The organism is Aquibium sp. A9E412, from assembly GCF_030398335.1.
Classification (GTDB): domain Bacteria; phylum Pseudomonadota; class Alphaproteobacteria; order Rhizobiales; family Rhizobiaceae; genus A9E412.
Genome location: NZ_JAOAOP010000003.1, coordinates 1 through 113,361, shown reverse-complemented (window position 1 = coordinate 113,361; position 113,361 = coordinate 1). Strand labels below are relative to the sequence as shown.

The 113,361-nt window shown below is 71.3% G+C and carries 99 protein-coding genes and 1 tRNA gene (1 of these 100 only partly in view); 51 read left to right on the top strand and 49 right to left on the bottom strand.

Features of this window, described 5'->3' with window-relative positions; genetic code table 11:
• The 4 genes from N1F89_RS02725 to N1F89_RS02710 form a co-directional block, all read left to right on the top strand.
• Positions 1-8 carry the final stretch of an aa3-type cytochrome c oxidase subunit IV gene (locus tag N1F89_RS02725; protein WP_290081254.1) on the top strand. Its footprint begins 220 nt before the window's first position, so the window shows 8 of its 228 coding nt (coding positions 221-228); its start codon lies beyond the left edge, outside the window; it ends in the stop codon at positions 6-8.
• Positions 9-83: 75 nt separating this feature from the next.
• Positions 84-1,424, top strand: coding sequence for a Re/Si-specific NAD(P)(+) transhydrogenase subunit alpha (locus tag N1F89_RS02720; protein ID WP_290081253.1), 1,341 nt, complete (start codon positions 84-86; stop codon positions 1,422-1,424).
• Positions 1,424-1,846, top strand: coding sequence for an NAD(P) transhydrogenase subunit alpha (locus tag N1F89_RS02715; protein WP_290081251.1), 423 nt, complete (start codon positions 1,424-1,426; stop codon positions 1,844-1,846). Before N1F89_RS02720 ends, N1F89_RS02715 begins: the two co-directional genes overlap by 1 nt.
• Before the next feature lie 40 nt (positions 1,847-1,886).
• Positions 1,887-3,284 carry an NAD(P)(+) transhydrogenase (Re/Si-specific) subunit beta gene (locus N1F89_RS02710; RefSeq protein ID WP_290081250.1) on the top strand — a complete coding sequence of 466 codons (1,398 nt, stop codon included), beginning with the start codon at positions 1,887-1,889 and terminating at the stop codon, positions 3,282-3,284.
• 95 nt (positions 3,285-3,379) lie between these two features.
• Here the strand turns inward: N1F89_RS02710 and N1F89_RS02705 are convergent, their stop codons facing one another.
• From N1F89_RS02705 to rpsU, 3 genes are all read right to left on the bottom strand, one after another.
• On the bottom strand, positions 3,380-3,856 hold the full coding sequence (locus N1F89_RS02705) for a DUF992 domain-containing protein (protein WP_290081248.1): 477 nt from the start codon (positions 3,854-3,856) through the stop codon (positions 3,380-3,382).
• A 213-nt stretch (positions 3,857-4,069) separates the two neighbouring features.
• Positions 4,070-4,909 (bottom strand): tetratricopeptide repeat protein, encoded by an 840-nt coding sequence (locus tag N1F89_RS02700; RefSeq protein ID WP_290081246.1) that lies wholly within the window; start codon positions 4,907-4,909, stop codon positions 4,070-4,072.
• A 271-nt stretch (positions 4,910-5,180) separates the two neighbouring features.
• The gene (rpsU, locus tag N1F89_RS02695; protein ID WP_290081371.1) at positions 5,181-5,408 is read right to left on the bottom strand and encodes a 30S ribosomal protein S21; all 228 of its coding nucleotides are present in this window, start codon (positions 5,406-5,408) and stop codon (positions 5,181-5,183) included.
• A gap of 346 nt (positions 5,409-5,754) precedes the next feature.
• Between rpsU and N1F89_RS02690 the strand changes: the two genes are divergently transcribed.
• The 3 genes from N1F89_RS02690 (at position 5,755) to N1F89_RS02680 (ending at position 8,675) form a co-directional block, all read left to right on the top strand.
• Positions 5,755-7,101, top strand: a complete 1,347-nt coding sequence (locus N1F89_RS02690) for a sulfite oxidase (protein ID WP_290081244.1) — start codon at positions 5,755-5,757, stop codon at positions 7,099-7,101.
• 4 nt (positions 7,102-7,105) lie between these two features.
• Positions 7,106-7,522: a hypothetical protein gene (locus N1F89_RS02685; RefSeq protein ID WP_290081241.1), complete on the top strand. Its 417-nt coding sequence runs from the start codon at positions 7,106-7,108 to the stop codon at positions 7,520-7,522.
• A gap of 205 nt (positions 7,523-7,727) precedes the next feature.
• Positions 7,728-8,675 carry a calcium/sodium antiporter gene (locus tag N1F89_RS02680; RefSeq protein WP_290081239.1) on the top strand — a complete coding sequence of 316 codons (948 nt, stop codon included), beginning with the start codon at positions 7,728-7,730 and terminating at the stop codon, positions 8,673-8,675.
• 45 nt (positions 8,676-8,720) lie between these two features.
• Here N1F89_RS02680 and N1F89_RS02675 read toward each other — a convergent pair whose 3' ends face one another.
• Positions 8,721-9,521 (bottom strand): glutathione S-transferase family protein, encoded by an 801-nt coding sequence (locus N1F89_RS02675; RefSeq protein WP_290081237.1) that lies wholly within the window; start codon positions 9,519-9,521, stop codon positions 8,721-8,723.
• A 261-nt stretch (positions 9,522-9,782) separates the two neighbouring features.
• Between N1F89_RS02675 and N1F89_RS02670 the strand changes: the two genes are divergently transcribed.
• The 5 genes from N1F89_RS02670 (at position 9,783) to N1F89_RS02650 (ending at position 15,469) form a co-directional block, all read left to right on the top strand.
• Complete coding sequence (locus N1F89_RS02670; protein ID WP_290081236.1) at positions 9,783-11,036, top strand: sarcosine oxidase subunit beta; 1,254 nt, start codon at positions 9,783-9,785, stop codon at positions 11,034-11,036.
• Between the two features lie 129 nt (positions 11,037-11,165).
• A complete protein-coding gene (locus tag N1F89_RS02665; protein WP_290081234.1) occupies positions 11,166-11,465 on the top strand; it encodes a sarcosine oxidase subunit delta in 300 nt (99 codons plus the stop codon).
• A complete protein-coding gene (locus tag N1F89_RS02660; protein ID WP_290081232.1) occupies positions 11,462-14,455 on the top strand; it encodes a sarcosine oxidase subunit alpha family protein in 2,994 nt (997 codons plus the stop codon). The genes N1F89_RS02665 and N1F89_RS02660 overlap by 4 nt, the downstream gene beginning before the upstream one ends.
• Positions 14,448-14,990: a sarcosine oxidase subunit gamma gene (locus tag N1F89_RS02655; protein WP_290081230.1), complete on the top strand. Its 543-nt coding sequence runs from the start codon at positions 14,448-14,450 to the stop codon at positions 14,988-14,990. The genes N1F89_RS02660 and N1F89_RS02655 overlap by 8 nt, the downstream gene beginning before the upstream one ends.
• A 194-nt stretch (positions 14,991-15,184) precedes the next feature.
• The gene (locus tag N1F89_RS02650; protein ID WP_290081228.1) at positions 15,185-15,469 is read left to right on the top strand and encodes a hypothetical protein; all 285 of its coding nucleotides are present in this window, start codon (positions 15,185-15,187) and stop codon (positions 15,467-15,469) included.
• Positions 15,470-15,531: 62 nt separating this feature from the next.
• Here the strand turns inward: N1F89_RS02650 and N1F89_RS02645 are convergent, their stop codons facing one another.
• Both N1F89_RS02645 and N1F89_RS02640 read right to left on the bottom strand, forming a co-directional pair.
• Positions 15,532-16,929, bottom strand: coding sequence for an MFS transporter (locus N1F89_RS02645; protein ID WP_290081227.1), 1,398 nt, complete (start codon positions 16,927-16,929; stop codon positions 15,532-15,534).
• Positions 16,922-17,533, bottom strand: coding sequence for a MarR family transcriptional regulator (locus N1F89_RS02640; RefSeq protein ID WP_290081225.1), 612 nt, complete (start codon positions 17,531-17,533; stop codon positions 16,922-16,924). The genes N1F89_RS02645 and N1F89_RS02640 overlap by 8 nt, the downstream gene beginning before the upstream one ends.
• 197 nt (positions 17,534-17,730) lie before the next feature.
• Between N1F89_RS02640 and N1F89_RS02635 the strand changes: the two genes are divergently transcribed.
• Entirely contained in the window at positions 17,731-19,290 is a 1,560-nt protein-coding gene (locus tag N1F89_RS02635; protein WP_290081223.1) for an HWE histidine kinase domain-containing protein, read from the top strand.
• A gap of 158 nt (positions 19,291-19,448) precedes the next feature.
• Here the strand turns inward: N1F89_RS02635 and N1F89_RS02630 are convergent, their stop codons facing one another.
• Genes N1F89_RS02630 through N1F89_RS02615 form a run of 4 tightly spaced genes read right to left on the bottom strand, consistent with a single transcriptional unit; the run spans position 19,449 to position 22,643 of the window.
• A complete protein-coding gene (locus N1F89_RS02630; protein ID WP_290081222.1) occupies positions 19,449-20,240 on the bottom strand; it encodes an SDR family oxidoreductase in 792 nt (263 codons plus the stop codon).
• A gap of 47 nt (positions 20,241-20,287) precedes the next feature.
• Complete coding sequence (locus N1F89_RS02625; protein ID WP_290081220.1) at positions 20,288-21,319, bottom strand: phosphotransferase family protein; 1,032 nt, start codon at positions 21,317-21,319, stop codon at positions 20,288-20,290.
• Positions 21,316-21,801 (bottom strand): MaoC family dehydratase, encoded by a 486-nt coding sequence (locus N1F89_RS02620; RefSeq protein WP_290081219.1) that lies wholly within the window; start codon positions 21,799-21,801, stop codon positions 21,316-21,318. Before N1F89_RS02620 ends, N1F89_RS02625 begins: the two co-directional genes overlap by 4 nt.
• A 26-nt stretch (positions 21,802-21,827) precedes the next feature.
• Entirely contained in the window at positions 21,828-22,643 is an 816-nt protein-coding gene (locus tag N1F89_RS02615; RefSeq protein ID WP_290081218.1) for an SDR family oxidoreductase, read from the bottom strand.
• Positions 22,644-22,824: 181 nt separating this feature from the next.
• Here N1F89_RS02615 and N1F89_RS02610 point away from each other — a divergent pair, with 181 nt between their 5' ends.
• From N1F89_RS02610 to N1F89_RS02565, 10 genes are all read left to right on the top strand, one after another.
• Positions 22,825-23,469: a TetR/AcrR family transcriptional regulator gene (locus N1F89_RS02610; protein WP_290081216.1), complete on the top strand. Its 645-nt coding sequence runs from the start codon at positions 22,825-22,827 to the stop codon at positions 23,467-23,469.
• Positions 23,466-24,704, top strand: coding sequence for an acyl-CoA dehydrogenase family protein (locus N1F89_RS02605; protein WP_290081214.1), 1,239 nt, complete (start codon positions 23,466-23,468; stop codon positions 24,702-24,704). Before N1F89_RS02610 ends, N1F89_RS02605 begins: the two co-directional genes overlap by 4 nt.
• Before the next feature lie 7 nt (positions 24,705-24,711).
• Positions 24,712-25,680 (top strand): NADPH:quinone oxidoreductase family protein, encoded by a 969-nt coding sequence (locus N1F89_RS02600; protein WP_290081211.1) that lies wholly within the window; start codon positions 24,712-24,714, stop codon positions 25,678-25,680.
• Between the two features lie 10 nt (positions 25,681-25,690).
• The gene (locus tag N1F89_RS02595) at positions 25,691-26,731 is read left to right on the top strand and encodes a zinc-binding dehydrogenase (protein ID WP_290081210.1); all 1,041 of its coding nucleotides are present in this window, start codon (positions 25,691-25,693) and stop codon (positions 26,729-26,731) included.
• Between the two features lie 197 nt (positions 26,732-26,928).
• The gene (locus N1F89_RS02590) at positions 26,929-27,798 is read left to right on the top strand and encodes a branched-chain amino acid ABC transporter permease (protein ID WP_290081369.1); all 870 of its coding nucleotides are present in this window, start codon (positions 26,929-26,931) and stop codon (positions 27,796-27,798) included.
• Positions 27,799-27,807: 9 nt separating this feature from the next.
• Positions 27,808-28,908, top strand: a complete 1,101-nt coding sequence (locus N1F89_RS02585; RefSeq protein WP_290081208.1) for a branched-chain amino acid ABC transporter permease — start codon at positions 27,808-27,810, stop codon at positions 28,906-28,908.
• A complete protein-coding gene (locus N1F89_RS02580) occupies positions 28,905-29,690 on the top strand; it encodes an ABC transporter ATP-binding protein (RefSeq protein ID WP_290081205.1) in 786 nt (261 codons plus the stop codon). Before N1F89_RS02585 ends, N1F89_RS02580 begins: the two co-directional genes overlap by 4 nt.
• A complete protein-coding gene (locus N1F89_RS02575; RefSeq protein ID WP_290081203.1) occupies positions 29,690-30,496 on the top strand; it encodes an ABC transporter ATP-binding protein in 807 nt (268 codons plus the stop codon). Before N1F89_RS02580 ends, N1F89_RS02575 begins: the two co-directional genes overlap by 1 nt.
• Before the next feature lie 33 nt (positions 30,497-30,529).
• Positions 30,530-32,422, top strand: a complete 1,893-nt coding sequence (locus N1F89_RS02570; RefSeq protein WP_290081202.1) for a long-chain fatty acid--CoA ligase — start codon at positions 30,530-30,532, stop codon at positions 32,420-32,422.
• A 47-nt stretch (positions 32,423-32,469) separates the two neighbouring features.
• Positions 32,470-33,636 (top strand): ABC transporter substrate-binding protein, encoded by a 1,167-nt coding sequence (locus N1F89_RS02565; RefSeq protein ID WP_290081200.1) that lies wholly within the window; start codon positions 32,470-32,472, stop codon positions 33,634-33,636.
• An 87-nt stretch (positions 33,637-33,723) separates the two neighbouring features.
• Here N1F89_RS02565 and N1F89_RS02560 read toward each other — a convergent pair whose 3' ends face one another.
• The 5 genes from N1F89_RS02560 to N1F89_RS02540 form a co-directional block, all read right to left on the bottom strand.
• The gene (locus N1F89_RS02560) at positions 33,724-36,846 is read right to left on the bottom strand and encodes an efflux RND transporter permease subunit (RefSeq protein ID WP_290081198.1); all 3,123 of its coding nucleotides are present in this window, start codon (positions 36,844-36,846) and stop codon (positions 33,724-33,726) included.
• A gap of 13 nt (positions 36,847-36,859) precedes the next feature.
• Positions 36,860-38,035, bottom strand: a complete 1,176-nt coding sequence (locus tag N1F89_RS02555) for an efflux RND transporter periplasmic adaptor subunit (RefSeq protein ID WP_290081197.1) — start codon at positions 38,033-38,035, stop codon at positions 36,860-36,862.
• Between the two features lie 397 nt (positions 38,036-38,432).
• Positions 38,433-39,167 carry an outer membrane protein gene (locus N1F89_RS02550; RefSeq protein ID WP_290081194.1) on the bottom strand — a complete coding sequence of 245 codons (735 nt, stop codon included), beginning with the start codon at positions 39,165-39,167 and terminating at the stop codon, positions 38,433-38,435.
• A gap of 188 nt (positions 39,168-39,355) precedes the next feature.
• Entirely contained in the window at positions 39,356-39,556 is a 201-nt protein-coding gene (locus N1F89_RS02545) for a DUF2892 domain-containing protein (protein WP_290081193.1), read from the bottom strand.
• Between the two features lie 85 nt (positions 39,557-39,641).
• On the bottom strand, positions 39,642-40,304 hold the full coding sequence (locus N1F89_RS02540; RefSeq protein ID WP_290081192.1) for a Crp/Fnr family transcriptional regulator: 663 nt from the start codon (positions 40,302-40,304) through the stop codon (positions 39,642-39,644).
• Between the two features lie 144 nt (positions 40,305-40,448).
• On the opposite strand from N1F89_RS02540, the gene N1F89_RS02535 reads away from it, so the two are divergent.
• Positions 40,449-40,637: a hypothetical protein gene (locus N1F89_RS02535; protein ID WP_290081190.1), complete on the top strand. Its 189-nt coding sequence runs from the start codon at positions 40,449-40,451 to the stop codon at positions 40,635-40,637.
• A 104-nt stretch (positions 40,638-40,741) separates the two neighbouring features.
• Here the strand turns inward: N1F89_RS02535 and N1F89_RS02530 are convergent, their stop codons facing one another.
• On the bottom strand, positions 40,742-42,142 hold the full coding sequence (locus N1F89_RS02530; RefSeq protein WP_290081189.1) for a multicopper oxidase family protein: 1,401 nt from the start codon (positions 42,140-42,142) through the stop codon (positions 40,742-40,744).
• A 292-nt stretch (positions 42,143-42,434) separates the two neighbouring features.
• Here N1F89_RS02530 and N1F89_RS02525 point away from each other — a divergent pair, with 292 nt between their 5' ends.
• Positions 42,435-42,992: a TRAP transporter small permease subunit gene (locus N1F89_RS02525; RefSeq protein ID WP_290081187.1), complete on the top strand. Its 558-nt coding sequence runs from the start codon at positions 42,435-42,437 to the stop codon at positions 42,990-42,992.
• A complete protein-coding gene (locus N1F89_RS02520) occupies positions 42,992-44,386 on the top strand; it encodes a TRAP transporter large permease subunit (protein WP_290081184.1) in 1,395 nt (464 codons plus the stop codon). The genes N1F89_RS02525 and N1F89_RS02520 overlap by 1 nt, the downstream gene beginning before the upstream one ends.
• A 202-nt stretch (positions 44,387-44,588) precedes the next feature.
• Here N1F89_RS02520 and N1F89_RS02515 read toward each other — a convergent pair whose 3' ends face one another.
• Positions 44,589-45,677 carry a TRAP transporter substrate-binding protein gene (locus N1F89_RS02515; RefSeq protein WP_290081181.1) on the bottom strand — a complete coding sequence of 363 codons (1,089 nt, stop codon included), beginning with the start codon at positions 45,675-45,677 and terminating at the stop codon, positions 44,589-44,591.
• A 243-nt stretch (positions 45,678-45,920) separates the two neighbouring features.
• Between N1F89_RS02515 and N1F89_RS02510 the strand changes: the two genes are divergently transcribed.
• Complete coding sequence (locus tag N1F89_RS02510) at positions 45,921-46,529, top strand: isochorismatase family cysteine hydrolase (protein WP_290081179.1); 609 nt, start codon at positions 45,921-45,923, stop codon at positions 46,527-46,529.
• Positions 46,530-46,538: 9 nt separating this feature from the next.
• Here the strand turns inward: N1F89_RS02510 and N1F89_RS02505 are convergent, their stop codons facing one another.
• Positions 46,539-47,495 carry a LysR family transcriptional regulator gene (locus N1F89_RS02505; protein WP_290081176.1) on the bottom strand — a complete coding sequence of 319 codons (957 nt, stop codon included), beginning with the start codon at positions 47,493-47,495 and terminating at the stop codon, positions 46,539-46,541.
• Between the two features lie 229 nt (positions 47,496-47,724).
• On the opposite strand from N1F89_RS02505, the gene N1F89_RS02500 reads away from it, so the two are divergent.
• The 13 genes from N1F89_RS02500 to N1F89_RS02440 all read left to right on the top strand — a co-directional run bounded on the left by N1F89_RS02500 (position 47,725) and on the right by N1F89_RS02440 (position 61,402).
• Positions 47,725-49,293 carry an ABC transporter substrate-binding protein gene (locus N1F89_RS02500; protein ID WP_290081174.1) on the top strand — a complete coding sequence of 523 codons (1,569 nt, stop codon included), beginning with the start codon at positions 47,725-47,727 and terminating at the stop codon, positions 49,291-49,293.
• A gap of 178 nt (positions 49,294-49,471) precedes the next feature.
• Positions 49,472-50,161: an aspartate/glutamate racemase family protein gene (locus N1F89_RS02495; protein WP_290081172.1), complete on the top strand. Its 690-nt coding sequence runs from the start codon at positions 49,472-49,474 to the stop codon at positions 50,159-50,161.
• A gap of 22 nt (positions 50,162-50,183) precedes the next feature.
• Positions 50,184-51,065 (top strand): ABC transporter permease, encoded by an 882-nt coding sequence (locus tag N1F89_RS02490; RefSeq protein ID WP_290081169.1) that lies wholly within the window; start codon positions 50,184-50,186, stop codon positions 51,063-51,065.
• Positions 51,066-51,077: 12 nt separating this feature from the next.
• A complete protein-coding gene (locus tag N1F89_RS02485) occupies positions 51,078-52,022 on the top strand; it encodes an ABC transporter permease (protein ID WP_290081168.1) in 945 nt (314 codons plus the stop codon).
• Positions 52,023-52,025: 3 nt separating this feature from the next.
• A complete protein-coding gene (locus N1F89_RS02480; protein WP_290081166.1) occupies positions 52,026-53,087 on the top strand; it encodes an ABC transporter ATP-binding protein in 1,062 nt (353 codons plus the stop codon).
• Complete coding sequence (locus N1F89_RS02475) at positions 53,084-54,136, top strand: oligopeptide/dipeptide ABC transporter ATP-binding protein (protein WP_290081165.1); 1,053 nt, start codon at positions 53,084-53,086, stop codon at positions 54,134-54,136. Before N1F89_RS02480 ends, N1F89_RS02475 begins: the two co-directional genes overlap by 4 nt.
• Positions 54,133-55,644, top strand: coding sequence for an aldehyde dehydrogenase family protein (locus N1F89_RS02470; RefSeq protein WP_290081163.1), 1,512 nt, complete (start codon positions 54,133-54,135; stop codon positions 55,642-55,644). Before N1F89_RS02475 ends, N1F89_RS02470 begins: the two co-directional genes overlap by 4 nt.
• A 39-nt stretch (positions 55,645-55,683) precedes the next feature.
• Entirely contained in the window at positions 55,684-56,697 is a 1,014-nt protein-coding gene (locus N1F89_RS02465; RefSeq protein WP_290081160.1) for a membrane dipeptidase, read from the top strand.
• Between the two features lie 83 nt (positions 56,698-56,780).
• Positions 56,781-57,596, top strand: a complete 816-nt coding sequence (locus tag N1F89_RS02460) for an ABC transporter permease (protein WP_290081159.1) — start codon at positions 56,781-56,783, stop codon at positions 57,594-57,596.
• 16 nt (positions 57,597-57,612) lie between these two features.
• Complete coding sequence (locus tag N1F89_RS02455; RefSeq protein ID WP_290081157.1) at positions 57,613-58,416, top strand: ABC transporter ATP-binding protein; 804 nt, start codon at positions 57,613-57,615, stop codon at positions 58,414-58,416.
• Positions 58,417-58,439: 23 nt separating this feature from the next.
• Complete coding sequence (locus tag N1F89_RS02450) at positions 58,440-59,417, top strand: ABC transporter substrate-binding protein (RefSeq protein ID WP_290081155.1); 978 nt, start codon at positions 58,440-58,442, stop codon at positions 59,415-59,417.
• Positions 59,418-59,479: 62 nt separating this feature from the next.
• Complete coding sequence (locus tag N1F89_RS02445) at positions 59,480-61,093, top strand: NAD(P)/FAD-dependent oxidoreductase (protein ID WP_290081152.1); 1,614 nt, start codon at positions 59,480-59,482, stop codon at positions 61,091-61,093.
• A 15-nt stretch (positions 61,094-61,108) separates the two neighbouring features.
• A complete protein-coding gene (locus tag N1F89_RS02440) occupies positions 61,109-61,402 on the top strand; it encodes a muconolactone Delta-isomerase family protein (RefSeq protein WP_290081150.1) in 294 nt (97 codons plus the stop codon).
• A gap of 12 nt (positions 61,403-61,414) precedes the next feature.
• Here N1F89_RS02440 and N1F89_RS02435 read toward each other — a convergent pair whose 3' ends face one another.
• The 4 genes from N1F89_RS02435 to N1F89_RS02420 are packed head-to-tail and all read right to left on the bottom strand — an operon-like array spanning position 61,415 to position 65,604.
• A complete protein-coding gene (locus N1F89_RS02435) occupies positions 61,415-62,806 on the bottom strand; it encodes an amidase (protein WP_290081143.1) in 1,392 nt (463 codons plus the stop codon).
• Positions 62,803-63,885: an ABC transporter ATP-binding protein gene (locus N1F89_RS02430; RefSeq protein WP_290081140.1), complete on the bottom strand. Its 1,083-nt coding sequence runs from the start codon at positions 63,883-63,885 to the stop codon at positions 62,803-62,805. Before N1F89_RS02430 ends, N1F89_RS02435 begins: the two co-directional genes overlap by 4 nt.
• A 16-nt stretch (positions 63,886-63,901) precedes the next feature.
• A complete protein-coding gene (locus tag N1F89_RS02425) occupies positions 63,902-64,642 on the bottom strand; it encodes an ABC transporter permease (RefSeq protein ID WP_290081138.1) in 741 nt (246 codons plus the stop codon).
• 53 nt (positions 64,643-64,695) lie between these two features.
• Positions 64,696-65,604: an ABC transporter permease gene (locus N1F89_RS02420; RefSeq protein WP_290081135.1), complete on the bottom strand. Its 909-nt coding sequence runs from the start codon at positions 65,602-65,604 to the stop codon at positions 64,696-64,698.
• Positions 65,605-65,749: 145 nt separating this feature from the next.
• On the opposite strand from N1F89_RS02420, the gene N1F89_RS02415 reads away from it, so the two are divergent.
• A complete protein-coding gene (locus N1F89_RS02415; RefSeq protein ID WP_290081133.1) occupies positions 65,750-66,529 on the top strand; it encodes an IclR family transcriptional regulator in 780 nt (259 codons plus the stop codon).
• On the opposite strand, the gene N1F89_RS02410 is transcribed toward N1F89_RS02415, so the two are convergent.
• The 7 genes from N1F89_RS02410 to cpdR all read right to left on the bottom strand — a co-directional run bounded on the left by N1F89_RS02410 (position 66,520) and on the right by cpdR (position 72,720).
• Positions 66,520-67,266: an alpha/beta hydrolase gene (locus N1F89_RS02410; protein ID WP_290081131.1), complete on the bottom strand. Its 747-nt coding sequence runs from the start codon at positions 67,264-67,266 to the stop codon at positions 66,520-66,522. The two genes, N1F89_RS02415 and N1F89_RS02410, sit on opposite strands and share 10 nt — an antisense overlap.
• A complete protein-coding gene (locus N1F89_RS02405; protein ID WP_290081130.1) occupies positions 67,263-68,231 on the bottom strand; it encodes a membrane dipeptidase in 969 nt (322 codons plus the stop codon). Before N1F89_RS02405 ends, N1F89_RS02410 begins: the two co-directional genes overlap by 4 nt.
• Positions 68,232-68,255: 24 nt before the next feature.
• Positions 68,256-68,924 (bottom strand): hypothetical protein, encoded by a 669-nt coding sequence (locus N1F89_RS02400; RefSeq protein WP_290081129.1) that lies wholly within the window; start codon positions 68,922-68,924, stop codon positions 68,256-68,258.
• Positions 68,921-70,672, bottom strand: a complete 1,752-nt coding sequence (locus N1F89_RS02395; protein ID WP_290081127.1) for a hypothetical protein — start codon at positions 70,670-70,672, stop codon at positions 68,921-68,923. Before N1F89_RS02395 ends, N1F89_RS02400 begins: the two co-directional genes overlap by 4 nt.
• A 104-nt stretch (positions 70,673-70,776) precedes the next feature.
• On the bottom strand, positions 70,777-71,856 hold the full coding sequence (locus N1F89_RS02390) for an ABC transporter substrate-binding protein (RefSeq protein WP_290081126.1): 1,080 nt from the start codon (positions 71,854-71,856) through the stop codon (positions 70,777-70,779).
• 284 nt (positions 71,857-72,140) lie between these two features.
• Positions 72,141-72,215, bottom strand: a tRNA-Val gene (locus tag N1F89_RS02385).
• 142 nt (positions 72,216-72,357) lie between these two features.
• Positions 72,358-72,720, bottom strand: coding sequence for a cell cycle two-component system response regulator CpdR (cpdR, locus tag N1F89_RS02380; RefSeq protein ID WP_290081124.1), 363 nt, complete (start codon positions 72,718-72,720; stop codon positions 72,358-72,360).
• A 196-nt stretch (positions 72,721-72,916) separates the two neighbouring features.
• Here cpdR and N1F89_RS02375 point away from each other — a divergent pair, with 196 nt between their 5' ends.
• The gene (locus N1F89_RS02375; RefSeq protein WP_290081121.1) at positions 72,917-73,807 is read left to right on the top strand and encodes an N-formylglutamate amidohydrolase; all 891 of its coding nucleotides are present in this window, start codon (positions 72,917-72,919) and stop codon (positions 73,805-73,807) included.
• A 374-nt stretch (positions 73,808-74,181) separates the two neighbouring features.
• On the top strand, positions 74,182-74,955 hold the full coding sequence (gene hisN / locus N1F89_RS02370; protein WP_290081119.1) for a histidinol-phosphatase: 774 nt from the start codon (positions 74,182-74,184) through the stop codon (positions 74,953-74,955).
• Between the two features lie 125 nt (positions 74,956-75,080).
• Here the strand turns inward: hisN and N1F89_RS02365 are convergent, their stop codons facing one another.
• A complete protein-coding gene (locus N1F89_RS02365) occupies positions 75,081-76,040 on the bottom strand; it encodes an alpha/beta hydrolase (protein ID WP_290081116.1) in 960 nt (319 codons plus the stop codon).
• Positions 76,041-76,454: 414 nt separating this feature from the next.
• Between N1F89_RS02365 and N1F89_RS02360 the strand changes: the two genes are divergently transcribed.
• Positions 76,455-76,922, top strand: a complete 468-nt coding sequence (locus N1F89_RS02360; RefSeq protein WP_290081115.1) for an Hsp20 family protein — start codon at positions 76,455-76,457, stop codon at positions 76,920-76,922.
• A 196-nt stretch (positions 76,923-77,118) separates the two neighbouring features.
• Here N1F89_RS02360 and N1F89_RS02355 read toward each other — a convergent pair whose 3' ends face one another.
• The 5 genes from N1F89_RS02355 to N1F89_RS02335 form a co-directional block, all read right to left on the bottom strand.
• On the bottom strand, positions 77,119-77,721 hold the full coding sequence (locus tag N1F89_RS02355; protein ID WP_290081113.1) for a DoxX family protein: 603 nt from the start codon (positions 77,719-77,721) through the stop codon (positions 77,119-77,121).
• Entirely contained in the window at positions 77,718-78,542 is an 825-nt protein-coding gene (locus N1F89_RS02350) for a DNA-binding domain-containing protein (RefSeq protein ID WP_290081112.1), read from the bottom strand. The genes N1F89_RS02355 and N1F89_RS02350 overlap by 4 nt, the downstream gene beginning before the upstream one ends.
• Positions 78,526-79,446, bottom strand: a complete 921-nt coding sequence (locus tag N1F89_RS02345; protein WP_290081111.1) for a DUF692 domain-containing protein — start codon at positions 79,444-79,446, stop codon at positions 78,526-78,528. Before N1F89_RS02345 ends, N1F89_RS02350 begins: the two co-directional genes overlap by 17 nt.
• Before the next feature lie 46 nt (positions 79,447-79,492).
• Positions 79,493-79,798: a DUF2282 domain-containing protein gene (locus N1F89_RS02340; RefSeq protein ID WP_290081110.1), complete on the bottom strand. Its 306-nt coding sequence runs from the start codon at positions 79,796-79,798 to the stop codon at positions 79,493-79,495.
• Between the two features lie 132 nt (positions 79,799-79,930).
• On the bottom strand, positions 79,931-80,986 hold the full coding sequence (locus tag N1F89_RS02335) for a low specificity L-threonine aldolase (RefSeq protein WP_290081107.1): 1,056 nt from the start codon (positions 80,984-80,986) through the stop codon (positions 79,931-79,933).
• Positions 80,987-81,489: 503 nt separating this feature from the next.
• On the opposite strand from N1F89_RS02335, the gene gltB reads away from it, so the two are divergent.
• Positions 81,490-86,208, top strand: coding sequence for a glutamate synthase large subunit (gene gltB / locus N1F89_RS02330; protein WP_290081106.1), 4,719 nt, complete (start codon positions 81,490-81,492; stop codon positions 86,206-86,208).
• 65 nt (positions 86,209-86,273) lie between these two features.
• Positions 86,274-87,728, top strand: a complete 1,455-nt coding sequence (locus N1F89_RS02325) for a glutamate synthase subunit beta (RefSeq protein ID WP_290081104.1) — start codon at positions 86,274-86,276, stop codon at positions 87,726-87,728.
• Positions 87,729-87,841: 113 nt separating this feature from the next.
• On the opposite strand, the gene N1F89_RS02320 is transcribed toward N1F89_RS02325, so the two are convergent.
• Both N1F89_RS02320 and N1F89_RS02315 read right to left on the bottom strand, forming a co-directional pair.
• Positions 87,842-89,098, bottom strand: coding sequence for a DUF459 domain-containing protein (locus N1F89_RS02320; protein ID WP_290081102.1), 1,257 nt, complete (start codon positions 89,096-89,098; stop codon positions 87,842-87,844).
• Between the two features lie 3 nt (positions 89,099-89,101).
• Entirely contained in the window at positions 89,102-90,322 is a 1,221-nt protein-coding gene (locus N1F89_RS02315; RefSeq protein WP_290081101.1) for a lytic murein transglycosylase, read from the bottom strand.
• Between the two features lie 201 nt (positions 90,323-90,523).
• Between N1F89_RS02315 and galU the strand changes: the two genes are divergently transcribed.
• Positions 90,524-91,405, top strand: a complete 882-nt coding sequence (gene galU, locus N1F89_RS02310) for a UTP--glucose-1-phosphate uridylyltransferase GalU (protein WP_290081099.1) — start codon at positions 90,524-90,526, stop codon at positions 91,403-91,405.
• A gap of 234 nt (positions 91,406-91,639) precedes the next feature.
• A complete protein-coding gene (locus tag N1F89_RS02305; protein ID WP_290081097.1) occupies positions 91,640-92,122 on the top strand; it encodes a hypothetical protein in 483 nt (160 codons plus the stop codon).
• Positions 92,123-92,481: 359 nt separating this feature from the next.
• Here N1F89_RS02305 and N1F89_RS02300 read toward each other — a convergent pair whose 3' ends face one another.
• The 9 genes from N1F89_RS02300 to N1F89_RS02260 all read right to left on the bottom strand — a co-directional run bounded on the left by N1F89_RS02300 (position 92,482) and on the right by N1F89_RS02260 (position 104,061).
• Positions 92,482-94,227, bottom strand: coding sequence for an outer membrane beta-barrel protein (locus tag N1F89_RS02300; protein ID WP_290081095.1), 1,746 nt, complete (start codon positions 94,225-94,227; stop codon positions 92,482-92,484).
• 204 nt (positions 94,228-94,431) lie between these two features.
• A complete protein-coding gene (locus tag N1F89_RS02295; protein WP_290081093.1) occupies positions 94,432-94,893 on the bottom strand; it encodes an NfeD family protein in 462 nt (153 codons plus the stop codon).
• Between the two features lie 16 nt (positions 94,894-94,909).
• The gene (locus N1F89_RS02290; protein ID WP_290081091.1) at positions 94,910-95,866 is read right to left on the bottom strand and encodes an SPFH domain-containing protein; all 957 of its coding nucleotides are present in this window, start codon (positions 95,864-95,866) and stop codon (positions 94,910-94,912) included.
• Between the two features lie 128 nt (positions 95,867-95,994).
• Positions 95,995-97,011: an alpha/beta fold hydrolase gene (locus N1F89_RS02285; protein WP_290081089.1), complete on the bottom strand. Its 1,017-nt coding sequence runs from the start codon at positions 97,009-97,011 to the stop codon at positions 95,995-95,997.
• Between the two features lie 8 nt (positions 97,012-97,019).
• On the bottom strand, positions 97,020-98,084 hold the full coding sequence (gene hemH / locus N1F89_RS02280; RefSeq protein WP_290081087.1) for a ferrochelatase: 1,065 nt from the start codon (positions 98,082-98,084) through the stop codon (positions 97,020-97,022).
• 149 nt (positions 98,085-98,233) lie between these two features.
• The gene (locus N1F89_RS02275) at positions 98,234-100,654 is read right to left on the bottom strand and encodes a 5'-nucleotidase C-terminal domain-containing protein (RefSeq protein ID WP_290081086.1); all 2,421 of its coding nucleotides are present in this window, start codon (positions 100,652-100,654) and stop codon (positions 98,234-98,236) included.
• A 159-nt stretch (positions 100,655-100,813) separates the two neighbouring features.
• The gene (locus tag N1F89_RS02270; RefSeq protein ID WP_290081085.1) at positions 100,814-102,067 is read right to left on the bottom strand and encodes an AMP-binding protein; all 1,254 of its coding nucleotides are present in this window, start codon (positions 102,065-102,067) and stop codon (positions 100,814-100,816) included.
• A gap of 75 nt (positions 102,068-102,142) precedes the next feature.
• Positions 102,143-102,505, bottom strand: a complete 363-nt coding sequence (locus N1F89_RS02265) for a hypothetical protein (protein WP_354670302.1) — start codon at positions 102,503-102,505, stop codon at positions 102,143-102,145.
• Between the two features lie 110 nt (positions 102,506-102,615).
• Complete coding sequence (locus N1F89_RS02260; protein WP_290081081.1) at positions 102,616-104,061, bottom strand: homospermidine synthase; 1,446 nt, start codon at positions 104,059-104,061, stop codon at positions 102,616-102,618.
• Between the two features lie 176 nt (positions 104,062-104,237).
• Between N1F89_RS02260 and ilvD the strand changes: the two genes are divergently transcribed.
• Positions 104,238-106,073, top strand: coding sequence for a dihydroxy-acid dehydratase (gene ilvD / locus N1F89_RS02255; RefSeq protein ID WP_290081079.1), 1,836 nt, complete (start codon positions 104,238-104,240; stop codon positions 106,071-106,073).
• A gap of 27 nt (positions 106,074-106,100) precedes the next feature.
• Here ilvD and N1F89_RS02250 read toward each other — a convergent pair whose 3' ends face one another.
• From N1F89_RS02250 to N1F89_RS02240, 3 genes are all read right to left on the bottom strand, one after another.
• A complete protein-coding gene (locus tag N1F89_RS02250; RefSeq protein ID WP_290081077.1) occupies positions 106,101-107,036 on the bottom strand; it encodes a DUF3445 domain-containing protein in 936 nt (311 codons plus the stop codon).
• Positions 106,999-108,342, bottom strand: coding sequence for a c-type cytochrome (locus N1F89_RS02245; protein ID WP_290081074.1), 1,344 nt, complete (start codon positions 108,340-108,342; stop codon positions 106,999-107,001). Before N1F89_RS02245 ends, N1F89_RS02250 begins: the two co-directional genes overlap by 38 nt.
• A gap of 370 nt (positions 108,343-108,712) precedes the next feature.
• A complete protein-coding gene (locus N1F89_RS02240; protein ID WP_290081072.1) occupies positions 108,713-110,587 on the bottom strand; it encodes a M3 family oligoendopeptidase in 1,875 nt (624 codons plus the stop codon).
• 148 nt (positions 110,588-110,735) lie between these two features.
• Between N1F89_RS02240 and N1F89_RS02235 the strand changes: the two genes are divergently transcribed.
• Together N1F89_RS02235 and N1F89_RS02230 are read left to right on the top strand one after the other, a co-directional pair.
• Positions 110,736-112,271 carry a sigma-54 dependent transcriptional regulator gene (locus N1F89_RS02235; protein WP_290081070.1) on the top strand — a complete coding sequence of 512 codons (1,536 nt, stop codon included), beginning with the start codon at positions 110,736-110,738 and terminating at the stop codon, positions 112,269-112,271.
• Positions 112,272-112,513: 242 nt separating this feature from the next.
• A partial coding sequence (locus N1F89_RS02230; RefSeq protein WP_290081068.1) for a DUF882 domain-containing protein occupies positions 112,514-113,361 on the top strand: 848 nt, incomplete at its 3' end.

Here is a 113,361-nt window from a genome sequence, read left to right as displayed (position 1 = left end):
TGCGCTAGCGGCAGCGCCAGTCCGGCCCGCGCGTCCGGCGCGGTCCGTGCCCCGGGAGGAGCCAAGCGAAAGGATCGAGGGCGGTGGCACAGACGATATTCGTACCCAAGGAATCGGCGGCGGAGGAGCCGCGCGTGGCGGCGTCGCCGGAGACGGTGAAGCGGCTCGCGGGCCTCGGCTTCGCGGTCGTCGTCGAGCGCGGCGCGGGCGCCGGCTCGCGCATCCCCGACGCGGAGTTCGAGAAGGCGGGCGCCCGGCTCGGCAAGGCGGCCGACGCGGGCAAGGCCGACGTGGTGCTCAAGGTGCGCCGGCCGGACGAGGCCGAGCTCAAGACCTACAAGTCCGGCGCCCTGGTGCTGGCGGCCATGGACCCCTACGGCCACGAGGACGCGGTGGCGGCGATGGCGCGCGCCGGGGTCTCGGCCTTCGCCATGGAGCTGATGCCGCGCATCACGCGGGCGCAGTCGATGGACGTGCTGTCGAGCCAGGCCAATCTGGCCGGCTATCGCGCGGTGATCGACGCGGCGGCCGCCTATGACCGCGCGCTGCCGATGATGATGACGGCGGCCGGCACGGTGCCGGCGGCCAAGGTGTTCGTGATGGGCGCCGGCGTCGCCGGCCTGCAGGCGATCGCCACCGCGCGCCGGCTCGGCGCCGTGGTGACGGCGACCGACGTGCGCGCGGCGGCCGGCGAGCAGGTCGCCTCGCTGGGCGCCAAGTTCATCATGACCGAGGCGCTGAAGGATGCCTCCGGCGAGGGCGGCTACGCCCGCGAACTGACCGACGCCGAGAAGACGGCGCAGGCCGAGCTCGTCGCCGAGCACATCGCCAAGCAGGACATCGTGATCACCACCGCGCTGATCCCCGGCCGGCCGGCGCCCAGGCTGGTGTCGAAGGCGATGGTCGCCTCGATGCGGCCGGGCTCGGTGATCGTCGACCTGGCGGTCGAGCGCGGCGGCAATGTCGAGGGCGCGGCGCCCGGCAAGGTGGTGACGACCGACAACGGCGTGACCATCCTCGGCCATCTCAACGTGCCGGGCCGCGTGGCGGCCTCCTCCTCGCTGCTCTACGCCAAGAACCTCTACGCCTTCCTGGAGACCATGGTCGACAAGGAGAAGAAGGCGCTGGCGGTCGACTGGGACGACGAGCTGGTCAAGGCGACGCTGCTGACGCGCGACGGCGAGGTGGTGCATGTCGGCTTCGCCGAGGCCGCCAAGGCCGCCGGCGCGGGCAAGCCGGCGGCGCGCAAGAGCGCGGCCGCGGGTCGCGGCAAGACGGCGAAGCCCGCCACCGGCAAGGCCAAGGCGGCCGGCGGCAAGGCCGCGGCGCGCAAGCCGGCCGCCAAGGCGGCGGACGACAAGCCGGCTGCCGGCAAGCCCGCCGAGGGAGCGGGCGACGGCGGCAAGCCGGGAGGTGAAGCCTGATGCAGGAGGGGGCGATGGAGCAGGCGCTCGAACAGCTCGAGAAGGCGACGGCCAGCGTGCGCGCGGCCTTCGAGAGCATGGAAGCGGCGGACGCGGCCGGCGCGGTGGCGCACGGCGCGACCGGCGGCGCGGTCGACCCGTTCGTCTTCCGCTTCGCGATCTTCGTGCTGGCGATCTTCGTCGGCTACTACGTCGTGTGGTCGGTGACGCCGGCGCTGCACACGCCGCTGATGTCGGTCACCAACGCGATCTCCTCGGTGATCGTGGTCGGCGCGCTGCTTGCCGTCGGCATCTCGGCCTCGGGCCTGGCGACCGGCTTCGGCTTCGTCGCGCTGGTGCTCGCCTCGGTCAACATCTTCGGCGGCTTCCTGGTCACCCAGCGCATGCTCGCGATGTACAAGAAGAAGGGGCAGGATCGATGACCGGCTCGCCGTCGCCCCTCTTGCAGCGCGGGAGCCGTTGATGTCGCTGAACCTCGCCACGCTTCTCTATCTCGTCTCGGGCATCCTGTTCATCCTGGCGCTGCGCGGCCTGTCGCACCCGACGACCAGCCGGCAGGGCAATCTCTACGGCATGATCGGCATGGCCGTGGCCGTTGGCACGACGCTGCTGATCGCCACGCCGTCCTTCGGCGGGCTCCTGCTCATCGTCGTCGGCATCGCCATCGGCGGTGCGGTCGGCGCGCTGATCGCGCAGCGCATCGCCATGACCAAGATGCCGCAGCTCGTCGCCGCCTTCCACTCGCTGGTCGGCCTGGCCGCGGTGATGGTCGCGGCGGCCGCGCTCTACTCGCCGGAAAGCTTCGGCATCGGCACCGTCGGCGCCATCCACGCCCAGGCGCTGGTCGAGATGGCGCTCGGCGTGGCGATCGGCGCGGTCACCTTCACCGGCTCGATCATCGCCTTCCTGAAGCTCGACGGCCGCATGTCGGGCAAGCCGATCCTTCTGCCGGCGCGCCATGCGGTGAACCTCGCCATCGCGGTGGCGCTCGTCGTGCTGACGGTCATGCTGGTGGTCGGCCAGTCGGCCTCGGTGTTCTGGCTGATCGTGGTGCTGGCGCTGGCGCTCGGCGTGCTCATCATCATCCCGATCGGCGGCGCCGACATGCCGGTCGTCGTGTCGATGCTCAACTCCTATTCGGGCTGGGCGGCGGCCGGCATCGGCTTCACGCTGGGCAACCTGGCGCTCATCATCACCGGGGCGCTGGTCGGCTCGTCGGGCGCCATCCTCAGCTACATCATGTGCAAGGGGATGAACCGCTCCTTCATCTCCGTCATCCTCGGCGGCTTCGGCGGCGAGACGGCGGCGGCGGCCGACGACGGCATCGACCGCACGGTCAAGCAGGGCTCGGCCGACGATGCGGCCTATCTGATGGCCAACGCGCAGAAGGTCATCATCGTGCCGGGCTACGGCATGGCGGTCGCCCAGGCGCAGCACGCGCTGCGCGAGATGGCCGACAAGCTGAAGGCGGCGGGCGTCGAGGTGAAGTACGCCATCCACCCCGTCGCCGGCCGCATGCCGGGCCACATGAACGTGCTCCTGGCCGAGGCTCAGGTGCCCTATGACGAGGTGTTCGAGCTCGAGGACATCAACTCCGAGTTCAGCCAGGCCGACGTCGCCTATGTCATCGGCGCCAACGACGTGACCAACCCGGCCGCGCGCGACGACAAGACCTCGCCGATCTACGGCATGCCGATCCTCGACGTCGACAAGGCGCGCACCTGCCTGTTCGTCAAGCGTTCGCTGGGCTCGGGCTATGCCGGCATCGACAACACGCTGTTCTACAAGGACGGCACGATGATGCTGCTCGGCGATGCCAAGAAGATGACCGAGGACATCGTCAAGGCGCTCGAGGCCTGATCCGGTCCAACCGGGCCGGTGGTATCCGGTCTTCTGCAGTCACGAGGGCCCGGCGGCAACGCCGGGCCCTTGTCCGTTGCGGCCCGCGCGGGCGCTCAGTTCGCCGTCGAGCGCAGCGCGAGCCCGGCCACGCCGAGCGCCACGTTGAGGCCGGTCTGCGCCTGCAGGCTGAGCGGCTGCAGCACGAAGGTGTCGTTCGAGCCGCCGACCAGCAGGTTGGCGCCGCCGCCGACGCCGGCGGTCAGCTCGGCGCTGGCGCCGATATAGTCGCCGGAAAGCGCGCCGGGCGCGTAGGCGACGTCGGTGGGGGCGAGCACCAGCCACTGCATCACGGATTCGCTGGTCAGGCCGACGTCGACGCCGAACTTGCTGATGGAGCCGACATAGGTCTCCGGCGGGCGCTGCTCGCCGGCCGGCTCGAAGGTGCAGGCGAGCTCCTCCGACGTCAGGATGGCGATGTCGAGGCCGCCGTCGATCAGGCAGTCCAGGACGCCGATCTCGACGCGCTCCTGCGCGGCCGCCGGGGCGGCGGACAGGGCGAGCGCGGCGGCGGCAAACAGGGTCTTTCTCATGGCGGTCGGCTCCGTTGCTTGCGGTTCGCCCCTTCAACCGCCGGACGGGCCGTGTGGTTCCTCAACCGGAGCCGGAGGACGATCGCCGGGCGGCCGTCGGTGCCTTTTTCGGCCGCTGCCGATGCTGCGCCCATCGGCCGTTCGGGGCACCGTCTCCCGCCGGCGGGGAGAACGGGGCGGCGGAAGAACCCGCTGCTGCCGGCGCCGCGGCGCTCAGGCGCCGCGCGTGCGCTCGAGGCCGGAGCGGGCGGGGCCGTAGTCGGGGTCGAGCTGCAGGGCGCGCGAATAGGAGCGCGCGGCGCGCGCCATGTCGCCGCGCTGCTCGTAGACCAGCGCCTGGTTGGCCCAGCTCTCGGCCACCCCGTCGTCGAGGCGGATGGCGGTGTTGAAGTCGGAGAAGGCGTTCTCGTCGTCGCCACGCGCCAGATAGCTCAGGCCGCGGGCGTTGTAGCCGTAGGGCTCGTCGGGGGCGAGCGAGATCGCCTTGGCGAAATCCTCGATGGCGAAGTCGTGCTGGCCGCGCTGCTGGTAGAGCAGGCCGCGCCGGTGGTAGGCGCGCGGGTCGGTCGTGTCGAGCCGGATGGCGGCCTCGAAGTCGCTGAAGGCGGCGTCGATGCGGCCGGCGCGGCGGTAGATCTCGCCGCGGCCGATGAAGGCGGCGTCGTAGCGCGGGTTGAGCTCGAGGGCGCGGTTGTAGTCGGCCAGCGCCTGCTGCTGGTCGCCGAGATAGCGGTGGATCAGCGCGCGGTTGGCGTAGGCGCGGTAGGAGGAGGGGTCGAGCTGGATCGCCCGGTTGAAATCGGCCAGCGCGTCGTCGTAGCGGCCGGCGCGGCCGAAGGCCGAGCCGCGCACGTTGTAGGCCTGCGGGTCGTTCGGCGTGCGCTGGATCACGGCGCTCAGCGAGGCGATGTTCTCCTGCGAGCCCTGCGCGGTGTCGATGGCGGCGAGGTCGGAGACCGGCGCCGTCTGGCAGGCGGCAAGGCCGGCCAGGGCGGCGAGCGCGGCGGCGACGGCCGCACCCCTCAGAACAGGGCGGCGGGGCTGGGGCGTCATCGTTTCGGGCATCGCGGCTCGGTCACTCATGCTGCGCATTGCGGGAAACACGCCGCGGCGGCGATGCGCCGGCCGGCGATACGAAAACGGGGCGGCCGCGGTGCGACGACCGTGCCACCCCGCCACGAGAGCCTCCTGCAGCCGAGCGCACGCACTCGGCGCCGCATCCATGCGGCGAGATCGACCGGGAAGACCATGATGCCGTGCGAAACCGCTTCGCGCTTCCAGGCGTCAAGGTCTAGCGGCGGAAAGGGACGAAAACTGGGCGGCGTCAACGCGCCGCGGCTCGGCTGCCCGTGAGGCCCTCGCGCTGGGCGCGCTTGCGGGCGAGCTTGCGGGCGCGGCGCACGGCCTCCGCCTTCTCGCGGGCGCGCTTTTCCGACGGCTTCTCGTAGTGCCCGCGCATCTTCATCTCGCGGAAGATGCCTTCGCGCTGCATCTTTTTCTTCAAGGCGCGCAGCGCCTGATCGACATTGTTGTCGCGGACGAGTACCTGCAAGGACGTGTTCCTGTTCGACGGGTTGCGGGAAACGAAAAGCCTGCGCGACACACAGATCGCGAATCGTGCGGCTCATAGCAGAATCGGGTCGAGGTGTCGAGACCGCGCAAGCGTCGTGCGGCCCGGCCGGAGGGGAGGCGGCCGCCGCGCGGCGGCCGAAACGGCCGGAGCGGAGCGCGAAAGGCTTCGCAGGTCCGCACCGTTTGTGCTAGCCTGTTCCGATCCTTGAGGGTTTCGAGGAAATCTTTTCCCCGACGGGAAACTTTCGGGGGTCGTTATGCTCGGAATGCGCCGGGTCGGCGGCCGGCGCCACGACGAGCGGGCAAAGCGCAACAGGGAGAGATCGATGGCCAGACTTGACGACGAAGACCGCACCTCGGGGGCAGTCGATCGCGAGACCATACGGCGGGCCTATGCGGCCGATCCGTTCGAGGCCGAGCGCCGGCTGTTCGGGCGTCTCGCCCATGCCGACCGCCGCGGCTTCCTGCGCGGTGCCGGGCTGGCGGCGATGGGTGCCGCGCTCGGCGCGGCGATGCCGTTCCACCGCAACTTCCCGTCCGGGCTGGTGCCGGCCGCCTTCGCGCAGGATTCGGAGGCCGAGTTGATGGCCGGCAAGGACGGGCTGACGCTGCTCAACGAGCGGCCGGTCAACGCCGAGACGCCGGCGCATCTGCTCGACGACGACATCACGCCCTATGAGCGGCTGTTCGTGCGCAACAACGGGCTGGTGCCGCAGAGCGCGCTCGAGCAGAACGCCGAGGGCTGGACGCTGACGGTCGACGGCGAGGTCGACAACACGCTGTCGCTCAGCATCGACGACCTGAAGAACGACTTCGAGACCGTCACCCAGGCGCTGTGGCTGGAGTGCGGCGGCAACGGCCGCGCCTTCTTCAACCCCGGCGCCTCGGGTAACCAGTGGACGACCGGCGCGATCGGCTGCCCCGAATGGACGGGCGTGCGGCTGCGCGACGTGCTGGAGCGCGCCGGGCTCAAGTCCTCGGCCGTCTACACCGGCCACTACGGCAACGACCTGCACCTGTCCGGCGATCCGGAGAAGGAGGCGATCTCGCGCGGCGTGCCGATCGACAAGGCGATGGAGCCCGAGTGCATGATCGCCTGGGCGATGAACGGGCAGGACATTCCCGCCCTGCACGGCTTCCCGCTGCGGCTCGTCATTCCCGGCTATCCGGGGTCGGCCTCGCAGAAGTACCTGACCCGCATCTGGGTGCGCGACCAGGTGCACGACGGCGCCAAGATGGGCGGCTACTCGTACCGCCTGCCGGCCTATCCGGTGGCGCCGGGCACCGAGGTGCCGGAGGAGGACATGGAGATCCTCACCGTCATGCCGGTCAAGTCGCTGATCACCGGGCCGGCGACGGGCGCGGAGGTTCCGGCGGGGCAGCCGGCCGAGGTGCGCGGCCACGCCTGGGCCGGCAATGGCGACGTCAGGGCGATGCATGTCTCGCTCGACTTCGGGCAGACCTGGCAGGAGGCCGAGCTCGACGGGCCGCCCAACAAATATGCCTGGCAGCGCTGGCGCGCCGAGGTGACGCCGCCGGAGGCCGGCTACTACGAGGTGTGGGCGCGCGCCACCGACCAGAACGGCGTCATGCAGCCGCCGACCACGCCGGGCTGGAACCCGCGCGGCTACGGCAACAACATGATGCACAGGATCGCGCTCTTTGCGGTGTGATCTGATGGGCATGACCCGCGGGCGGCGGCGCGGCCGCCGCCCGGCGGGCGCGGTGCTGCGTCGCGCGGCCTGGCTGGCCGCCGGCGCAGCCGTGCTGTCGGCCGGCGTCGCGGCGGCGCAGGGCTACGACCCGATGCGCCCGCCGCAGCAGCAGGTGCCGGGCGCGGCCGCGCCGGAGACGGCGCCGGAGGTCGATCCCGAACTCGGCGGCCTGCCGGTCGGGCCGGGCGCGGAGGACACGTTCTACCTGTGCTCGGCCTGTCATTCGATCTCCCTGGTCACCCAGCAGCGGCTGACGGACGAGCGCTGGGACTATCTGTGGACCTGGATGATCGAGGAGCAGGGCATGCCCGAGCAGGATGCCGAGACGCGCGAGACGATCCTCGACTACCTGAAGACGCACTTCTCGGCCGAACGCTGAGCGCCGCCGCCGCCCGTTTCGGGCGGCGGCCGTCGCGCCTGCGGGTGCGCCGCGTGGCGGCGGGCGATGGCGTGCGGCCACCCATGGAAATGGCGTGCGGCCGCCCTTGAAAGGCGCCCGCGGCATGCCGATCTGCATGCCGCCAGGCGGGTGCCCCCGACGCCGGCGACGGAGGCTCGGGGCGCGCGCGCATGGGGACTCATCGATGGACTATCTTCTCGTGGCCGGCGGTCTCGTCGGCCTGCTGGTCGGCGGCGACCTTCTGGTGCGCGGCGCGGTCGGCGTGGCGCGCCGCTTCGACGTCTCGCCGATGGTCATCGGCCTGACGCTGGTCGGCTTCGGCACCTCGGCGCCGGAGCTCGTCACCAGCCTGCAGGCCGCGCTCATCGGTTCGCCGGGCATCGCGCTCGGCAACATCGTCGGCTCCAACATCGCCAACATCCTGCTCATCCTGGGCCTCGCCGCGCTGATCAGCCCGATGGCGGTGGCGCCCGCCGCCTTCAAGCGCGACGGCACGGTGCTGGTGCTCGCGACGCTCGCCTGCGTGGCGGCGGTGCTGGCCGGCACGGTCGGCCGTCCGGCCGGCGGCTTCCTGCTGGCCGGGCTCGCCGCCTTCCTGGCGCTGACCTTCGCCATCGAGCGGCGCCGCCACACGGCCGCCGCCGACGTCTACGAGGCCGAGGCGGAGAGCCTGCCGGTGCTGAAGACCGGCGCGCCGGCGAGCCTGGCGGTGTTCGCCGTCGGCCTCGTCATCACCGTTCTGGCCGCCCGCTTCCTCGTCCAGGGGGCGGCGGCGCTGGCTGCCGATTTCGGCGTGTCGGAAGCGGTGATCGGGCTCACCGTCGTGGCCGTGGGCACCTCGCTGCCCGAGCTCGCCACGTCGGCTGTGGCCGCCGTCAGGCGCCAGAGCGACGTGGCGCTGGGCAACGTCGTCGGCTCCAACATCTTCAACGTGCTCGGCATTCTCGGCGTCACCGCGCTCGTCAGCCCGCTCGCCGTGCCGGCCGAGATCGCCCGGCTCGACGTGTGGGTGATGCTGGCGGCGACCGCGCTGCTCGTCGCGGTGGTCGTCACCGGCTGGCGCATCACCCGGCGCGAGGGAGCGGCGCTGCTCGCCGTCTATGCCGGCTATATCGCCTTCCTCGCGCTCTGAGGTGTTTGCAGGCGACGTCGCGACCGGTTTGCCGTGCGAGCCCGCTCAGGCGACGAGGCCGAGCGCCTCGTCGCCGGCGCGCGTGGCATACTTGTCGCGCGGCGGCCAGGGCCGCTCGCGCCAGTGCGGCTCGAAGACGAAGCTGGAGCGGCTGCGGCCGGGCAGCAGCGCGCCGTTGCCGGCGCCGAGCGCATAGTCGTAGTAGAGCTTGACGATCTCCTCGCGGCTGACCTGCTGGGCCGCCGGATGCGCCAGGCACGCCTCGCGCCAGCGCCGCACGCGGTGATAGGCCGGTTCGTCCGGCAGATCGAAGTCCTCGTAGTAGTCGAGGAACCAGAAGCGCATGAACATCGGCGTGAACACCGCCTCGGCGAGGCCGAAATCGTCGAACAGCCAGGTGCCGTCGGGGTTGTGCTCGACCAGGAAGCCGTCGATGTCGCGATAGAGCGCCAGGAGCTTGTCGCGGTGCGCGGGGCGCTCGGCCTCGTCCTGGTTCATCACGAACAGGTAGCCGGCCATGGTGAACGGCCCCTCGCGGGCGATCAGCATGCGCTCGACCGCCCGCTCATAGGGGTCGCGGCGGGCGACCGGCGGCTCGGCGAACCGGTCCTCGATGTAGCCGAGGATGACCAAGCTCTCCTTGATGATGCGGCCGTCCTCGGTCTCCAGCACCGGCAGCGCGGTGGTGCCGCGCGTCTTGCGCAGAAGCTCGGGATCGCGCGGCCGGGTGATGTCGACGACGCGGAACTCGACCGCCTCGCTCAGCCCCTTCAGGGCGAGCACGATCTCGAGGCGCTGCGAGAAAGGGCAGACGGGGATGTGATAGACGATCGGCTTGTCGGCCATCGCTGGCGCTTCCTTCTGTCGTTGCTGCGGCCCGATGCGCGCGGGGTCGCGGCACTGTGGCACGGCGGGCCGGCGAAGGGAACGGCCGGCGGCGGCGCCGCGGCCCCGGCCGCCGGGCCGCCGGTCGCGCTTCAAAACGCCATCGGCCGTCGCATTTGGCGCAAGACCTTGCCGCCGATTTCGCTAGTGGTACGCTTCGCCGGGGCCGGCCGCGCCCGCCAGCGCCGGCCGCCGCGCCACCACGCTTGCCGGGAAGGTCCGATGCGCAAATACTCCGTCTTCGCCATCGCCCGCGAGGCCATGCGCGGCCACAAGGGCTGGCCGGAGCAGTGGGCCTCGCCGGAGCCGCGCCGGGAGTACGAGGTGGTCATCGTCGGCGCCGGCGGCCATGGCCTGGCGACCGCCTACTACCTGGCCAAGGAACACGGCATCACCGACATCGCGGTGGTGGAGAAGGGCTGGCTCGGCGGCGGCAACACCGGCCGCAACACCACCATCATCCGCTCCAACTATCTCTATGACGAATCCGCCGGCATCTACGACCACGCGGTCAAGCTGTGGGACGGGCTGTCGCAGGACCTCAACTACAACGTCATGTACAGCCCGCGCGGCGTCATGATGCTGGCGCACAACGTGCACGACGTGCAGGTCTTCAAGCGCCACATCCACGCCAACCGGCTGAACGGCGTCGACAACGAATGGCTGACCCCGGAGGCGGCCAAGGCCTACTGCCCGCCGCTCAACGTGGCGCGCTCGGCACGCTATCCGGTGATGGGCGCCGCACTGCAGCGTCGCGGCGGCACGGCGCGCCACGACGCCGTCGCCTGGGGCTATGCGCGCGCCGCCTCGGCGCGCGGCGTGCACATCATCGAGAACTGCGAGGTCACCGGCATCCGCCGCTCGCCGAACGGCCATGTCAGCGGCGTCGAGACGAGCCGCGGCTTCATCGGCGCCAGGAAGGTCGGCGTCGTGGCGGCCGGCCACTCCTCGGTGCTGATGCAGATGGCCGGGCTGTCGATGCCGCTCGAATCCTATCCTCTGCAGGCGCTGGTGTCGGAGCCGGTCAAGCCGGTGTTCCCCTGCGTGGTGATGTCGAACACGGTGCACGCCTACATCTCGCAGTCCGACAAGGGCGAGCTGGTGATCGGCGCCGGCACCGACCAGTACATCTCCTATGCGCAGAGCGGCGGGCTGCACATCATCCAGCACACGCTGGAGGCGATCTGCGAGATGTTTCCCATCTTCACGCGCATGAAGATGCTGCGCTCGTGGGGCGGCATCGTCGACGTGACGCCGGACCGCTCGCCGATCCTGGCCAAGACGCCGGTGCCTGGTCTCTACGTCAACTGCGGCTGGGGCACCGGCGGCTTCAAGGCGACGCCCGGCTCCGGCCACGTCTTCGCCCACACCATCGCGCGCGACGCGCCGCATCCGATCAACGCGCCGTTCACGCTCGAGCGCTTCCGCAACGGCCGGCTGATCGACGAGGCCGCCGCGGCGGCCGTGGCGCACTGACCGTGAGGCGGGACCGCGTGACGCGTCCTTCGGGCGCCGCCATGGTCGCTGCTGCCGATCTCGCCGCATGTCCGCGGCGCCGGGCGGGCTCGCCCGGCCGCACCACGCCCTAGCACCGGATACCACGCCATGCTTCTCATCCGCTGCCCGTATTGCGAGGAGGACCGCCCGGAGCTCGAGTTCCGGCACGCCGGCGAGGCGCATATCGCGCGGCCCGAGCGGATCGCCGCGATCTCCGACGAGGCGTTCGAGCGCTATTTCTTCCTGCGCGCCAACCCCAAGGGGCTGATCTACGAGCGCTGGCGCCACCTGCACGGCTGCGCCCGCTTCTTCAACGCCGTGCGCGACACCGTCTCCGACCGCTTCGTCATGACCTACAAGGCCGGCGAGCCGAAGCCCGAGACGCTGCCGGAGGAGACCGGCCGATGACCGCCGCCTTCCGCATCGCCGGCGCCGGCCGGCTGACGCCGGCGCACGAAGCCCGCTTCACCTTCGACGGCCGCAGCTATGCCGGGCTGGCCGGCGACACGCTGGCCTCGGCGCTGCTCGCCAACGGCGTGCATCTGGTCGGCCGCTCGTTCAAGTACCACCGGCCGCGCGGCATCCTGTCGGCCGGCGCGGAGGAGCCCAACGCGCTGGTCGAGATCGCCCGCGACGGCGCGCGCCGCACGCCCAATGTGCGCGCCACCGTGCAGGAGCTCTATGACGGGCTTTGCGCCGTGTCGCAGAACCGCTGGCCCTCGCTCGCCTTCGATGTCGGGGCGGCGAGCGATGTCGCCGCGCCGATGTTCTCGGCCGGCTTCTACTACAAGACCTTCATGTGGCCGAAGGCGGCCTGGACGCGGCTCTACGAGCCCAACATCCGCCAGGCAGCCGGCCTCGGCCGGGCGCCGGATCAGCCGGACCCGGACCGTTATGCGAGCCGCTTCGCCCATTGCGCGGTGCTCGTCGTCGGCGCCGGGGCGGCCGGCCTGGCCGCCGCGCTGGCCGCCGCGCAGACCGGCCAGCGCGTCATCCTGTGCGACGAGCAGGCCGAGCCCGGCGGCGCGCTGCGCTTCGAAAGCGGCGTCACGATCGACGGCAGGCCCGGCTGGCGCTGGGCGCAGGAGACCGCCGCGGCGCTGGCGGCGATGGACAACGTCACCGTGCTGCCGCGCACCACGGCCTTCGGCTACTACGCGCAGAACATGGTGTGCCTGGCCGAGCGGCTGACCGAGCATCTCGCCGCGCCCGATCCCGAGGCGCCGCGCGAGCGGCTGTGGCAGGTGCGCGCCGGCCGCGTCATCCTGGCCACCGGCGCCATCGAGCGGCACATGGTGTTCGCCGACAACGACCGGCCCGGCATCATGCTGGCCGCCGCGGCACGCAGCTATCTCAACCATTTCGGCGTGGCGGTGGGGCGCAATGTCGGCGTCTATGCGGCCGACGATTCCGCCTATGCGGCGGCGCTCGACCTCAAGCGCGCCGGCCTCGGCATCGCCGCCATCGTCGACTGGCGCGCGGCGCCGGAGGGGGCTGCGGTCGAGGCGGCGCGCGCGGCCGGCATCGAGGTGCTGGCCGGCCACGCCGTCACCGGCACGGCCGGGCGGCTGCGCGTCAGCGCCATGACCGTCGCGCCGAGGGCGGGCGGCGCGGCGCGCAGCATCGCCGTCGACGCGCTGCTGACCTCTGCCGGCTGGACGCCGGCGGTGCATCTGTTCTCGCAGTCGCGCGGCCGGGTCGGCTTCGACGCGGCGAGCCAGCGCTTCCTGCCGCAGACCTATGCGCAGGCCTGCGCCTCGGTCGGCGCGTGCAAGGGCACCGAGCGGCTCTCGGACGCGGTCGACGAGGCGCTGGCGGCCGGCGCGGCGGCCGCGCGCGAAACCGGCGGGCGGCGCAGGAAGGCGCCGCGGCTCGATGCCGAGACCACCGAGACCTGGTCGGGCGGCATGCTCGGCGTCGGCGACGAGAGCGCGGCGGCGCCGCGCGCCAAGGCCTTCGTCGACTTCCAGAACGACGTCACCGCCAAGGACATCCGGCTCGCCGTGCGCGAGGGCATGCGCTCGATCGAGCACGTCAAGCGCTTCACCACCAACGGCATGGCGACCGACCAGGGCAAGACGTCCAACATGCACGGCCTGGCGATCGCCGCCGAGACGCTCGACCGGCCGATCCCCGAGGTGGGACTGACCACTTTCCGGCCGCCCTACACGCCGGTCACCTTCGGCACGCTGGTCGGCCACGGCCGCGGCCGGCTGTTCGACCCGGTGCGGCGCACCGCCACGCATGGCTGGGCCGAGGCGCAGGGCGCGGTGTTCGAGGATGTCGGGCAGTGGAAGCGCGCCTGGTACTTCCCGCGCGCCGGCGAGGACATGCAGGCGGCCGTCGCCCGCGAGTGCCGCACCGTGCGCCGGGCGGCCGGCATCTTCGACGCCTCGACGCTCGGCAAGATCGAGGTCGTCGGCCCCGACGCGGCGCGCTTCATGGAGCTGATGTACACCAACCCGTGGCAGAAGCTCGATCCCGGCCGCTGCCGCTACGGCATCATGCTGCGCGAGGACGGCTTCATCTACGATGACGGGGTGATCGGCCGGCTGGCGCCCGACCGCTTCCACGTGACGACGACGACGGGCGGCGCGGCGCGCGTGCTCAACCACATGGAAGACTACCTGCAGACCGAGTTCCCCGACCTCAAGGTGTGGCTGACCTCGGTCTCCGAGCAGTGGGCGGTGATCGCCGTGCAGGGGCCGAACAGCCGCGCGATCGTCGAGCCGCTGGTCGACGGCATCGACCTGTCGGACGCGGCGATGCCGCACATGTCGGTGCGCGAGGGGCGCGTGTGCGGCGTGCCGGCGCGGCTGTTCCGCGTCTCGTTCACCGGCGAGCGCGGCTTCGAGATCAACGTGCCCGCCGATTACGGCCTGGCGGTCTGGGAAGCGGTGTGGGCGGAGGGCGAGAAGCACGGCGCCTGCGCCTACGGCACCGAAACCATGCACGTGCTCAGGGCCGAGAAGGGCTTCATCATCGTCGGCCAGGACACCGACGGCACGGTGACGCCGGACGACGCCGGGCTGGGCTGGGCGATCGGCAAGAAGAAGACCGATTTCGTCGGCATCCGCGGCCTGGCCCGGCCCGACCTCGTGGCGGCCGGCCGCAAGCAGCTCGTCGGGCTGCGGACGGCCGACCCGAAGACCGTTCTGGAGGAGGGCGCGCAGATCGTCGAGACGCCCGACCAGCCGGTGCCGATGCGCATGATCGGCCATGTCACCTCGTCCTACTGGTCGGCCAATTGCGACCGCTCGATCGCGCTGGCGCTGGTCGAGAACGGCCGCGCGCGCAGCGGCCAGACACTGCACGTGCCGATGCCGGGCGGCAGCATCGCGGTCGAGGTGACCGGCACGGTGTTTCTCGACGACGAGGGAGGGCGCGCCGATGGCTGACGCACTAGTCCGTGCCGACGTTCTGGCGGGCCGCCGCGCCGAGACGGCCGGCGTCTCCGTGGTGCCGGGCGCGCCGGCGAGCCGGCTGTCGCTGCGCGCGCCGCAGGCCGGCATTGCCGCGCTGTCGAAGGCGCTCGGCCTGGCGCTGCCGAAGAAGCCGAAGGGCACCGCGCAGGACGGCACGCGGGCGGCGCTGTGGCTCGGCCCCGACGAATGGCTGGTGCTCGACGCGGAAGGCGTCGACCTCGCCGGGCTGTGCGCCTCGGTGCGCACGGCGCATTCGGCCGTCGACGTCTCGCACCGCAACGTGGCGATCCTCGTCTCCGGCCCGGCCGCCGAGACGGTGCTCGCGGCCGGCTGTCCGCAGGATCTGGCGCCGGCCGTCTTTCCCGTCGGCGCGGCGAGCCGCACCGTGCTCGGCAAGGTGGAGATCGTGCTGTGGCGCACCGGCGCCGACGCCTTCCGCGTCGAGGTCTGGCGGTCGTTCTCCGACTACGCCTTCACGCTGCTGGCCGAGGCGGCGCGCGACGCGTAGGGCATGGCGCGGGCACCCCGCGCCGCAGCTCGGCGGCACGATCGCGAAGCCGGGTCATGATGTCGTCGGAAAACCGCGTCATACTTCGCGGCATCATGGTCTAGGCTTGCAGCCCGCGACAGGCGCAGGCGGGCCGCCCGCGGCGGAACCGCCGCCGGCGGCCTGGCGTTGCGAGGATCAAGGAGACACGTCCGATGGCCGACCCCAAACGAACGGATAACACCAAGGCGCCCGAGCCGGCGCGCCGGCGCGAGGACGACGAGGCGCTGGAGCGCGGCCTGGAAGACACCTTCCCGGCGAGCGATCCGGTGGCGCCCACCGCGCCGACGCATCCCGGCCGTCCCGAGAAGGATGCCGCGGCGCGCCGCGAGGAGGAGGAAGACGAGCTCGAGGAAGGGCTGGAAGACACCTTTCCCGCCAGCGACCCCGTCTCGGTGACGAGCTCCACCCACGCCGGCAAGCCGAAGAAGCAGCGTTAAAGCGTTTCCAGGCGAACCGGTCGTCCTGTGCCGGACCCGCCACGGGCCGGCCGACGCGCCCGTCAGCGGGCGCTGACGCGCCAGGCCGCCGCTGTGCCGACCAGCCCGACGGGCACGAAGGCGGCGAACACCCAGAACGCGACGCCGGCGGCCGCCGCCGGATCGATGCCCTCGGCGAAGCCCGCCGCGTTGGCGACGATGCCGGCAAGCGAGGCGCCCAGCATGAAGGCGATCTGCTGCGTCGTGGGCATGGCGGAGGAGGCGCAGTCGCGCTCGGCCGCCGGCGCGGCGGCGATCGTCCGGCGCACGACGAAGCCCCACAGCGCGCCGAAGCCGCCGCCCTTGGCGGCCGCCAGCATGACGATCAGCCAGAGCGGCCCGACCGGCATGACGAGGCCGAGCGCCAGGATGGCGCCGGTCACCGTCGCCGCGCCGAACCGGATCAGCCAGCGCTCGACCTGCGGCGAGGCGCCGGCGAAGACCACGGCCATGGTGCTCCAGCCGACCGATTCGGCGGCGATCATGTAGCCGGCGCCGAGCGCCGACACGCCGTGCAGCGCGGCGAGCAGGAACGGACCGTAGACGGTGAAGGACATCGCCGCGGTGCCGAGCGCCAGGTTGGCGAGGAAACCGGCGCCGAGCGTGGTGCGCATGTCGAAGGCGCCGGAGGGAAACATGCGCTCGGCGCCGCGCGCCGCGTCGCGGCGCAGGAACCAGGCGAAGGCCAGCGCGGCGAGGGTCAGCATCGGCAGCGAGGTGGCCGGCGCGACGACGACGCCGGCCCCGGCCACGGCGAGCATCGCCAGGCTGAGGATGGCAAGCCGCGCGAGCGGCACGCGGCCGGGCGGCGCGACGGCGGCCGGAGCGCCCGGCCGCATGAGAAGCGGCACCAGCACGCACAGCGCCAGCGCCTGCGCCGCGAAGGCCCAGAAGCCCCAGCGCCACAGGCCGAGATCGGCGAAGAAGCCGCCGATCAGCGGCCCGCAGAAGGCCGAGGCGCCCCACACCGCCGACATCACGCCGATCAGCCGCGGCCACATCGCTTCGGCGAACAGGCGCTGGATGGCGACATAGGTGAGCGCGACCAGCAGGCCGCCGCCGATGCCCTGCACGAAGCGGCCGGCGAGCATGGCGATCATGTCGGGGGCAAGCGCGCTGACGGCGCAGCCCGCCGCATAGGTGGCGGCCGCGGCGACGAAGGCGCGGCGCAGCCCGAAGGCGCTCGCCGTCAGCGCCGCGGCGGCGCCCGACAGGATCGAGCCGAGCAGGTAGAGCGACAGCGTCCAGCTCACCAGATGGCCGCCGCCGATCTCGGCCACCGCCTTGGGCATGGCGGTGGCGACAAGCAGCGAATCGGCCGCGTGCAGCCAGATGCCGAGACACAGGATGGCGAACTGCGCCACCTGGCCGCTGCGCACCAGCTCGGCCCAGTCGGCGCGCTCGGTCGCCGAATCAGCCACGCCCGGCCGCCGCGATGCGATAGGCGCAACGGCGCGCGCCGGCGATGACGTGGTCGGTGCGCTCGACCCGGGCATCGGGGCCGAGCACGGCGCGGAAGACGGCGAGCTCGGAGCGGCAGAAGCCCTGGCAGGCGCGCGCGGCCGCGCAGATCGGGCAATGGTTCTCGACGAGCATGAAGACGCCGTCGCCGACCGGCTTGAGCTCCGCCATGTAGCCCTCCTCGGTGCGCAGCGCGGCCAGCGCGGCCGCACGCTCGGCGAGCGTGGCGCAGCCGGCGAGGGCGGTCCGGTACGTCGCCAGCGTCTCGGCCTCGCGGGCGGCGATCAGCCGCTCGAGGCCGGCCTCGCCGAAGATCGCGCGGACCGAGCCGATCAGCTCCAGCGTCAGCGCGGCATGGCTGTCGGGAAAGCGCGCATGGCCCGCCGCGGTCAGCCGCCAGCGGCGCTGCGGCCGGCCGACGCCGGCGCGCCGGTCGTCGAAGGCGACAAGGCCGGCCGCCTCGAGGCGGGCGAGCCGCTTGCGCGCGGCCACCGCGGAGATGCCGAGCGCGCCGGCCAGCGCCGCCGCGCCGGCCGGTCCGTGCGTCTTGAGCCGGAACAGCATGCCGTCCGCCTCTGGGGCGGGGTCCGGGCGTCGGACGGCGTTCGGCATCGGGCGTCCCTTGCGGCGTGTTGGGGAAATTAGAAAACCATACGGTTATTTATTTGTCGAACGAAAGTTGCGCTGGCGCGTTTGCGCCGCGCACATCTGTGTTAGTTTTGCACGCGGTAGGGACCGGCAGGACGTGCCTGGGAGACGACATGGCTGGCGACGGGAAGGCAGGTAGGACGCTGCGCGATTCCGCTGCGCTGCTCGAGGGCTTGCGTTTGGGCGGCGTCGGGGTGTGGCGCTGGAAGGTCGACGGCGACGTGCTGATGTGGAGCGACAACCTCGCCGGCATCCACGCGCTGCCCGCGACGGCGTTCGACGGCACGCTGTCGAGCTTCCGCAACGACATCCATCCCGACGATCTGGAGCCGGTATGGCGCGCCATAGAGCACACGCTGTCGACCGGCGCGCCCTACCGCTCGGTCTACCGCACCGCGCCGCGCGATGGGGCGGAGCCGCTGTGGATCGAGACGAGCGGCGGCCTGGCCACCGGCGAGGACGGCGCGACCTACCTGACAGGCGTGTGCACCGACGTGACGCAGCGGGTGCGCGCCGAGCGCGAGCTGAAGCGGCGCCTGGCGCAGCAGGACGCGATCGCCCATGTCGGCAGCTTCGCGCTCGGCGAGGAGGATTTCCAGGCGATCGCGCAGCGCGCGGTGGAGGTCGCGGCCGAGGTGCTCGACGTGCCGCTGACCAAGATCCTGCAGTTCGCCGACAGCGCCGATCATCTCGACCTGAGCGCCGGCGTCGGCTGGCGGGAGGGGCTCGTCGGCCACGCCACCGTCGGCATCGAGCGCGAATCGCAGGCCGGCTTCACGCTGCTCGACGGCGGGCCGGTGATCGTCGAGGACCTGGCCACCGAGACGCGCTTCGACGGTCCGCAGCTGCTGCACGAGCATGGCGTGGTCAGCGGCATCAGCGTCGTCATCGCCGGCGAGGGACCGCGGCCGTTCGGCGTCTTCGGCATCCATTCGACCGTGCCGCGCCAGTTCGACCAGACCGACGCCGATTTCCTGACGGCGCTCGCCAACATCGTCGCCAATGCGGCGCGGCAGATCGCCGCCGTCGAGCACCGCACGCTGCTCGTGCGCGAGATGGCGCACCGCGCCGGCAACATGCTGCAGCTCGTCAACACGCTGGCGCGGCAGACCTTCCGGCCGGGCGTCGACGTCGACATCGCGCGCGACGTCTTCGCCGAGCGGCTCGGCTCGCTGTCGCGCGCCAACTACCTGATCGCCAAGGGCGGCTGGTCGCGCACGCGCTTCCGTGCGCTCGCCGCCGAGACGCTGGCGCCGTTCGGCGGCCGGGCGCGCATGAGCGGCCGCGACGTGCTGCTGCCGCCGGAGCTGTGCTTCGACCTCGGCCTGGTGCTGCACGAGCTGTCGACCAACTCGGCCAAGTACGGCTCGCTGGCGCGCGAGGAGGGAACGATCTTCCTCACTTGGCGCGTCGAGCCGGACGGCGACGGCGCGCACAGCTTCCATCTGGAATGGTTCGATCCGCTGCGCGGCCCCTCCGGCCCCGGCCGGGGCACCGGTTTCGGCACCAAGCTGGTGCGCCTGCTGGTCGAGCGCAAATGGTCCGGCACCATCGCGCCGGCGGCCGAGAGCGGCTACCGGCTGGCCTTCTCCATTCCGCTGTCGGGGCCGGTCGAGGGGGCGCTGCCGCAGGTCGACGCGCCGTCGGTCGAGACCGAGGTGGCCGGCGAATAGAGCGTTTCCAGGCGAAGTGGAAACCTGTTCGCCGTTCGCAAACGCGTCAGGACAACAAGCTGGAGCCGATCTGCGAGCCCGTGAAGAGCAGAACGGCTCTACGCATCGCTCGCGCGCCGCGGCCGCTGCACGCCCGACCGCGCCGCGGGCGCGGCGCCTCAGATCGCCATGATGCCGCCGTCGGCGGCCAGCGTCTGGCCGGTCATGAAGGAGTTCTTCGGGTCGGCGGCGAACAGGATCACCTCGACCACCTCGTCGACCTCGGCCAGCCGCTTCATCGGCACGCCGCGGGTGAGCTCGGCCTCCGCCTCGGCCGCCTCGCTGGGCGACATCTTCAGCGTCTCGGTCACCATGGCGGTGCGCGCGAAGGACGGGCAGACCGCGTTCACCCGGATGCCGCGCGTGGCGTATTCGGCCGCCGCCGAGCGCGTCAGCCCGACGACGCCGTGCTTGGCGGCGGCATAGATCGCCAGCCGCGGCGCGCCGGCGATGCCGGCCACCGAGGCGATGTTGACGATGGCGCCGCCGCGTCCGTCGGCGCGGCGCTGGCGCTCCATCACCGGGAGCTGGTGCTTCATGGCGTAGAAGACGCCCATCAGGTCGATGTCGACCAGGCGGCGCGCCTCGTCGGACGGGATCAGGTGCAGGCGCACGAAATTCTGCGCCACGCCGGCGTTGTTGACGGCGACGTCGAGCCGGCCGAAGCGCTCCAGCGCCAGGGCGACGAGCCGCTCCGACAGGCTCTCGTCGGCGATGTCTCCGGCCAGATGCGCGGTCTCGACGCCGAGCGCACCGGCGAGCGCGGCGAGCGGCCCGGCTTCGAGGTCGGACAGCACCAGCCGCGCACCTTCGGCGGCGAAGCGCTCCGCCGTGCGGCGGCCGAAGCCGCCGGTCGCGCCGGTGACGAGCACCGTCATGCCGTTGAAACGCCCGTCTGCGCCGTGCCCCATGCCCCGTCTCCCCCTCGCGCCGCGCCGCCCGGCCGCGGTCCGTTCGTCTATCGCGTGTCGATCATCTCGACGGCGAGCCGGGCCAGAAGCGTGACCGCCTCGCCGTAGCTGCGCGCCTTCTCCGGGTTGGAGGCGTTGCCGTCGAGCGCGCGCTTGTAGACGCCCTGGCAGATCGCCGCCAGCCGGAAGAACGAGAAGGCGAGGCAGAAGATCCAGTTGTCGATGCCGTCGAGGCCGCGCCGCGCGCAGTAGCGTGCGACATAGGCCTCCTCGCCCGGCAGGCCGAGGGCCGCGCGGTCGATGCCGCCGAGCCCGCGGAAGCCCGAATCGTGCGGCAGGCGCCACTGCATGCACTGGTAGGCGAGATCGGCATAGGGATGGCCGAGCGTCGACAGCTCCCAGTCGAGCACGGCCAGCACCTGCGGCCTGTCGGGCGCGAAGATCATGTTGTCGAGCCGGTAGTCGCCGTGCACCAGCGCGACGCGCCCGTCGTCGGCCGGCAGATTGTCCTCCAGCCAGGCGATCAGCCGGTCCATGTCGGCGACCGTGGCGGTCTCCGAGGCGCGGTACTGGCTGGTCCAGCGCGAGAGCTGGCGCTCGAAATAGCTGCCCGGCCGGCCGAAATCGGCCAGGCCCACGGCTTCCGGGTCGACGTCGTGCAGCGCGGCGAGCGTGGCGTTCATGGCGTCGTAGAAGGCCGCGCGCTCGTCGTTGCCGGCCGCCTCGGGCAGGGCCGGGTCCCAGAAGATGCGGCCCTCGACATGCTCCATCACGTAGAACATGCGGCCGATCGGCGATTCCTCGGGCGCCAGGAACAGCACCCGCGGCACCGACACCGCCGTGTCGGCCAGCGCGCGCATGACGCGGAACTCGCGGTCGACCTGGTGGGCCGATTTCAGCAGCTTGCCGGGCGGCTTGGCGCGCAGCACGTAGCGGCCGCTGTCGGCCTCCAGCCGGTAGGTCGGGTTGGACTGGCCCGAGCTGAACTTCTCGACGGCGCGCAGGCCGGAGAAGCCCGGCACATGCGCCTCGAGATAGGGCCCGAGGGTCTCCGCATCGAGGCGGTTGGCATCGCTCATGCGGTCTTCTCCCTGGTCCGGTCGGGCATCGCCAGCGTCAGCCAGCGCGCCGTCAGGGCCGGCTTGACCGCGTCCTCGATCTCGACCGTCACGTCGTAGCCGACCTCGGCGATGCCCGAGGGGCGCACGCGGAAGGCGGCGAGCACGAAGCGGGCGCGGATGCGCCGGCCGCTGCGCACCGGCGCCTGGAAGCGGATGCTGTCGAAGCCGAAATTGACGCCCATGCCGACGCCCTCGAGCGAGGGAACCGCCTCGAAGGCCATGGTCGACAGCAGCGACAGCGACAGAAAGCCGTGCGCGATGGTGCCGCCATAGGGCGTCTCGGCGGCGCGCGCCGGGTCGGTGTGGATGAACTGGTGGTCGTCGGTCGCGGCGGCGAACTGGTCGATCATCTCCTGGGTGACCACGCGCCAGCGCGACAGGCCGACCTCGCTGCCGACCAGCGCCTGTGCCTCCTCGATGGTGATCGTCCGTCCGCTCAACCCGCCGCTCTCCCCGCTCTCTCGCCTCAGTCCTTGAACAGCGACATGCCGTGCTGCACCGACTGGCCGCCGTCGATCGGCAGGATCGCTCCGGTCACGTAGGATCCCGCCCGCGAGCACAGATAAAGCGTCGCGCCGGCAATGTCATCCGGCACGCCGATGCGGCCGAGCGGCACGCGCGCGCCGACCCTGGCCGCCTTCTCGTCGGTGCCGGTGGCGAACGCCGTCATCTTGCTCTGGAAGGGGCCGGGCGCGAAGGCGTTGACGGTGATGCGGCGGCCGGAGAGCTCGATCGCCAGCGTGCGGGTGATGTGATGCACGGCCGCCTTCGAGGCGGTGTAGGAGTAGGCGCCGTCGGCGATCGGCTGGGTGCCCATGACCGAGCCGAGATTGACGACGCGGGCGGGATCGTCGTCGCTGGCGGCCGCCGCGAGCAGCGGCGTGAGCTCGCGGGTGAGGTGGAACAGGCCGGTCACGTTGACGTTCATCACCCGAGCCCAGGCGTGATAGGGAAAGCTCTCGTAGCGCTCGCCCCAGGTCAGGCCGGCATTGTTGACCAGGATGCCGAGCCGCTCGGTGCGGGCGCGCACCGCCTCGACGAGCGCCGCCACCCCCTCCTCGCTGCCGACGTCGCCGGCAAAGGCCTCGGCCCGGCCGGCCGCGCCCAGGCCGTTGATCGCCTCGGCCGTCGCCTGGCAGGCCTCCAGCTTGCGCGAGGCGATCATCACATGGGCGCCGCCCTGCGCCAGCGCGGTCGCCACCATGCGGCCGATGCCGCTCGCGCCGCCGGTGACCAGCGCCGTCTTGCCGGCGACCGAGAACAGATCCTCCAGATAGCTCATGGCCTTCCCCCCTTCGCTTCGCCGCCACGCCGCACGGGCCGCGCGGCGATCCGCGTTGACAACATACCCAGTAGTATGTTCATCCTTGCATGCCGCGCAAGGGCGGCGTGACGCGGCCGCGGCACCGGGCGAACCGGCGCCGACGACACGACGGATGCCGCGTGCGGGAGGTCAGGAACGCATGGCGGTCGGGCTCCGGGAGCACGCTCTCGACAGTTCCAGATTCGACATCCTGGAGGCGGCGGCGACCTGCTTCATGGAGCGCGGCTACGCCGCGGCGTCGATCGACGAGGTGGCGCGCAGCCTCGGCGCCACCAAGGGGCGCATCTACCACCACTACCCCTCCAAGGCCGACCTGTTCGCCGACGTCTTTCGAACCGGCATGGCGATGAACTACGAGGCGCTGGCGCCGGTGCGCGACCTGCCGGGCTCGGCCCTGGCGCGCTGGCGGCGCATGGCCTTCACCCACGTCATGCAGATGATCCTCACCAAGCCGTTCCAGCGCGCCGTGTGGCTCGGCGTCGAGATGCATCTGCGCGGCGCGACGACGCCGGCGCAGCGCAGCGTCTTCAACGCGCTGATCGAATCGCGCACCCGCTATGCCGACATCTTCCGCGGGGTGATGCTGGAAGGCCGCGCGGAGGGCGCCTTCCGCTTCGCCAACACCTCGATCGCCGTGCAGCTCATGTTCATGACGCTGAACTCGCCGATCTTCTGGTACTCGCCGCGCAGCGGCGAGACGCACGCCGACATCGAGGCCCTGGCGGCGCAGGTTGTGGATTTCGCCCGCGGCGGGCTGGCCAGCGAAGGAACGACGGACGCATGAGCGACATGAATCTCGGCATGACGGAGCGGCTCAAGCCGCTGCACGACAAGGTGGCGCGCATGGTGCGCGAGGAGATCATGCCGCTCGACGAGCCGTTTCTCGCCGAGGTCGGCCGCGACGGCGACCGCTGGGCGCTGACGGCGCGCCAGCGCGAGATCCTCGACGCGCTCAAGGCCAAGGCGCGCGAGCGCGGCCTGTGGAACTTCTGGCTGACCGGTTCGGAACGCGGCTACGGGCTGACCACGGTGGAATACGCCTATCTCGCCGAGGAGATGGGCAAGGCGCATCTCGGCGCCGAGACCTTCAACTGCTCGGCGCCCGACACCGGCAACATGGAGGTGCTGGAGCGCTTCGGCACCGACGAGCACAAGGCGCGCTGGCTCGAGCCGCTGCTCGCCGGCGAGATCCGCTCGGCCTATCTGATGACCGAGCCGGACGTCGCCTCCTCCGACGCCACCAACATCGCCATGCGCTGCGTGCGCGACGGCGACGACTACGTGCTCGACGGCGAGAAATGGTGGGCGTCTGGCGCCGGCGATCCGCGCTGCGCGATCTACATCGTCATGGTGCGCACCGCCGACGAGGCGCCCAAGCATCAGCGCCACTCGATGATCCTGGTGCCGGCCGACACGCCGGGCATCACCAAGCTGCGCGCGATGACCGTCTACGGCGAGGACGACGCGCCGCACGGCCACCTGCATCTCAAGTTCGAGGGCGTGCGCGTGCCGGCCGGCAACCTGATCCTCGGCGAGGGACGCGGCTTCGAGATCGCCCAGGGCCGGCTCGGGCCGGGCCGCATCCACCACTGCATGCGCGCCATCGGCCAGGCCGAGCTGGCGCTCGAGCTGATGTGCCAGCGCTCTATGCGGCGCGAGGCGTTCGGCAAGCCGCTCGCCCAGCTCGGCGCCAACTACGACATCATCGCCGAGTGCCGCATGGAGATCGAGATGGCGCGGCTTCTGTGCCTCAAGGCGGCCTGGATGATGGACCAGGGCGACCCGCGCGCCGCCGCGCCGTGGATCAGCCAGATCAAAGTGGTGGCGCCGCGCGTCGCGCTCAAGGTGGCCGACGAGGCGATCCAGATGCATGGCGGCCAGGGCATCAGCCAGGACACGCCGCTGGCGCGCGCCTGGACGCATCTGCGCACGCTCAGGCTGGCCGACGGGCCGGACGCGGTGCACCGCCGGCAGGTGGCGCGCGCGGAACTGAAGAAGCACACGCAGCAGAAGGTTTGAGGCAGCGATGAAGGCCATCGTCGCAAGGGACTTCGCGCCGATCGACCGGCTCGACTACGCCGACTGGCCGGAGCCGCAGGCCGGCAACGGCGAGATCGTGGTGGCGGCCGAGGCGATCGGCGTCAACTATCCCGACGGCCTGCTCGTGCAAGGGCTCTACCAGGCGCGGCCGCAGACGCCTTTCGTGCCGGGCATGGAGGTGGCCGGCCGGGTGGCGGCGGTCGGCGCCGGCGTGACCGGCTTCGCGCCCGGCGACCGCGTGGCGGCGCTGATGACGATCGGCGGCTATGCCGAGAAGGTGGCCGTGCCGGCCGCCTCGGCGATGCCGCTGCCCGACGGCATGCCGGCGGCCGATGCCTGCGCGCTCATGTGCGGCTACGGCACGGCGCACCACGCGCTGCGCCAGCGCGCCGCGCTGCAGCCGGGCGAGACGCTGTGCGTGCTGGGGGCGGCCGGCGCCACCGGCATCGCCGCGGTGCAGATCGGCAAGGCGATGGGCGCCCGCGTCATCGCCGTCGCCTCGAGCGAGGAGAAGCGCGGCCTTGCCGCCGAGGCCGGCGCCGACGTCACGCTCGGCTATGACGGGCTCAAGGACGCGCTCAAGCAGGCGACCGGCGGCAACGGCGTCGACGTGGCCTTCGATCCGGTCGGCGGCGAGGCGTTCGACGTGCTGTCGCGCTCGATGGCCTGGAAGGGCCGGCTGCTGGTCGTCGGCTTCGCCTCCGGCACGATCCCCAAGCTTGCCGCCAACCTGGTGCTGGTCAAGGGCTACAGCCTCGTCGGCGTGTTCTGGGGCGCCTTCACCCAGCGCGAGCCGGAGGCCTACCGGGCCAACATGAAGGAGCTGATCGGCTGGTACACGGCCGGCAGGGTGAAGCCGGTGATCGAGGGCACCTACAGGCTGGCCGACGCGCCGGCGGTGCTCGCCCGCGTGCTGGCGCGCGGCACGGCCGGCAAGCTGATACTCGAACCGTGAGGACGCGGCGATGAGCGAGACGGGCGGAACGATGCATGCGCTGGTGCTGACCAATGGCGGCTTCGCGCGCGAGCCCTCCGGCAGCACGCTCGAGGCGATGGAGCCCTATGTCGAGCCGGCCGAGCTGCCGGTGCCCGAGGCAGGGCCGAGCCAGGTGCTGATCCGCGTGGCGCTCGCCGCGGTCAACCCGGCCGACGTGATGTTTCTCAAGGGGCTGTACGGCCAGCCGCGGGTCAAGGGCCGGCCGCCCGGCTTCGAGGGCGTCGGCGAGGTGGTCGCGGCCGGCGCCGAGGCGCCGCAGGGGCTGGTCGGCAAGCGTGTCGCCTTCGCCACCGGGCTCAGCGGCTGGGGCGCCTGGGCGGAGTACGCGGTCGCCGAGGCGGCCGCCTGCATTCCGCTGGTCGACACGGTGGGCGACGTCGACGGCGCGGCGCTGATCGTCAATCCGCTGACCGCGCTCGCCATGTTCGACATCGTTCGCGAGGAGGGCGAGAAGGCGTTCGTGCTGACGGCGGCGGCGAGCCAGCTCTGCAAGCTGATGATGGGCGTGGCGCGCGAGGCGGGCTTCCGGCCGATCGCGCTGGTGCGGCGCGACGACCAGGCCGAGCTTTTGCGCGAGGCGGGTGCGGCGCACGTGCTCAACGCTGCGGCCGACGGCTTCGCCGACGATTTCGCCGCGCTCTGCCGCGAGGAGCGGCCGCGCGTGCTGCTCGACGCGGTGACCGGGCCGCTCGCCTCGCAGGTCTTCCACCTGATGCCCAAGCGGGCGCGCTGGATCATCTACGGCCGGCTCGACGCGGCGCAGACGACGATCCCCGAACCCGGCCAGATGATCTTCATGCACAAGCGTATCGAGGGCTTCTGGCTGACCGAGTGGATGCGCTCGGTGCCGCAGGAGCGCCGGGCGCGCGCGGTGATGGAGGCGCAGACGCGGTTTTCCGACGGCCGCTGGCACACCGACGTGACGGCGACCGTGCCGCTCGGCGAGGCGATGGGGCGGCTGCCCGACGAGCTCGCCCGGCCGAACGGCAAGGTGTTCGTGAAGCCGTGAGCGCGCCGCCGGACGGCGCGCTCGCATGTGAGGCCGGGGCAGGGCGCCCGAGGCCTTGAAGGGAAGGCGCCGCAGGCCGCGCGAGGGGGCGCGGGGTGCGGCGGTAGGGCGCTTGCCCCGGCGGCGAATGCCCATATAGGTTGTGACGAAGCGCGCCGCAAAGAGCGCGCCACAATAGGGAGGAATGCGTCTTGGACGTGCTGCAGCTGTTCGTCAGCGGCCTCGCCAATGGCTGCGTCTACGGGCTGGTCGCGCTCGGCTTCGTCTTGATCTACAAGGCGACCGAGGCGGTGAACTTCGCCCAGGGCGACTTCATGATGCTCGGCGCCTTCATCTGCCTCGGCCTGACCAATGCCGAGTTCCTGGGGCTGCCGTTCTGGGTCTCCGTGCCGATCGCCGTCGTCGTGATGGGCGCCTTCGGCTACGCCATCGACATGACGATCATCCGCCGCATGTTCGGCCAGTCGCAGATCGCGGTCGTCATCCTGACCATCGCGCTCGGCTTCGTGCTGCGCTTCCTGGCCGGCGTCATCTGGGGCCACGAGCCGGTGGCGCTGCAGTCGCCGATCGCCGGCCGCGACGTCAGCTTCGGCGGCCTCGTGCTCGGCCTCGACGAGGTGTTCGTCGTCGTCACCACCGTGGTGCTGACCGTCGCGCTCTACTTCTACTTCAACCGCACGCGGCTCGGCGTCGCCATGCAGGCGGCCTCGCAGAACCAGCTCGCCGCCTACTACATGGGCATCCCCGTCAGGCGGGTGAACTCGCTGGTGTGGGCGCTGGCCGGCGCGGTGGCGGCGGTCGCCGGCATCCTGTTCGCCTCCAAGGGCTCGATCGACCCGTCGATCGGCCTGCTCGGCATCAAGGCCTTCGCGGCGGCGGTGATCGGCGGCTTCGGCAGCCTGCCCGGCGCGCTGGTCGGCGGCATCATCGTCGGGCTGATCGAGCCCTTCGCCTCCTACTACATCGCCGCCGGCTACTCGCAGGTCATGCCGTATCTGCTCCTGTTCCTCATCCTGGTGTTCCGGCCGCACGGCATCGTCGCCCAGGTGCACCGCAAGAAGGTCTAGGAGCCCGTCATGCGCACCGTCTTCAAGACCTCCTACGACGCCGACATCAACCTGTTCCGGCATTCCGCGCAGGCGGGCTGGTACGGCCTGCTGTTCGTCGTCGCCGCCGCGCTGCCGTTCCTGCTCGACACCTTCTGGCTCGGCGAGTTCACCAACGTGCTGATCTGGGCGATCGCCGGCATGGGCCTGATGGTGCTGGTCGGCCAGACCGGCCAGGCGAGCCTCGGCCACGCCGCGTTCCTGGCCGTCGGCTGCTACGCCAACGTGCTGCTGCAGGAGCGGCTCGGCCTGCCGTTCATCCTGTCGTTCCCGCTCGCCGGGCTGGTCGCTGGCCTGGCCGGCGTGCTGGTGGCGATCCCGACCACCCGGCTGCACGGCATCTATCTGGCGATCGCCACGCTCGCCGTGTCGATCCTGACGGACGACCTGATCGTCATCGCCGAGCCGCTGACCAACGGCGTGGTCGGCCTGTTCGCGCCGACCATCGAGATCTTCGGCGTCGAGTTCGACCGCTACGCGACGCCGGCGCGCTTCTACTGGCTGGTCTTCGCGGTCGCCGTCCTGATCGTGCTCGTCTACCGCAACATCCTGCGCTCGCCGCTCGGCCGCTCCTTCGCGGCGGTGCGCGATTCGGAGGTCTCCGCGCAGGCGATGGGCGTCCACGTGGCGCGCACCAAGGCGGTCGCCTTCGGCATCTCGACGGCGATCACCGGGCTGGCCGGCGCGCTGATGGGCCATTTCGCCGGCATCTTCAACAACGAGACCTTCAACATCATCATCTCGATCCAGCTCCTGCTGATGATCGTCATCGGCGGGCTCGGCTCGATCCACGGCGCCTTCTTCGGCGCCATGGTGGTGGCGCTGCTGCCGCAGGCGATCGCCATCTCGCGCGACCTGGTCGGCGAGGTGCTCGGCGTCGGCTCGGTGGCCATTCCCGGCCTGGAGACGGCGCTGTTCGGCGCCATCCTGATCCTGTTCATCCTGTTCGAGCCGATGGGCATCTACGGCCGCTGGATCAAGATCCGCACCTACTTCCAGCTCTTCCCCTTCTACCGGCGCGACATGTTCCGCCGCCAGAAGAGCTACCTGAAGACGGAGCGCATGCGATGAGCCTTCTCGAGATCGACACCGTCACGCTGCGCTTCGGCGGCGTCGTCGCGGTCAACCAGGTCTCCTTCGCGGTGGAGGCGGGCGAGGTGTTCGCGCTGGTCGGGCCGAACGGCGCCGGCAAATCGACCCTGTTCAACCTGATCTCGCGCTTCTACGACCCGGCCGAGGGCGACATCCGCTTCGCCGGCGACAGCATCCTCAAGCGCCAGCCGCACGAGATCGCCGGGCTCGGCATCGCCCGCACGTTCCAGAACATCGAGCTGTTCGAGCAGGCGACGGTGCTGCAGAACCTGCTGGTCGGCCGCCACCGTCACCGGCGCGGCAACCTGGTCAACGAGATGCTGTTCACGCCCTTCGTCAAGGCGGAGGAGCGGCGTCACCGCGCCGCGGTCGAGAAGGTGATCGACTTCCTCGACCTGCAGGCCTACCGCGAGAAATACATCGCCGGGCTGCCCTACGGCGTGCGCAAGGTGGTCGAGATGGGCCGCGCGCTGGCGATCGAGCCGAAGCTGCTGCTGCTCGACGAGCCGGCCTCGGGCCTGTCGGTGGAGGAGACCCAGGACGTCGCCTTCTGGATCGAGGACATCCGCAACCAGATGGGCATCACCGTCCTGATGGTCGAGCACGACATGCATCTGGTCTCCTCGGTCTCCGACCGGGTGCTGGCGCTCGCCGACGGCAAGACCCTGGCGCTCGGCACGCCGCAGGAGGTGCAGAACCATCCGGCGGTGATCGAGGCCTATATCGGCTCGTCGGAGAACGACGAGAAGGTGGTGGCGTGATGCTGATGGAGACCGAACGCCGCGAGGACGCCGCCGCCGAGACGGTGCTCGCGGTCAAGAACCTGGAAAGCTACTACGGGCCGATCATGGCGATCCGCGGCGTCAGCCTGGAGGTGCGGCAGGGCCAGATCGCCACCGTGCTCGGCGCCAACGGCGCCGGCAAGACGACGCTTCTCAAGACGATCTCCGGCGTGATGGACCCGGAGAAGGGCGAGATCTTCTACCAGGGCCGCAACATCGCCGGCTTCGAGCCCGACCGCGTGGTGCGGATGGGCATCGTGCACGTGCCGGAGGGGCGCGAGGTGTTTCCGCTGCTGACGGTGGAGGAGAACCTGCGCATGGGCGCCTTCGTGCGCTCCGACACGGCCGAGGTGAAGCGCGACCAGGAGATGGTGTTCTCCTATTTCCCGATCCTGGCCGAGCGGCGGCGCCAGGCGGCCGGCACGCTGTCGGGCGGTCAGCAGCAGATGCTGGCGATCGGCCGTGGCCTGATGGCGCGGCCGCGGCTGATGCTGCTCGACGAGCCCTCGCTCGGCCTGTCGCCGATCCTGGTCAAGGAGATCTTCTCGATCATCCGCCGGCTCAACCGCGAGCAGGGCGTGACCATGATGCTGGTCGAGCAGAACGCCAAGGTGGCGCTCGAGGTGTCGGACTACGGCTACGTGATGGAGCTCGGCCGCATCGTGATGGCGGGCGAGGCCAAGAAGCTGATGCAATCGAAGGATATCCAGGAGTTCTATCTGGGCGTGCAGGAGGAGACGCAGCGCGGCCAGAAGCGCTGGAAGCAGAAGAAGACCTGGCGCTAGCCCCAGAAGGCCGAGGATCCGAGGGAGGAAACGATGACGGTCGCCGGCAAGATACCCCCGCAGAGAACGCTGAACGGCCACAGCTTCAACGAGAACCTGACGGGCGAGGGCCCGTTCCTGTTCGACGGCTGCGATACGCTCGCCAAGCTGTTCCGCGAGAAGTGCCGCACGCTCGGCGACAAGGTGGCGCATCGCGAGAAGGACTACGGCATCTGGCTCGCCTATAGCTGGAACGACTTCTACGAGCATGCGCGGCTGATCGGCCTCGGCCTCGTCGCGCTCGGCCTGAAGCGCGGCGAGGTGGTGTCCATCCTGTCGGAGGACAACAAGGAGTGGGTCTATACCGACCTCGCCGTGCAGAGCGTCGGCGGCATCTCGTCGGGCGTCTACACGACCGATTCTGCGGCCCAGCTCAAATATCTGGTCAACGATTCCGACAGCCGCTTCCTGTTCGTCGAGAATGACGAGCAGCTCGACAAGTTCCTGTCGATCGAGGCGGAGATGCCGGGCCTCGCCAAGGTCATCGTCTACGACCGCGAGGGCCTGCACGGCTTCTCGCACGACCGGGTCATCTTCCTCGACGATCTCTACCGCATCGGCCGCGACTTCCTGAAGGACAACCCCGACCGCTTCGACGAGGAGATCGCCCGGTCGAAGCCGGAGGACACGGCGATCCTCGTCTACACCTCCGGCACCACCGGTCCGCCCAAGGGCGCGATGATCACGCACGAGAACATCATCGTGTCGATCATCGGCGGCGTGCTCACCCTGCCGGTCACCGACGATGACGAGCAGGTCTGCTTCCTGCCGCTGTGCCACATCCTGGAGCGGCTGATCTCGGTCTTCATCCCGATCGGCATGGGCTCGACGGTCAACTTCGCCGAAAGCCCGGAGACGGTGTTCGACAATGTGCGCGAGGTCTCGCCGCACGTCTTCACCGCGGTGCCACGGGTCTGGGAGAAGGTCTATTCGCGCGTGACGATCATGGCCAACGAGGCGACGGCGCTCGGCCGCTGGGCCTACCGCCAGGCGATCGCCACCGGCATGGCGCGGGCCGAGCGGCTCGAGCAGGGCGACCCGGTGCCGCTCGGCACGCGCCTCGCCTATGCGGTGTGGGACGCCTTGGTGCTGCGCAAGATGCGCCGCCTGCTCGGCTTCGAGCGGCTGCGCCGCGGCACCACCGGCGCGGCGCCGATCTCGCCGGACCTGCTCAAGTGGTACCGGGCGGCCGGCATCGTCGTGCTCGAGGGCTACGGCATGACGGAGAGCGCCGGCGTCATCTCGCTCAACCTGATCGACGATTACAAGACGGGCAGCATCGGCAAGGTGGTGCCGGGCGGCGAGGTGCGCGTCGCCGCCGACGGCGAGATCCAGTACCGCGGCCGCAACGTCTTCAAGGGCTACTGGAACAAGCCCGACAAGACGGCCGAGACGATCACGCCGGAGGGCTGGCTGAAGACCGGCGACGTCGGCCGGATGGACAACGAGGGCTTCCTGTTCATCACCGGCCGGGCCAAGGACATCATCATCACGGCCGGCGGCAAGAACATCACCCCGGCCGAGATCGAGAACCGGCTCAAGTTCTCGCCCTACGTCTCCGACGCGGTGGTGATCGGCGACAAGCGCAAGTTCCTCACCTGCCTGATCATGATCGACCAGGAGAACGTCGAGAAGTTCGCGCAGGACAACCGCGTGCCGTTCAGCGACTTCAAGTCGCTGTGCGCGGCGCCCAAGGTGCGCGAGCTGATCGCCGGCATCGTGGAGGACACCAACCGCGAGTTCGCCCGCGTCGAGCAGATCAAGGATTTCCGCTTGATCGATGTGCTGTTGACCGCCGAAGATGAGGAACTGACAGCCACGATGAAGCTGAAACGCAGCTTCGTTGAGCAGAAGCACAAGAAGCTGATCGACGAGATGTACGGCTGACCCGGCAAGGCAGCGTCGCTCGCAGGACAAACAAGGAGGAAACCCGCATGAGAAAGACAATCGCACGGTCCGTGCTCGCCGCCGGCCTGGCCGCCGGCGTCGCCATGGGCGCCCAGGCCCAGGAGATGCAGGGCGTCACCGACGACGAGGTGGTGATCGGCCACAACGGCGACCTGTCGGGCATCTTCGCCGCGTTCAACGTGCAGGCCGTCAAGGCCGCGCAGATGCTGTTCGACAAGGTCAACGCCGAAGGCGGCGTGCACGGCCGCCAGATCCGCTTCATCGCCGAGGACCACGGCTACCAGGTGCCCAAGGCGGTGCAGAACTTCAACAAGCTGATCAACTCGGACAAGGTGTTCGCGATGATCCTGAACCTCGGCACGCCGCACAACATCGCCGGGTTCAAGATGATGGAGCCGAAGAAGATCGCCAACGTCTCGCCGCTGACGGCGGCGCGGCAGATGATCGAGGGCGACATCAGCTACAAGTACACCGGCACCTCGTCCTACTACGACCAGCTTCGCGCGGCGGTCGAGTACCTTGCCGAGGAGCGCGACGCGCAGAACGTGTGCGCCATGTACATCCCCTCCGACTTCGGCCTCGAGGTGCAGCAGGGCGCCAAGGACGAGGCCGAGGAGCTCGGCCTCAACTACGCCGCCGAGACGACGCACAAGCCCGACGAGCAGGACTTTGTCGGCTCGGTGACCAAGCTGCGCGAGGCCGGCTGCGACATCGTGGCGACCGGCATCGGCGTGCGCCAGACGATCGTCGTGCTCGGCACGGCCAAGAAGCTCGGCTGGGAGGACGTCGCCTTCGTCGGCGGCTCGGCGGCGATGAACACGGCCGTCGCCAAGGTGCCGGGCGGCGTCACCGAAGGCTTCTACGCCGCGGCCGGCTGGTCCGACCTCGAGGCGCGCATGGACGAGCCGGAGCTCAAGGCCTGGGCCGAGGAGTTCAAGGAGACCTTCGGCGAGGACCCCGGCACCGCCGCGCAGCTCGGCTACTCGGCGGCCAACACGCTGGTGAAGGCGCTCGAGGCGGCCGGTCCCGAGTTGACGCCCGAGAGCTTCCGCGAGGGCATGGAGAGCCTCGAGTTCGAGGACCCGATCTCCGGCGTCACGGTGAACTACGGGCCCGACGACCACCAGGGCGCCGACCTGATCGTCATCAACCAGATCAAGGACGGCATGTGGCAGGAGATCACCCGCCAGTAGGCGGCCCTGCCAAGACCATCGGCGCCGCGCGGGCCTTGCCCGCGCGGCGCTTTTTCGTTGCGGCTGGCGCGTGTCGCCGCGCCATCGCTATTCGCCGGGTGCGGGGTGCGTGGCGGCCGCGTCGAGCTCGCGCGCCAGGCGCGCCTCCTCCTGCGCCTTGGGCGTGACGAAGCGGCCGAGCAGCAGATAGGCGACCGGCGTGAGGAACAGCGTCGCCACCGTGGAAAGCCCCAGGCCGCCGACGATCACCCAGCCGAGCGCCACCCGCGCCTCCGCGCCCGCGCCGCTCGCCAGGACCAGCGGCAGGCCGCCGACGATGGTGCAGATCATCGTCATGACGACCGGGCGCAGGCGGATGTTGGCGGCCTGCTCGATCGCCTCGCGCACGCCGAGCCCGCGGTCGCGGAGCTGGTTGGCGAACTCGACGATCAGGATGCCGTTCTTGGCCATGATGCCGACGAGCAGCACCAGGCCGATCTGGCTGTAGACGTTGAGGCTGGTGCCGGTCAGAAGCAGCGCGAAGACGGCGCAGGCCAGCCCCAGCGGCACCGTTGCCATGATGATGACGGCGCTGACGAAGCTCTCGAACTGGGCGGCGAGCACCAGCAGGATGATGACCACCGCGAAGCCGAAGATGGTCGGCATGCTCGATGCGGTCTCGTCGAGCGTGGCGGCCTCGGCGAGCGGGATGATGCGTGCGCCCGGCGGCAGGTGCGGCTCGGCGATCTCGGTGGCGCGCGCCACCGCCTCGCCGAGCGCGAAGTCGGGCGCCAGCGCCGAGGTGACGGCGACGGCACGCATCTGCTGCTCGCGCGACAGCGACGGCGGCACCGCCTGCTCCGTCAGCGAGGCGATGGTGGAGACCGGCACGAAGCGGCCGTCGCCGGTCTTGACGAAGATGTTCTCCAGGTCGGTCGGGTCGTTCACCGGATTGGTGGTCGACACCAGCTTCACCGCGAAGCTGCGGTCGTTGATGAACACTTGGCCGATCTCGCGGCCGTCGAGCATGGCCTGCATGGTGGTGGCCAGGCCGGTGATGTCGATGCCCAAATCGGAGGCGCGCGCGCGGTCGATGGCGACGGAAAGCTGCGGCTGGGTGGTCTGCGAGGACAGCCGCGCCTGGCGGAAGCGGGGATCGTCCTCCATCTCCGCGACGATCGCCTGGGCGGCCTCCGTCAGCGCGGCGTAATCCTGGCCGGCGACGGCGAACTGCAGGCCGCTGCCGGCGCCGCGGATGCCCAGGCTGTTGGGCTGGAAGGCGAAGGCGCGCACGCCGGGAATGTCGCCGACCATGCCCTGCACCTCGGCCAGGATCTCCTGCTGGCTGCGCGCGCGCTGGTCCCACGGCGCCAGCCGCAGCACGACGAAGCCGCTGTTGTTGGAGCCGCGGCTGCCGGCGATCGAGAACACGCTGGTGATCTCGCCGCGCGCGCGCAGCGGCTCGAGCAGCGCTTCGATCTCGCGCATGTTGCGCGCCAGGTAGTCGAGGCTGACGCCCTCCGGCGCCGAGATGCTCATGAAGGCGATCGAGCGGTCCTCCGACGGCGTCAGCTCGGAGCGGATGGTGCCGAACAGCGCCACCGCGGCGGCGCAGAACAGCGCCGCCACCAGGAGCACGACCACGGGCGCGTTGAGGCAGGCGGCCAGCAGCCGGCGGTAGAGGCCGGCGAGCGCGCCGCCCAGGCTGCGCCGCGGCGGCCCGTCGGCCATGCTCTCGGGCGCGTGCTTGAGCATGCGCGAGGCGAGCATCGGACACAGCGACAGCGCCACGATCGACGACAGGAACACCGACATGGCCAGCACGAAGCCGAACTCGCGGAACAGGCCGCCGGTCTGGCCGGGCAGGAAGGACAGCGGCAGGAAGACGGCGATCAGCGTGGCGGTGGTGGCGATGACGGCGAAGAAGACCTCGCGCGTGCCGAGCACGGCGGCCGCGCGCGGGCCGAGCCCCTCGTTGCGCCGGCGCACGATGTTCTCCAGCACCACGATGGCGTCGTCGACGACCAGGCCGGTGGCCAGCACGAGCGCCAGCAGGGTGAGGATGTTGATCGAGAAGCCGGCGAGATAGACCGCCGCCACCGTGCCGATCAGCGCCACGGGGATCGCCACGCCGGGAATGATGGTGGCGCGCCAGTCGCGCAGGAACAGGAAGATGATGAGCAGCACCACGGTGACCGCGATGGCGAGCGCGATCTCGACCTCGTGGATGGCGCCGTTGATGAAGACGGCGTCGTCGCTGGTCACCTCGATGTCCATGCCGGCCGGCAGCGTGGCGCGGATCTCCTCGACCGCGGCGCGCACACCCTCGGAGATGTCGAGCGTGTTCGACTGGGCCTGGCGCACGACGCCGAGGCCGATGCCGGTGCGCCCGTTCGACCGCAACTGGGTCTCGCCGAGGTCGCCGCCCAGCGTCACGGTGGCCACGTCGCCGAGCCGCGTGCGGCCGTCGACGACGATCTCCTCGAAGGCGGCCGGCGTCGTCACCGTGGCGGTGGCGCGCACCACCAGGTCCTGGCTGTCGCTGGTCAGCGAGCCGGCCGGCGCGTCGAAGGCGATCGAGGCGAGCGCGTTGCGCAGGTCGGCCACGGTGAGGCCGAGGCTGGCGAGCCGCGCCTGGTCGATGTCGATGCGGAAGATCTTCTCGCGGTCGCCATAGACCTGCACGTCGGCGACGCCGGGCACGGCGGCCAGCGCGTCGCTGATCTCGTCCTCGACGATCACCGTCATCTCGTGCACCGACATGGTCGACGAGGTGACCGCCAGCCGCAGCACCGGCTGGGCGTTGGAATCCGCCTTGACGATGCGCGGTGTGTCGAGATCGTCGGGCAGGTCGCGCTGCACGCGGCCGATCGCGTCGCGCATGTCGGAGGTGGCGGTGTCGAGGTCGATGTCCTCGCCGAACTCGACCGTCACCCGGCTGCGGCCGAACGAGGAGGACGACGAGATCGACTTGACGCCGGCGACGCGCGAGACCGCACCCTCGACGATCGCGGTCACCTCGCGGTCGACCGTCTCGCCGGCGGCGCCGGGAAAATCGGTCGACACCGAGATGACCGGCCGGTCGACCTCGGGCAATTCGCGCACCTCCACGCCGTAGAGCGCGGCGAGGCCGGCCACCGCGATCAGCAGGTTCATGACCAGCGCCAGCACCGGCCGGCGCACGAACAGCGCCGTGATGCCGTGCTGATCGGCGGCGGGCTGCGCGCTCATCGCCGGCCCTCCGTCACGAACCGCGCGCGGGGGCGGGCGCGGGCGCCTTGCCGCCGTCGCCGGCGATCATCACCTCGGCGCCGTCGCGCACGTTGTGGATGCCCTCGACCACGACGGTGTCGCCGTCGCGGAAGGCGCCGTCGACGAGCACGCTGTCGGCGTTGCGCTGGACGATGCGCACCGGCGTGCGGCGCGCCACGCCCTCCTTGACCGTCCACACATAGGCGCCGTCGGCGCCCCACTGGATGGCCAGCGGATCGACGGCGGGGAAGGTGTCGCCGGGAAAGCGCATGGCGATCTGGAAGGCCATGCCGGCGCGCAGCGTGTCGGACGGATTGATGATGCGCGCCTCGACCCTGAGCGTGCGGCTCGTCGCGTCGACGCGGTTGTCGAGCGCGCTGATCGAGCCCTCGTAGACCTCGCCGGGACGGGCCACCGAGGCGGCGGTCAGCGGCTGGCCGACGGCGAGCGCGCCGGCGAAGCGCTCCGGCACCCAGAAGTCGACCAGGATCGCCGAGCGGTCGTCGATGCGGGCGATCTCGGTGGTCGCGGTCACGTCGTCGCCGCGCGACACGGGGATGATGCCGACCAGGCCGGAGATCGGCGCGGCGATCGAGCGGCGCTCGAGCGCCAGCTCGGCCTCGCGCAGGGCGAGCTCGGCGTTGCGCACGGCGATCTCGGCATCCTTCTCCTGCACCGCGGTGACGGTGTTCGACGAGCGCAGCGCCGTCACCCGCTCGAGCCGGGCGCGGGCGTCCTCGAGCGCGATCTCGGCGCGGTCGACGGCGATCTCCTCGGATTGCGAATCGAGCCGGGCGATCACCGCGCCGGCGTCCACCTCGCTGCCTGACTGCACGGCGATCTCGACCAGCCGGCCGGAGGCGTAGGGCGTGACGACGACCGAGTTGAGCGCCCGGCCGGTGCCGATCGCCGACAGGCGGTCGTTGATCGTGGCGTTGACGATCGGACCGGTGACCACCAGGCCGCCGCCGCCGAAGCGCGGCGGTCCGCCGCGGCCGGGCGCGCCGCCGCCCGCCTCCGCCGTTTCCTGGCTGCCGGCGAGGAAGCCGGGCACCGGGATGCCGAGCTCGGCCAGCATCTGCGGCGCGCCGGGCATGTAGCGCAGCCACAGCCCGGCGGCGACCGCCAGGACGACGAGACTGAGAAGCAGCTGCTTCCACCAGGACATCGGCAGGCTCCCTGTCCGGCGTGCCCCGATGGCGGCGCCGGTTGCGGCCGGCCGCGGCCCGTGCGGCCGCGCCCGTCCCTTATATGGCAAGTTTTGCGCCGGACCGTTATCGGTTTCTGCGCACGGGCCGGGCCAGCGGCGACCCGCAGGACCGTCGCGCGGAGCCCCCGCCGCCACGCGGGCGGCGTCCCCCAGCCTTTCTCGGGCGAGAATGCGACGCGGTTGTGGCAGCCGCGCTCAGGCGGTCAGACGCGGCGGACCGTGATGCGCGCGCCGCGCCGGCCCGGCGACGGCCGGCACGGCCTCCGCCGATGCATCGCGGAATGGTGATGGCGAAAGGGCCGGACGGTGCTGCCGTCCGGCCCTTTCGTTGCCTGTCGTCGGGCCGCAGCCGGAGTCAGAAGCGGTAGTTGACGCCGATCTTGACGGTGCTGATGCTGGTGTCCTGCGTGAAGGTGACGGCCGGTCCGGGCGGCGGGTCGTCGAAGCGGTAGCTGCCAAAGTCCGCATAGGCGTACTCGGCGAACAGGCTCAGATTGTCGGTGAAACGGTGCTCGACGCCGGCGCCGACCACCCAGCCGACGCTGGTGTCGCGGCCGCGGCCGTTCCACGGCGTGCCCGGACCGCCGCCGCCATTGCCGATCCAGGTGCCGCGCACGCTGGCGAGCGCCAGGCCGCCATGGCCGTAGAGCAGCGTGGTCTCGGCGAGCACAACGCCGGCCCGCGCGCGCAGCGTCGCCATCCACTCGATCTCCGTCGTCGCCGTGAAGGGCGGGCCGGGCGGCGGCACGTTGGTGAAGGAGTCGGACAGGTCGCCGATCGTGAAGTCGGCCACCGCGCCGATCACGACATTGCCGGCCTGCCAGTCATAGCCGGCCTGCGCGCCGCCGAGGATGCCCGACGGGTCGAAGCCGATGGTGCGGCTCGGCGGCCCGGGCGGGCTCGAATTGGTCATGTCGGAATCGCCCCAGCCATAGCCGACATGCAGACCGGCGAAGAAGCCGGACCAGTCGCGCGCGGTCATCTCCACCGGGTCGGCGATCGGTGCCGGCGTCATGACGACCGGATCGGCCGCCAGGGCCGGCAGGGCCGACAGCGCGGCAATGCCGGCGGCGGTCAGTAGTCTTCTCATGCTGTCCCTCCAACGTGGTCCCGCTGCACGGGACCGGAAAACGTCACGATAACGCTCGCGCACCGGTTGCGCCATTGCGCCAGTGCACCATTCTCGCCGACCCTCTGAAGAAGGCCGCGGCGCTGCGACGCGTCCATCAATCAGCCGCGCGAGCGGCCGACATTGACGTGCGTCAAGCGCCCGCCGGCTCAGGACGTGCGGCAGGTGCGGATGCCGAACGGCGCGTAGAGCGGGCACCAGCCGATCGCCGCGGTGGCGAGCGGCACCAGGCCGATCCAGCCGAGCCAGTTGTAGCCGGTGGCCGGCACGCCGGTGATGGCGAAAAGCAGCAGCGCCACGCCGACGACGGTGCGCAGGATGCGGTCGGTGCTGCCCATGTTCCTGGTCATCACAAGAGCTCCCCGTGACTTGCCGGCCCCGCCTGCGGGGCCGCGGGCACAGGAGCATGGCGGGCCGGGGCGGTCTGTGACCGCGTCACATTCGTGCCAGGCGGACGAGACCGGCGCGGTCGGCGAGCGCGATGCGGCCGCGCGACAGGGCGACCAGGCCGCGCCGCTCGAAGTCCTTGAGCGCCCGGCTGACCACCTCGCGCGCGGTGCCGAGCTCGAGGGCGATGGCCTGGTGCGTGGTCTCGAGCGGACCGGCGCCGGCGCGCGCGACGAGCAGCGCGGCGAGCCGGGCGGCGAGATTGCGCGAGACGGTGGCCTCGAGCATCAGGAGCAGGTCGCCGACGCGGCGGGCATAGTCGCCGAGCACCTGATCGCGGAAGGCGGCCGACTGGCCCATCAGCTCGCGGAACGCCGCGACGGGAAGCGCGAGGGCGGCGACCGCGGTCTCGCACACGCCCTCTGCGGCATAGGGCTCGTGGCCGAAGATGCACGAGGTGGTCAGCACGCAGCTCTCGCCGGGCTCGACGCGGTAAAGCACGCGCTCGCGGCCGGCGGCGCTGACGATCTGCACGCGCACCACGCCCTCGGTGACCCACAGATAGGCGCCGCACGCCTCGCCGCTGCGGAAGGCATGGCTGCCGGCCGGCAGGCGCAGCAGGCGGGCGCGCTCGGCGACCAGCCGCGCGGCCTGCGGCTCCAGGCGGTCGCCCAGCGAGGCGAGGGGGGCGGCTTCGGCGGTCGAGGCCATCGGACTTCCTTGCGTGCCTGTGGCGGACGGGGCGCATCATGGCGGGGTCGGCCGCGGCTGTCCATCGCCGGGCCGGGTGCCGCGGAACGAAGCGGCGCGGCCGGCCGTTTCGCCCGCAGGCGACAACGACAGGAGGCTCCGGCCATGAGCGACGAGCGCAAGCGCAACGACGGCAAGCCCGGCACCACCGACGAGTGGCCGCGCTGGGAGGGGCCGCAGGAGAACAGGCCGCGCGGCTACCGGCCGCCGAAGGACGATCCCAAGCGCAACCCCGATTCGGTCGGCGAGACGCTCGAGGAGTCCGAGCGCTCCGGCCCGTCGGAAAAGCCGTAGCGCGGCTGGCGGCGAAGCCGGACCGGCTTCGCCGTCTTCAAGCGCGACAAAGCGGCGAGACCGGGCGGCCGCATCGTCCCACGCCGCAGGCGGGGCGGCCCGCCTCAGGCGACCTCGAACCAGGTGTTCATGCCGGCCGCGGCGTGTTCCAGCATGTGGCAGTGCAGCAGCCAGCGGCCGGGATTGTCGGCGACGAAGGCGATCGTCGTTGTCTGCTGCGGCCCGACCAGGAAGGTGTCGCGCCAGGCACGGCCGTCGCCAGCCGTCGCGCCGCTGCGTGCGGTGACGCGGAAATGGTGGCCGTGCAGATGCATGGCGTGGATCCAGCCGGTGCTGTTGACCGTCTCGAGCAGGATCGTCTCGCCGCGCCGGGCGGAAAACAGCGGCTCCTCGGCCAGGTTGGCGACGCCATTGAAGGCCCACACCTGGCCGCTGTCGCGCATGTCCCGCCCGTCGAGCTTCTCGCCCTTATAGGTGATGTCGACCGGTCCGCCCATCGCGCCGCCCTGCATGACGAGCCGGACCGGACGCGCGGCGGCGAGGTCGGGCTCCGGCAGCGCGCCGGGGCGAAGGGCCGGCAGCGCCGGCGCGGCACCGCCCGGCCGGCCGGAGACGGCGAAACGGGCGAAGGCGAAGGGCTCGCCGCCCGACAGCTCCTCGAGCGCGAAATCGCGGCGTGGCACCACGGCAAGGTCGACGCGCTGCGCCGGGCCGAGCAGGAAGGGCGCGTAGTCGAGGCGCGCCGGTTGCGGCAGCGCCTGGCCGTCATAGGCGATGACGCGCGCGTCGAACCGGCGCGGATCGAGCTCCAGCACCCGCGCATTGGCGGCGTTGACGAGCCGCAGCCGGTAGGGCTCGCCGGCCTTGAGCGCGAAGACGGGCCGGCTCTCGCCGTTGACCGTCAGCCAGTTGCCGAGCCGGCCGCCATGGCTCCAGTCCATCATCGCGCCGAGGCTGGCGGCATCGAACGCGCCGTCGCGGCCGAGCCGCCAGTCGTCGATCATCAGCGTGATGTCGTGAGCGCGGTCGTAGACCGGCTCCGGCTCCTCGACGATCAGCGGGCCGTAGAGCCCGCGCGCCACCTGGTTCCAGCTCTTGTTGTGCGCGTGGTACCAGTAGGTGCCGGCGTCGGGCACGACGAAATCGTAGTCGAAGCCGCCGCCCGGCGCGACCGGGTCCTGCGTCAGGCCGGCGACGCCGTCCATCGCGTTGGCGATGCGGATGCCGTGCCAGTGGATCGAGGTCGCCTCCTCGAGCCGGTTGTCGAGGCGCACGCGCAGACGCTCGCCCTGGCGCAGCCGGATCTCGGGCCCCGGCGTGGCGCCGTTGTAGGTCCACAGCCGCGACAGCGCGGCGGCCTCGGGGTGCAGCCGGTGCTCGCTCGGCCCGGCGGCGAGCCTCAGCGGTCCGGCGGCGCTGGCGGCCGCGCGGGCAGGCCGCAGCAGCGGCGTCGCTGCCGCCAGGCCCATCGCCGTCATGAAGGCGCGTCGGTCGAGTGCGGGCATCGTGCGTCTCCTGTCGATCGGTGTGTGACCATGCCCCGCCGCCCTTCTACGTCATGTCGGACGCCGGCGCAGCCGGCGCGCGCGGCCGCGACGACCGGTCGCGGGCCGCGCGCGCTTGCGCGGCGGGTTCCGCCTGCGCATCAAAGCTGCTACTGACGGGCGAGGCCGCACGCCGGTGATTTGCCTTCGGGCAGGACCAACAAGCTGGCAGGCCGCGGGAGGGGAGAGCGCACACCATGACTGGCAGAACGCCGGCGCAGGGACCGCGCGAGCGCGGGGCGAACGAGGCGGAATGCGCGCGCTAGCCCGGCTCGTGGTCGTCATCTCCGGGTTCAACCGGCTGATCGGCAATGTGTTTTCCTGGCTGTCGCTGGCCATCGTCGTGGTCTGCTTCACCGTGGTGGTGCAGCGCTACGTCTTTTCCACCACGCAGCTTTGGATGCAGGACCTCTATGTCTGGCTGAACGGCGCCATGTTCACCGCCGTGGCGGGCTTCGCGCTGCTGCGCAACGACCATGTGCGCGTCGACATCTTCTACCGCCCGGCGCCGGTGCGGCGCAAAGCGCTGATCGACCTCGTCGGCGTGGTGCTGTTCCTGCTGCCCTTCGCCTTCATCGTCGTCTACTACGGCTGGAACTTCGTCGCGCGCGCCTGGCGCATCGGCGAGGGCTCGCCCAATCCCGGCGGGCTCGAAGGCTACTTCATCCTCAAGGCGTTCATCCTGGTGTTCGCCTTCGTCATCGCCATCCAGGGGGTGGCGATGGTGCTGCGCTCGGTGCTGGTGCTGAGCGGCAACGAGCGGCTGCTGCCCGAATCGCTGCGCTACGCCGAGCAGCGGAGCCCGCACTGATGGATCCCGTGCTGCTCGGCGAGCTCCTGTCGGGGCTGATGTTCTTCGCCATCATCGGCTTCCTGATGCTCGGCTTCCCGGTCGCCTTCACGCTGGCCGGCGCATCGCTGCTGTTCGGCGTCGTCGGCATGACCTTCGGCGTCTTCGACCCGTCCAATTTCGGCTCGCTGGCGGCGCGCTACATCGGCTTCATGACCAACGAGGTGCTGGTCGCGGTGCCGCTGTTCATCTTCATGGGCGTGGTGCTGGAGCGTTCCAAGATCGCCGAGCAGCTGCTCCTGACGATGGGCAAGCTGTTCGGCAATCTGCGCGGCGGGCTCGGCATGTCGGTCATCATCGTCGGCGCGCTGCTCGCCGCCTCGACCGGCGTCGTCGGCGCCACGGTGGTGACGATGGGGCTGATCTCGCTGCCGGCGATGCTGCGGGCGGGCTACGATCCGCGGCTGGCAAGCGGCGTGATCTGCGCCTCGGGCACGCTCGGCCAGATCATCCCGCCCTCCACCGTGCTGATCTTCATGGGCGACATGCTGTCGGGCATCAACGCCCAGGTGCAGATGGCCAAGGGCAATTTCGCGCCGACGCCGGTGTCGGTCGGCGACCTGTTCGCGGGCGCGCTGCTGCCCGGCCTGCTGCTCGTCGGGCTCTATCTCGGCTGGATGATCGTGCGCGCCGTGGTGGCGCCGGACTCCTGCCCGGCGACGCCGGTGCCGCCGGAGGAGAAGCGCGCGCTGGCCGGCGAGGTGGCCGTGGCGCTGGTGCCGCCGCTGGCACTGATCGCCGCCGTGCTGGGCTCGATCCTCGGCGGCGTGGCGACGCCGACGGAGGCCGCCTCGGTCGGCGCGGTGGGCGCCATGCTTCTCGCCGCGCTGCGCTGGCGGCTGTCCTTCGCCGTGTTGCGCGAATCCGTCATCGCCACCGCCACCATCACCTCGATGGTGTTCATCATCCTGTTCGGCGCGTCGGTGTTTTCCATCGTCTTCCGGCTGATGGGCGGCGACAATCTGGTGCACGAGTTCCTCACCGGGCTGCCGGGCGGCGTCGTCGGCGCCGTGATCGTCGTCATGGCGATCATGTTCCTGCTCGGCTTCATCCTCGACACCTTCGAGATCATCTTCATCGTGATCCCGATCACCGCGCCGATCCTGCTCGATCTCGGCGTGTCGCCGGTGTGGCTCGGCGTCCTGGTCGGCGTGAACCTGCAGACCTCGTTCCTGACGCCGCCCTTCGGCTTCGCGCTGTTCTACCTGCGCGGCGTGGCGCCCGATTCGGTGTCGACGGCGATGATCTACAAGGGCGTGCTGCCCTTCGTGCTGCTGCAGCTTTTCGCCATCGCGCTGATGTTCCTGGTGCCGGAGCTGGCGACCTGGCTGCCCAACCTGCTCTACGGCTCATAGAGCCGTCCTGCCTTTCACGGGAATGGCAGATCGGCTCCAACGTGTCGTTTTGACGCGTTTCCGGGCGGCGAACCGGGTCCCACTTCGCTTGGAAACGCCTTGACCCCCAGAATGCAGAAAGCCCCGCCGGCGATCGGCGGGGCTTTCCGGAAAGCCGGGGGCCCGGGATCGCTCCCGGGCCCGTCTTGCGTCAGGCCGCGCCTCAGAGCTGGAAGTACTTCTCGCGCGCGCGGATGAAGGGCGCGTCGGTGCTCTCGGTCTTGCGCCGCACCACGGAGAGCGCGTCCGCGAAGCTCTGCGCCGTCTTCTTGGTCAGCGCGTCGTCGGAATCGAGCAGCTCCTGGATGATCTCCTTGGCCGCGGCGGCGCCGGCCTCGAGAATCTCGTCGGGGAAGGAGCGCACCTGCACGCCGTGCTCGTTGACCAGCGTCTCGAGCGCACGCGGATCGTTGGCGGCGAAGTCGGCCGCCACCGCGTCGTACTCGGCCTGCGCGACGTCGCGGATGATCGCCTGCAGGTCGGAGGGCAGCTCCTGGTACTTGGCCTTGTCGACGACGAGCTCGGTCGCCAGGCCCGGCTCGACGAAGCTCGGGAAGTAGTAGTTCTTGGCGATCTGGTAGAAGCCGAGCGCCAGGTCGTTGTAGGGGCCGACGAACTCGGCCGCGTCGAGCGTGCCCGACTGCAGCGCCTGGAAGATCTCGCCGGCGGCCATGTTGGTCACCGAGGCGCCGAGCTTCTCCCACACCTGGCCGCCGAGGCCGGGCGTGCGGAAGCGCAGGCCCTGCACGTCGGAGACGCCGGTCAGTTCCTCGCGGAACCAGCCGCCGGCCTGCGTGCCCGTGTCGCCCGACAGGAAGCCCTGGACGCCGAACTGGTCGTAGATCTCGTCCCAGACCTCCTGGCCGCCGAGATAGCGCACCCAGGCGGTGAGCTCGCGCGAGGTCATGCCGTAGGGCACGCCGGTGAAGAACGACAGGCCGCGGCTCTTGTTCTGCCAGTAGTAGGCGGCGCCGTGGCTCATCTCGGCCGAGCCCTCGATCACCGCGTCGAGCGACTGCAGCGGCGGCACCAGCTCGCCGGCGGCGTAGACCTGGATGGTCAGCCGGCCGTCGGAGGCGGCGGTGATGCGGTCGGCCAGGCGCTGCGCGCCGACGCCGAGGCCGGGGAAGTTCTTCGGCCAGGTGGTGACCATGCGCCAGGTCTGGTTGCCCTGCGCGATGGCCGGCGCGGCGAGCGCGGCGGCACCGGCGCCGGCCAGACCGGCTTTCTTGAAAAAGGAACGTCGATCCATCGAATGTCCTCCCGAACAGGTTCGCTGTTGCAACCCGCCGGCCCGCGGCCGGCGGGTTGAGGCGACGCGCTTGCGCGTGTCCTCTGCAGCCGGCGGTATAGTCAGCGGCCGGCGATGGCAAGTGTCACGAGTGGTACAGAGCGGGAAAATCGGCTGGCAAGCGCGGCCGGCCCGGCGGCTTCCGGCGACGGCGCCGCGGTGCTATCGCCAGGCATGGCCCGCACCGCAACGGAGATGCCCCGCATGATCGCAACCAGCCGCCTCGCCGTCCTCGCCCTCGACCTGCAGAACGACATCGCCCATCCCGACGGCAAGCTGTCGGCGTCGGGCTCGGCCGCCCAGGCGGCCGAGCGCGGCGTGCTGGCGCGCGCGGCCCGCGTGCTCGAAGGCGGCCGCGCCGCCGGGCTGCCGATCGGCCATGTGCGGGTCGCCTTCCGGCCCGACTATCACGACCTGCACAGCCGCTCGCCGCGCTTCGACGGCGTGCGCCGCGCCGGCGCGCTGCAGATCGGCACCTGGGGCACCGAATTCTGCGACCCGGTGGCGCCGGCCGAGGGCGAGGTGGTGTTCACCAAGCAGTCGGTCAATCCGTTCCTGACGACCGGGCTCGCCAACTGGCTCAACCGGCGCAACGTCGAGGAGATCGTGCTGTTCGGCGTGGCGACCAACCAGGTGGTCGAGGCGACGGCGCGGCACGGCGACGACATCGGCCTTTCCGTCACGGTGCTGGAGGATTGCTGCGCGGCCGGCAGCGCCGAGATGCACGCCTTCGCGGCCGAGCGGATGCTGCCGATCTTCGCCCGCGTCACCGGCTCGCAGGCCTTTCTGGACGGGCTTTCCGGCAGCGCCTGAGGGGGCGGCTCAGGCCGGGTCGAGCACCTCGATCAGGTCGCCGTCCTCGTGCCGCAGCAGCGCCTGCTTGAGCAGGCCGACGAGCTGCTCGGTCGCCGGCGTCGGGGCGCGGCCGCGCCGCCGGATGAAATAGACCGTGCGCCACACCGTCGGCTCGACCAGCCGGCAGAAGCGCAGCGTCGCGTCGGCCGGCGGCGCCGACAGCGCCGGCGTGGTCGTCACGCCGATGCCGCTTTCCATCAGCGCCCAGAGCGTCGAGTTGGTCGACACCTCGTAGCGCGGCGCGCGCACCGAGGCGGGCGGGTCCGGAATGCTGCCGAGCAGCGGCGCGGTGGCGGTGTCCGAGCTCAGGCCGATGAACACCTGGGTCTCCAGCTCGCGCCAGCGCACCGGCGCATCGCGCGCGGCGAACTCGTGGTTGCGCGGCACCAGCAGGCCGAGCTCGTCGCGGAAGAAAGGCACGAATTCGAGCTCGGGCTCGTCGGCGTCCTTGCTGCCGATGCCGAAGTCGACCTCGTCGCGCTGGATGCGGCGGCGCACGTCGGACGAGTTGCCGTCGCGGATGCGCACGTGCAGCGTCGGGTTCTGCGCGGCGAGCCGGGCGAGCACGCCGGGCAGCAGCTTGGTGGCGACCGAATGCACCGCGGCGACGGCGATGCGGTTGCGCCGCTGCCGCGCCGTGGCGCGGATGTCCATCACGGCCAGGTCGAAGTCGGCCAGCAGGCGCTCGGCGGTGGGCAGGAAGTCGAGCGCCTCGGGCGTGAGCTGCACGGTGCGGGTGGTGCGGTCGAACAGCCGCGCGCCGACGATGTCCTCGAGCTGGCGGACGATCATCGTCAGCGCCGGCTGCGAGACGTGCAGGGCGAGGGCCGCGCGGGTGAAGCTGCGATGCCGGGCCACCAGCAGAAACGCGCGCAGATGCCGTATCGTCACCGTGCCGGCGGCCGATGCTTCTGGTTGTGCCATGCCCACCTGCCGTTGAGTCCTGCCCACCCTTCGTTGCATTGATAATTCATATTGATAAATAGGCAAGATTTTAAAATTTGATTATGTAACGCGCCCCCTCTCATAGTGTTTCCGTCCGCTGCCCGCCGTCGCCCGGCCGTCCCGTGCGCAGCGCGCGGCAGGATCAGGAAAAGAGAAAAAGGGGAATGCCATGATCATGACGCCCGCCCTCCGGTCCCGGCTCGGGGCCATGAGCGTCGCCCTCGTCGCGCTCGCCGCACCCGTCTCGCCGCTCTTCGCCGAGGCGCATGCCGCATCCGTGACGATCGGCTCGGAAGGCGCCATCCCGCCGCTCGATCCGCACCGCACCAACGGCACGGTGGGCCTGCGGGTGATCGACGCCGTCTATGACGGGCTCGTGCGCGAGGACCTGTCGAAGGCGAGCGACACCGCGCCCGAGATCGTGCCGGCGCTGGCGTCCGACTGGTCGGTCTCCGAGGACGGCCTGACCTACACCTTCACCATCCGCGACGGCGTCACCTTCCACGACGGCACGCCGCTCGACGCGGCCGCCGTGCAGACCAATTTCGACCGCCTGATGAACGAGCAGGCGGCGGTGTTCGACGAGCGCGCCAGCGGCAACATGTCGTTCCTGACGCGCTGGATCGACGGCACCGAGGCGACCGACGCGATGACCTTCGTCATCCGGCTGAAGGAGCCGTTCTCGGGCCTGCCGCGCCTGCTCAGCGACCGCCGCATGTCGATCGTCTCGCCGGCCGCGCTGGAAGCCAATCCGGGCGACGAGCTCGGCTTCAACCCCGTCGGCACCGGGCCCTTCCAGCTCGACACCTTCGCCCAGGGCCAGACGCTCGAACTGACCCGCAACGACGGCTACTGGCGCGCGGTGCCGGAGATCGAGGAGCTGGTCTTCCGGCCGATCACCGATCCGACGGCGCTCGCCATCGCCATGCAGACCGGCGAGATCGACGTTATCCCGAGCGCCAGCGCCGAGCAGGTGGCGCAGCTTTCCGGCCAGCCGGGCCTCGCGGTGCAGTATCCCGATCCCGCCAACGCCTACTTCATCCGCCTCAACACGCAGGTCGCGCCGACCGACGACAAGACCTTCCGCCAGGCGCTCAACTATGCCGTCAACCGCGAGGCGATCGCCGCGCTGTTCGGCGGCCAGGCCGCGCCGGCGGCAAGCCCGGTGCCGCGCGGCAACGAGATCGCCGAGGAGGCGGGCGAGGCGATCGCCGGCTACAGCTACGATCCGGAGAAGGCCAAGGCGCTGATCGCGGAGGCCGGCATCGACACGCCGGTGACGCTCAACATCCTGTCGCCCAACAGCGGCCCCGGCTTCGGCCTCGCCACGCAGCTCATCACGCTGGTGCAGCAGGACCTCAAGGCCGTCGGCGTGCAGATCGATCCCGAGTATCTCGAGTTCTCGACGCTGCTGTCGACCGAGCGCGGCGGCTATCCCGACGCCTATCACGGCTCCTACAACGGCTGGACCACCGGCGCCGACAGCGCCTACTGGCTGGAGCGCATGTTCAGCGGCGCGCAGCAGCCGCCGAACGGCGTCAACCGCGGCTGGTACGAGAACGAGGCGGTCGACGAGGCCTTCCGCCAGGCGCGGCAGGAGACCGACGCGGCCAGGCGCACCGAGCTCTATGTCGAGGCGGCCGAAAAGATCACCGCCGACGCGCCGTGGATCTTCCTCTACCAGGATCGCCTGCCGCGCATCGTGCGCGACAGCGTCAACGGCATCGAGCCGGCGGGCTCGGTCTATATCGACTACGCCCGCCTGTCGGTCGAGTAGCGCGTGGCGCGCCATGCGCGGCCCCGGCCCCGCATGACGCGAGCGCGCACCCGGCTGGTGAAACGGCCGCTCCGTGCGTCCTTCCCGGACGCACGGAGGACGGGCCGGCGGCCACAATCAAACTCGCAAACGGAGGACTAGGATCATGATGTTGGGGTGGCGTGCCCGGATCGGGCAGATGCGGCCGGCAACGGCCATCGAGGGCGCCGAGGAATGGCGCTCCGTGGCGCCGACCGGCGTTGCCTTCGCCGACGCGCGGACGATCGTGCCGCGGGTCGACGAGGCCGGGCTCAAGGTGATGATGGGCCAGGTGCTCGAGGCGGCGCGCCAGCTCGCCACCGCCAAGGTCGACCTGATCGTGCAGTGCGGCGCCCCCGGCACCTTCCTGCGCGGCGCCGGCCACGACGAGGAGGTCGTCGCCGAGATCGAGAAGGAGACCGGCATCCCGGCCATCACCATGATGGCCGCGATGATGGACGGCCTGAAGGCGCTCGGCGCCAGGAAGGTGGCCGTCGGAACGATCTACACCGACGAGGTCAACGCCCAGATGACGCGCTACATGGAGGCGCAGGGCTTCGAGGTCGTCGCGATGGGCGGGCTGCAGATCACCGATCCGTTCGAGGCCAGCGTGCACGACGCCGACAGCGCCTACCGGCTCGGCCGCGACGTCTTCCGCCAGGCCGGTAGCGCCGACGCCATCCTGATCTCCTGCGGCACCTACCGCACCTTCCCCGTCATCCCCTACCTGGAGATGGACACGGGCGTGCCGGTGGTGACCAGCAACCAGGCGACGCTGTGGCGGGCGTTGCGCTATCTCGGCCTGCGCGACGTCATTCCCGACCTCGGCAAGCTTTGGACCGTGGCCTGAGGGCCGCACGGGGGAGGGAGCGATGAGCGAGGCGAGACCCCTGGTGCGCGGTGTGCCGATGCTGCTTTCGGGCGTCGGCCGGCTGTTCGCGAACGGCAGCCTGGCCATCGGTCTCACCATGGTCGTGGCGGTCGTGCTGGTGGCGGCGTTCGCGCCGCTGCTGGCGCCGCACGACCCGTTCTTCGCCAATCCGATCGAGCGCTACCTGCCGCCGCTGTCGGAGGGCTACCTGCTCGGCACCGACGAGCTCGGCCGCGACATCCTGAGCCGGCTGATCTACGGCGCCCGGCTGGCGCTGCTCGTCGCCGTCGTGCCGACGGTCATCGCGCTCGTCATCGGCGGCGCCATCGGCCTGTTCGCCGGCTATCTCGGCGGCGCCTGGGACAGCGTGGTGATGCGCGTCTTCGACGTGATGTTCGCCTTCCCGGGCATCCTCCTGGCGCTCGGCGTCAGCGCCGCGCTCGGCCCCGGTCTCAACTCGATGATCATCGCCATGGTGGTCGTCACCATTCCCGCCTTCGGCCGCATCATCCGCGGCGTCGTGCTCGGCGTGAAGGAAGAGCTCTACGTCGAGGCGGCAAGGGCGCTCGGCTACGGCAACATGCGCATCGCGCTGCGCCACGTGCTGCCCAACGTGCTGGCGCCGGCGCTCGTCTACGGCACGCTGCAGACCGGCCGCAACGTCATCCTGGCCGCCAGCCTGAGCTTCCTCGGCCTCGGCCCGCAGCCGCCGACGCCCGACTGGGGCCAGATGCTGAGCGGCGGCCGCATGGCGCTCGCCACCGCCGCGCACGTCGCCACCATTCCCGGCCTCGCCATCGTGTTCCTCGCGATCGGCTTCAACCTGCTCGGCGACGGCGCGCGCGACCTGCTCGACCCGCGCACCCGGCGCGACCGGCTCTGAGGGAGACGCGGCATGTTCACCTTCGTCCTCAGACGCGCGCTGCAGACGGTGCCGGTGGTGCTCGGCGTCACGCTCGCCACCTTCCTGCTGTCGCAGATCATCCCCGGCGATCCGACCGACGTTCTGCTCGGGCCCGGCGCCTCGGACGAGGCGCGCGAGCGGCTGCGCACCGCGCTCGGCCTCGACCGCTCGATGGTCGTGCAGTACCTCTACTATCTCGGCAATCTGGCGCAGGGCGATTTCGGCCAGTCCTTCACCTTCGCCCGGCCGGTCATCGAGGTGCTGGCCGACCGCATGGCCAACACCGCGCTGCTCGCCTTCGCCGCGATCGCGCTCGCCTCGGCGGCCGGCATCGCGGCCGGCACCTGGGCGGCGGTGCGGCCGGGCTCGTTGCGCGACCGCGGGCTGACCGTCGGCGTCCTGTTCCTCAACAGCATGCCCTCCTTCTGGCTCGGCCTGGTGCTGATCCTGATCTTCGGCCTGCATCTGCGGCTGCTGCCGGTCAGCGGCATGTCGTCGGGCGACGGCGGCCCGCTCAACCTGATGGCGCACATGCTGCTGCCGACCGTGACGCTGGCCGCCTGGTCGCTCGCCGCCATCGCCCGCATGACGCGCTCCTCGCTGCTCGAGGTCATCAACAGCGACTATGTGCGCACCGCGCGCAGCCGCGGCGTCGGCGAGGCGCGGATCGTGCTCTTCCACGCGCTGCCCAACGCGATGCCGGCGGTCATCACCGTGATCGGCATGCAGATGGGCTTCCTGCTGAGCGGCGCTGTGCTGACGGAGACGGTGTTCTCGTGGCCGGGCATCGGGCTGGCCATGTACCAGGCGATCTCGACGCGCGACATCCCGCTGATCCAGGGCGGCATCCTCGTGCTGGCGCTGGCCTTCGTGGCGATCAACTTCGCCGTCGATGTGCTCTACGCCTACTTCAACCCGAAAATTAAGCTGGCCTGAGCGATGAACGCGATCCCCACCCGCCGTTCCGAGCCGAGCCGGCCCGTTCTCGAGGTCGAGAACCTGCGCGTCAGCTACGGCAGCGCGCAGCGACCGATCCACGTCGTCAACGACGTCTCCTTCTCCGTCCGTCCCGGCGAGGCGCTCGGCATCGTCGGCGAATCGGGCTGCGGCAAGAGCCAGACGATGCTCGCCGTGCTGCGGCTCTTGTCGGGCTCCGGCCGCATCACCGCCGGCCGCGCGCGCTTCGAGGGGCAGGACCTGGCCGCGCTGTCGGCGCGCCAGATGCGGCGCATCCGCGGCCACGGCCTGGCGCTGATCTCGCAGGACGCGCTGTCGGCGCTCAACCCGTCGATGCGCATCGGCGCGCAGATGGCCGAGCCGCTGGTGCGCTACGACGGCATGAGCCGGGGCGACGCGCGCAAGCGCTGCATCGAGCTGCTCGAGATGGTCGGCATCCCGGGCGCGGCGACGCGGCTCGCCGCCTATCCGCACGAGCTGTCGGGCGGCATGCGCCAGCGCGTGCTGATCGCCATGGCGATCAGCGGCAACCCGAAGCTGCTGATCGCCGACGAGCCGACCACGGCGCTCGACGTGACGATCCAGGCGCAGATCCTGCGGCTGATCGACCGGCTGCGCCGCGAGCTCGGCATGGCGCTGGTGCTGATCACGCACGACCTCGGTGTGGTCGCCGGCGTGTCGGACACGATCGCCGTCATGTATGCCGGCCGGGTGGTCGAGACGGCCGAGACCGACCGGCTGTTCGAGACGCCGCGCCACCCCTACACGCGCGCGCTGCTCGATTCGATCCCCAAGCTCGACGCGCCGGCCGACCGGCGCCTGCAGCCGATCGCCGGGCTGCCGCCGGATCCGCTGCGGCCGCTGTCGGGCTGTCCCTTCCATCCGCGCTGCAGCCATGCCGAGCCGCGCTGCACCGACGGCCTGCCGGCGCTGGAGGCCAAGGAGCCGGGCAGCGGCCACCTGATCCGCTGCGTCATAGATCCCTGGCGGGCCGCGGCGGCCGGCGGGCGCACATCCGGTCTCACGGGGGCGAGCCGGCCATGACCACCACGCGCAACGCCATGCCGCAGGCCGGCGACGAGGGCATCGTCGTCGACGGGCTGAAGGTGCAGTTTCCCATCCGCAGCGGCGTCTTCCGCCGGCAGACCGGCATCGTGCGCGCCGTCGACGGCGTCTCCTTCGACATTCCGGCCGGCACCACGGTCGGCCTGGTCGGCGAGAGCGGCAGCGGCAAGACGACGACGGGGCGGGCGCTGCTCGGCCTGGCGCCGGTCAGCGGCGGCGGCGTGCGCATCTTCGGCGAGAGCCAGGCCGAACTCGCCGCCCGGCCGGGCGCGCTGCCGCGCACCTGCCAGCTCGTCTTCCAGGACCCGTTCGCCAGCCTCAACCCGCGCATGACCGTGGGCGCCGCGCTGTCGGAGGTGCTGGCCGTGCACGGGCTCGCCGGTCGCGAGGAGCGGGCGCGGCGCGTGCAGACGCTGCTCGACGGCGTCGGGCTGCGGCCGGAGATGGCCGACCGCCACCCCGTCGAGCTGTCGGGCGGCCAGCGCCAGCGCGTCGCCATCGCCCGCGCGCTGGCCGTCGAGCCGCGCTTCATCGTGCTCGACGAGGTGGTGTCGGCGCTCGACGTCAGCATCCAGGGGCAGATCCTCAATCTGCTGATCGACCTGCAGCGCGAGCGCGGCCTGACCTACCTGTTCATCACCCACGACCTCGGCGTCGTGCGCTACGTCTCGCAGCGCATCGTGGTGATGTATGGCGGCAAGGTGATGGAGACGGCGCCGCGCGACCGGCTGTTCAGCGTGCCGCATCACCCCTACACGCACGCGCTTCTGTCGGCCGTGCCGCTGCCCGACCCGAAGGCGGAGCGGGCGCGCGCCCGGCTCGACGTGCGGTCGGAGCCGCCGGACCCGGCGGCACCGCCGCCCGGCTGCCGCTTCCAGCGCTCGTGCCCCTTCGCCACCGATCTGTGCCGCAGCGAGGAGCCGCCGCTCAGGCCCGTCGCCGCGGACCACCTGGCGGCCTGCCATCACATGGAACGGCCCGAGGTGCGCCAGGCGCTGACCACCGCGACCCAAGGAGTTTCCGCATGACACACGCCGCCGGTCTCGCCGACCGTCCCAAGGGCAGCGACGGGCTGCCCGTCTTCACCTCGCACGTCGCCGGCCGCACGGTCGAGCCGGACGGCGAGGCGGTGCCGCTGGTCGATCCGGCGACCGGCCGCACCTGGGCGCATGCCATGGTCTCGCCGGCCGCCGCCGAGGCGGCCGTTGACGGCGCCGCCGCGGCCTTCGCCGCGCCGGCCTGGCGCGAGACGACGGGCGCCGAGCGGGCGGTGCTGCTGCGCGCGCTTGGCGACCTGATCGCCGCCAACGCCGAGGAGCTCGGCCGGCTCGAGACGCTGGCCAACGGCAAGCCGCTGCGCACGACGACCGGCGAGATGCGCGCGACGGCGCGCTGGTACCACTTCTATGCGAGCGTCATCGAGACGCACAGCGACCAGCGGCGCGAGCTGTCGCGCAGCGCCGACGCGCACATCCTGCGCGAGCCGCTCGGCGTGGTGGTGGCGATCACCCCGTTCAACGGCGCGCTGTCGCTCGGCTCGTGGAAGGTGGCGCCGGCGCTGGCGGCCGGCAACGTGGTCATCCTCAAGCCGCCGGCGGACACCCCGGCCTCCTCGATCCGGCTCGCCGAGCTGGCCCTCGAGGCCGGCTTTCCGCGCGGCGTGCTCAGCACGGTGATCGGCGACGCGGCGATCGGCGAGCGGCTGGCGACGCACCCGGCCACCGCGATGGTCAGCTTCACCGGCAGCACGCCGGCCGCGCGCCGGCTCGGCGCCAAGGTGACCGGCGAGATGAAGCGCTTCGTGTGCGAGGCGGGCGGCAAGTCGGCGCACATCGTGTTCGAGGACGCCGATCTCGACTCCGCCGTCATCGCGGCGACCCAGGGCGCGTTCTCGGCCACCGGCCAGACCTGCGTCGCCGGTTCGCGGCTGCTGGTGCATGCCAGCCTCAAGGATCGCTTCCTCGACAAGTACCGCGCCGCGATCGCGCGGCTGCGCATCGGCGATCCGACCGCCGCGGAGACGCATATCGGCCCGATCGCCTCGGCCCGGCAGCTCGCGCGCATCCGCGGCTTCGTCGAGGAGGCGCTCGACGGCGGCGGCCGGGCAGCGATCGGCGGCGCCAGCCCGGCCATGGAGGGCGCGCTCGCCGGCGGCTTCTGGTTCGCGCCGACCGTGATCGACGGCGTCGGCCCGGACATGACGATCTGCCGCGAGGAGGTGTTCGGCCCGGTCGTCGCGCTGCAGACCTTCGACGGCGAGGACGAGGCCGTGGCGCTGGCCAACGGCGTCGACTACGGCCTGGCGGCCGGCTTCTGGACGCGCGACGTCGGCCGCATCCGCCGCGTCGGCCGCCGCCTGCAGGCCGGCTCGGTGTGGGTCAACACCTACCGCGCGATCGACATGCGCGTGCCGTTCGGCGGCTACAAGCAGTCGGGCCTCGGCCGCGAGAACGGCCCCGAGGCGCTCGACGAGTTCACCCAGATCAAGGCGATGGTCGTCGAGCACGCAGCCGCGGCCGACCCCTTCGCCTACTGATTTCAAGACAACAGACGTGCAAGAAGAAAGGACCAGCCGATGAGCACCCCAAGCGCTCAGCAGGGCCGCGCGCCGATCGTCATCGACGCGCTTCAGTACAACAAGCCCGAGAGGGAGCGCTTCCTCGAATGGCGCAAGGGCAACGTGGCGTGCGTGCACGTCACCCTGGCGATCTGGGAGAGCGCGCGCGAGACGCTGTCGGCGATCGGCGAGTGGAACCGCCTGCTCGAGGAGAACGCCGACCTGATCGCGCTCGCCACCACGGCCGAGGAGATCGAGGCGATCGCCGCCTCCGGCCGCACCGCGATCGTCTACGGCTTCCAGGACACCTCGCCCTTCGAGGACGACATCGAGCTGATCGAGATCTTCCACAAGCTCGGCGTGCGCATCGTGCAGCTCACCTACAACGTGCAGAACCGCATCGCCTCGGGCTGCTGGGAGCCGGACGAGAACGGCGTGTCGCAGTTCTTCGGCAAGACCGTCATCGCCGAGATGAACCGGCTCGGCATGCTGATCGACGTGTCGCACTGCACCGAGCGCAGCTCGCGCGACGCCATCGAGCTGTCGTCGCGGCCGATCGCCATCACGCACGCCAACCCGTCCGCCTTCGTCGGCACCGACATCGAGCTCAACCGGCGCAACAAGTCGACCGAGCTGATCAAGCGGCTGGCCGAGCGCGACGGCGTGATCGGGCTCAGCATGTATCCCAAGATCATGCGCGACGGCTCCGACTGCACGCTCGACACCTTCATCGACATGGTCGCCTGGACGGTCGACCTGATCGGCGTCGACTATGTCGGCATCGGCACCGACTACTATGACGGCTGGCCGGAAAGCCAGATCAAGTGGTGGCGCGCCGGTCGCTGGTCGCGCGAGAGCGCCGTGCCGATCAAGGGCTTCTCGCGCTGGCCGTCCTGGTTCCAGTCGCCGGTCGACTTCCCCACCATCCTCGAGGCGCTGGAGCGCAAGGGCTTCTCGTCCGAGGAGGTCGAAAAGATCGCGGGGGGCAATTGGCTGAGGCTCTTCCGCGAGAGCTTCGTTCCGATGCAGTAGGGCGGCAGTCGCCGCATCGCGCCATGCGAGCCCCCGCACGGGTCGTGCGGGGGCGGCGCCCGACTGAACCCGGAGAGAGGATGATGAGCGAGACGCAGACCCTGGCGCGCCCGTCGCGCGCCACGGAAATGATACGCAGCAACGCGCGGGCGCTCTACCCGCTCCTGTCGCTGCTCCTGATCGGCCTGGCCTGGCAGCTCGGCGTCGTGCTGTTCGAGCCGGCGCCCTACCTGCTGCCGTCTCCGGCCTCGGTGTTCACGGTCATCGTCGCGCAGTTCGAGACGCTGCTCTACCACACCGGCATCACCGCCTTCGAGACGACGCTCGCCTTCCTTCTGTCGATCGTCGTGGCGGTGCCGCTCGCCTTCGCCATCGCGCGCTACCGCTGGTGCGAGAACATGGTCTATCCGCTGCTCGTGATGAGCCAGGCGATCCCCAAGGTGGCGCTGGCGCCGCTGGTCATCGTGTGGCTCGGCTTCGGGCTCGGCACCAAGGTGATGATCGGCGTGCTGGTCGCCTTCTTCCCCGTGGTCGTCAGCACCGTGGTCGGGCTGAAGAGCGTGCCGCAGGACATGGTGCATCTCGGCCGCTCGATGGGCCTGTCGGAAGCGGAGATCTTCCGCAAGATCTATCTGCCGGCCTCGCTGCCGAGCATCTTCGGCGGGCTCAAGGTGTGCATCACGCTGGCCGTCGTCGGCGCGGTGGTCGGCGAGTTCGTCGGCGCCGACCGCGGGCTCGGCTATCTCATTCTTCTGGCCAGCGGCCAGCTTCAGACGGCGCTGATGTTCGCCGCGCTGTTCTTCCTGGTCATCATCGGCGTGGTCAGCTTCGCGCTGGTCCAGTGGGCGGAGCGGGCGCTGATGCCGTGGCACAGCTCGGTGCGCCAGGACGCGGCCTGAGCAGCGGGAGGCAACAATGGGCAAATCGATTTCCATCGACCGCGTCGGCAAGACCTACGGCACCCTCGAGGCGCTGTCGCCGACCAGCTTCGACATCGCCGAGGGCGAGTTCGTGTCGATCGTCGGGCCGAGCGGCTGCGGCAAGAGCACGCTGCTGCGGCTGATCGCCGGCCTCGACCTGGCCAGCCGCGGCACCGTCGCCATCGCCGGGCGCACCGTCGACAAGCCGGAGACCGATGTCGGCATCGTCTTCCAGCGCCCGGTGCTGCTCGACTGGCGCTCGGTGATCGACAACGTGATGATCCAGGCCGAGGCGCGCCGGCTGCCGCGCGAGGCCTATCTGCAGCGCTCGCGCGAGCTGCTCAAGGCGGCCGGGCTGGACGGCTTCGAGACCGCCTATCCGCACCAGCTCTCCGGCGGCATGAGCCAGCGCGTCAGCGTCTGCCGGGCGCTGGTGCACGATCCGTCGCTGCTTCTCATGGACGAGCCGTTCGGCGCGCTCGACGCGCTGACGCGCGACCAGATGATGATCGACCTGCAGAAGCTGTGGCTGCGCTCGCGGCCGACGGTGCTGTTCGTCACGCACAGCGTGCAGGAGGCGGTGTTCCTGTCCGACCGCATCATCGTGATGGCGCCCCGGCCGGGCCGGGTCGACGCGACGCTGACGGTCGACCTGCCGCGGCCGCGCCGCCTGGCGATGCGCGGCGCGCCCGCGTTCAACCGGCTGGTCGACGACATTCTCGCGCGCTTCCAGCGCATGGGGGTGCTGAGCGACGACGCCGACCAGACCGAAGAGGCCGAGCGGGCCCCGGTGCAATGACTTCGTCAACGGAGGAGAAGAGCATGAGCATGACACTGCGCAGACTGGCGGCGGCACTCGGCGCCTGCGCCCTGACCGTCGGGCCGGCCGCGGCGGCCGACCAGATCAGCCTGCGGCTCGACTGGAGCTGGTGGGCCGGCCAGACGCCGATGCTGGTGGCCGAGGAGAAGGGCTTCTACGACGAGGTCGACCTCGACGTCGACATCCAGCAGGGCCAGGGCTCCAAGACGACGACGATGGTCGTCGGCGAGGGGCGCGACCCGATCGGCCATGCCAGCCTGTCGACGGCGGCCCAGTCGATCTCGGCCGGGGTGCCGATCACCGCGGTCGCCGGCTTCTGGCAGAGCGGCCCGATCTCGCTGATCTGCATCGGCGACGACGTCGAGACGCCGGCCGACATCGTCGGCAAGCGCATCGGCTCGACGCCGACCGGCTCGGACGGCCAGATCCTGCCCGCCTTCCTCAAGGCCAACGGCATCGACAGCGACGACATCTCGCTGGTCAACATGCCCGGCGACGCCAAGTTCGCGGCCGCCGCCTCGGGCCAGCTCGACTGCCTGAGCGGCGACGACTACTACTACGCGCCGCAGCTCGAGGCGCAGGGCAAGCAGGTCTCGGTGCTGCGCTACGCCGACTGGGGCGTCACCAACCTGGCCTTCGGCATCGTCGTCAACAACGACTTCCTGGCCGAGAACCCGGACGTCGTGCGGCGCTTCGTGACGGCGACGCGCAAGGGCGTCGAGTACACGCTCACCAACAAGGACGAGGCGGTGTCGATCTTCCTCGACAAGACCGGCAACACGCTGCCGGAGGACTTCCACAAGGGCATCCTGGCCGCCTACGAGGCGTCGCTGCACACCGCCAACACCGAGGGCAAGCCGCTCGGCTGGATGGCCGAGGAGGACTGGGACGCGATGAACGCCACGCTCGAGGCCTATGGCGGCATGAGCGGGCGCAAGCCGGCCGAGACCTACTTCAGCAACGACCACCTGCCGCAATGAGGCCAGCGGACCGGGGCGGCACGCCGTCGCCCCGGTCCGCCGCCCGCAGCCTGGACACCGACATGCAAAAGCCAAGCGAAGGTGCGGCCGGCCGCTACGACGCCATCATCGTGGGTGGCGGTCACAACGGCCTGGTCTGCGCCGCCTATCTCGCCAAGGCCGGGCTCAAGGTGCTCGTCGCGGAGGCGCGCGACACGCTCGGCGGACCGTGCGGAACCTACGAGTTCATGCCCGGCTACCGCTGCGCCATCACCAATTCGCCGGGTTCCTTCGAGCCGCGCATCGTCGCCGAGCTCGAGCTCGAGCGCTACGGCCTGCGCTTCGAGCGCGCCGACCCCACCGTGGTGCACGCCTTCCCCGGGCGCGCCTTCATCGGCTGGCGCGACCGCGCCGCCGTCGCCGCCCAGCTCGACGCCTTCGCGCCGGGCGAGGCGGCGCGCTATCAGGAGCTGCTCGGCCGCCTCGAGACGCTCGCCCGGCATCTCGGCGTGTCGCTCTACGAGCCGGCGCGCGGGCTGGCGGCGATGGCGCGCGACCTGCCGGCCGAGCAGCAGCGGCTGTTCGAGCAGGTGGTCATGGGCAGCCTGCGCGAGCTGCTCGACGGCGCGCTCGTCTCCGACCAGGCCAAGGCGCTGCTCGGCATGGTGGCGCTCAACGCCACGCTGGCGCCGCCGTCGGCACCGGGCACCGCCATCGGCCTGATGCTGCGGCCGATCTCCATGGCCTCCTCGCCGCCGGCCGCCGCCGACGACCCGCGCGGCGTGGCGCTGCGCGGCTCGACCGGCTTGCCGGTCGGCGGCATGGGCGCCATCATCGACGCCATCGAGGCGGTGTGCCTGGCGCACGGCGCCACGGTGCTGCGCGAGACGCGCGTCGCCCGCGTGCTGCACGACGGGGAGCGCGCCAACGGCATCGTCACCGCGGCCGGCGACAGCCACCACGCACCGGTGGTGATCTCGGCGATCAACCCGAAGACGCTGTTTGGCGACCTGGTCGACGACCGGGCGGTCGGCGCGGCGCTGCGCCGCGAGGCGGCCGCCGTGCCGATGCGCGGCTCGGCCTTCAAGATCGCGCTGGCGCTCGACGGCCTGCCGCAGTATCGCGGCCTGCCCGACGGCGTCGGCGCGGCGGCCATCGCCGGCAGCCAGTTCCGCATCGCCCACTCGCTCGGCTACATCGAGCGCGCGGTCGCCGACGGGCTCGCCGGCATGCCGTCGCAGGGACCGATCATGTGGGGGCTGATCCCGAGCGTCACCTCGCCCGGGGTGGCGCCGCCCGGCCGCCATCTGATGAGCATCAACGTCTGGCACGCCCCCTACACGCTGCGCGAGGGCGACTGGTCGACGGAGACCGAGCGCTTCGGCCGCCACTGCATCGACGTTCTGGCCGCGTTCATGCCCGACCTGCCGGCGCGCATCGTCGACCACCGCTTCATCGGGCCGCGCGAGCTGGAGGCCGAGCTCGGCCTCGTCGGCTCGCACATCACCCATGGCGACATGCTGCCCGGCGCGCTCATCGGCGCGCGGCCGCACCCGGCGGCCGACGACTACCGCACGCCGCTCGCCGGGCTCTATCTGAGCGGCGCCGGCACCTGGCCGGGCGGCTACGTCACCGGCCTGCCGGGCCACAACACCAGCCGCGCCGTGCTTGCCGACCGGCAGGCCGCGCACCAGTGATAACGGAGACACGCCGTGGAATTCCTCGTCAACATCACCCTGCGCTGGTCCGACGACATGGACCCGGAGCTCAAGGAGCGCATCATCGTCGACGAGCGCGCGCACGCCGCCGAGCTCGCCCAAAAGGGCCACCTGGTGCGCATGTGGCGGGTGCCCGGCCGCTTCGAGAACTGGGGCGTGTGGCGCGCGCGCGACGCGACCGAGCTGCACGAGATCCTGTCCGGAATGCCGGCGTTCCCTTGGATGGTGCGCGTCGACGTGCACCCGCTCGCCCGCCACGCGGTCGATCCGGCGCCCTATCCGGCCTGAGACGGCGGCCGCTCAGGCCGCGTCGACGCCGGCGCGCTCCAGCGCCGCGGCGACCGCCAGCACGCGGGCGTCGTCGAACTTGCGGCCGACGATCTGCATGCCCACCGGCAGCCCGGCGGCCGTCCGGCCGCAGGGCAGGCTCGCGGCCGGGTTCTGCGCCAGGTTGAAGGTGTAGGTGAAGACGCTCCAGCCGGTCAGGTCGTGCTCAAGATGGCCCGCCGGCGCGTTGCGGCCGAGCGGCAGCGCGGGGACGGCGGCGGTCGGGGTGACCAGCACGTCGTGGCGCATGAAGAAGGCGCACAGCGCCGCGCCAAGCCGGTAGCGCGTGTCGTGCGCCTGGCGGATGTCGTCGGCGGTGAACCGCGCGGCCTCTTCGGCCAGCCGGCGGAGGCCCGGATCGACCTGCGCGCGCGCCGCGTCGTCCATCGCCGCGAGGCGCGCGCGGTAGCCGCCGGAAAAGAACACCTGGCCGACCCGTCGCGGATCGGGAAGGTCGGGTTCGGCCTCCGCGATCTCGGCGCCGAGCGCCTCCAGATGCCGCACGCCGGCCGCCACGCGCCGTTCGACCTCCGGATCGGCCTGCAGGCCGCACAGCGACGGGGCATAGGCGACGCGCAGTCCCGCTATGTCGCGGCCGAGCGCGTGCGAGAAGGCGTCGGCGCGGTCGAACGGGGTGTTGTACCAGTCGCGCCGGTCGGGCCGGCCGAGCACGTCGAGAAGCCGCGCGGCGTCGGCCACCCGCCGGGCGAGCGGACCGACATGGGTGAGCGGTCCGGCGGGGTAGGCGGCGACCGTGCCGAAGGTCGGCTTCATGCCGAAGACGCCGCAGAAGGCGGCCGGAATGCGGATCGAGCCGGCGGCGTCGGAGGCGACGTTGAGCGGTGCCAGGCCTGCCGCCGCCGCGACCGCGGCGCCGCCGCTGCTGCCGCCGGCGCTGCGCGTGGCGTCGTGCGGATTGCGCGTGACCCCGTAGCGGGCGCTGTCGGTCACCAGCTTCCAGCTGAATTCGGGCGCGGCCGTGTAGCCGAGCAGAACCGCGCCCGCCTCGCGCAGCCGTGCGACGGGCGGCGCATCGTCCTGCGGACCCGCGCCGGGCGTCACGGTCAGGCTGCAGAAGTCGAGCGGCCATCCTTTGACGGCGAACAGGTTCTTGATCGTCGCCGGCACCCCGTCGAGCGGGCCGAGCGGGCGGCTGGCACACCAGCGCGCTTCCGATGCGCGGGCCGCCGCCAGCGCCTCCTGCGCGGCGACGTGCGTGAGCACGGTGCCGTGCCGGGCGTTGATCGCCTCGGCTTCGGCCGCGGCCCAGCGCGCCACCTCGACCGGCGAGACGGCGCCGCTGCGGTAGCCTTCGTTCAGGCGCGCGATGCTCCAGCCGGCGAAGCCGTCGGCCGCCGGCTTCATGGCACGAGCAGGTGCACGTCGTCCGGCCGCCAGCTCACCGCGAGATCGGCGCCGGGCGCCAGCGCGGCGGCCTCGCGGTCGCTGAGGCGCAGGCGCACCGTGTGGCCGTCGGCCGTGCTGCCCTCCACGGCGACGCGGTCGCCGAAGTGGACGATGCTGGCGACGGTGAGCGTCGTGCCGTTGTCGGCGGGCGGCGCGTCGGCCGGACGGATCAGCTCGGGCCGGATCATGGCGAGCACCGGGGCATCGCGGGCGCAGTCGAGCGGCGCCGCCGCCCGCACCGGGCCGATCGCCGTCGACACCACGCCCGCCTGCGGGTCGCTGACGGTCGCCTCGAACATGTTGCTCTCGCCGACGAACTCGCCGACGAAGCGGGTCGCCGGCCGCCGGTAGATCTCGATCGGCGCGGCGATCTGCTCGATGTGGCCGGCGTTGAAGACGGCGATCCGGTCCGACATCGTCATCGCCTCGCTCTGGTCGTGGGTGACGTAGATCAGCGTGATGCCGAGCTTGCGCTGCAGCGCCTTGATCTCGAACTGGAGCTGCTCGCGCAGGTTCTTGTCGAGGGCGCCGAGCGGCTCGTCCATGAGCACCACGGCGGGATCGAAGACGAGCGCGCGGGCGAGCGCGACGCGCTGCTGCTGGCCGCCCGACAGCGCGTTCGGCCGGCGGTCGGCATAGCTCGTCAGGCCGACCATCTCGAGATAGCGGCCGACGGTCTCGGCGATCGCATCCGGCGCCAGCTTGCGCAGGCGCAGCGGGTAGGCGACGTTGTCGAACACCGTCATGTGCGGGAACAGGGCGTAGTTCTGGAAGACCATGCCGAAGTTGCGCCGGTGCGCGGGAATGCCGACGATGTCGCGCCCGGACAGCACGATGCGCCCGTCGCTTGGCAGCTCGAAGCCGGCGATCATCATCAAGGTGGTCGTCTTGCCCGAGCCGCTGGGGCCGAGCAGGCTCAGGAACTCGCCACGCCTGATGTCGATCGAGACGTCGTCGACGGCGCGCAGGGCGCCGCCGGCGTAGCGCTTGCTGACGCCTTCCAGGCGCAGGAACGGGTCGGGGGAGGGCTGATGCACGGGCTGTCCTTCGGGCTCACTGCTTCCTGCTCTGCCGCCACGCCACCGCGAGCGCGGCGACCACCACCACGACGAAGAGGAGTGTCGAGACCACGGCCACCACCGGGTCGGATTCCTGGCGCACGCTTTCGAACATGCGGCGCGGCAGCGTGGAGGCGGCGCGTCCGGAGATGAAGAGCGCGATCACCGTCTCGTCGAACGAGGTGATGAAGGCGAACAGGCCTGCGACCAGGAAGCTCGGCCGCAGCAGCGGCAGCGCCACGTGGCGGAACGACGTCAGCGGCCCGGCGCCGCAGGACGCCGAGGCACGCATCAGCGTCCAGTCGAAGCTCTTCAGATTGGCCGACTGGATCAGAAAGACGATCGGCACCGACAGGCAGGCATGGGCGATGACGACGCCCGTCATCGTGTTGAGCAGCCCGGTGCGGCCGAAAAAGAAGAAGTAGGCGAGCGCCATGACGATGAACGGCACCATCAGCGGCATCATGATCATGAGCCGCACCAGGCGCTTGCCGGGAAAGTCGAACAGCGCGAAGGCGAAGGCCGCCGGCGTGGTGACGAGCAGCGTGATCGCCGCCGATGCCAGCGCGATGACGAAGCTGTTGAGCGTCGGCTGCATCCAGTCCGGCCGCGTCACGTAGGCGGCGTAGGAGTCGAGCGTGAAGGCGCTCGGCGGAAAGCGCAGCGACGTGCCCTCGCCGAACGACATCACCACCACCAGCAGCATCGGCAGCAGCACGAAGGCGGCAACCGCCACTGCCAGCAGCCGGGGCAGCAGCGGCGCTCCCCGGCTCCATGCGCTCCCGCCGGTCACGAGCGCCACAGCCGGTCGAGGCCGAAGAAGTGATCGTAGACGGCGAACAGCGCCAGCGTGACCGCGAGCAGCACCGCCGCCATGGTCGCCGCTTCCCGCCAGTCGAGAAGCTGCTCGATCTGCGAGCCGATCAGCCGGGCGATCATCTGGTCCTGCGGACCGCCGAGCAGCTCGGGCGTCACGTAGAAGCCGAGACAGACGATGAAGACCAGCGCCGAGCCGTTGATGATGCCCGGCGCCGACAGCGGCAGGAAGACGGTGCGGAAGGTCTGGAACGGCGTGGCGCCGAGGCCGGCGGAGGCCTTGAGCAGGCTCGGGTCGATGCGCTGCATGACCGCGAACAGCGACAGCACCATGAAGGGCAGCAGGATGTGGATCATGCCGATGTTGGCCGCGATGCCGGTGAACAGGAGCTGCGGCGGTTCCTCCCAGCCGAGGCCGCGCAGCACCGTCGACAGCAGGCCCTGCGAGCCGAGGATGACCATCCAGGCATAGGTCCGCGCCAGGAACGAGGTCCAGAAGCTCATCGTCACGATGAGGATCAGCGCGGTTCCCAGCCGGCCGCCGTAGCGCGCCGCGACATAGGCGATCGGATAGCCGAGAAGGATGCAGAAGACCGTCACGGTCAGCGCGACCGCCAGCGTGCGGCCGAGGATGCGCAGATAGAACGGGTCGGTGAAGAAGGCGCCGTAGGCTTCCAGGGTGAAGCCGTCCGGGCCGACGACGGAAAGCCGCAGGATGCCGGCAAGCGGCACCAGGAAGAGGCCGGTGACGAACACGATCGCCGGCGCGAGCAGAAGCCAGGGGCGCAGCGGACGGGTGACTCCGGGCGACAGCAGCGGCCGCGGCGGGCTGTGGTCCGTCGGCTCGTCGCTCGTCGCGCCATCCGGCATCGTCTGCGCCATCTGCGGCCTGCTCCTCCCATTTGTCTGTTTATAGCAGACAGTGATTTCTATAAGAAGACATTAGCCGGAGCGGCGCGGGGGTTGTCAACCACCGCCCGGTGGATAATCACTCGCCTGCGGAAGCATCGAGCAACGGGAGCGCAACTTGACCACGAAGCCGGGCATCACGAACGACCAGGCGCGCGGCGGCACGCGCGCCTTGAGCTCCTCGCTCCGCACGCTCGCGATGCTCGACACGATCGCCGGTTTCAACAGGCCCGTGCGCTTCGCCGAGCTGGCGCGCGCGATCGGCGGCTCGCGCGCCAGCAACTACCAGAAGCTGGTGACGCTGGTCGAGGCGGGCTGGGTGGAAGGCACGCCGGAAGGCGCCTACAGGCTGACGCTGCACGCCGCGCGGATCGGCAGCGTGGCGTTCAACCAGGCCGGCCTCGGCAAGCGCATGCATCCGATCATGGAGGCGCTTTCGGCCGAGCTCGGCGAGAGCGTGTCGCTCGCCGTTCTCGACAACGACGTGCTCTACATCATCGAGGAGGTGATGACGCAGGACCTGCTGCGCGTCAGCTATCGGGTCGGCACGACGATGAAGATCGAGAACACCGCGTCCGGCCGCGTGTTCGCCGCCTTCGTCTCGCCCGAGCACCGGGCCAAGCTCGTCGCGCAGGGCATCGCGCTGCCCGACGCGCAGACGCTGGAGCGCGTGCGCGGCGCGTTCTTCGCGACCTCGCACCGCGGCGAGAAGGCGGAGATCCTTGCCGTCGGCGCGCCGGTGTTCGACGCGCAGCAGCGCATCATCGCGGTGCTGTCGATCGCCGGTCCCTACGACCGCATCGACGTCGAGCGGAGCCGGCTGGCGCTGATGCGCGCGGTCAGCCGGTTCATGAACGAATCGGGCGGCTTCAAGCCGTGGGGCGACGCCTACGGCTGAGCCGTTTCGGCAAGCAGCGCCAGCAGCGCCTCGGCCAGGAGATCGGGGTGGGTGATCATCGCGTTGTGGGCGGCCGGCAGCGCGCGCACCGGCCAGCCGGCCGCGCGGGCGCGCCCGGCGGCGGCGTCGAAGTAGACGCGCTCGTGCCGCGTGCAGCGCAGATAGGCGCGGGCGCGCACGTCGGCGAGGCCGCCGGCAAGCGCGACCGGCTCGGCATAGCAGCGCCAGGGCATCGGCGTCGCCTTGCGGTCGATCCAGGCCGCATCCTCGCCCCCGGTGCCGAACATGGCGGCGGGCGAGGCCGGCAGGATCCAGCCGAAACCCTCGGCGTCGACGCGCGCCCTCAGCCGCTGCGTCACCGCCTCGCCGATCAGGTCGCACATCGACTGGCCGTCGTCCGGCACGTGCGCGTCGAGATAGGCGAGCAGCCGGATGCGGCCGGGCAGCCGGTCGGCGACGCCCGTCACCACCATGCCGCCATAGCTGTGGCCGAGGAGCACGGCGTCGTCGATCTCCTCGTGCACCAGCAGGGCGGCGATGTCCTCGACATGCGTCGACAGGCCGACGGCCGGCGACAGAAGATGCGCGCGGTCGGCATGGCCGGTGAGCGACGGCGCCAGCACGCGATGGCCCGCCGCGACGAGGCGGCGCGCCAGACGCGCCCAGCACCAGCCGCCGTGCCACGACCCGTGCACCAGGACGAAGGTGCCGGGACGCCGGCCGGCGGTGCCGGTCATCCGAAGACCTCGCCGTAGAGCCGCAGCCAGTTGCCGAAGGCGATCTTGTCGGCCTCCTCGTCGTTGAAGCCGAAGGACACCAGGCCCTGGCGCAGCACAGAGAGCTGGCTCGGACGCTGGTACCACGACGGCGGCGGCACCGCTCCCGGCCGCGCGGCCGAGCCCGCCCCGAAGTCCTCGCCGCGCGTCCAGTAGCCCTTGCGCATCCAGTCGAGGTCGTCCGGCACCACCTTGTTGTGGTTGGTGTCGGTGCCGAAGGCGACGTGATCGATGCCGGCGATGTCGACCGCGCGCGCCACCAGCCCGGCCCACGCCTCCACCGTCTGGCAATGCTCGTCGCCGACGATGTTGCGGTAGGTGGCGCAGCCGATGACGCCGCCCGTGTCGCGCAGCGCCCGCAGCACCTCGTCGCTCTTGTTGCGGCGGTGGTCGAAGACCGATTTCGGGTTGGCGTGGGTGACGGCGACCGGCTTCTTCGACCAGCGGATCGCGTCGAGCGTGGTGCGGTCGCCGACATGCGACAGGTCGACCAGCATGCCGCTGCGGTTCATCTCGGTGATGACCTCGCGGCCGAACCGCGCCAGGCCGGAGTCGTGCTCCTCGTAGCAGCTTCCGCCGAGCTCGTTCTGGTTGTTGTAGGTGAGCTGCAGCACGCGCGTGCCGAGCTCGGCGAACAGCTCGACGAAGCGGATGCGGCCCTGCAGGCAGTTGGTGTTCTGGAAGCCGAGCAGCACGGCGACCTTGCCCTCGGCGTCGGCGCGGCGAATGTCGGCGACGCCGCTGGCGATCAGCGCGATGTCGGCATTGGCGCGCACCAGGTCGCGCCAGCGGGCGATCGAATCGAGCGAATCGAGCGCCCCCTCCCAGAAGCCGCAGGTCACCGTCACGCAGGTGACGCCGGCGGTCTTCAGCTCCTCGAAGGACGACCGGTTGAAATGGCCGCACTGCAGTCCGTCGATCAGCATGCTTGTCCTCGTCTGGTTGGTTCGTCAGCCGCCGCGGCCCGGGCGCGTGCCCTGGGCGTCGGCGAGCGGGAATGCGCGGGTGCCGTCTCCCGCGTGGCTGCGCGAGACGGCGGATTCGGGAATGAGGTAGCCGGCCGCGGTGCGGCCGAGCCGCGCCCAAAGCGCCCGCTCGACCGTCAGGTCGGCGCGCGACAGGGCGAGCGGGTCGAAGGGCTCGGCCGCCGCGGCGCGGCGCGCGGCGAGGCGGGCCGCGTCGCCGTCCGCCTCGACCGCGAGGGCCAGCCCGTCGCGCGCGGCGAACCGGACGAGCGCGCCGAGCAGCCGGGCGGCCGGACACCGCGTCACGGCGACCTCCGCCGGGCCGTCGCCGGCGGCCGGCAGCAGGCGATCGAGGATCGACGGCGCCGCCACCAGGGCATGGCAGCCCGCCGCGTCGAAGACGATGCCGTCGGCGTGGCGCCGGACGCTCATGCGCCGCGGCGCGGCGCTGCGGATGGCGGGCCAGTCCTCGGCGAGCGCGCGCAGGCCGCCCAGCCCGTCGTGCTCGGCCGCCAGCACCATGGCGGTGACCGCCGGCTCGAGACCCCAGTCCCAGGCGCTCTGGCGCAGGATGCGGCTGCACACCGTGCGCGCCTCGCGCGGGCGGACCAGCACGGGCGGCGCCGGCGCGGCGTCGTCGGCGACGCCGGTCACGGCACGGCCCGCGGCATCAGCGGCAGGTGCCAGCCGGGCTCCAGGGTGCGGCCGATCTCGCCGCGCGCCGGCGCGCCGTGGAACATGATGCCGCGCGCGTTGCGGTCGAGATAGTCGACCGGCTTGGCCAGTCCGTAGAAGCCGACCATGATCAGACGCACGAGATCGAGCGCGCGGAAGTCCTCGGCGAAGGGGTTGCAGTGCGGCGTGTGGAAGCGCGCGTCGCGCAGATGCTCGATGCGCTGGGCCGTGTGGCGATGCTCGGGATGGGCGAGCAGGAAGTCCGCCGTGTCGCCCGTTTCGCCGAAGGCGCGGATGTCGGCGAGCAGCGCCTTCACGCCGCCGACGACGTTGCGCAGCATGTTGTGCGTGGCGGGGGTGTCGTGGCGCGTGCCGCGGCGCGGCTCGTCGTTGGAGATCGACTGGTACCAGACGAAGTGGTTCGCCGACGGCGTCTCGGTGTCGGTCGCCAGCGCCCAGCCGTACTGGCGCTCGATCAGCCCGGCGATGTCGCCGAGCCGCATGCGCGGCGCCGGCGGCGGGTCCTCGTCGACCACGAAGCATGCGAGCAGCCGGTCGCGCAGCTCCGGCATCAGGTCCATCACGCAGGACAGCACCGTCTCGGCGGTCGCGCCGGCGCACTCGGCCCATGCCTTGTCGAGAAGCCGGCGAACGGGCCGGCCCAGCGTGGCGTCGGCCGCGAACGCGGCGGCGAGCGCGCGAAGCTCGGCGCTGCGCTGCGCGTTGGCCGTCCCGCCGTCCTCGCCGACGCGGTCCTCCGCGACGAAGCGCGCGGCGCGCTCGAGCAGGGCCGCCAGCGTGGCGCGGCGCGGATCGTCGTCGGCAAGGTGCAGCGCGGCCGCGCTGGCGATCAGCCGTTCGCGCATCTCCAGCCAGCGGCCGAGGAACTGCGGCCGGTTGTAGACGAAGAAGACGAGACCGATGGCCGAGCCGTTGCCGATGCCGATGAAGCGCTTGAAGGCGGGGTCGAGCGCGGCCGCGCCGGGCGAACCGACGCGGGCCAGATGCTCGGCGAGGTCGAAGGAGAACTCGCGCATCATGTAGCCGGCGAGCATCTGCGCCATGTACGGCGCGCCGAGCGGGTGGTCGCGGCCGTAGGTCAGGAAGGGCCGGGTGCCGTAGATGCCGTTGCCCTCGATGCCGACATTGCGCATCAGATAGCCGATCTCGGCGATCCGCTCGGGATCGGGCTGGCGCCCGGCGGCGAGCCGGCCCACGACATGCTCGAAGACGCGCATGCTGCGGTTGCTGCGGCACCAGATCAGCGTGTCCGGCTCGGCGCGGCCGGCGTAGATCTTCGGCATCTCGCGGCGCATGGTCTCGATCTGGCGGTCGGTCGCCCGGCCCTCGTACAGGCCGCCGTTCATGTCGCGCTCGCCGTCGAGCACGCGGCCGCTGCGGCCGCCCTCGACCGGCGGGTTGGCGAGCGCGACGAACTCGAAGCGCCGGCCGCCGGCCTCGATGGCGTAGCGCGCGATACCGGCGCCCTCGGCGTCGAGGTCGAGGCTTTCGCAGCGGATCGACCAGCGGTCGCGAAACAGGCGCTCCACGAAGTAGTGGCTGCAGCTCAGCGCCGACGGCTGCAGTGCGGCGAGCGCGCCGGGCGCCATCAGGTCGGCTTCGCCGCGCAGCGGCGGACGGCCGATCCGGCGCAGGCGCTCGACGGCGACGGGCTCGAGCGTCGCGGCGCGGCCCGGCGGCGGGGTGATCGCTGGCGAAGGAGGCATGAAGACCTGGGCAAGGCCGGCGCCGGCTGGCGCGGCTGACTGGCGTCGGGAGGCGGCCGGACGACGCGGGACGCCCTCCGGCCGCACAGGAACGGCGAACGGTGCTAGGAGGCCATCCAGCGCTCGAACCGCTTGGTCATCTCCGTCAGGCGGCTGCCGACGTCCTCGACGTCCTGCCACACCGACACGGCGATGTTGTCGGGGTGGGTCGGCATCGTCCTGGCGACCTCCGCGTCGATCAGCTCGAAGGCGCGCTCGTCCATCGGGCCCATGTTGTTGTCGCGGCAGAAGCCGGCCATCGGCTCGGGCTGCGTGGCGAACTGGATGTACTTCCAGGCGTTCTCGGCGCGCGGCGTGCCCTTCGATACGCACCAGAAGGCGCGGTCGACCAGCGCCTGGTTGCGCACCAGCGTGACCGGCACGCCGTTGTCCTCGAGCGTGCGCGCGCCCGAGGCCCACAGGCCGCCGGCGGCGACCTCGCGGTCCTGGATGAGCTGGATCGCCTGGGCGCCCGACTGCCAGAACACGCGCAGGTCCGGCTTCAGCCGGTCGAGGCTGGCGAAGGCGCGGTCGAGGTCCATCGGATAGAGCTCCTCGGGCGCCACGCCGTCGGCCAGCAGCGCGAAGGCGATGGTCTCGGAGGGATAGACCGGCAGCGTGCGCGGGCCGGGGAAGGCCGCGGTGTCCCAGAACTCGGCCCAGGACTGCGGCCCCTTGCCGTCGGCGAAGGTGTCGTTGCGATAGGTGACGTTGAAGGAATAGGCGTGCGAGGCGACGCCGTTGAACATCACGTTGCCCTCGGGCACCTGGCTCGCGTCGAAATTGCCTTCGGTCGGCGCCAGCACGCCGGCCTCTTGCGCCTGGTAGAGCGCCGCACCGCCGAGCGTGGTGACGTCGAAGTCGTAGGCGCCCGTCTGCGACTGGGCGACGAGCTTGGCGAAGGAGACCGGCGAGACCGTCTCGACGCGGATACCCGTCGCCTCGGTGAAGGGGTCGAAGAAGTTCTTGCGTGCCGCCTCGAGCCAGCTTCCGCCCCAACTGTTGACGACGACGAAATCGTCGGCCGCGGCGGCGCGGCGTACATAGGGCGCGGCCAGTCCGGCGCCGACCGCGAGGCCTGCTGACGCCTTGAGCAGGCTGCGGCGGGTCAGCGCGGCACGCGCGCCTTTGTCGGGACGGGTCATGCTCTTCCCCTTCTGTCTTCTATGTGAGAACATTATGTTGTATTAGAAGACAATAGTGACGTGCCGGCGCCGCGCTTGTCAAGCCGCGCTGCCGGTCGTGGCATGGCGACCGTCGCGGCGGCGACAAAAGACGCTGCCGGCAGGGACGTGGTGCTTTGTCGGGGGGACGGCGCGCCGCGGCGGCGCCAGGCCGCCGCGCGGCATGCGGCCCGTCCGGGCGCGCGCGAACGCGCCGCCGAATCCGGCGGGTCCGCGCAAGAACGAGATGTGCTGGCTGGTCCGGCTGGTGGGCGTGCCTGGGATCGAACCAGGGACCCCTACGATGTCAACGTAGTGCTCTCCCGCTGAGCTACACGCCCTGCCGACGCGGGCATAGACCACAAAGCCGCAGCGCCCGTCAATAGGAACTTCGCCGCCTTTGCGGGGCGTCGCGGGCGGGGCGCGGCGGCCGGTTGCGCGCGGGCTCCGGCGCTCCTGCGCGCGGCCGCTGCGGGGCGCCGTTCAGGCGGCCTGCAGCATCTTCTCGACCTCGTTGACGAGGTCGCGCAGGTGGAACGGCTTCGACAGCACCTTGGCGTCGCGCGGCGCGTTCGAATCGGGGTTCAGCGCGACGGCGGCGAAGCCGGTGATGAACATCACCTTGAGGTCGGGATCGATCTCGGTGGCGCGCCGGGCGAGCTCGATGCCGTCCATCTCCGGCATCACGATGTCGGTCAGAAGCAGCGAGAACGGCTCCTCGCGCAGCCGGTCGTAGGCGCTGGCGCCGTTGTCGTAGTCGATCACGTCATAGCCGGCCCGCTCGAGCGCGCGGACCAGAAACCGCCGCATGTCGTCGTCGTCTTCCGCAAGCAGGATTCGCGCCATCGTCCCTGTCCGAACAGCCCCCGACGGGCCTTTGCGCCGGCCCGTTAACCATTGCGATATATGAATCCGCGAGGGTAAACATCAAGTGAATGTGGTGCCGCGGCAAGGCGGCCGTGCAGGCTGGACAGGCCGTGCGCCCGGTGGCAGGCTTTGCCGGCATTGCCAGCGACGGCGGCGAGCGGCGGCGGGAGAAGACATGGACGCATCGGCAGACTTCGCAACGGTACCCCCCTTCGCGGTGCGGCTCGCCGGCGACCAGATTCTGCCCTTCGTGTTCAACTCGCCGCACAGCGGCCGGCACTATCCGGCCCGCTTCCTGGCGATGTCGCGGCTCGACGCCGCGGCGATCCGCCGCTCCGAGGACTGCTATGTCGACGAGCTGTTCTCCGGCGTGATCGGCCTCGGCGCGCCGCTCCTGTCGGCCAACTTCCCGCGCGCCTATCTCGACGTCAACCGCGAGCCCTGGGAGCTCGATCCGCGCATGTTCGCCGAGCCGCTACCGGGCCATGCCAACACGCGCTCGCCGCGTGTGGCCGGCGGGCTGGGCACCGTGCCGCGGCTGGTCGGCGAGGGGCTCGACATCTATGCCGGGCGGCTGCCGCTGGCGGAGGCCGTGGCGCGCATCGGCGCGGTCTACAAGCCCTATCACGACTGCCTCAAGCAGCTCGTCGCGCGCACCCATGCGCGCTTCGGCTTCGCCGTGCTGATCGACTGCCACTCGATGCCGGCCAGCATCCGCGTCGGCGAGAACGGCATGCGGCCCGACTTCATCGTCGGCGACCGCTTCGGCACCTCGGCCGCGCAGGCGCTGACCGAGCACGCCATCGCGATCCTGTCGGCGATGGGCTACACGGTGGCGCACAACAAGCCCTATGCCGGCGGCTTCATCACCGAGCATTACGGCCGGCCCGCGCGCGGCCTGCACGCGCTGCAGATCGAGATCAACCGCGGCATCTACATGAACGAACGCACGCTGGAGCGCGCGCCGGGCTTCGACGCGCTGGTGCGCGACCTGACCGCCTTCGCCCGCGACCTGACCGCCATCCCCGACGATTTCGCCGCAGCGCCCCCGCTCGCCGCCGAATAGCCGCGCGCGCGGCCGCGGCGGCGTGGCTTTTCACGGCGCCGAAACGCCGCCGGACGCGGCCTGCCGCCTCCGAAAACCGCTTCACAGCATCCGACGGGATGGTCTAGAGATGCCGCGCCACGCCGGGCGGCCTCGCCACGCGTTTGCGCGGCGCAAAAAAAGAGACCGCATCGCCGGTTGACGACGCGGTCCAAGTCTAGGGAGGAAACGCCCAAGGAGGGCATCGGACAGACGAACTGTCCGGCAACCAATTTATGCTGCGCTGCACAAATGTCAAGCGCTGCACTGCGATTTTGTGTGGACAAAGCGCCGCGGGGCCGCGAGGGGCGCGGCGGCCGGCAGGCCCGGCGATCCGGGCATGACGAGGAGACGAGATGACCATTCCACCGGCCTTTCTGCGGCGCGTGGCGGCGGCGGCCGCCGCCGAGACGCTGCCGCGCTTCCGTCGCCAGGCGGCGGTGGCCAACAAGGACCATGCCGGCTTCGACCCGGTGACGGAGGCCGACCAGGCGGCCGAGCGGGCGATCCGCGCGGCGATCGCCGAGGCCTATCCCGGGCACGGCCTGATCGGCGAGGAGTTCGGCAGCGAGAACGGCGACAGTGCCGCCGTGTGGGTGATCGACCCGATCGACGGCACGCGCGCCTTCATCTCCGGCCTGCCGCTGTGGGGCACGCTGGTCGGCCACATGGTCGGCGGCAAGGCGGTGGCGGGGTTGATGGCGCAGCCCTTCACGGGCGAGCTCTACTTCGCCGACGGCGCCGGCGCCTTCTACGAGGGGCCGGGCGGGGCCAGGACGCTCGCCACCCGCAAGGTCGAGCGGCTCGAGGAGGCGACGCTGTGCACCACGACGCCGGCGCTGTTCGACGGGCCGCGCCGGGCGCTCTACGACACGGTCGAGCAGGCGGTGCGGCTGACGCGCTACGGCACCGACTGCTACGGCTATGCCATGGTGGCGGCCGGCCATGTCGACCTGGTGATCGAATCGGCCCTGCAGCCCTACGACATCGTGGCGCTGATCCCGATCATCGAGCAGGCCGGCGGCGTGGTGACCACCTGGCGCGGCGAGCCGGCCGAGGCGGGCGGCGACATCGTGGCAGCCGCCACGCCGGCGCTGCACCGCGCGGCGCTGGCCCGGCTCGCCGGCTGACGCCGGCGGCCCGGAGCCGGTCGGGTCTCCGCACCATCGCAGACCGGTTCTGAGTCGTCGTTTTCCTGGGGGAGGGGGCGGCGAGGCGGCGCCCGCTTCGCCTGGAAACGCTCGAGGGACGCGCGCTACGCGAACACCGCGTCGGAGCCCGGCACGAAAGCGTCGAAGGCGGCGAGCACCTGCTCGCGATAGGCGTCGGCTTCCTGCAACAGCTCGTGCCGGGCGCCGTCGACGGTGACCAGCGCGCCGCTGCGCAGCCGCCCGTGGTAGTCCTCGATCGCCCGGTTCGACACCACCTCGTCGGCGCCGGCGGCGACGAACAGAGCCGGAATGCGGATGCGCGCGGCGAATTCGGGGTCGCGCACGGTGCGGATCGCCCGGCAGGCGGCGCGGATCCAGGCGGCGGTCGGGCCGCCGAGCGCCAGCGCCGGGTGGCGGCGGTAGAGCTCCTGGTTGCGGGCGTAGCGGGCGTAGTCGGTCGTCAGCTTGTTGAAGGCGAAGGGGATGGCCTCGCGCGGCCGCGGCCCGCCGGCCATGTAGACGCGCCCCAGGCCGAGCGCGAACAGCAAGCTCGACAGGCGGTAGAGCGCGCGGTCGGAAAACGCCGTGCCGGCGAAGCCCAGAAGCGGCGCGCACAGCACCATGCGGCGCACGCGGTTGACCAGTCCGGGGGCGGCCAGCAGCGCCACCAGCGCGCCGGTCGAGTGGCCGAGCACGTAGTAGGGCGGGCGGCAGTCGGGCAGGATGACCTCCTCGAACAGCCGGTCGAGATCGGCGACGTAGTCGTCGAAGCTGCCGACATAGCCGCGCTCGCGGTCGCGCAGCAGCCGGTCGGAGGCGCCCTGGCCGCGCCAGTCGAGGGTGGCCGTGGCGAAGCCGCGCGCGGCGAGATCGCCGACGGTCTCGAAGTACTTCTCGATCGCCTCGTTGCGGCCGGGCAGGATGACCACCGTGCCCCTGAGCGGCCGGCCGGTGGCGACGAAGCGGGCGAAGCGGATGCGGTGGCCGTCGGCCGTGTCGAGCAGGCCGGCGGTCGCGCCCTCGGGAACCGGGTTTCCGGGGATCTGGTAGAGAAGGTCGGACATCGCCACCGCTGCGCGCTGTGCTGGCGGGCCGCCCCGGCCCGGCACCGACGGGTCTAGAGCATTTTGCCGTGAAGGGGAATCACCGGGCGCGCGAATGCCGCCGCCGAGGCATGACGGCCGGGAGGAAGGGACGATACACCCGGCCAAGTGCTGCGCGGCGCCCTCTTCGGGCGCCGTCATCGGCAAGTCTTCGGGAAGGCTAGCAGGGCGAAGCTGAACGGCGGCCGAAGCCGCGGTTCATGGCGCGTTCAGGTGGCCGGCGCGGGCGCCGCGGCGGCTCTTGAAAACGCGCGGGCGGGCGCCCACATCCCTTGCGCGGCCGCCGCAAGGGGCCGCGGCCGAAGGGAAACGCCGGTGACGGGTTTCCGCAAAGGCCGAATGCGCAAACGTGTTGCTCAACAGGAGGACAGACCCATGCGTCATGTCGACTTTTCGCCGCTCTACCGCTCGACCGTCGGGTTCGACCGGCTTTTCACCATGCTCGACTCGCTTGCCCAGCCGGATGGCGGGCAGACCTACCCGCCCTACAACATCGAGCGCACCGGCGAGGACGCCTACCGCATCTCCATGGCGGTGGCCGGCTTCTCCGAGGACGACATCTCGATCGAGGCGCACCGCAACGTGCTGACCGTGAAGGGCGAGAAGAGCGAGGAGGAGCGTCAGGACGGCTCCGAGCTGCTCTATCGCGGCATCGCCGGGCGCAGCTTCGAGCGCCGCTTCCAGCTCGCCGACTTCGTCGAGGTGGTCGGCGCGCGCATGCAGAACGGCCTGCTGCACATCGACCTGAAGCGCAACATTCCCGACGAGATGCGGCCGCGCCGCATCGAGATCGCCGGCGCCTCGCAGGACGGCTCCAGGCAGATCGAGGCCAAGGCCGGCTAACGCGTCGCCGGGCGAAGCCTGGCGGCTTCGCCGGCCGCAACCGTCCACAAGCCGACGGGTCGGAGCCGCTCTGCGATCTGTCAGGGCGGCTCCGGCGCACGATGCGGCCGGCCCGGCATCGACGGTCTGCCGACCGACCGACGAGCGGCGTCCCTTCGGGGCGCCGCTTTTTTTCCGCCCGCAGGGGCGGTCGCGGTCAGGCGGGCCGGGCCGTGGCGGCCGGCCGGCTGCCTGCCTGCCACCAGCGGGCGAGCGCGGCATCGAGCGAGACGCGCCCGGCGCCGCGCACCACGAGAACGATGAGCAGAAAGCCCCACAGCAGCCGCTGGTCGGCGACCGGCGCGGCGGGAAAGCGGTCGAACCAGGCGCCGACGGTCTGCGCGTCGACATTGTGCACCGCGATGTCGACATAGCTCTGCACGATGACGAAGACGATCATGCCGAGCGCGGCGAGCCGCGTGAACAGGCCGGCGACGATCAGCAGCGGCAGCGCGAACTCGGCATAGGTGCCGGCCCACACGATCAGCCCCCACGGCACCAGCGCGACCTGCGAGACGTCGCCGCCGGCCGCCTCCACCGCCGGCAGCACGATCTGGTAGTAGGCGTTGTCGGCGACGTCGAAAAAGCCGAGCAGCCCGTCGCCGACCTTGGTGCGCGCGGAGTTGAGGAAATAAAGCAGCAGCACCGCGGCGAAGACGAAGCGGGCGAGAAGGCCGAGGAACCAGCCGTCGACGGCCGATTCCAGGGCGGCGAAGGCGTGCCGGTGCGCGGCGCGCAGGCGCTCGACCAGGGGTCTCATGGCGTCGTTTCCTCCCGTTCGCCATCCGCGTCGGTTCGCAGCGCGGCAAACGCGCCACTGTCGACAAGCCGCCGGATCGCACCGGCCAGATCGAAGGCCGCATCCTCCTCTGCCGCCGTCCCGGCCGCCGCCTGCAGCGTCCGGCCGGCCAGAAGCGCGGCGAAGAAGGCGCCCTCGGCGGGGCAGAGCGGCGCGAGGGTGACGGTCAGTGCCGGCCGGGTGACGAGCGCGGCCTCCGCTTCGCCGGCGCGGATGCGGCCGCCGGCCGGCGGCGGCGTGCCGCGGTTGGCCAGCACGATCGAGGCGGCGGCGTAGCGCGAGCGCACGAGACGGGTCGCCGGATGGGGGCGAAACCGGCTGCCGGCCAGCCGGTCGGGCGCGAGCGCGGCGAGGGCCGCGCCCGGCAGCGGCTCGGCATCGGCGGCATGATAGGCGTCGAGCCAGGCGCGCTCGATCCGCGCGACGTCGGGCAGGTAGACGAGGGCGCGCACCGGCTCGTAGCGGGCGAGGAAGTCGGCGAAGGCCTCGCCATAGGCGAACAGCAGCGGCGAGCGCGGCGGGTGGGCGCGCACGAAGGCGCGCGCGAGGACGCCGAAATTGGCCGCGCCGACCAGCCGCTCCACCGCCGGAAAGATCTCGGCCAGCGCCGTCGTCAGGCTGTGCACGACGTTGTTGCGGTAGACGTCGAAGCGCCTGCCGGCCGGGCTGCCGGCGCATCCGTGGAGGCCGGCGGGCGCCGGCGCGCCGGGATCGAGCACGGCGGTGCGGAAGGCGCGCGGCCAGGCGGCCGCCGCGCCGCCGGGGTCAGGCGCGTGCGGCATGGCGCGGCTCCTGAGCAACGCGGCCGCCCTTGCGCGCGAGGATCGCCTCGGCGGCGGCGGCTTCGGCCATCAGCACCGGCCAGTCGGGAACGGCGCTGTCCCACTCGACCAGCGTCGGCACCGCGCCGCGCTGCGCGACGACCGTCTCGTAGAGCGCCCACACCGGGTCGGCCACCGGCGCGTCGTGGCTGTCGATCAGGAAGGCGACGCCGTTCTCGTCGGCGTCGCGGGCGTGGCCGGCCAGATGGATCTCGCCGACATGCGCGAGCGGGAAGTCGGCCAGGTAGGCGGCGGCCGAGAAGCCGTGGTTCGTCGCCGAGACGAAGACGTTGTTGACGTCGAGCAGGAGGCCGCAGCCGGTGCGCCGCACCACCTCGCGCAGGAAATCGGTCTCGCGCCAGGTCGACTCCGCGAACAGGACGTAGGTCGACGGGTTCTCCAGCAGCATCGGCCGGCCGATCGCCGTCTGCACGGCGTCGATGTGGTCGCACACGCGCGCCAGCGTGGCGTCGGTGTAGGGCAGCGGCAGGAGATCGTTGAGAAAGACGTCGTCATGCGTCGACCAGGCCAGGTGCTCCGACACCAGCGCCGGCTCGTAGCGCGCGACGAGATCGGCAAAGCGCGCCAGATGCGCGCGGTCGAGCGGTTCGAGGCCGCCGATCGACATGCACACGCCGTGCAGCGACAGCGGCCGCTCGGCGCGCAGGCGGGCGAGCGCGGCGTGCGGCGGGCCGCCGGCGCCCATGTAGTTCTCCGCATGCACCTCGAGAAAGCCGATCGCGCCGGGGTCGGCGAGAATGGCCTCGAGATGCTGCGGCTTGAAGCTGGCGCCGGCGCGGCCGGCGACGGAAAAGGCCGGAAAGCGCCCGGCGGCGGGCGGACTGGAGGTCTCCGCGCGTCTCATCGGCTCTCTCCCCGGCCTTTCCGTCGCGGCTGGCGATGCTGCCGGGTCAGGCCGGCAGGTCGCGGTCGAGCGGCTCGAGCGAGCCCGTGCGGCCGTCCGGCAGGTCGATCTCGGTGCAGGTGCCGGCGTCGACATAGGTCCAGGCGTTGCCCTGGTAGTCGACGGTGGAGGTGCCGGCGCAGGTGGTGCCGGGACCGGCGGCGCAGTCGTTCTTGCCGGCCATCGAGACGCCGTAGCACTTCTCCTTCTCCTGGGCGGTGACGGCGGTCGCGGTGGCCAGCGAGCCGGCCGACAGGGCGGCGGCGACGGTGCCGGCCAGGTAGGCGGCGGTGATCGCGGACTTGGTGGACATGGCGTTCTCCTCTCGAGGTTCTTGTGACCAGGCCGGCTCGTGCGCCGGCGCTCCGGTTGTTCCAGAGCGCCCGCTCACTTGGAAATCAACCGGTCGAGAGGGCCGTTCAAAACGGCGTGAGCGGCCTTGCCGTCACAGATCGGCGAGCATGGCGCCGAAGGCGTCGACCTCCTCGGCCGTCGTCTGGAAGCTGGTCACCATGCGCGCCAGCGTCTCGCCGGCGCCCGGCGGCCCGTCCATGCCGCGCGGGGCATGCCACGGGTGGAAGGCGGCGCCGGCCGCGCGCAGGGCCTCGGCGTCGCCCTGCTTCAGCACGGCGAACACCTCGTTGGCCTGCGGCTGCCAGGCGAGCCGCGCTTTCGCCGCCCGCCCGACATGGCCGGCCAGCCGGGCCGCCATGGCGTTGGCATGGCGCGCGGTGTCGAGCCACAGGCCGTCGGCGAAATAGGCGTCGAACTGGGCGGCGACGAAGCGCGACTTGGAGAAGAGCTGCGCGGCGCGCTTGCGCAGGAAGGGCACGTCGCCCGCGCCGGCCGGGTCGAACAGCACCAGCGCCTCGGCGCACCAGCAGCCGTTCTTGGTGCCGCCGAACGACATGAGGTCGACGCCGCGCTTCCAGGTCATCTCGGCCGGCGAGACGTCGAGCGCGGCGAGCGCGTTGGCGAAGCGCGCGCCGTCCATGTGCAGCGGCAGGCCGTGCCGGCGGCAGAGAGCGGCGATCGCGTCGATCTCGTCGAGCGCGTAGACGGTGCCGATCTCGGTCGACTGGGTGATCGAGACGGCCATCGGCTGGCCGGCATGCACGAAGGCGGGCGGGAAGCGGCCGATCGCCGCCTCGAGGGCGGCCGGCCCGATGCGCCCCAGCGTGCCGTCGACCGGGTGCAGCCGGGCGCCGCCGGTGAAGTACTCGGCCGCGCCGCACTCGTCCTCGATCAGGTGCGCCTCGCTGTGGCAGAAGGCGACGCCGCCCGGCCGGGCGGCATGGGTCATGGCCAGCGCATTGGCCGCCGTGCCGGTGGCGACGAAGAAGACGGCGACCTCGCGCTCGAAGATGGCGCTGAAGCGCTCGGCGACCGCGCGGTCGAGATCGCTGCCGCCATAGGCCGCGGCATAGCCGCCGGCATGCGCGGCGAGGCCCTCTGCGATCCGCGGATGGACGCCGGCCCAGTTGTCGGAGGCGAAATGCATGCGTGCTCCCGTGCTCGTCTGACTGCGCGGACAGTTGCCGCCTTGCCGGCCCGGCTGCAAGGCCTAAATGCCGGTGCGATGCCGCCGCAGCCGGACGGCGCCGACGGTTCGCGTGCCGGCAAATGCGGGACTCGCGCAACAATGTTTCGCGCAAGGGGCCGCTTTTTTGCGTTTGCGTCTTGTCTGCGGCAAGGATTTCTGGCATACACAATATAGGACAGCAGTGCTGTCTTATTTTTTCGCGCGTCCGCCGCCGGATTTGGCGTTAGGTTTTCGTCGGTCCGGCCCTTTGGCATGCGGCGCGCGCGCGAAGGCGGACCGCGGTCGTCGGTTTCGGCCTGCAGGCCGCCACATAGAAGAGCCGCGCCGGCGCGAGCGGTGCGGGGCCTCTTCCGGCTTTTCGAAAGATATGCCGTGCGACGACCGGGATTGTACCGCTCGAGAGCGCCAGCCCCGGACCACTGACCGACCGCTGCGGCGGGAACGCGAAGGAGGATGGGACGATGACGACACCGACGCCATCTGTGACGCCTGGGCGCAAGCCGGCCGTGCAGACTGCGGGCGCCGTCAAACGCGCCTCCGGCCACCCTGCGCCGCAGGGCCTCTATCACCCGGTCAACGAGCACGACGCGTGCGGCGTCGGCTTCATCGCGCACATGAAGGGCGAGCGCTCGCACGACATCCTGCGCGACGGCCTGGCGATGCTGGAAAACCTGACGCACCGCGGCGCGGTCGGCGCCGACCCGCTGGTCGGCGACGGCGCCGGCGTGCTGACGCAGATCCCCGACCGGCTCTACCGCGAGGAGATGGCGGCGGCCGGCATCGACCTGCCGCCGCCCGGCCACTATGCCGTCGGCCAGATCTTCATGCCGCAGGACGCCGAGCTGCGCGCCCAGATCGAGCAGATCGTCGCCGAGGTGGTGCAGGCCGAGGGGCAGGAGCTGATCGGCTTCCGCGACGTGCCGGTCGACAATTCCTCGCTGTCGAACGCGCCGCAGATCGCCGCCTCCGAGCCGGTGCACCGGCAGGTCTTCATCGGCCGCGGCGCCGGCGTCGAGGACGAGCCGTCCTTCGAGCGGCGGCTCTACATCCTGCGCAAGGTGATCTCGGCGCGGCTGCATGCGGAGGCCGACAGCGGTGCTGACGTCGACTGCTACATCGTGTCGCTTTCGGCGCGCACCGTCGTCTACAAGGGCATGTTCCTGGCCTACCAGCTCGGCGCCTACTACAGCGACCTGACCGACGCGCGCTTCGAGACGGCGATCGCGCTCGTCCACCAGCGCTTCTCGACCAACACCTTCCCGTCCTGGAAGCTCGCCCATCCCTACCGCATGGCCGCCCACAACGGCGAGATCAACACGCTGCGCGGCAACGTCAACTGGATGGCGGCGCGCCAGGCCTCGGTCGATTCGGAGCTGTTCGGCAACGACATCTCCAAGCTGTGGCCGATCTCCTACGAGGGGCAGTCGGACACCGCCTGTTTCGACAATGCGCTCGAGTTCCTCTGCCAGGGCGGCTACTCGCTCGCCCACGCGATGATGATGCTGATCCCCGAGGCGTGGGCCGGCAACAAGCTGATGAGCGCCGAGCGGCAGGCCTTCTACGAGTACCATGCCGCGCTGATGGAGCCGTGGGACGGCCCGGCCGCGGTCGCCTTCACCGATGGCCGGCAGATCGGCGCCACGCTCGACCGCAACGGCCTGCGTCCGGCGCGCTACGTCATCACCGACGACGACCGGGTGATCCTCGCCTCCGAGGCCGGCGCCTTCTCGGTGCCGGAGGAGAAGGTGGTCGCCAAGTGGCGGCTGCAGCCCGGCCGCATGCTGCTGATCGACCTTGAGGAGGGGCGCATCGTCTCCGACGACGAGATCAAGTCGGCGATCGCCTCCAAGCATCCCTTCCGCGAATGGCTCGACAAGACGCAGCTCATTCTCGAGGAGCTGAAGCCCGTCGAGCCGCGCGCGCTGCGCCGCGACGTCTCGCTGCTCGACCGCCAGCAGGCCTTCGGCTACACGCAGGAGGACACCAAGATCCTGATGGCGCCGATGGCCACCACCGGCCAGGAGGCCGTCGGCTCGATGGGCACCGACACGCCGATCGCGGCGATGTCGGACAAGTCGAAGCTGCTCTACACCTATTTCAAGCAGAACTTCGCCCAGGTCACCAACCCGCCGATCGACCCGATCCGCGAGGAGCTGGTGATGAGCCTGGTGTCGTTCATCGGGCCGCGGCCCAACATCTTCGACCTGGTCGGCAATTCGCGCCGCAAGCGGCTCGAGGTGCGCCAGCCGATCCTGACCAACGGCGACCTGGAGAAGATCCGCTCGATCGGCCACAGCGAGGACCGCTTCGACACCAAGACGATCGACGTGACCTATCCGGCCGGCGAGGGCGCGGCCGGCATGGAGGGCGCGCTCGAGCGGCTGTGCGAGCGGGCCGAGGCGGCGGTCGCCGGCGGCTACAACATCATCATCCTGTCGGACCGTCAGCTCGGCGCCGACCGGGTGGCGATCCCCATGCTGCTGGCGACGGCGGCGGTCCACCATCACCTGATCCGCAAGGGCCTGCGCACGGCGGTCGGCCTGGTGGTGGAGTCGGGCGAGCCGCGCGAGGTGCACCATTTCTGCTGCCTGGCCGGCTATGGCGCCGAGGCGATCAACCCCTATCTTGCCTTCGACACGCTGGTCGACATGCACAAGCGCGGCGAGTTCCCGCCCGAGGTCGACGCCGACGAGGTGGTGACGCGCTACATCAAGTCGATCGGCAAGGGCATCCTCAAGGTGATGTCCAAGATGGGCATCTCCACCTACCAGTCCTATTGCGGCGCGCAGATCTTCGACGCGGTGGGCCTGAGGAGCGAGTTCGTCGAGCGCTTCTTCACCGGCACGGCGACGACCATCGAGGGCGTCGGCCTGGAGGAGATCGCCGGCGAGACCGTGACGCGTCACGCCGCCGCCTTCTCCGACGATCCGGTGCTTCGGAGCGCGCTCGACGTCGGCGGCGAGTACATGTACCGCATGCGCGGCGAGGCGCATGTGTGGACGCCGGACGCGGTGGCCACCCTGCAGCACGCGGTGCGCAAGAAGTCGTGGGACACCTACCGGGCGTACAGCGAGCAGATCAACAGCGCGGCCGAGCAGGCGCGCACGATCCGCGGCCTGTTCGAGATCCGCACAGCCGAGCGCACCGGGCGCGCGCCGGTGCCGCTCGAGGAGGTCGAGCCGGCGGCCGACATCGTGCGCCGCTTCTCCACCGGCGCGATGTCGTTCGGCTCGATCAGCCGCGAGGCGCACACCACGCTGGCGCGCGCCATGAACGCCATCGGCGGCAAGTCGAACAGCGGCGAGGGCGGCGAGGAAGCGGACCGCTACCTGCCGCTGCCCGGCGGCGGCCGCAATCCCGAGCGCTCGGCCATCAAGCAGGTGGCCAGCGGCCGCTTCGGCGTGTCGGCGGAGTATCTCGTCAACGCCGACATGATGCAGATCAAGGTGGCGCAGGGTGCCAAGCCCGGCGAGGGCGGCCAGCTCCCCGGCCACAAGGTCGACGCGACGATCGCCAAGGTGCGCCATTCGACGCCCGGCGTGGCGCTGATCTCGCCGCCGCCGCATCACGACATCTATTCGATCGAGGACCTGGCGCAGCTCATCTTCGACCTGAAGAACGTCAACCCGCAGGGCGACGTCTCGGTCAAGCTGGTCTCCGAGGTCGGCGTCGGCACGGTGGCGGCGGGCGTGGCCAAGGCGCGCGCCGACCACATCACCATCGCCGGCTATGACGGCGGCACCGGCGCCTCGCCGCTGACCTCGCTCAAGCATGCCGGCAGCCCGTGGGAGATGGGCCTGGCCGAGACGCACCAGACGCTGGTGCTCAACGGGCTGCGCAGCCGCATCGCGCTGCAGGTCGACGGCGGTCTGCGCACCGGACGCGACGTGCTGATCGGCGCGCTGCTCGGCGCCGACGAGTTCGGCTTCTCGACCGCGCCGCTGATCGCGGCCGGCTGCCTGATGATGCGCAAGTGCCACCTCAACACCTGCCCGGTCGGCATCGCCACGCAGGACCCGGTGCTGCGCAAGCGCTTCAAGGGCACGCCCGAGCACGTCATCGACTACTTCTTCTACGTCGCCGAGGAGGTGCGCGCGCTGCTCGCCGCCATGGGCTTCCGCAAGCTCGACGAGGTGATCGGCGAATCCGACCTCCTGGAGAAGCGGCCGCTGATCGACCACTGGAAGGCGCGCGGCCTCGACTTCTCCCGCGTCTTCTTCAAGCCGCAGGCGCCCAAGCAGGCGATCCACTGGACCGAGCGGCAGAAGCACCCGATCGACGACGTGCTCGACCGCAGGCTGATCGAGGGCGCCAGGCCGGCGCTCGAGGCGCGCGAGCCGGTGTCGCTGGCGCACGACATCCGCAACACCGACCGCACCGCCGGCGCCATGCTGTCGGGCGAGGTCGCCCGCCGCTACGGCCACAAGGGGCTGAAGGACGACACCATCGCGGTGCGCTTCACCGGCACCGCCGGCCAGTCGTTCGGCGCCTTCCTGGCGCGCGGCGTCTCGTTCGAGCTGATCGGCGACGGCAACGACTATGTCGGCAAGGGCCTGTCGGGCGGCCGCATCGTCATCCGCCCGCCGGACGAGGCGCGCATCGTCGCCGAGGACTCCATCATCGTCGGCAACACCGTGCTCTACGGCGCGATCGAGGGCGAGTGCTACTTCCGCGGCGTCGCCGGCGAGCGCTTCGCGGTGCGCAACTCCGGCGCCGTGGCGGTGGTCGAGGGCGTCGGCGACCATGGCTGCGAGTACATGACGGGCGGCGTCGTCGTCGTCATCGGCCGCACCGGGCGCAACTTCGCCGCCGGCATGTCGGGCGGCGTCGCCTACGTGCTCGACGAGGCGGGCGATTTCGCCGAGCGCTGCAACATGGCGATGGTCGAGCTCGAGCCGGTGCCCGAGGAGGACGACATGCTGGAGAAGCTGCACCACCACGGCGGCGACCTCGACCACAAGGGCCGGGTCGACGTGTCGGGCGACATGACGCGGCACGACGAGGAGCGGCTGGTGCAGCTCATCTCCAACCACATGCACCACACCGGCTCGGCGCGCGCCCGCGCGATCCTCGACGACTGGGCGCACTACCGGCCGATGTTCCGCAAGGTGATGCCGGTCGAGTATCGCCGCGCGCTCGAGGAGATGGAGCGCATGCGCATGGGCGTCGCGGCGGAGTAGGGGCCGCCGGGCCGGACAATCGACAGTTGGCTGCGGCGCAAAGGCCGCCGCGAGGAGACGATACCATGGGCAAGGTGACAGGCTTTCTCGAGATCGACCGGCAGGTCCACAAGTACCAGCCGGCCTCCGACCGGGTGCGGCATTTCCGCGAGTTCACGCTGCCGATGTCGGACCGCGAGGTCGAGAAGCAGGCGGCGCGCTGCATGGACTGCGGCATCCCCTACTGCCACGGGCCGATGGGCTGCCCGGTGCACAACCAGATCCCCGACTGGAACGATCTCGTCTACCACGGCGACTGGGAGACGGCGATCCGCAACCTGCACTCGACCAACAACTTCCCCGAGTGGACGGGCCGCATCTGCCCGGCGCCGTGCGAGGAGGCGTGCACGCTCAACCTCGAGGACATCCCGGTCGCCATCAAGACGATCGAGCAGGCGATCGCCGACAAGGCCTACGAGCACGGCTATGTGCGGCCCTACCCGCCGGAGCACAAGACCGGCAAGTCGGTCGCCGTCATCGGCTCGGGCCCGGCCGGCATGGCCGCCGCCCAGCAGCTCGCCCGTGTCGGCCACGACGTGCACGTCTACGAGCGCGAGAGCCGGCCGGGCGGCCTGATGCGCTACGGCATCCCCGACTTCAAGATCGAGAAGCACTACGTCGACCGCCGCGTCGAGCAGATGCAGGGCGAGGGCGTCACCTTCCACTGCAACGTCAATGTCGGCGTCGACAGGACGGTTGCCTCGCTGCTCGACGCGCACCACGCCGTGCTCTACTGCGGCGGCTCCGAGACGCCGCGGGCGGCCGGCATCCCGGGTGCCGACTTCGCCGGCGTGCACGACGCGATGCCCTATCTGGTGCAGCAGAACAAGCGCGTCGCCGGCGAGGACATCACCTCCGTCGCCTGGCCGTCGGAGCCGATCCTGGCCGGCGGCAAGCACGTCGTCGTGGTCGGCGGCGGCGACACGGCGTCCGACTGCGTGGGCACCGCCTTCCGCCAGGGCGCGGTGCGCGTCACCCAGCTCGACATCCGGCCGCGGCCGCCGGAGAAGGAGGACAAGCTGACCGTGTGGCCCTACTGGGCGACCAAGATGCGCACCTCGTCGAGCCAGGCCGAGGGGGCGGAGCGCGAGTTCCAGGTCGCCACGCTCGAATTCCTCGGCGAGGACGGCCGTCTTACCGGCGTCAAGTGCTGCGAGGTCGACGAGAAGCGCCAGCCGATCGCCGGCACCGAGTTCGTCATCCGCGCCGACCTCGCCTTCATCGCCATCGGCTTTTCCGGTCCGCTGCGCGACAGCGTGCTGGCCGAGTTCGGCGAGCGGCTGGCGACGACGGTCGACCGGCGCAGCTCGACCAACGTGACGGCCGACGACCGCGACTACCGCACCAATGTCGAGCGGCTTTATGCCGCCGGCGATGCGCGCCGCGGCCAGTCGCTGGTGGTGTGGGCGATCCGCGAGGGGCGCCAGGCGGCGCGCGCCATCGACCTGGCGCTGATGGGCGAGACCGTCCTGCCGCGCTGAGCGCGCGCGGTCCCCTAGCCGATCTGCTTCTCACGGAATCGCAGATCGGCTCCCGCTCATTGTTTGACGCGTTTGCGGACGGCGAAGCGGTTTCCCCTTCGCCTGGACACGCGCTACCGGGCGATGGCGCCGGTCTCGGCGCTGTCGGGCGGGCTCTGCGGTTCGCGCGGCGCCTCGTCCCCGGCGCCGTCGATCAGGAAATCGTCGGCGCGGCCGGGTTTGGGCGGCGGCGCCAGACCCTCGATCGCCAGCCGCTCGGCCGGCGTGCGCGGCGCCTCGCGGCGCGGCGCCACCTCGCCGCCGAGCAGATCGTTGCCGCCGTCGAGCTCGGCGTCGAGCAGCGAGATCGGCGCCGTGCGGTCGATGGTGGGCGGGCCGGCCGGCGCCAGCTCGAGCGTCGGCAGGTTCTCGATGCCGAGCGTGCCGATGTCGGGCGAGACCGCGTCGCCGAGCACCTTGTTGAGCGGCCGTTCCACATAGAAGGCGATCTTGCGCCGGCCCGGCCGGGTGACGTTGATGCCGTCGCTGGCGCGCAGCCGCACCGGCTGGCCGTTCATGTCGGGGCCGGAATAGACGAAGTTGCCGCTCTCGTCGACGAAGCCTTCCCAGATGTCGACGAACTCGCCGCCGGCGGCCTCGGCGACGCGCTTGTGGATGTCGTTGAAGGCCAGCATGTCGGACGACATGCTGCTCGAGCGGAACGGCGGCAGGCCGGTCCAGATCAGCGGAATGCCGCGCTCGCGCACCGCGTCCGCCAGGGCGGCGGCGCGGCGCTTGTACTCCCGCGTCCAGTCCTCCGAGCGCGGGCTCTCGCGCTGCCCGTCGACCACCATCTGCTGGCGGTCGTTGGAGCCGATCATCACCACCACCGCGGCCGGCTCCACCTCGTCGAGGATCGGGCCGATGTTGGCGTTCCAGTCGTAGAAGTCGTCGCGCACGAAGCCGGACGAGCCGTTGGTGCGGTCGACGATCAGCACGCCCGGCGATTCGGCATAGGCCGTCTCCAGCCCCTCGGCCAGCCCGCCGGCCAGGAAGTCGCCGACCACCAGAACCTCGCGCGCATTGTCGAGCTTCTCGCTCGCCGCCGGCGCCGGGCTGGCCGCCGGGGCGGACTGGCGCCGGGTGCTGCGCGCGGCCGGCCGCTCGCGGCGCACCGGCTCGCGCGCGCGCGGCGGCGGCTTCGGCTCGGACCGGCGCAACCCGCCGCCGAACAGCATGTCGAGCAGGCCGCGGCGCTCCTGCGCGGCGGCCTCCGTCGACAGGCCGGCGGTGGCCGGTAGCGCGGCCGCCAGCCCGGCCAGGCACAGCAGGGCGGCGAGCGCTAGGCGCAGCGGGGCGGCGGCGCGCGGCAGGGGCGTCTTCGGCGTCATGGTCTAGAAGCGCCGCAGCTGGCGCAGAACCTCCTTGCTCGGATGGCCGTCCTGGGCAAGGCCGACGCGCTGCTGGAACGCCTTGATGGCGCCGCGCGAGCCCTGGCCGATCTTGCCGTCGATCTTGCCGTCGTAATAGCCGAGCGCCAGCAGCCGGCGCTGCAGTTCCTGGGTCTCGGCGAAGGTCAGCCGCTCGAACGGCCGGTTCCAGTCGCGCACCAGGCCGCCATGGCCGGCAATCTGGTCTGCCAGCAGGCCGACGGCAAGGGCGTAGGTGTCGGCGTTGTTGTAGCGCTTGAGCACGAAGAAGTTCTTGGTGACCAGGAAGGCCGGCCCGGCGCGGCCGTCCGGCACCTTCAGCTCGGCGCTGTCGCCGGGGCGCGGAAAGCCGCGGCCGTTGACGCGCACGACGCCGATCTGCGCCCAGCGCGACAGCGACATCGTGCCGGCGGGGAACTTGCGGCCGCCCGGCAGCACCACCTCGTAGCCCCAGGTCTCGCCGCTGCGCCAGCCGTTGCGGCGCAAGAGGTTGGCCGCCGTCGCCAGCGCGTCGGGCACCGAGCTCCAGATGTCGCGGCGGCCGTCGCCGTCGAAATCGACCGCATAGGCCTCGTAGCTCGTCGGGATGAACTGGGTGTGCCCCATCGCGCCGGCCCACGAGCCGGTCAGGTGGTGCACGCCGATCTCGCCGCGCTCGAGGATCTTGAGGGCCGAGAGAAGCTGCTGACGGGCGAACTTGGCGCGCCGCCGGTCGGCATAGGCGAGCGTGGCGAGCGAGCGCACGACGCTGCGCATGATCTTGTCGTTCTCGAGCGCGGCGCCGTAGTTGGTCTCCATCGACCAGATGGCCAGAAGCACGCTGCGGTCGACGCCGTACTGCCGCTCGATGCGGTCGAGCCAGGGCTTCCACTGGCGGGCGAGCTGGCGGCCGGTGGCGACCGCCTCCTCGTGCACGCGGTTGTCGAAATACTGCCAGACGGGCGCCTTGAACTCGGGCTGGTAGCGCGCCTTCTCCAGGACCTCTGGGTCGGGCGCCGTCACGCCGGCGAAGGCGCGATCGAAGGTGCGGCCGGAAACGCCGTTGCGGGCGGCGATCGAGCGGAACTCCGAGACCCAGCGCTGGAAGCTGGCGTCGGCGAGCGCGGCGCCGGACGGAACGGCCGCCGCCAGGGCCAGCGCCAGCAACGCCATCGCGCAGCGCCGGAGGGTAGTGCGTGCGAGCATTGCCTTCTCCTTGCGGTTTGCCGCCGCGGCGGCACGAGCGCCGAGCATTGCGCAAGACCGGTTAGGAATCCGTTTACCATGGCCCGCCCGCCCGGCGCGACGGCGCCCTGTGCGGACCGGCCGGCAGCTTGCCGCGGCGAGGGAACGAAAATATGGCAGCGCGCCTTGTGTGGCGGCCTGTCATCCGCATAGTGAGACACCATGAAAAGAATCCGCAAAGCCGTCTTTCCCGTCGCCGGCCTCGGCACCCGTTTTCTCCCCGCCACCAAGGCCATTCCCAAGGAAATGCTCACCGTCGTCGACCGGCCGGTGATCCAGTACGTGGTCGACGAGGCGCGCGAGGCGGGCATCGAGCACCTGATCTTCGTCACCGGGCGCAGCAAGACGGTGATCGAGGACCACTTCGACATCCAGTTCGAGCTCTACGAGACGCTGGCGCAGCGCGGCAAGACCGAGCAGCTCGAGCGGCTGAAGGCGATGCAGCCCGAGCCCGGCCAGGTCAGCTACACCCGCCAGCAGGTGCCGCTCGGCCTCGGTCACGCCGTGTGGTGCGCGCGCGAGCTGGTCGGCGGCGAGCCCTTCGCGCTGCTGCTGCCCGACATGATCATGCAGGCCGAGCCCGGCTGCATGAAGCAGATGGTCGACCTCTACGACAAGGCCGGCGGCAACGTCGTGGCGGTCGAGGAGTGCGATCCGGACGAGACGCACAAATACGGCGTGGTGGGCATCGGCGAGCCGGTGCACGACGGCTTTGCCATCACCGGCATGGTGGAGAAGCCGAAGCCGGCCGACGCGCCCTCCAACCTCTATCTCAACGGCCGCTACATCCTGCAGCCGGAGATCTTCGACATCCTGGCCAGCCAGGAGCGCGGCGCCGGCAACGAGATCCAGCTCACCGACGCGATGCTCAAGCTGATCGGCCGGCAGCCCTTCCACGGCCTGCACTTCCGCGGCCGCACGCATGACTGCGGCACGCCGGAGGGCTTCGTCGAGGCCAATCTCGCCTTCGCGGCCGACAACCCGGCGCTGCGGGCCAACCTGATGCGCACGATCAGGGCGCTGGCCGACGCGGACCGCAACTAGGGCGTGTACCTTAGATGGGCGAGTGCCGATGTCCGCTTTCGGCAGAACCCCTGGCACCAATCAATCGACCGCGTCGGTGAGCGATGCGGACATTTCGGACAATGAGGTATCGGCAGCAGACTGCATTCCGATGTGGTCTACTATGTAATCTTTAGCGACTATGGCATGGTATCTTGGAGGCCGAATGACTGTCTATGGCCGTGATGGTAAAACGCCAGCCTTGGAGATATAGCCGTGTCTGCGCTCGACCGCTTAATTCCAAAAATCCTGCTCGCATTATCGGCTTTCCTGCTTATTTGGGGAATTCTGGGGCTTTTTGAATATCTGTTCCCTGCTCTGAGTCTCGGTTTGCAAAACAGCAGCTTTCCCGCTGGTTTACAGTTTGCCCATTTCTTTGCAATCATGCTCACAGGGGCGTTTTTTGTTTTTGGCTATATCAAGAAGTGGCCGCATACGCCCTACGTAACAATCACCATGTATGCCGTCCTTGCGACACTCTGCTTTGTTGAGGTGATAGATTTTGGGGCATTTGGAGGCGGAACAAAGGGCGTTCTGACAATGCTCTTGGAGTATTCCGTATATGTCGGACTTTCGATTTATATGTTTCGATCCCCGGCGATGCGCTATCACTTTGGGAATGCTTCGTATACGAGCGAAAATAGGCCGTTGTGGACGTCTAGGATGGGTGCCAAGCGGCCGGGCAACCCTGTGGGCTAGATCACGATTTTGGGTGGCAAAGCCGATATTGAAGTTTGACATGCCGGCGTGATTCAAGCTCCTGACAGAAGCCTTGAACATGAGACACGCGCTCTCCGACGCCGAATGACGGCTGATCAGCCCGATCCTTCCTTGCAAGCCGCGAGGGGGATCAGCCCTGTCGTCGCATTGCGACGCGTTGTGGGATACAGCCGCCAATTTTCCGGGCCGTTGTCAAACTTGCGGCCATTCGGCTCTGGCCGTGCGTTTATGGGCCCACGGCCGAGAACCGTTTGGCCCTTCGGCGGGGCGCGGTCCGGCTTGAACCCGTTGCCGCGACGCGTGTCCGCACGGGGCGCCGGCGCGCTGCGCAGGCGCGTTCAGCGCTGCAGCCGCAGGCCGAGGAAGACCGTGGTCAGGTCGTAGTCGCGGCCGACGAGCGTGCTCGTCTGGCGCTCGTGGCGCAGGCGGCCGGTCACGCCGGCGTGGCGGTTCAGCCACCATGTCAGCTCCGCCTGGCCGAACCAGGTGAGGTCGCTGCCGCCGTCGGTGTAGTCGCGCCACGACAGGCCGGTCTGGGCGACGGCATCGAGATTGGCGCGCAGGGCGCGCTCCACTGTCAGCGTGCCCGAATAGCGGACCGAGCCGGCGTCGCCGGGATCGGTGGTGCCCTCGATCTCGGTGGCGCCGTCGAGGCCGACGGTGGTGCCGCGCTGCGGCGACCAGTCGAGGCTCGCGGCGAGCGCGAGGCCGCCGATGGTGCCGAGCCGCGCGTCGTCGTAGCGCTCGCCGACCCAGCCGGCCGACACCTCGCCGGTGAGCTTCTCCTGAAGATCGAGCGCCACGCCGGCGCGCGCGGCGTAGCGCGTCGCCGAGCGGGCGTAGCCGGCCGAATCGCGCGCCTCGTCGTAGAGGCGGCGGCCGAGCTCGAGCTCGACGAAGGGGGCGAGCGCCGGCGAGACGGCATAGCCGCCGCGCAGCGTCAGCGCGGCGAGCGTGGCGTTGCGGTCGGTCTGCGACAATTCGGTGCCGTCGTCGAGCCGGGCGCGGCCGTACTGGTCGCGCGACAGCGAGCCGGTGACGGCCAGGTCGAGCCGGCCGAGATTGCGGGCCACGCCGAGGCTGGCGTCGAAGCTCTGGCGGATCGGCCGCCGGTCGACGCCGGCGATGACGACGGGCGAGGAGGCCGATTCGGGCCGGCGCTCGTAGGCGAGCGCGGCGAAGGCGGACAGCCGTTCGGCCAGGTCGAGATCGAGGCGCGCGTCGAGGCCGCCGATCAGCTCGCGCTCGGCCTCGCCGGAGACCGGCTGGCGGTAGGTGCCGTAGGCGGCGACGGACGCGCTGTGGCGCGACCAGTCCGACAGCGCGTTGAGCCGCAGCGTCGTCTCCGACAAGACGGCCGAGGGGCCGCCTTCGCTGTAGTCGGGATTGGAGTTCCAGGTCAGGCCCTGCTCGAACGTCGCGGTGACGTCGAACGTGCCGAGCCGCAGGCCGACGGGCGCATAGGGATCGGATTCGTCGGCCAGGCTGCCGCGGCCGATCGCGGCGACGGGCTCGTTGGTCGGCCCCGTCGGCAGGAACGTCTCCTCGTCGAGCCGCCCGGCCGGCGCGAAGCGGTCGCGCGCGTCCGCTTCCTCCTGCCGTGCGGCATCGCCCGCTTCGGCCGCGTCGTCTTCGGGCCCGGCGGGCTCGCGTGCTGCCGCCGCCGCGGCCTCGCGCGCCCGGGCAGCGGCGGTCGTGCGGCGGCCTTCGGAGGGATCGATGTCGCGGAACAGGCCGTCGTCGGCGTCGCTGCCGGCGCGCACGACCGCGCCGGCGTCGTCGCGTTCGGCCTCGGTCTCGGCCTCCTCCTCGGTGAGGGCGCCGGGGCTGACCGGACGATAGCGCGGCGCCGGCGCCGGCAGCGGCGCGTCGGCTTCGCGGCGGCCCTGGGTGCCGGGCAGCAGCACCGCATTGATCTCCGATTCCAGGATCGGCCCGCGCAGGGTCTGCTCCTGGGCGCGCGCCGGCGCGGCGGCGGCAAGCAGCAGGGCGGCGCCGATGAGCGCCGACGACGCGGCCGCGGCGCGCGTGCGGCCGCCGCCGGGCGGCGTCGAACGGTGCGGTGTCGCGCGGATGGCTGCCATCGTCGTCCCGGCCGGTTGAAAGCGCGGCCGTCGCGAGGACGGCCTTACCGAACCGTAAACGGCGATGGTTAACGGGTGGTTAGAGCGTTTTGGCGCGACGCGGGACCCGGCTCGCCGGCGCCGAACGCGTGGCGACGACGCGCTGGAGCCGATCCGCGATCCCGCGAGGAGCGGGACGGCTTGCGAGCGCGTCGGGTGGCGCGGTCACGCCTTCTCGACGGTGAGCCGCGCGCCGCTCGCCGCCGCGACGCGCACGCGGGTGCCGGCCGGCAGGTCGGGGCCGCTCACCCGCCATGTCGTGTCGCCGAGGCGGATGCGGCCGTAGCCGTCGGTGATCGGCTCGTCCAGCGTCGCGGTGCGGCCGACGAGCTGCTCGGCGCGGCGGTTGAGCAGCGGCTGGTCGGTCTCCTCCTGCGCGGCGCGGCGCATGATGAGCCGGCCGACCAGCGCGGAGGCGAGCGCCAGCGCCAGGAAGGTGAGCACCTGCGCCTGCCAGCCCCAGAAGTCGAAGCCCCAGAGCTGCAGCGACAGCGCCCCGGTGAGAATGGCGGCGATGCCGATCCACAAGAGGAAGATGCCCGGCACCAGGATCTCCAGCGCGAGCAGCGCGAAGCCGAGCACCATCCAGTTCCACGGTCCGAGCTCGGTGAAGATGCGCTCCAGCATGGCGGTCGCTCCCGGCTCAGCCGCCGGCCGGGCCGGTCTGCGGCGGCCGCGCCGGCGACGTGGGCCGCGCCGGCGCGCGCGTCTCGCCCTCGCCGAACACCTCGCGGGCGATGGCGCCGATGCCGCCGAGCGAGCCGATCAGCGACGACGCCTCGAACGGCATCAGCACCACCTTGTTGTTGGTCGCCGAGCCGATCGCGGCCAGCGCCTCGGTGTATTTCTGCGCCACGAAGTAGTTGATCGCCTGCATGTCGCCGCGCGCGATCGCCTCCGACACCGCCTGCGTGGCGCGCGCCTCGGCCTCGGCCAGCCGCTCGCGCGCCTCGGCGTCGCGGAAGGCGGCCTCCTTGCGGCCCTCGGCCTCCAGCACCTGCGCCTGCTTGAGGCCCTCGGCCTCGAGGATCTGGGCGCGCTTGTTGCGCTCGGCCATCATCTGGCGGGCCATCGAATCCACCAGGTTGGCCGGCGGGTTGATGTCCTTGATCTCGACGCGGGTCATCTTGATGCCCCACGGGCTGGCCGCCTCGTCGACGATGCGCAGCAGCCGCTCGTTGATGACGTCGCGGTTGGACAGCAGCTCGTCGAGGTCCATCGAGCCCATCACCGAGCGGATGTTGGTCATCGTCAGGTTGAGGATGGCGTTCTCCAGCCCGGAGACCTGATAGGCGGCCTGCGGCGCCTCGAGCACCTGGTAGAAGGCGACGCCGTCGACCGCCACCGTGGCGTTGTCGCGGGTGATGACCTCCTGGGTCGGCACGTCGAGCACCTGCTCCATCATGTTCATGCGCGCGCCGACGCGGTCGATGAACGGCACGATCATGTTGAGGCCGGGCGACAGCGTGCGGGTGTAGCGGCCGAAGCGTTCCACCGTATAGTTGAAACCCTGCGGCACGGTCTTGATGCCGGCGAACAGGATGAGCAGGACGAGGACGACCAGAACGGGAATGAGGATGTCGAGACCGGTCAGGGACATGGCGTGTTCTCCAGCGGCCGGCCGCCCGCGCCCGGCATCCTGCCCGGCTCGGCGGGCCCGCGACCCGAAGAAGAGTTAAGCCGGAATCGGTGCCCGCACAATCGCGCGGCTGTGGATAGCCTGTGGCCTCATCGCTCGCCGGCCGGCAGGGCGGCGAGCCAGCCGGCCAGCGCGTCGATGGCGGCGGGATCGCCGACCAGGCCGAGATGGCCGACGCCCGGCAGCAGCCGGTAGGTGCCGGCGTCGGTGTGCGGCGCGATGGTCTGCTCGTAGCGCGCGGCGAAGAAGGCCTCGTCGTCGGTCCCGGCCAGAAGCAGGAAGGGGCGGTCGAGCGCCGCCAGGTCGGACGCGTAGTCGGCGCGCGGCGCGAAAGACACGTTGAGCCGGTGGCTGTAGGCGGTGGTCGCGGTGTCGCCGAGCGGGCCGTCGAGCACGGCGCGCGGCATGGCGAAGCCGATCACCGGCAGGTGGTTGAGCGCGGTGATGCCGACGGCGTTGAGCATCGACAGGCCGACGATGCGGCGCACCGCGGGGCGCGCCCAGCCGCCGGAGTTCGGCCGCGTGGTCGGCGCGTCGTGCCTGAGAAACGGCGCCATCAGCACGAAGGCGTCGGCCGCCCCGCCTTCGGCGCCGCCGGCGAAGCGCACGACGAGGCCGCCGCCCGACGAGTGGCCGCCGAGCACCACCGGGCCGGCGCCGCGTTCGCGCAGCATCGCGATCAGGTCCGCCAGGTCCTCCTCGAGCTGGCCGATATGGTCGACGTCGCCGCGCCGCGCCGGCGTGGCGCCGTGGCCGCGCAGGTCGGGCACCACCACGTCGGCGAGGCCGCGTCCGGCGATCGCCTGCGCCATCGTGTGGAACTGCATGCCGTGCCAGCCGGAGCCGTGCACGAGAACGAGCGCGCGGCCGCCGGCCGCGCCGGTGGACGGGTAGCGCCGGTAGGGCAGGGCCGTGCCGTCGCGCGCGGCGTAGGTGAGGCGGGGCGGCAGCCCGTCGAGATCGGCGGCCAGCGCCGCGGCGAAGTCGAGCCCGCCCTCCGCCGGGCCGGCCGCGCGCGGCGGCGCGGAGGAGGCGACGAGCGCCAGCGCCACCGCGAGGTAGCCGGCCACGGCCAGGCCGGCGCCGGCGACAAGCCTGGTCAGCACCGCCGCGCTCAGAGCCAACCGGACAGCTCGCGGCGCACCAGCGTCTCGATCACCGCCATGCCTTCGGGGCTGTCGTTGAGGCAGGGGATGTGGCTGAAGTTCCGGCCGCCCGCCTCGTGGAAGATCTCGCCCGCCTCGCCGGCGATCTCCTCCAGCGTCTCCAGACAGTCGGACACGAAGCCCGGGTTGAACACGGCGATCGAGCGCACGCCGTCGCGGGCGAGCTGCTCCACCGTCTTGTCGGTGTAGGGCTGCAGCCATTCCTCCGGCCCGAAGCGCGACTGGAAGCAGGTCATCAGCCTGCCCTCGTCCCAGCCGAGCCGCTCGCGCAGCAGACGCGAGGTCTTCATGCAGTGGCAGTGATAGGGATCGCCGCGCCGGAAATAGCTCTGCGGGATGCCGTGATAGGAGGCGATCACCACCTCCGGCTCGTGGTCGAGGCCGGCGAGATGGCTTTCGATCGAGCGCGCCAGCGCCTCGATGTAGACCGGCTCGTCGTGATAGGAGGGCACGGTGCGCACGGCCGGCATGTAGCGCCGCTTCATCAGCGCCTCGAAGAACTTGTCGTTCACCGTCGCCGTCGTCGTCGCCGAATATTGCGGGTAGAGCGGGAACATGACGATGCGCTCGCAGCCGGCCGCGATCATCCGGTCGGCCACGCTCGCGATCGACGGGTTGCCGTAGCGCATGGCCCAGTCGACGACCAGCCGGTCCTCGTTGCCCAGTGCGGCGGCCAGCTTGTCGGCCTGGGCGCGGGTGAAGGTGCGCAGCGGCGACTCGTCGCGCTCGGTGTTCCAGATCGAGGCGTAGGCGGCGCCCGACTTCTGCGGCCGCGTGTTGAGCACGATGCCGTAGAGGATCGGGTACCACAGCGCGCGCGGCCACTCGATCACCCGGCGGTCGGAGAGAAACTCCTTGAGGTAGCGCCGCATCGGCGCGAAGTCGGTGCCGTCGGGCGTGCCGAGATTGACCAGCAGAACGCCGACCTTGCCGATGCGCACGGCCGGATGGCCGCCCGGCAGCGGGCCGATCGCCTTGGCCGCGTCGGCCTTGATGGGGGTGGAAAGGGTCATGCGGGAACTCCTGCGCGCACCGCGAAACTAGCGAAGGTCCCGGCGATTTCAATGCAACGGGTGGCCGCAGGTGCGGCGGCGCGCCGCGCGCGGGCAGGCGAAGGCCCGTCCGGCCGCTTGCCGGACGGGCCGTGTCGGACGGACCGCGCTCAGTTGGCGGGAATCACCAGCTCCGCGCCGACGCGCAGCGCGTTCGGCGGCATGTCCGGGTTGGCCTCGGCGATGTCGCGCCAGCGGCCCGGGTCGTCATAGTAGGTGCGGGCCAGGTTCCAGTAGTTGTCGCCGGCCACGACGACATGCCGCTTCTCGCCCGCCATCGCCTCGCCCTCCATGGCGCCGGCGTCCATGCTCTCGCCTTGCGCGGCGTCGTCGGCGGCCGGCTGCTCGTCCTGCATGGCCTCGTCCGCCATCGCGTCCTCGGCCATCGGCTCCTCGGCAGCGGCATCCTCGGCCATGGTCGCGCCGTCGGCGGGTTCGTCGGCGGTCGGCTCCTCGGCGATGGATTCGCCATCGGCCATGGCCTCGTCCATGGCGTCGTCGGCCATCGGCTCGCCGGCGGCCGCGTCCTCGGCCATGGTCGCGCCGTCGGCGGGTTCGTCGGCGGTCGGCTCCTCGGCGATGGATTCGCCGTCGGCCATGGCCTCGTCCATGGCGTCGTCGGCCATCGGCTCGCCGGCGGCCGCGTCCTCGGCCATCGGCTCCTCGGCAGCGGCATCCTCGGCCATGGTCGCGCCGTCGGCAGGCTCGTCGGCGGTCGGCTCCTCGGCGATCGACTCGCCGTCGGCCATCGCCTCGTCCATCGCGACGCCGTCCTCGGCCGCGGCATCCTCGGCTGGGGCGGGCGGCGGCTCGCTCGCCAGCGTCTTCGACATCTCGGGCAGCTCCGGCGTGGCCGGCTCGGCGGCCGCGTCGTCGGCCGGCATCGCCGCCTCGCCGTCGGCGGCCGGCGCCGCGTCCGTCGCCGCGACCTCGGTGATGCGGCCGTCGGTCGCGGGCGTGTAGGGGCGGTTGTCGGCGAGATAGTCGGCCACCACCTGCTCGAGGCCGGGGCCGTAGTCATAGGCGTTCTCGGCGTTCGAGGCGAACAGGCCGTAGCCGTCGCCGCCGCCGCGCATGAAGTTGTTCGACACCACGCCGTAGGTCGCCTCGGGATCGAGCGGCACCCAGGCGCCGTCCTCACGCACCTCGACGGCGGTGATGCGGTTCTCGTTCGGCGTGCCGGCGGGGTCGAAGCTGTAGCGCAGGCCGGCGACCTGCGGGAAGCGGCCGGCGCCGTCCTCGATGGCGCTGACGCCGTTCTCCAGCGACTGCCTGATGTCGCGGCCCTTGAGCTGGAAGGCGGCGAGCGTGTTCTGGAACGGCAGCACCGCCAGCACCTCGCCCATGGTGATCTCGCCGGCGTCGATCGAGGCGCGCAGGCCGCCGCCGTTCTGGATGGCGATGTCGATGCCCTGGTCGCGGACGCGCTCGAGCATCGCCTCGGCGACGAGGTTGCCCATCGCGCACTCGCCGGCGCGGCAGCTCTCGCGGCTGCCGTCGATCGCCGCGGTCGTCTCGGAAACGGGTTTCGACTTCAGCTCCTCGATCGGCGCGCCGAGCTCGGCGATGCGCGCGGCGACCTGCGGGTCGGGCTCGACCGAGGCGTCGAGCAGCAGCGGCTCGCCGCTCGCCTCGACGACGCGGCCGGCGTCGTCGAACACCACGTTGAGCTTGCCGAGATACTTGGAGTAGGAGCCCGCCTGCACGACCGGCACCTGGTAGCCCTCGGGGTTGTCGACCATGGTCGGGTAGGGACCGGCCGCGCCCTCGACGGTGTTCGACAGCAGCGTGTGGGAGTGGCCGCCGACCACCACGTCGACGCCGGGAATGCGGGCGATCGCCGCCAGGTCGCGCGGATAGCCGACATGGGTGAGCGCGATCACCTTGTCGACGCCTTCGGCGGTCGCGGCCTCGACCGCCCGGGTCGTCTCCTCGACATCGTCGGTGATGTCGACATTGTCGCCCGGCGACGACAGCTCGGCGGTGTCGTTGGCCACCGCGCCGACGATGGCGATCCGCTCGCCGCCGACCTCCATCACGACATAGGCCTTGACCCGGTCGCCGAGGCTGGAGTCCGGCTTGGCCGCCACGTTGGCGCTGAGCACGGGGAACTCGGCCGCGTCGAGGAAGGTCGCCAATCCGTCCTCGCCGTCGTCGAACTCGTGGTTGCCGACGGCCATGGCGTCGGTGCCCATCAGGTTGAGGAACTCGGCCTCCACCGCGCCCTTGTAGGTGGTGTAGAACAGCGAGCCCTGGAAATTGTCGCCGGCGTTGAGGAAAAGCAGATTGTCGCCGTCCATCGCCTGGCGCTGCTCGCGCACGGCGGTGACCAGGCGGGCCGCGCCGCCGAAGCAGGCGCCCTCGGCCTCGTCCTCGGCCGAGCAGGTGGAATCGTACTTGTTGATCGACTCGATGCGGCTGTGCCAGTCGTTGATGTGCAGGATGTTGAGCGCGTACTCGGCCAGCGCGGTGGTCGCCGTCAGCGCCAGGGCGGAGGCGGACAGCGCGAGGATGGCGGCGGGTCTCTTCATCTGTGTTCTCCCGAGAGGTCTCGACGGGGTGCTTCGTGTCCCGCAGGGTCTAGCGCCCTTCTGTGTCGGCCGTGTTGCGACGGTCTGGCAGGCATGTTTCCACCCGCAACGGGCGGATGCAAGCGGAGAATGGCGGGGCCGGCGGGCCGGACGGACCGCTCAGCGCTGGTAGTCGCGCTCGTCGGCGATCACCTTGCCGTCGTTCGGCAGCGTGCCGGCCTCGGCCACCGCGACGCGGCCGCCGAGCTTGGTCACGTCGCGCAGCGTCGCCTCGATGGCGGCGGTGTCGGGGGCCTCGCCGGCGACCGGCTCGACGGTCAGCGTCATGAGATCGCGCTCGCCCTCGCGCGTCACCACCAGGCGGGCGCGCGCGATGCCGGCATGGCGCGCCACCACCTCGGCCACCTGGCGCGGGTCGACGAACATGCCGCGCACCTTGGTGCGCTGGTCGGCGCGGCCCATCCAGCCCTTGATGCGGGTGTTGGTGCGGCCGCAGGGCGACGGGCCGGCGAGCACGGCCGACAGGTCGCCGGTGCCCAGCCGCACCATCGGGTAGGCGGGGTTGAGGCTGGTGACCACCACCTCGCCGACCTCGCCCGCCGGCACCGCATCGTCGGTGCCCGGACGCACGATCTCCAGGATCATCGCCTCGTTGAGCACCATGCCGGCGACCGGCGCGCCGTCCGGCGCCGTCGTCTCGTAGGCGACGACGCCGAGCTCGGCCGTGGCGTAGCACTGCAGGACGGCGATGCCCGCCTGCGCATAGGCGGTCCGCAGCGAGGGAAACAGCGCGCCGCCGGAGACCAGCCCGCGCGAGAAGCAGTCGAGCGGCCGGCCGCGCTCGGCGGCGCGGTCGAGCATCACCTTGAGGAAGTCGGGCGTGCCGCAGAAGACGTCGGGCCGCAGCGCCAGCGCGGCGTCGACCTGCAGGTCGGTGTTGCCGACGCCGGCGGGAAACACCGTGCAGCCGAGCGCCCGCGCGCCCTCGTCGAGGAAGAAGCCGCCCGGCGTCATGTGGTAGGCGAAGGCGTTGTGCACGCGCTGGCCGGCGCGCACGCCCGCGGCATGCAGCGCGCGGGCGGCCTGCCAGGGGTCGGCGCCCGGTCCCTGCGGCTCGAAGATCGGCCCCGGCGACATGAAGACCCGGCTGCCCGCCAGCGCGTCGAGGTCGACGAAGCCGCCGAAGGGCGGGCGCTCGGCCTGCAGCTCCATCAGCGTCTGCTTGCGCAGCACCGGCAGGCGGGCGAGCGCGGCGCGGCTGTCGACGGCCGACAGATCGTGCCCGGACAGCCACGCGGCGAGCCCCGGCGCCTTGGCCGTCGCTTCGGCCAGAAACGCCGGCAGGCGCGCGAACAGCGCCCGCTCGCGCGCCTCCGGATCCTGTCGCTCGGCCTCGTCGAAATGCGCCGCCATCTCAGCTCCCCCCTTTGTTCTTGCCGTGGTTATCGCAAGAGCCGGGCAGGGGGCGCAAGGGCGGCGCGCCGGCGGTCAGACCGCCGCGCGGCGCGTCAGGACGAACTGCTGGCCTTCGGAATTGGTGCAGTTGAGCTGCGTCGGGGCGACGAGCGCGCAGTTGACGCTGAGCTGCGTCTGGCGGATCAGCGAGGTCATCGAGATCTCGACCGTGCGGCGGTCGCGGTAGCGGTACGACCCCTCGGCCAGCCGGTTGCCGGTGTCGAGCGCGACGGTCTCGAAGCCGCCGCCGCTGAAGCGCGACACGGCGACGCCCTGCGCGTCGACCCACTCGCCCTCGACGCCGCCCTGCGGTGCGACGGCCCGCGGGCCGGACGGGCCGTCCATCTGGCAGCCGGCCAGGGCGACCAGGGTCGCAACGCCTGCCAGCGACAGCATTCTGCGCGCTCTTGTCATCGCGGATACCTCTCCTCGTAGCGGTTTCTGTGATCGCCCGAATCCCCGGCGAAAGCAAGCCGCGGGCGGCCGCCCGCGGCTCCGCTCAACGTTCAGCGCACCAGAATGTTGCGGAACTGCCAGGGGTCCTTGCGGTCGATGTCCTCGGGAAACAGGCCGGGCCGCCCGTCGAGCGGCGTCCAGTCGGTGTAGTGGCCGGTGACCGGGCCGAGATAGGGCCGCTGCACCTGGAGGCAGCGGCGATAGTCCATCTCGTCGGTCTCCACGATGCCGGCCTCCGGGTTCTCCAGCGCCCACACCATGCCGGCGACGACGGCCGAGGAGACCTGCAGGCCGGTGGCGTTCTGATAGGGGGCGAGCCGCCGCGTCTCCTCCAGCGAGAGCTGCGAGCCGTACCAGTAGGCGTTCTTCGCGTGGCCGTAGAGCAGCACGCCGAGCTCGTCGCTGCCGTCGACCAGCTCGGTCTCGTCGAGCACGTGCTGGACGGGCTGCGGCCGGCCGGCCGCGCCGAACATCTCGTGCAGCGACAGCACCGCGTCGTTGCACGGATGGTAGGCGTAGTGGCAGGTCGGCCGATAGCTGACCTTGTCCTTCTTGTCGCGCAGGGTGAAGTAGTCGGCGATCGAGATCGCCTCGTTGTGGGTGACGAGAAAGCCGTACTGGGCGCCCGGCGTCGGGCACCAGCTCCTGACCCGGGTGTTGGCGCCCGGCTGCTCGAGATAGATCGCCGCCTTGCAGCCCTTGCGGTGCTTGCGCGCGTTCTTCGGCTTCCAGCGCTCGTGCGTGCCCCAGCCGAGCTCGGAGGGCTGCAGCCCCTCGGAGATGAAGCCCTCGACCGACCAGGTGTTCCAGAACACGTCGAGCGGCTTGGGCTGGCGCGTGCGCTGGGTGTCGCGCTCGGCGATGTGGATGCCCTTGACGCCGACCTTCTTCATCAGCTTCGCCCAGCCGGTGCGGTCGTCCTGGTCGGGCTCGCGGTAGTCGAGGCCGATGTCGTCGGCCAGGTTGACCAGCGCCTGCTTGACGAACCACGACACCATGCCCGGATTGGCGCCGCAGCACGACACGGCGGTGGTGCCGCCGGGGTTCTTCGCCTTTTCCCGGCGCACCGTCTCGCGCAGCGCATAGTTGGTGCGCGCGGCGTTGTCGGCCTTGGCGTCGAAGTAGAAGCCGAGCCAGGGCTCGACCACGGTGTCGATGTACAGGACGCCGAGCCGGCGGCACAGCGTCATCAGGTCGAGCGAGGAGGTGTCGACCGACAGGTTGACGCAGAAGCCGCGGCCTTCGCCGGCGGTGAGGAACGGCGTCAGCAGCGCCTCGTAGTTGTCGCGCGTCACCGCCGCCTGGACGTAGCGGATGCCGCGCTCGTCGAGCAGCCGGCGGTCGGCGTCGCTCGGGTCGATCACCACCATGCACTCGCGGTCGAAGCGGAAGTGACGCTCGATGAGCGGCAGCGTGCCGCGGCCGATCGAGCCGAAGCCGATCATGACCACCGGTCCGGTGATCTCGCCGTGCACCGGCCAGGTGTCGTTTGCCATCGCCTTTCGCGCTCCCTGTCTCGACGTGGTCCCCGGCTAAACCACATCGCCCCGTCACAATAAACCCTGCCGCTGTCGCAAGGGCGCCGGGCCGGCTGGCGCTTCACCTGGCGCCGGCCATGCGCTAGAGCTAACCCTCCCGCCCGTATCGCCCACCCCAGCACAGGACGACCGCCTTGCCGCACTACCGTTCCCGCACCACCACCCATGGCCGCAACATGGCCGGCGCGCGCGGCCTGTGGCGCGCCACCGGCATGAAGGACGACGATTTCGGCAAGCCGATCATCGCCGTCGTCAACTCCTTCACCCAGTTCGTGCCCGGGCACGTGCACCTGAAGGATCTCGGCCAGCTCGTGGCGCGCGAGATCGAGAGCGCCGGCGGCGTCGCCAAGGAGTTCAACACCATCGCCGTCGACGACGGCATCGCGATGGGCCATGACGGCATGCTCTACTCGCTGCCGAGCCGCGAGATCATCGCCGATTCCGTCGAGTACATGGTCAACGCGCACTGCGCCGACGCCATGGTGTGCATCTCCAATTGCGACAAGATCACGCCCGGCATGCTGATGGCCGCCATGCGGCTCAACATCCCCTGCGTGTTCGTCTCCGGCGGGCCGATGGAGGCCGGCAAGGTGGTGCTCAAGGGCAAGGAGGTGGCGCTCGACCTGGTCGATGCCATGGTCGCGGCCGCCGACGACAGCGTAACCGAGGAGGAGGTCGCCACCATCGAGCGCTCCGCCTGCCCGACCTGCGGCTCCTGCTCGGGCATGTTCACCGCCAACTCGATGAACTGCCTGACCGAGGCGCTCGGCCTGTCGCTGCCGGGCAACGGCTCGACGCTCGCCACCCATGCCGACCGCCGGCGGCTGTTCGTCGAGGCCGGCCACCTGGTGGTCGACCTGGCGCGGCGCTACTACGAGCAGGACGACGAGACGGCGCTGCCGCGCGTCATCGCCGGCAAGCCCGCCTTCGAGAACGCCATGGCGCTCGACATCGCGATGGGCGGCTCGACCAACACCGTGCTGCACATCCTGGCCGCCGCGCACGAGGGCGAGATCGACTTCACCATGGACGACATCGACGCGCTGTCGCGGCGCGTGCCGGTGCTGTGCAAGGTGGCGCCGGCCAAGGCCGACGTGCACATGGAGGACGTGCACCGGGCCGGCGGCATCATGGCGATCCTCGGCGAGCTCGACCGCGCCGGGCTCATCAACCGCGACCAGCCGACCGTGCACGCCGTCACGCTGGGCGCGGCGATCGCGCGCTGGGACGTGCGGCAGAGCGACGATGCCGGCGTCGCCGACTTCTACCGTGCCGCACCCGGCGGCGTGCCCTCGCAGACCGCCTTCAGCCAGCAGCGGCGCTGGGAGGCGCTCGATCTCGACCGCGAGGCCGGTGCCATCCGCTCGGCCGAGCATCCGTTCTCCAGCGACGGCGGCCTCGCCGTGCTCAAGGGCAACATCGCGCTCGACGGCTGCATCGTGAAGACCGCCGGCGTCGACGAATCGATCCTCACATTCTCCGGCCCGGCGGTGATCTTCGAGAGCCAGGACGCCGCCGTGAAGGGCATTCTCGGCAACCAGGTCAAGGCCGGCGACGTGGTGGTGATCCGCTACGAGGGGCCGAAGGGCGGCCCCGGCATGCAGGAGATGCTCTACCCGACGAGCTATCTGAAGTCGAAGGGCCTCGGCAAGGCGTGCGCGCTGGTCACCGACGGGCGCTTTTCCGGCGGCACGTCGGGCCTGTCGATCGGCCACGTCTCGCCGGAGGCGGCGCAGGGCGGCGCCATCGGCCTGGTGCGCGACGGCGACATGGTCGACATCGACATTCCCAACCGCACCATCGCCGTGCGGCTGAGCGACGCGGAGCTCGCCCGGCGCCGGGCCGCGCAGGACGGGCTGGGCTGGAAGCCGGCCGCAGAACGCAAGCGCAAGGTGACCGGCGCGCTGCGCGCCTATGCGGCGATGACCACCAGCGCGGCGATGGGCGCGGTGCGCGTGGTGCCGGAGTAGGCGGGAAGGCCCGTCCGCGCCGGCCGCTCAGGCCGGCGCCAGCGCGGCGAGCGCGGCGACCAGCCGGTCGCGGCTGCCGCCGATGCCCTTGTAGTCGCGCTGGCCGGCGTCGAGCGCGGCGAGCTGCCTGGCAAGCTCGGCGACGAGCGCCCGGCGTTCCGGCCGCTCGGCCAGCGCGGCGACCGGCTCCACCGTGATGCGGATGGTGAAGACGATGTCGCCGCTCGCCGGGAGCCGGCGCAGCGTCTGGCGCTCGCGGCGCAGGAAGACGTCGGCGGCCGTCACGTCGGCGCCGAAGCGCGGCACGGCGCCGCGCGCGGCCGGCCGGCCGTCGGCGCCGGCGAGCCCGTGATAGAGCGCGTCGTCGCCGACCAGGCTCCAGTTGCCGCGCCAGACCGGCTGGTCGACCTTGAGATTGTCGAAGATGCGGCCGATCATGGCGTCGTTGCGGGTGCCGGCGGCATAGCCCGGCACCGGGCGGTGGATCTCGCCGATCGGCCGGCCGGCCTTGTCGGGCAGGTGCCAGTCGGAGGGAAAGCACACCGCGCCGGCGGCAAGCCGCCAGCCCCCGGCGCCGCGGCGCATCAGCACCAGGTCCTCCTGCACCAGCCGCGCGGCGGCGAGCAGCGGCGGCACCGCCGGATCGGCGAGCGGCACGGGCCGGTCGACCCCGGCGATCGCCATCTCCGTTCCTTGCCGGCGGTAGAGGCCGGGGAAGGTGGCCGCCAGATGCGCCGCCAGAAGGTCGCGCAGCTCGGCCTGCGCCGCCGCGCTGCCCGTCTCGGCGAAGAACACCACGTCGGGCAGGGCGGCGATCAGCCGCTCCTTTTCGGCAAGCTCGGCGGCGAGCCGGTCGTCCGGCTCGATCCAGGTGGCGGGGTCGAGCGGTTTCAGCCCGATGGCGAACGCCCGCGACAGTTCCGGTTCAGCCGTCTCCCGGCCCTGCGTCGTCCTGCTCGGCACGTCCCCCTCCCTCGCGGCCCGGCGCGGCCGCCGCTTCGCCGTCGGCCTTCGCGCCGGGCGGCAGGCTGGCATAGTAGGCCGCGACGGCGGCGATGTCGCGGTCGTTGAGGCCGTGCGCCACGGCGGCCATCGGATTGTAGCTTTTGACGTCGCCGCGCCCGCCGTCGCGGAACACGCGCATCTGGTTCTCGGTATAAGCGGCGTACTGGCCGGCCAGCCGGGGAAACAGGCGGTCGTCGAGGCCGTGGCAACTGGCGCAGGCGGCGACGGCCGCCGCGCCGGCGGCGGCGTCGAGGCCCTCGGTCGCGATGGTGCGGCCGCGCGCCAGCAGATCGGGCGCGGCGTCGACGGCCGATTTCGACGGCCGGGGCTCCATCGCGCCGAAATGCGCGGCCAGCGCCTCGACCTGCGGCCGCGACAGCGACATGGCCACCGGCCACATGATGCCGCTCTGCCGGCGCCCGGTGGCGTAGGCGGCGAGCGCGTTGCGCAGATAGGCCTCGCCCTGCAGGGTCAGGTTGGGAAAGGCGCCGTCCGCGCGCCCCGCACCGTCCGCGCCGTGGCAGTCGGCGCACACCGCCAGCGGCTCGTCGTCCAGCAGCGCCGGCAGGAACCCGGCCACCGGCGGCGCCATCGACTGGTCGCCGATGCGAAGGGCGGTATCCGGCGTGCCGGGCATGCCGTCGGCGGCGTCGGCGAGCGCGTCGCGCGGCCAGCCGAATCCGGCGTCGGAGTCGGCCGGGCCGACCGGCAGCGCCTGTGCGCCGGCGGTCTCGCGCGGCGCGTCGAGCGGGCCACGGGCGAGCCGCCGGTAGGTCGCGAAGTCCATCTCCGGCATGGCGCGCAGAAACGACACGACCGCCCAGACCTCGTCCTCCCGGTCGCTGACCGGCCAGGCGGGCATGGCCGAATAGGACACCCCGTGCAGCACGACGTAGAACAGCTCGGGCGTGCTGTAGCGCTCGGTGACCTGCGCGAGCGACGGCGGCTCGGGGCGCAGCGACAGGGCGACCGGGCCGCGGTCGAGGCCCGGCGCTCCGTGGCACTGGGCGCAGACATTGGCGTAGTGGGCGGCGCCCTTCATCACGTTGGCGGTGGAATCGAGGTCGCGTGGCGGCACGGCGCGGGCGTTCGCGGCGACCGAGCGCTGGAACGTGAAGTGCACGAGCTGGGCGACGCCCGTTCGGTCCGGCGTCGAGGCCCGGAGATCGAGCAGGCCGGACAGGACGACCGCCGCGCCGACCGCGAGCGCGAAGGCGGTGGACACCGCGAGGACGCCGAACCACTGCAGCGGCCGGCGCGGCAAGAAAGCGTCCCTGAGCGTGCGCGACATGAGACGTGCGACCCCGTCGTCCGTTCGGGCGGTGCCGGCCAGCCCCGGTCGGTGCGGCGCGCTGCCGGCCCGCCCGGACCACGATGCCGGAGCGCGCGCGGCGGCGGGCGCCCGACCTCGTGGCCCGTCTCGTTGATTCTTCCGCGTGGCTGCGACGCCGGGCGGATCGCCCGGGTTGCAACATGCCAGGAGGACAACCCGTCCCGGCCGTTATTGTTCCCGCATCGGCGGTGCGCGGCGCGCCCGGAACCGGTCCGCCTTTCGCGCGACCACGTCCCGGCTCCAGGTCGTCGTTCGACGCGCTGCCGACCGCGAACCGGTCTCCGCGTCGCCGGGAGGCGCGCTACTGCCCGCCGTCGAGCGCCTCGAGCTCGTCGATCAGCCCCTCGATGACGGCCAGCCCCCGGGTCCAGAAGGCCGGGTCGGAGGCGTCGAGGCCGAACGGCGCGAGCAGCTCGGAATGGTGCTTGGTGCCGCCGGCGCGCAGCATGGCGAAATACTTCTCCTGAAAGCCCGCCTGATCCTGCTGGTAGACCGCGAACAGCGAGTTCACCAGGCAGTCGCCGAAGGCATAGGCGTAGACGTAGAAGGGCGCGTGGATGAAATGCGGGATGTAGGCCCAGAACACCTCGTAGCCCTCGCGCAGGCGGATCGCCGGGCCGAGGCTGTCGGCCTGCACCTCGAGCCACATCTCGCCGAGCCGGTCGGACGTCAGCTCGCCCTGGCGGCGCTCGATGTGCACCTTGCGCTCGAACTCGTAGAAGGCGATCTGGCGCACCACCGTGTTGATCATGTCCTCGACCTTCTGCGCCAGCATCGCCTTGCGCTCGCGCGGCTCGGTGGTGCGCTCGAGCAGCGAGCGGAAGGTCAGCATCTCGCCGAACACCGAGGCGGTCTCGGCCAGCGTCAGCGGCGTCGCAGCCATCAGCGCGCCCTGCTCGCCGGCCAGCACCTGGTGCACGCCGTGGCCGAGCTCGTGGGCGAGCGTCATCACGTCGCGCGGCTTGCCCATGTAGTTGAGCAGCACATAGGGATGGACGGACGGCACGGTGGGATGGGCGAAGGCGCCCGGCGCCTTGCCCGGCCGCGCCGGCGCGTCGATCCATTGGCGGTCGAAGAAGCGGCGCGCGATGTCGGCCATCTCCGGCGAGAAGCCGCGATAGGCGTCGAGCACGGTGTCGCGCGCCTCGCCCCAGCCGATGGTGGCCTGCGGCGTCTCGGGCAGCGGCGCGTTGCGGTCCCAGTGGTTCATCGTCTCCATGCCGAGCCAGCGCGCCTTCATCGCGTAGTAGCGGTGCGACAGGCGCGGATAGGCCTGGCGCACGGCGTCGGCGAGCGCGGCGACCACCTCGCGCTCGACGCGGTTGGCCAGGTGGCGCGAGTCGGCGATGTCCTCGAAGCCGCGCCAGCGGTCGGAGATCTCCTTGTCCTTGGCGAGCGTGTTGGTGATCAGCGTGAAGACGCGCAGGTTGTCCTTGAAGGTGGCGGCGAGCGCCTCCGAGGCCTTGCGCCGCGCGTCCGGCTGCGGGTCCTGCAGCCGGTTGAGCGTCGGCTCCAGCGTCAGCGCCTCGCCGTCCACCTCGAAGCGCAGCGCCGTCATCGTCTCGTCGAACAGCCTGTTCCAGGCGCCGCGGCCGGTCACCGACTTCTCGTGGAAGAGCTGCTCGACGCGGTCCTCGAGCTGGTGCGGCCGGTCCTTGCGCAGGTCGAGCACCCACGGCCGGTAGTGGCCGAACAGCGGGTCGGCGTCGAACGCCGAGGCGATCAGCGCGTCGTCGATCTTGTTGAGCTCGAGGGTGAAGAACAGCAGCCGCGCGCCGGCGTCGGTCATCTTCTCCTGCACGTCGCCGTAGAGCTTGGCGCGCTTCGGGTCGGAGGTGTCGCCGGCATAGACCAGGCCGGCGAACGACATCAGCCGGCCCATGCGCTCCTCGATCGCCTCGTAGGCGCGCACCGCCTCGCCCAGGCCGCCCGCGTCGCCGGCCGCCGCCGCCTCGGCGAGCTTGCCCTTCCAGCGCGCCTCGAAGGCGGCCGCCTCCTCGGCGGCGCGCGCCAGGTCGGCGGCCAGCTCCGGGCTGTCGATGGCCGGGTAGAGGTCGGCGAGGTTCCACACCGGCAGATCGCCGAGGCCGCCGTCGCGGCCGCCGCGGGCGCGGTCGGTGTCGCGGGCGGGGCCCCCGTTGCGGGCGGTGGAAGGGAGGCCGGAAAATGCGTGCATCAAGGGTCCTCGGGGTTTATGCGACGTCGCCGCGGCGACTACGAAAGGATTCGTTCACCGGCTTTCTTGAACGCCTGTTTAGAAGCCTGTGCCATGTTGATCCAGCCCACCCCGAATTGCGACACTAGCGCGGTTTCTCGAAGATTGCATGTCTGTCTGCGTCCTCATCGTCGATGACGATCCCGTCCAGCGCCGCCTGCTCGAGGCGACGGTCTCGCGCTTCGGCTACCGCGCGGTGACCGCCGAGAGCGGCGAGGCGGCGCTTGCCGCGCTGACGGGACGCCAGGGCGCGGCCGTGCGCGCGATGGTGCTCGACCTGGTGATGCCGGGGCTCGACGGGCTCGGCGTGCTTCAGGCGCTGGCCGGGCGCCCCGAGGCGCCGCCGGTGATCGTGCAGACGGCGCGCGGCAGCGTCGAGACCGCGGTCGAGGCGATGCGCGCCGGCGCCTTCGACTTCGTGGTCAAGCCGACCGCGCCGGAGCGGCTGAAAAGCGCGCTCGACAGCGCGCTGGCGGTCGCCGCCCAGGCGGGCCGAGCGCGCAAGGCGCGGCGCGGCGCGGCGGGCACCACCTCCTTCGCCGACATCGTCACCGGCGCGCCGGCCATGCAGCGCGTGCTCGGCCTCGGCCGGAAGGCGGCGGCGAGCGACATCCCGATCCTGATCGAGGGCGAATCGGGCGTCGGCAAGGAGCTGGTGGCGCGCGCCATCCAGGCGGCGGGGCCGCGGCGCGACCGGCCGTTCGTCACGGTCAATTGCGGCGCGATCCCCGAAAACCTCGTGGAGAGCATCCTGTTCGGCCACGAGAAGGGCGCCTTCACCGGTGCGACCGAGCGCCACACCGGCAAGTTCGTCGAGGCCGACGGCGGCACGCTGTTTCTCGACGAGATCGGCGACCTGCCGGCCGACGTGCAGGTCAAGCTGCTGCGCGCGGTGCAGTCGGGCGAGGTCGACCCGGTCGGCGGCCGCGGCACGGTGCGCGTCGACATCCGGCTGATCTCGGCCACCAACCGCGACCTGCTGCAACGCGTCAGGGACGGCGCCTTCCGCGAGGATCTCTACTACCGGCTCAACGTCTTCCCGATCACCGTGCCGCCGCTGCGCGCGCGGCGCGAGGACATTCCCGCGCTGGTCCAGCATTTCCTCGCGCGGCTCGCCGAGCCCGGCGCGCAGCGGCAGATCGCCGGCATCACCAGCGGCGCGCTGGCGCTGCTGCAGCGCTACGACTGGCCGGGCAACATCCGCCAGCTCGAGAACGCCGTCTTCCGCGCCCTGGTGCTGTGCGAGGGCGACCGGCTGACGGTCGACGACTTCCCGCAGATCAGCGCCCAGCTCGACGGCATCGCGCCGGACGACGGCGCGGCGCGCGGCGAGACCGCAGCCCTCGCCGTGGCGCCCGACGCGGCGCCCGACGGGCACGCGCCGGAGCGGCAGCCGGCCGAGGCGGCCCGCCGGGAGCCGGAGGCGGCCCCCTTCGGCATCCTGCGCGCGCTCGACGAGCGCGGCAATGTGCGGCCGCTCGCCGATCTGGAGTGCGAACTGATCCGGCTGGCCATCGACCACTATGACGGCCAGATGAGCGAGGTGGCGCGGCGGCTCGGCATCGGCCGCTCGACGCTCTACCGCAAGCTCAAGGAAATGGGCATCGAGCCCGGCGCCAACCGCGCCGACCGCATGGCCTCGTGAGGCCGCAGGGCGGCGAAACGGGCGCCGCCGCGCGCTTAACCTGCGGTTAACCGCGCCGGGCGGGGTTGCCAAAGCCGTCACGAAATTGCCATCCTCTTATCGCAATCGCGGAAAGGCCGGGTTAACCATTCCGGGCGATAGTCGGGTGTGAGACAGCACGTCCGATGGCGCAAGTCGGGGACACAATCAGCCTGCAAGGCGAGAGCTTGACTCGAATCGACGCTGCATTTCGTGGACGGCGGATGCCCGCATTCCCATGCTCACGGTGGCTGGCCGGCCTGGTTCTGGCGCTGGCCTTCGCGCTTTCCGCCGTGCCCTCGGCCAGCGCCGAGACGCGCACGCTGAAGCTCTACTTCATCCACACCAAGGAACGCGCCGAGATCACCTACAAGCGCAACGGGCGCTACCTGAAGAGCGGTCTCAACGAGATCAACCGTTTCCTGCGCGACTGGCGGCGCAACGAGCCGACCAAGATGGACACCGAGCTGCTCGACCTTCTGTGGGAGGTCTACCGCGCCTCGGGCTCGCGCGACTACATCCACGTCATCTCCGCCTACCGCTCGCCGCAGACCAACGCCATGCTGCGCAAGCGCTCGGGCGGCGTGGCCAAGAAGAGCCAGCACATGCTGGGCAAGGCGATCGACTTCTACCTGCCGGACGTCAAGCTGTCGAAGCTGCGCGGCGTGGCGCTCAAGGCGCAGTATGGCGGCGTCGGCTACTATCCCAAGTCGGGCTCGCCCTTCATCCATCTCGACGTCGGCAGCGTGCGGCACTGGCCGCGCATGAACCGCAACCAGCTCCAGGCGCTGTTCCCCGACGGCAAGTCGCTGCACGTGCCGTCGGACGGCAAGCCGCTGCCGGGCTATCAGCAGGCGCTCGCCTCCTATGAGCGGCGCAAGGCGCGCGGCACGGTGGTGATCGCCGACGATTCGGGGCGCCGCTCGGGCGGCGGCGGCAACCTGCTCGCCGCGCTGTTCGGCGGCGGTGCCGACGACGAGGAAGACAGCGCCGAGGCCGCCGCGCCGGCGCCGCGCGCCACGGCCCGCGCCGCAGCGCCGGCACCGCAGCGCCAGCCCGAGCCGGTCGACAC

Bases quoted from the DNA above. Each gene is read 5' to 3' on its own strand.
- N1F89_RS02715 (WP_290081251.1), top strand. From the start codon at position 1,424: ATGCAGGAGGGGGCGATGGAGCAGGCGCTCGAACAGCTCGAGAAGGCG.
- N1F89_RS02710 (WP_290081250.1), top strand. From the start codon at position 1,887: ATGTCGCTGAACCTCGCCACGCTTCTCTATCTCGTCTCGGGCATCCTG.
- N1F89_RS02705 (WP_290081248.1), bottom strand. From the start codon at position 3,856: ATGAGAAAGACCCTGTTTGCCGCCGCCGCGCTCGCCCTGTCCGCCGCC.
- N1F89_RS02700 (WP_290081246.1), bottom strand. From the start codon at position 4,909: ATGACGCCCCAGCCCCGCCGCCCTGTTCTGAGGGGTGCGGCCGTCGCC.
- N1F89_RS02690 (WP_290081244.1), top strand. From the start codon at position 5,755: ATGGCCAGACTTGACGACGAAGACCGCACCTCGGGGGCAGTCGATCGC.
- N1F89_RS02685 (WP_290081241.1), top strand. From the start codon at position 7,106: ATGGGCATGACCCGCGGGCGGCGGCGCGGCCGCCGCCCGGCGGGCGCG.
- N1F89_RS02680 (WP_290081239.1), top strand. From the start codon at position 7,728: ATGGACTATCTTCTCGTGGCCGGCGGTCTCGTCGGCCTGCTGGTCGGC.
- N1F89_RS02675 (WP_290081237.1), bottom strand. From the start codon at position 9,521: ATGGCCGACAAGCCGATCGTCTATCACATCCCCGTCTGCCCTTTCTCG.
- N1F89_RS02670 (WP_290081236.1), top strand. From the start codon at position 9,783: ATGCGCAAATACTCCGTCTTCGCCATCGCCCGCGAGGCCATGCGCGGC.
- N1F89_RS02665 (WP_290081234.1), top strand. From the start codon at position 11,166: ATGCTTCTCATCCGCTGCCCGTATTGCGAGGAGGACCGCCCGGAGCTC.
- N1F89_RS02660 (WP_290081232.1), top strand. From the start codon at position 11,462: ATGACCGCCGCCTTCCGCATCGCCGGCGCCGGCCGGCTGACGCCGGCG.
- N1F89_RS02655 (WP_290081230.1), top strand. From the start codon at position 14,448: ATGGCTGACGCACTAGTCCGTGCCGACGTTCTGGCGGGCCGCCGCGCC.
- N1F89_RS02650 (WP_290081228.1), top strand. From the start codon at position 15,185: ATGGCCGACCCCAAACGAACGGATAACACCAAGGCGCCCGAGCCGGCG.
- N1F89_RS02640 (WP_290081225.1), bottom strand. From the start codon at position 17,533: ATGCTGTTCCGGCTCAAGACGCACGGACCGGCCGGCGCGGCGGCGCTG.
- N1F89_RS02635 (WP_290081223.1), top strand. From the start codon at position 17,731: ATGGCTGGCGACGGGAAGGCAGGTAGGACGCTGCGCGATTCCGCTGCG.
- N1F89_RS02630 (WP_290081222.1), bottom strand. From the start codon at position 20,240: ATGGGGCACGGCGCAGACGGGCGTTTCAACGGCATGACGGTGCTCGTC.
- N1F89_RS02625 (WP_290081220.1), bottom strand. From the start codon at position 21,319: ATGAGCGATGCCAACCGCCTCGATGCGGAGACCCTCGGGCCCTATCTC.
- N1F89_RS02615 (WP_290081218.1), bottom strand. From the start codon at position 22,643: ATGAGCTATCTGGAGGATCTGTTCTCGGTCGCCGGCAAGACGGCGCTG.
- N1F89_RS02610 (WP_290081216.1), top strand. From the start codon at position 22,825: ATGGCGGTCGGGCTCCGGGAGCACGCTCTCGACAGTTCCAGATTCGAC.
- N1F89_RS02605 (WP_290081214.1), top strand. From the start codon at position 23,466: ATGAGCGACATGAATCTCGGCATGACGGAGCGGCTCAAGCCGCTGCAC.
- N1F89_RS02600 (WP_290081211.1), top strand. From the start codon at position 24,712: ATGAAGGCCATCGTCGCAAGGGACTTCGCGCCGATCGACCGGCTCGAC.
- N1F89_RS02595 (WP_290081210.1), top strand. From the start codon at position 25,691: ATGAGCGAGACGGGCGGAACGATGCATGCGCTGGTGCTGACCAATGGC.
- N1F89_RS02585 (WP_290081208.1), top strand. From the start codon at position 27,808: ATGCGCACCGTCTTCAAGACCTCCTACGACGCCGACATCAACCTGTTC.
- N1F89_RS02580 (WP_290081205.1), top strand. From the start codon at position 28,905: ATGAGCCTTCTCGAGATCGACACCGTCACGCTGCGCTTCGGCGGCGTC.
- N1F89_RS02575 (WP_290081203.1), top strand. From the start codon at position 29,690: ATGCTGATGGAGACCGAACGCCGCGAGGACGCCGCCGCCGAGACGGTG.
- N1F89_RS02570 (WP_290081202.1), top strand. From the start codon at position 30,530: ATGACGGTCGCCGGCAAGATACCCCCGCAGAGAACGCTGAACGGCCAC.
- N1F89_RS02565 (WP_290081200.1), top strand. From the start codon at position 32,470: ATGAGAAAGACAATCGCACGGTCCGTGCTCGCCGCCGGCCTGGCCGCC.
- N1F89_RS02560 (WP_290081198.1), bottom strand. From the start codon at position 36,846: ATGAGCGCGCAGCCCGCCGCCGATCAGCACGGCATCACGGCGCTGTTC.
- N1F89_RS02555 (WP_290081197.1), bottom strand. From the start codon at position 38,035: ATGTCCTGGTGGAAGCAGCTGCTTCTCAGTCTCGTCGTCCTGGCGGTC.
- N1F89_RS02550 (WP_290081194.1), bottom strand. From the start codon at position 39,167: ATGAGAAGACTACTGACCGCCGCCGGCATTGCCGCGCTGTCGGCCCTG.
- N1F89_RS02545 (WP_290081193.1), bottom strand. From the start codon at position 39,556: ATGACCAGGAACATGGGCAGCACCGACCGCATCCTGCGCACCGTCGTC.
- N1F89_RS02540 (WP_290081192.1), bottom strand. From the start codon at position 40,304: ATGGCCTCGACCGCCGAAGCCGCCCCCCTCGCCTCGCTGGGCGACCGC.
- N1F89_RS02535 (WP_290081190.1), top strand. From the start codon at position 40,449: ATGAGCGACGAGCGCAAGCGCAACGACGGCAAGCCCGGCACCACCGAC.
- N1F89_RS02530 (WP_290081189.1), bottom strand. From the start codon at position 42,142: ATGCCCGCACTCGACCGACGCGCCTTCATGACGGCGATGGGCCTGGCG.
- N1F89_RS02525 (WP_290081187.1), top strand. From the start codon at position 42,435: ATGCGCGCGCTAGCCCGGCTCGTGGTCGTCATCTCCGGGTTCAACCGG.
- N1F89_RS02520 (WP_290081184.1), top strand. From the start codon at position 42,992: ATGGATCCCGTGCTGCTCGGCGAGCTCCTGTCGGGGCTGATGTTCTTC.
- N1F89_RS02515 (WP_290081181.1), bottom strand. From the start codon at position 45,677: ATGGATCGACGTTCCTTTTTCAAGAAAGCCGGTCTGGCCGGCGCCGGT.
- N1F89_RS02510 (WP_290081179.1), top strand. From the start codon at position 45,921: ATGATCGCAACCAGCCGCCTCGCCGTCCTCGCCCTCGACCTGCAGAAC.
- N1F89_RS02505 (WP_290081176.1), bottom strand. From the start codon at position 47,495: ATGGCACAACCAGAAGCATCGGCCGCCGGCACGGTGACGATACGGCAT.
- N1F89_RS02500 (WP_290081174.1), top strand. From the start codon at position 47,725: ATGAGCGTCGCCCTCGTCGCGCTCGCCGCACCCGTCTCGCCGCTCTTC.
- N1F89_RS02495 (WP_290081172.1), top strand. From the start codon at position 49,472: ATGCGGCCGGCAACGGCCATCGAGGGCGCCGAGGAATGGCGCTCCGTG.
- N1F89_RS02490 (WP_290081169.1), top strand. From the start codon at position 50,184: ATGAGCGAGGCGAGACCCCTGGTGCGCGGTGTGCCGATGCTGCTTTCG.
- N1F89_RS02485 (WP_290081168.1), top strand. From the start codon at position 51,078: ATGTTCACCTTCGTCCTCAGACGCGCGCTGCAGACGGTGCCGGTGGTG.
- N1F89_RS02480 (WP_290081166.1), top strand. From the start codon at position 52,026: ATGAACGCGATCCCCACCCGCCGTTCCGAGCCGAGCCGGCCCGTTCTC.
- N1F89_RS02475 (WP_290081165.1), top strand. From the start codon at position 53,084: ATGACCACCACGCGCAACGCCATGCCGCAGGCCGGCGACGAGGGCATC.
- N1F89_RS02470 (WP_290081163.1), top strand. From the start codon at position 54,133: ATGACACACGCCGCCGGTCTCGCCGACCGTCCCAAGGGCAGCGACGGG.
- N1F89_RS02465 (WP_290081160.1), top strand. From the start codon at position 55,684: ATGAGCACCCCAAGCGCTCAGCAGGGCCGCGCGCCGATCGTCATCGAC.
- N1F89_RS02460 (WP_290081159.1), top strand. From the start codon at position 56,781: ATGAGCGAGACGCAGACCCTGGCGCGCCCGTCGCGCGCCACGGAAATG.
- N1F89_RS02455 (WP_290081157.1), top strand. From the start codon at position 57,613: ATGGGCAAATCGATTTCCATCGACCGCGTCGGCAAGACCTACGGCACC.
- N1F89_RS02450 (WP_290081155.1), top strand. From the start codon at position 58,440: ATGAGCATGACACTGCGCAGACTGGCGGCGGCACTCGGCGCCTGCGCC.
- N1F89_RS02445 (WP_290081152.1), top strand. From the start codon at position 59,480: ATGCAAAAGCCAAGCGAAGGTGCGGCCGGCCGCTACGACGCCATCATC.
- N1F89_RS02435 (WP_290081143.1), bottom strand. From the start codon at position 62,806: ATGAAGCCGGCGGCCGACGGCTTCGCCGGCTGGAGCATCGCGCGCCTG.
- N1F89_RS02420 (WP_290081135.1), bottom strand. From the start codon at position 65,604: ATGGCGCAGACGATGCCGGATGGCGCGACGAGCGACGAGCCGACGGAC.
- N1F89_RS02410 (WP_290081131.1), bottom strand. From the start codon at position 67,266: ATGACCGGCACCGCCGGCCGGCGTCCCGGCACCTTCGTCCTGGTGCAC.
- N1F89_RS02405 (WP_290081130.1), bottom strand. From the start codon at position 68,231: ATGCTGATCGACGGACTGCAGTGCGGCCATTTCAACCGGTCGTCCTTC.
- N1F89_RS02395 (WP_290081127.1), bottom strand. From the start codon at position 70,672: ATGCCTCCTTCGCCAGCGATCACCCCGCCGCCGGGCCGCGCCGCGACG.
- N1F89_RS02390 (WP_290081126.1), bottom strand. From the start codon at position 71,856: ATGACCCGTCCCGACAAAGGCGCGCGTGCCGCGCTGACCCGCCGCAGC.
- cpdR (WP_290081124.1), bottom strand. From the start codon at position 72,720: ATGGCGCGAATCCTGCTTGCGGAAGACGACGACGACATGCGGCGGTTT.
- N1F89_RS02375 (WP_290081121.1), top strand. From the start codon at position 72,917: ATGGACGCATCGGCAGACTTCGCAACGGTACCCCCCTTCGCGGTGCGG.
- hisN (WP_290081119.1), top strand. From the start codon at position 74,182: ATGACCATTCCACCGGCCTTTCTGCGGCGCGTGGCGGCGGCGGCCGCC.
- N1F89_RS02365 (WP_290081116.1), bottom strand. From the start codon at position 76,040: ATGTCCGACCTTCTCTACCAGATCCCCGGAAACCCGGTTCCCGAGGGC.
- N1F89_RS02360 (WP_290081115.1), top strand. From the start codon at position 76,455: ATGCGTCATGTCGACTTTTCGCCGCTCTACCGCTCGACCGTCGGGTTC.
- N1F89_RS02355 (WP_290081113.1), bottom strand. From the start codon at position 77,721: ATGAGACCCCTGGTCGAGCGCCTGCGCGCCGCGCACCGGCACGCCTTC.
- N1F89_RS02350 (WP_290081112.1), bottom strand. From the start codon at position 78,542: ATGCCGCACGCGCCTGACCCCGGCGGCGCGGCGGCCGCCTGGCCGCGC.
- N1F89_RS02345 (WP_290081111.1), bottom strand. From the start codon at position 79,446: ATGAGACGCGCGGAGACCTCCAGTCCGCCCGCCGCCGGGCGCTTTCCG.
- N1F89_RS02340 (WP_290081110.1), bottom strand. From the start codon at position 79,798: ATGTCCACCAAGTCCGCGATCACCGCCGCCTACCTGGCCGGCACCGTC.
- N1F89_RS02335 (WP_290081107.1), bottom strand. From the start codon at position 80,986: ATGCATTTCGCCTCCGACAACTGGGCCGGCGTCCATCCGCGGATCGCA.
- gltB (WP_290081106.1), top strand. From the start codon at position 81,490: ATGACGACACCGACGCCATCTGTGACGCCTGGGCGCAAGCCGGCCGTG.
- N1F89_RS02325 (WP_290081104.1), top strand. From the start codon at position 86,274: ATGGGCAAGGTGACAGGCTTTCTCGAGATCGACCGGCAGGTCCACAAG.
- N1F89_RS02320 (WP_290081102.1), bottom strand. From the start codon at position 89,098: ATGACGCCGAAGACGCCCCTGCCGCGCGCCGCCGCCCCGCTGCGCCTA.
- N1F89_RS02315 (WP_290081101.1), bottom strand. From the start codon at position 90,322: ATGCTCGCACGCACTACCCTCCGGCGCTGCGCGATGGCGTTGCTGGCG.
- galU (WP_290081099.1), top strand. From the start codon at position 90,524: ATGAAAAGAATCCGCAAAGCCGTCTTTCCCGTCGCCGGCCTCGGCACC.
- N1F89_RS02300 (WP_290081095.1), bottom strand. From the start codon at position 94,227: ATGGCAGCCATCCGCGCGACACCGCACCGTTCGACGCCGCCCGGCGGC.
- N1F89_RS02295 (WP_290081093.1), bottom strand. From the start codon at position 94,893: ATGCTGGAGCGCATCTTCACCGAGCTCGGACCGTGGAACTGGATGGTG.
- N1F89_RS02290 (WP_290081091.1), bottom strand. From the start codon at position 95,866: ATGTCCCTGACCGGTCTCGACATCCTCATTCCCGTTCTGGTCGTCCTC.
- hemH (WP_290081087.1), bottom strand. From the start codon at position 98,084: ATGACCCTTTCCACCCCCATCAAGGCCGACGCGGCCAAGGCGATCGGC.
- N1F89_RS02275 (WP_290081086.1), bottom strand. From the start codon at position 100,654: ATGAAGAGACCCGCCGCCATCCTCGCGCTGTCCGCCTCCGCCCTGGCG.
- N1F89_RS02270 (WP_290081085.1), bottom strand. From the start codon at position 102,067: ATGGCGGCGCATTTCGACGAGGCCGAGCGACAGGATCCGGAGGCGCGC.
- N1F89_RS02265 (WP_354670302.1), bottom strand. From the start codon at position 102,505: ATGCTGTCGCTGGCAGGCGTTGCGACCCTGGTCGCCCTGGCCGGCTGC.
- N1F89_RS02260 (WP_290081081.1), bottom strand. From the start codon at position 104,061: ATGGCAAACGACACCTGGCCGGTGCACGGCGAGATCACCGGACCGGTG.
- N1F89_RS02240 (WP_290081072.1), bottom strand. From the start codon at position 110,587: ATGCACGCATTTTCCGGCCTCCCTTCCACCGCCCGCAACGGGGGCCCC.
- N1F89_RS02235 (WP_290081070.1), top strand. From the start codon at position 110,736: ATGTCTGTCTGCGTCCTCATCGTCGATGACGATCCCGTCCAGCGCCGC.